Here is a 113,684-nt window from a genome sequence, read left to right on the forward strand (position 1 = left end):
ATCACCCTGTGCGGCGAACTGGCCTCGCGGCCGCTGGAGGCGATCGCGCTGGCGGCGCTTGGATACCGTTCGCTTTCCCTCTCGCCGGCGGCGGTCGGGCCGGTGAAGGCGGCGCTGCTGGAGCTGGATGTGAGCGCCGCGCGCAAGGTGCTGCTGCCGCTGCTGGAGGACCGGGCCGGCACCGCTCATATCCGCCCGGCGCTGCAGGCCTTCGCCGAGAGCACGGGTGTGCCGCTCTAGAGCATTTTCACGCGAAATGGATGCCGGCTCGCGTGAAGAGGACGCGTTCTCTACGATAGTCTGGAGCGATCGCCGCGCGCCCGTGCGCGGAAAAGTGCTCCGGCCGGGCCGGCTGATGCTTCGCCTCTCCGCACCGGTTTCCCTTGCCTGAAAGCGCAACTCCGTCATGTCCTCCGCTCTGCCCCTTGCCAAGCTCGACCAATTGGTCGCGCGCCATGCGGAGATCGAGGCCGCGCTCGCCTCCGGCGCGGAGGGCGACGAATACGTGCGGCTGGGACGAGAGTTCGCGGAGCTGTCGCCGGTGGTGGAGCAGGTGAGCGCGCTGAAGGGCGCGGAACGAGACCTCGAAGGCGCGCGTGAGCTGCTGGCGGATGCCGCCTCCGACCCGGAGATGCGGGCCCTTGCGGAGAGCGAGGTGGAGCGGCTGGAGGCGCGCATCGAGGAACTGACCCACGAGGTGCGGCTGGCGCTGCTGCCCAAGGATGCCATGGACGAGCGCGGCGTCATCCTGGAGGTGCGCGCGGGCACCGGCGGCGACGAGGCCGCTTTGTTCGCCGGCGATCTCTATCGCATGTACACGCGCTATGCGGCCGAGAGGGGCTGGAGCGTGGAAGTGCTCTCCGAGAGCGAGGGCACCATGGGCGGCTACAAGGAGATTGTCGCCGCCGTTCACGGCCGCGGCGCCTATGCGCGGCTCAAATTCGAGAGCGGCGTGCACCGGGTGCAGCGGGTGCCGGAAACCGAGAGTGGCGGGCGCATCCACACCTCCGCCGCCACGGTCGCCGTCCTCCCCGAGGCGGAGGAGGTGGACGTCGACATCAACGAAACGGAGCTGCGCATCGACGTGTTCCGCGCCCAGGGGGCCGGTGGCCAGCACGTGAACAAGACCGAGAGCGCGGTGCGCATCACCCATTTGCCCACGAACACCGTGGTGGTGGTGCAGGACGAGCGCTCCCAGCACCGCAACAAGGCGCGCGCCATGGCGCTGCTGCGCGCGCGCCTGCTGGACGAGGAGCGCACCCGCGCCGCCGCCGGTCGCGCCGCCGAGCGCAAGGGCCAGGTGGGCTCGGGCGACCGCTCGGAGCGCATCCGCACCTATAATTTTCCACAGGGCCGCGTGACCGACCATCGCATCAACCTCACCCTCTACAAGCTGGAGGAGGTGATGGCGGGCATGGCGCTCGACGAGATCATCGACGCCCTGCTGACGGAGCACCACGCCGCCTTGCTGGCCGCTGCTGACGAAACGTGAGAATTGTTCTAAACCACGCTGAATCAGACCGCATCCTGTCTCGAGTTCGCGCGCCATGATTGCTGACCCGCCTTTCACGGTGATCGCCCTGCGCCGCCAGATGGCCGCGGAGCTTTCGGTATCCGGCGTCGAGGCGCCCGATGCGGAAGCGGGCATCCTGCTCGCGCATGCGCTTCGTTGCACCCGGGAGGCCCTCATCGCGCGGCGGGACGAGCCGGTGCCGCCGGCTGCCGCGCGGGAGGCCATGGGGCTGCTGCTGCGGCGGATCGCCGGCGAGCCGGTGGCGCGCATCCTCGGCCGCCGCGAGTTCTGGAGCCTCGATTTCCTGCTTTCTCCGGATACGCTGGTGCCGCGCCCGGACACCGAGACGGTGGTGGAGGCGGCGCTCGCCCTTTTCCCAGACCGGCAGGCGCCATTGCGCATCCTCGATCTCGGCACCGGTTCGGGTGCGATCCTGGCCGCGCTGCTGAGCGAGCGGCCATCCGCCTTCGGCGTCGGGGTGGATCGGGCGGAGGGTGCCGCCCATGCCGCCCGCGACAACCTCGCCCGCGCCGGCGTCGGCCTGCGCTGCGCCGTGGTGGTGGGCGACTGGGGCGCGAGCCTTTGCGGCGGCTTTGACCTCGTGGTTTCGAACCCGCCTTACATCATGCACCGGGCTATGGCGGGCCTGTCGCGGGAAGTGCGCCTGCATGATCCGGTGTTGGCCCTCGACGGTGGCGAGGATGGGCTCGAAGCCTACCGCGCCATCGTGGCGGACCTTCCGCGCCTGCTCGCGCCCGGCGCCGCGGCCGTGCTGGAGCTCGGCGCCGGGCAGGAGGCGGACGTGGCTGCCATCGCCGTCCGGGCCGGGCTCCTCGTGGCGGGGCCGGCAAGGCGCGATCTCGCCGGCATTCCGCGCGCCCTGGTCCTGCGCCGGTCTTGAGCCCCCCGCGACCAAGGTCGCAGGGATGGGGCCGAAAAAATTCACTTGGAACAAGGGCGGGAACTGGTTAGTGTCCATTCCCAGGAATCGAACCGTGGCACCTGCCGCAGCGGCGGGTGCGGCTTCCGAAAGCTTCTAGGCAGTTCGGGTGCTGAGGGTGGAACTGTGTGGTGGCGCGCAGACGTGCAGCGCTCCTGCGGGCACCGGCGGAAGATTGTTTCACGAAGGGCACGCGTCCTGGTTTCTGGCCGGACAGTGCTGGTTTGGGCGGCCACCTGGGTTCAGGGGGCATGGAGCTCGATAAGCGGACGGAATCCGGACCCTTTATCGACCTGAATGTGCGCGAGCGCCCGATGCAGGCGGGGCTCGATGAAGAAGACGTTCATCACCTGCTGTGAAAGATGCGGGCGCTGCCGCCGATTTTCGCACACCACGATTTTCGGGCACACGTGGATCATGGAATCCCACGGTGAGGCGCGCCGGATTCAACGGCGGTTTTCACGCCGCGCGAGTAGAGACGATCCAGATGAGAAATGGTCAGCAGAAGCGCATGCGCGGCCGAAACAACCGCCGCAGCTCTAATCCCCTGACGCGGGTCTATGAGTCGAACGGGCCGGACGTGAAGGTGCGCGGCACCGCTCATCACATTGCTGAGAAGTACCAGCAGCTTGCCCGCGATGCGCAGTCGTCGGGCGATCCGGTGGCGGCAGAGAATTATCTGCAGCACGCCGAACATTATCTGCGCCTCATCGCCTCCCTCCAGGGCCAGTTCGGCCCGCCGGTCGGCTTCGACCGCGACGAGGGCCTGGACGACGACGACATGATGGACGATGTGGGCGCGCTGGATGCGCCCCAGCCCTACCCCCGCCAGGAGCAGGCCTATAGCGCCCGCGAGCCGCGTGAGGGTCGCGAGGCTCGGGAGCCGCGTGAGGCCAGGGAACCACGCGAGTCCAGGGAACCACGCGAGGCGCGCGAGCCCCGTGAACAGCGCGAGCCCCGTGAACAACGTGAGCCGCGTGAGCCCCGCGCCACCCGCGAGGGACGGCAGTCGGGCTATCGGCGCAACCGTGACGAGGACGGCGCGGAGCCGCGCGAGTATCGTTCCACCCGCGCGAGCCGCGAGGACGCCGGGGAGGCCGCTCCGGCTCCGGCCCCGCGCGCTTCCCGCGCCAGCCGCTACAGCAGCAGCGAGGAGGCCGAGGCCTCGCCGCGTGCTGCCCGCGCCGAGCGCGTGGAGGAGGATCAGGAGATCGGCCTGCCGGCGTTCATCACCGGCGCACCGGCCGCGACCAAGGAACGTGCCGAGCCAAAGGCGGAGCAGCCGGAGGAGTCCGTTGCCGAGGATGGGGCCGAAGCCGCCGAGGGCCGCGTGACCCGCCGCCGCCGCCGCTTCCGGACCCGCGCTGAGCGGGCGGAGGAGGCCGAGGCCGGGGCGGGCGACGCTCCGGTGCCGGAGCAGCAGGCGCTGTTCGGCGAGTGATCCCCCGTGCCCGGGACGGGCGCGGAACGATGCAGATCAAAAAAATGCCCGAGGCCTGGCCTCGGGCATTTTCGTTTGCGCAGGGTGCCGGCGTGCCATCGCGGCGCGCCCGCGTCACTTCGCGCCGCGGCGCAGGCCCTTGAGGCGGTAGAGGGCGTCGAGCGCCGCGCGCGGGGAGATGTCGTCGGGGTCGAGGCCGTCGAGAGCCTCGCCCACCAGGTCCGGCCCTTCGGGTTGCGCGGGCGCGGCGGGGGCGCGCGGCCGGGTGGCGGCGAACAGGGGCAGGTCGTCCACCATGCGCTGGACCGGGGAGGCGCGCTCGGCGGCCTCCAGCTCGGCCAGCACCGCCTTGGCGCGGGTGATGACGGCCTCCGGCAGGCCGGCGAGCTTGGCCACCTGGATGCCGTAGGAGCGATCGGCCGCGCCGGCCACCACCTCATGCAGGAAGATCACGTCGCCGTTCCACTCCGCCACCTTCACGGTGGCGTTGACGAGCCGCGGGCAGCGCTGCGACAGCGCGGTGAGCTCGTGGAAATGGGTGGCGAACAGGGCGCGGCAGCGGTTCACCTCGTGCAGGTGCTCCAGACTCGCCCAGGCGATGGACATGCCGTCGAAGGTGGCGGTGCCGCGGCCGATCTCGTCGAGGATCACCAGCGAACGCTCGGTGGCCTGGTTCAGGATGGCGGCGGTCTCCACCATCTCCACCATGAAGGTGGAGCGCCCGCGCGCGAGGTCGTCGGCGGCCCCCACGCGGGAGAACAGCCGGTCCACGATGCCGATGCGCGCCTCCCGCGCCGGCACGAAGGCTCCGGCCTGGGCCATCACGGCGATGAGCGCGTTCTGCCGCAGGAAAGTGGATTTGCCGGCCATGTTCGGGCCGGTGACGAGCACGATGCGCCCGCAGCTCTCGCCCTCCGGCGGGGAGAGGTCGCAATCGTTGGGCACGAAGGCGCCGGCGGCGCGGGACTGCGCCAGCGCCTGCTCCACCACCGGGTGGCGGCCGCCGGAGATGGCGAAGGCCGGGCCCTCCTCCATGTGCGGGCGCACGTGGCGCTCGGTGGCGGCGAGCTCCGCGAGGGCGGAGGTCACGTCCAGCTCGGCCAGGGCCTCGGCGGCCTCGCGGATGGCGGAGGCGGCCTCCACCACGGCGGCGCACAGGCGGTCGAACACCGCCTGCTCCAGCCCCAGCGCCCGCTCGCCGGCGCTGGCGATGCGGCTTTCCAGCTCGCCCAGCTCCACGGAGGAGAAGCGCATGGCGCCGGCCATGGTCTGGCGGTGCACGAACAGGCTGGCGTGCGGCGGCTCGCGCAGGCGGTCGGCGTTCTGCGCGGTCACCTCCACGAAATAGCCGAGCACTGCGTTGTGCTTGATCTTCAGGGATCTGACGCCGGTTTCCTCGGCATAGCGCCGCTCCAGAGCGGCCACTACGCGGCGGCTCTCGTCGCGCAGGGCGCGGGTGGCGTCCAGCTCGGCGTCATAGCCGGGCCGCACGAAGCCGCCATCGCGCCGGTAGGGCGGCAGCTCGTCCGCCAGCGCCGCGGCCAGCTCGCCGGCCAGCGCGCGGGACACGGCGGCGAGGGTCGCCGCCGCGCGCGCGATGTCGGCCGGCGGCGGCGGGGTGAACAGTCCCGCGAGATCGAGCGCGCCCTCGAGCCCGTCGCGCACGGCGGCGAGGTCGCGCGGGCCGCCCCGGCCGAGGGCGAGGCGGGTGAGGGCGCGGGCCATGTCGGGCGCCGCCGAAAGGCGCGCGCGCACGGTACGCCGCAGCTCGCTTTCATCCAGCAGGAAGCCGAGGGCGTCGTGGCGGTCGCGGATGGCGGCGAGGTCGGTCAGCGGCTCGGCGATGCGGCGGGCGATGAGGCGCGCGCCGGCGGCGGTCACCGTGCGGTCGATGGCGCCGAGCAGGGAGCCGCGCCGGTCGCCGGAGGTGGTCTTCACCAGCTCCAGGTTGGCGCGGGTGCCGGCATCGATGAGCATGATGCCGCCGGCTGTCTCCTTCACCGGCCGGGCCAGGGCCGGGCGGGCGCCGAGCTGGGTGCGCTCCACATAGGCCACCACGGCGGCGGCCGCGATCAGCTCCGGCCGGCTGAAGGCGCCGAAGGCGTCGAGGGCGGCGACGCCGAAGAAATCGGCAAGCCGCTTCTCCGCGCCCGCGCCGTCGAAGCTCTGGCGCGGCAGGGGCGTCACCGCAGGGAATTCGCGCAGCAGGGCGCTCAGCTCGGCATCGTCGAGCAGGGCGTCGGAGACCAGGATCTCGGCGGGCTCGATGCGGGCGAGGTCGGCGCCGAGGGCGTCGCGGCTGCTGGCGGCCACGCGGAACGCACCGGTGGACATGTCAGTGAAGGCGAGGGCGTAGGCGAAGTCGTCGGCAGCGGTGCCGGCGCGGGTGCGGGCCACGGCAGCGAGCACGTTTTCGCGCCGGGCATCCAGCAGGGAATCCTCGGTCAGGGTGCCGGGAGTGACGAGCCGCGTCACGTCGCGCCGCACCACGCTCTTGGGCCCGCGCTTCTTGGCGAGGGCGGGGTCCTCCATCTGCTCACACACCGCCACCCGGAAGCCGCGCGCGATGAGCTTGTGCAGGTATTCCTCCGAGCGCTCTATGGGCACCCCGCACATGGGGATGTCCTCTCCCAGGTGCCGCCCGCGCTTGGTGAGCACGATGCCCAGTGCCTGCGAGGCCTTTTCGGCATCGGCGAAGAACAGCTCGTAGAAGTCGCCCATCCGGTAGAAGAGCAGGCTGTCCGGATGGGCCTCCTTGATCTCCATGTACTGCGCCATCATGGGCGTAACGCGGCCTTCGTCCGGGCGGGCGGGTTCCGCGCGCGGCGCGGCGGCGGGCGTGCCTGTCACGAACCGCGCCGGGGCCTCGCTTACGCCGGGTGGCTCCTCGCCCGAAGCGGCGCCGTGCGGCGCGTGCACGGCGGCCTGCGGTCCATCGGCTGCCGGCGCTGAGATCGGGGGCGCCTCCACGTCCGGCGCGTCGGCCTGGGAGACGGCAACCTGGGACGTTTCGACGTCGTGCGTGTCGGTTTGGAGCGCGTGGGCGCGGGCGTTGGCGGGTGTGGAGATCATGGCCGCAGGCTATCGGGCGGGGGCCGCTCTGTCAGCGCGCCGCGCCCGCCGTTGACAGGAAATCTCGCCACCGGCCCGCGTTCGGCCCAGGTTCGCCTCACATTCCCCGTCGGTGCGGGCGGTCTGGGCAGCGGCTGCGGGATTTCAGCCCCAGGGCCCCCGACGGGGCGTGCCGCCACCCCAGGGGCCGGACGACGTGCCGCCCGAAGCCGTGCCCGGCGCGCGGCTGGCCGCCTGGTCCCACGCCGAGCGCGGCGGCGGCCCCATGCGGCCCGCAAGCTCGCGCAGGGCGGCGATGCGGTTCTCGGTGGCCGGATGGGTGGAGAAGAGATTGTCCATCCGCGCCCCGGAGAGCGGATTGATGATGAACATGTGCGCCGTGGCGGGGTTGGCCTCGGCCTCGTCATTGGGCACGTGGTGGGCCTCGCCGGAGATGCGCGCCAGCGCGGCGGCCAGCGCCATGGGCCGGCCGCAGATCTCGGCGCCGCCCCGGTCCGCCTCGTATTCGCGCGAGCGGGAGATGGCCATCTGCACCACCATGGCCGCGAGCGGCGCCAGCACCACCATCAGGATGGTGCCGATGGCGCCGAAGGGGCTGGAGTTGTTCCCCCGGTTCCCGCCGCCGAACAGCAGGCCGACGTTCGCCAGCATGGAGATGGCGCCGGCGATGGTGGCGGTCATGGTCATGGTGAGGGTGTCGTAATGCTTGATGTGCGCGAGCTCGTGGGCCATCACGCCGGCGATCTCCTCGCGCGTCAGCATCTGCAGCAGGCCGGTGGTGGCGGCGACTGCGGCGTTCTGCGGGTTGCGGCCGGTGGCGAAGGCGTTCGGCTGCGGGTTGTCCATGATGTACACCTTGGGCATGGGCAGGCCGGCGCGCTGCGCCAGCTCCCGCACCATGCCGACGAACTCCGGGGCGGTGGCCTCGTCCACCTGCCGGGCGCCGTACATGCGCAGCACCATCTTGTCGGAGTTCCAGTAGCTGAACAGGTTCATGGCGGCGGCGACCACGAACGCGATCAGCATGCCGCCCCGCCCGCCGAGCACGAAGCCCACCACCATGAACAGGGCGGTGAGGCCCGCCAGCAGGATCACCGTCTTCAGATGGTTCATCGCCTCGCCCGCCCCTCGTCCATCCCGCATGCGCGGCATTCGGCCCTGAGGATGGGAGCGGCGCGCGCGCGACGCAAGGGGAGGGGCCGCCTGGCGCCGGTCGAAGGCCGGGCCGAGGGCCTCAGATGTCGTGGGAGAGGCGGTCCGCCGGCACGCATTTCCAGCGGCCGACGCGCCACTGCGGGTGCGACTGCGACCATTCCGCGATGGTGGCCTGTGAGGTCATCATGCACGCCATGGGCGGGGCTGCCTCCATGGAATGGCTGAGGTGCTCCTCGCGGCAGGTCGCCGGGGCGCTGATGAGGCAGGCATAAAGCACGATGAACATGAACGGTGTCCTTCACCCCTGGGCCTGGGTCTGCCGTCCTGTCGTTGTCGCTCCCGAGACTCTGGCGCCGCGCGGCAATGCCTGCGGCCAGGCTTCGTGGCGAGGCTCCATGAAGCGTTCGCCATGAATGCGCCGCAGCCTTTCCCTCGAAGCTGCCCTGGATGGTAAACGCATTTCCTTGCCCGTGAAAAGCTTATTGTGCGCCGCAGCGAAATCTGTGGTGCCACCGGTATTCGGCGGTTGGAGGACATGCAATACCTACCATCCCGCTGGTGGCGTCGCGCGGCGGCGCGCGCGGACGCGGGCTCATCTTGCCGCCCCTGCGGAGCTGGGGTAGCTTCGCGGCGCTATCCGGTGAACCGGCCTGATTTGAGCGGGCGCTGAAACAAGGGTATGCGGCAAGCGACCGCTATCCGCTGGAAACCGGAGGCGGTCGTCCCCTGCCGGGTGTTTCAGGTGCCGCGATGGGCGGCATGCGGGCAGCATCCGGCGCACATCTGGGAGGACAAGACCAATGGCCAAGATCGACAAGGTTCTGGTTGGCGAGGCTCTGGTGGGCGATGGCAACGAGGTTGCGCACATCGACCTTCTGATCGGCCCGCGGGGCAGCGCGGCGGAGACGGCGTTCTGCACCAGCCTGACCAACAACAAGGACGGGTTCACGTCGCTTCTGGCGGTGATCGCGCCGAACCTCCAGTGCAAGCCGAACACGGTGATGTTCAACAAGGTGACCATCAAGGACGCGCGCCAGGCGGTGCAGATGTTCGGCCCGGCGCAGCACGGCGTTGCGAAGGCGGTGCAGGACGCGGTTGCGGAAGGGATCATCCCGCTGGAGGAGGCTGACGACCTCTACATCTGCGTGGGCGTTTTCATCCACTGGGAGGCGGCGGACGACGCCAAGATCCAGTCGTACAATTACGAGGCGACCAAGCTTGCGCTGGCGCGGGCGGTGAAGGGCGAGCCGACCGCCAAGGAAGCGACCGAGAAGCGCGACGCCGTCAAGCACCCGTTCCAGGCCTGAGCCCCAGGCCGCTCTAAGCCAAAGCCATCCCGGAACCCGGCCCCCAGCCGGGTTCCCCCTTCAAGGCCCCTCGGGACCTCCCTCCGCCACGGCCGCACCGAGCGCGCATCCCCGCGCCAGGGACTGGCGCCCAACCCCTTCAAGCCCGGCGCTCCGGCCCCCGCATCAATCCCCGCGACGGATGAAGGCGGTCAGGCAGGGCCGAGCAGCACGATCAGCGCCAAGGCGGTGCTGGCGAGCAGGGAGAGGACCGGGACCAGCGTTTCCTCGCGCGCGCGGATGAGCGGCTTCCCCAACGGCTTTCCCATCGCGCTGTTCCCCGTCCCCCTTACCGCCCGGCCTGCGGGCGCTGCACGTTAGGGCGGTCGCGCTGCGCGCAGAATTCCACTTTCGGCGCACAAAGGCGCGAAAAGCCGCTTCGCGACGAGGATTTTTCCTTCCGCCCCCCGCCATGCCGTGGGACCATGCAGCCAAAGCGGCATGACGGGCCGGGAACGCCGGCCGCGCGCGAGGGGGCTTCCATGGCGGCGGTCCTGATCATCCTGCTGGTGGTGCTGACAGTGGTGGCGCTGCCCATCTGGGGCTACAGCGAAAGCTGGGGCTACATTCCCGGCGGGATCGCCGCGCTGCTCCTCATCGTCGTCGCCGTGCTCATGCTCGCCGGCTACCTCTGAGCCGCCGCTTCGAGGCCACTGCCACGCGCCGCCATGTTTCGGCCGCCACAATGGGCAAGCTTCCGGTGGCGCAAGGCTCAGGACGCGTCCCGGCAGGTGGCGATGGATCCAGCCCGGATGCGCGCCCTCGGGCCTCCCCCTTGCACCCGCACGGCTTCTGACGGACAAAGGGCACATGACCGAGGGGAACGCCGCCGACCAGAACCCGATCCGCGATGCGTCGCGCGCGGACGCGCTCGCGGCTGCCCCGGATACGGCTGCGGCACCCGAGGCCGGCGCCGCGTCGCCGCTGAGCGCCGGGCCGGCCCCCGCCGGATGGGACGAGGAGGTGCGCGCAGCGCTGGAGCGCGTGATCGCCTCGCCGGACCTGTGCACCTCGCCTCGCCTCGGCGCATTCCTGCGCTATGTGGTGGAGTCCACGCTCGCCGGCCGCGCCGAGCAGATCAAGGGCTACACCATCGCGGTGGAGGCTCTTGGCCGCGCGCCCACGTTCGATCCCCAGTCCGACCCCATCGTGCGGGTGGAAGCAACCCGCCTGCGCCGGGCGCTGCAGAATTATTACAACACCGTCGGCGCCGCCGATCCCGTTCAGATCCACATTCCCAAGGGCGGCTACGTGCCCCGGTTCGAGGACCGCCGGACGGCCGCCCCCGCGGCGCCGGAGCCGGTCCTGCCAACGCAGGAGGTGTTCCAGGAGCCGCCTTCCGCGCCGAAGGAGCCCGCCCGTCGCGCGCCGCCGGCGGGGCGATGGCGCCGCGCGGCGATGGCGGCGGGGCTCGTCCTCGTTGCGGGCACGGCGGCCGTCGGTCTCGCGCGCCTCGCGGAGAGCGTCGACCTGCCGGTGCCGGTGCAGGCTCTGCTCGGGGAGCGCCCGCCGCTGGCGGACCGCGTGCGCCTGCCCATCATCGAGGTGGGCGCGCTCGATGCCGGCACGGGCCAGGGCCCTTCGCAGGGCGACCTGCGCAGCCTGGAGGAGCGCCTGCGCGACAGCTTCGCCCAGTTCGATTTCGTGGAGGTGCGGGCCGGCAGCGCCCGCGGCGAGGCGGCGGCCCGCGAATGCGGCGGGCGCCGCGCCCGTTCGGTCTTCTCGCTCGGCGGGCTGGCCGAGCCCCGCGGCGACGGCACCTATGCGCTGCTGCTGCATCTCACCGATCGGTGCGAGGGCATCATCGTCTGGTCCCACGCCGTCGAGGGGCTGAAGTCCGCCGATGCCGTCACCGCCGAGCAGCGCGCGGTGCGGGAGACCGCCGCGGCGCTCCTGGAGAATTATGGCGTGGTGCCGGTGCGGGCGCGCGCGCAGGTGCGGGCTCATGCGCCGGCGTCCGGCTTCGGCTGCATCGCCGAGGCCTTCGCCGTGCTGCGCAACGAAGGCACAGCGCCGGCGCCGGCCGCGGGCCGCTGCCTGGCCGAGCTGGTGGGCCAGGACGGGGAGTTCGCCCTCGGCCACGCGGTGCGCGCGGCCTCCATGCTCGACGAGGCCATGCGCGAGACCGGCACGCCGCTCGCGCCCGAGCGCGCCGCGCAGATGCTGCACGAGGCGGAGCTGGCGGTGGACCTCGCGCCCACCAGCGCCTATGCCCAAAGGACCCTGGCGCTGGTGCAGCTGTTCCTGGGGGAGACCGAGGCGGCCGTTGCCTCCGGCGAGCAGGCGCTGCGCCTCAACCCGCTCGACAATGACATCGCCGCCACCGTGGGCACCGTGTTCATCGGCGCCGGGCGGGTAGAGGATGGGGAGGCGCTGCTGGTTTCCGCCCGTACCCAGGGCGCTGCGCGCACGCCGCTGCAGGAAACCTACCTCGCCATTGCCGCCTTCCTGCGTGACGATCCGTTCTCGGCCCAGGCGCTGGTGCCGCAGCTGCGGCTTCACCCCAATCCGGGCAACCGGCTGGCTCTCGCGCTCGCCCTGCACGCCCTCGACCGCGACAGCGACGAGCGCGAGGCGGTGCGCAGCCTCGCCCATCTGGACGGCGGCGGGCCGGAGGCGGTGCGCCGCCTGGTGCGCCGCCTGCTGCCGGCGCCCGTGGTCTCCGAGCGGGCGCTGAACGCGCTCGAAAGCGCCGGCCTCTCGCAGGAGGCGGCCACCGGCAAGCGCCCGCACGGCTGAGCACCGGGGCGATCGAGCGGCCCATGGCCGAAGGTCTCATGCGACCAGTTGAGACATCGCGCGCGGGGGCAAAGAAATCTTTACCGGGCGTGGGGCAACCTCCGTGCAGGCTGTCCTTCCTTCGTCCGTGCCGACATGACCGCTGTGCGACCCACTCAAAGCATCCGCATCCTCGTCTGCGACCCCGATCCCGCCGTGCGGCGCATGATGCGCGCGGCTTTGGCGCGGCGCGACATGCTGAACATGGTGGAGGTGGAGCTGGTCGAGGACGTCCTCGCCGCCGCGGCCCATTGCGATGCCGCCCTCGTCTCGCTGGCGCAGGGTCAGGAGGGGGTGCTGGCGCAGCTCCGCGCCGCCGGCCTTTCCGGCACGCTGGTGGCGGCGCTGGCCCAGGGCTCCGTGGCCGGTGCGGTGGCGGCCATGCGTGCGGGCGCCGACGACGTGGTGCTGAAGCCCGTCAAGGCGGAGGACGCGGTAGAGCGCCTGCTGGCGGCGCCCAGCGGTCGGCCCGAGCGCCGGCGCGCCCTGCGCGAGGACCGGCGCCCCTCGCCCACGGCGCAGAACGGGGATTTCTGCGGCTTCCTCGGCCGCTCCGCCCCCATGCTCCAGATCTATGAGCAGATCAACCGGGCGGCGCCCTCGCGCGCTCCGGTATTCGTGACCGGCGAGAGCGGCACTGGCAAGGAGCTGGCGGCCAGCGCCGTCCACGCCCGCTCGCCCCGCCATGCCGCGCCGTTCCACGCCCTCAACTGCGGCGCCATCCCGCGCGAGCTGATGGAGAGCGAGATCTTCGGCCACGTGCGCGGGGCCTTCACCGGCGCCCATGCCGACCGCGCCGGCGCGGCCGAGCTGGCGGACGGCGGCACGCTCTTCCTCGACGAGATCGGCGAGATGGACCTCGCATTGCAGTCCAAGCTGCTGCGCTTCCTCCAGGATGGCAAGGTGCGGCGCATCGGCGAGGGCCACGAGCGGCAGGTGGACGTGCGCATCGTCTGCGCCACCAATCGCGATCCCGTGGCCGAGGTGAAGGCCGGGCGGCTGCGCGAGGACCTGTTCTACCGCCTGCATGTGCTGAACCTGCACCTGCCGCCCCTGCGCGAGCGGGGCGACGACGTGATCCGGCTCGCGGAGGCGTTCCTGGCCCGGTTCGCGGGCGAGGAGGGCCGCCCCCTGCCGCGTCTCACGCCCGAGGCGGCGGAGGTGCTGCGCCGTCGCCAGTGGCGGGGCAACGTGCGCGAGCTGCAGAACCTCATGCGCCGCGCCGTGGTGCTGAGCGAGGGCGCGGCGCTGCCGCCTGCTTTGTTCGCCCAGGACCGCATGGCCGAGACGGATGTGGTGGCGGAAGCGCAGCCCGCCGCCGTGCCCCTGGTGCCCTCCCAGCTGTCGCCGGCCGCTGCCGAGCCGTTTCCCAAGGTGGAGCCCCTGGCGGTGACCGAGCGGCGGGCCATCGAGCACGCCATCGCGGCCTTCCAGGGCAATATTGCGCTCGCGGCGGCAGCGCTCGATCTCAGCCCCTCCACCCTTTACCGCAAGAAGCAGTCCTGGCAGGAGCGCGCGCAGCGCGAGGCGGGGGAGCGGACGAGCGACACCCACCACGTCGCCTGAGCCCTGTGGGGCCACCCGCGCACGCCGCAGGGCGGTGCGGGCTCCATGGACTTCTGCGCGCGCCCCGCGCGATGCCCGGCGCCTGTGGCATCAGCCCCGCTTGCGCATAATCTTCAGCCGGCCGAGCAGCTCGGCCACCGCCTCCGCGGGCAGGTGGCGGATCTCGGCCGCCAGCAGGTTGGCGAACTCGGTCGCCTCGGGGCTCAGGCCCGCCGTGTCCACGCTGACCTTCGGCTGCGACAGCTCCGCGAGGCGCTGCAGGTCCTCCGCCTCGTCCCAGATGACGTTGAAATAGGCGATGATGCGCTGGACCATGGCCCAGGTGGGCTTGCCGCGCTTGCCGTTCTCCAAAGCGGACAGATAGGTGGCGCTGACGCCGAGTGCCTGCGCCATCTCGGTGAGGGTCGCCCCCCGCGCGGCCCGCAGCTCCCGCACCCGGCGGCCGAAGGGCGTCATCGCGCGCCACGCGCGGCGGGCTGCTCCGGGGCGTGGGGATGCCCCACCAAAAGGGGCCGGAGGGCGGAAGGGCTTCTCATGGCTGCAGGGTATCACGCCGGGGGCGGGCGAGATCAAGGACCGGCCGCGCAGCACACGGGCCGGCTGTCAAAGCGTTCTCCGCTCGCAGCGGCTCGCGGCAACCGCGCTGAATTAATGAGATCACGCATTTTCTTCACGCGAACCGGCATCCACTGCGCCCGAGACTGCCTGGCTGCCGGCTCGTCCCCTCGCGGGCGCTCCCCCTTCGGGGCGGCCCTCCACAATCCGTCCCGCGCGTCTGTGCTCAGGACGGTCGGCGGCGGGCCAGCACCGCGACGGCGACGGCCGGGGCGCAATCGGCCGCGGCCGCCGCCCAGGTGTCGTTGGAGGCGAGCAGGCGCCCGGCGTCGAGGTACCAGCGGTGGGTGCGGGCCGCGAGCTTGGCGGCCAGGAAGCGGCCCACACCGGCGCCCACCAGGGGTACCGCCGGCGCCAGCCGATGGGCGCTCAGCACCAAGGCGAGGGCGGCATGCACCCGCTGCACCTGCACCTCCGCCGCATAGGCGGCGAGGGCCTCGGCCTCGTCCAGGGTGCAGGGGCCGAGATCGCGGCCCACCATGCGCAGCAGGCGGCGGGCGCTCGCTTCCCGCGTCTTGGCGCCGCCGTCGGCGGCCGGGTGCAGGTCGGCATTGGCCGGCAGGTCGCCGGTGAGGCGGTGCACGTCGGCGGTGGTGGCGAAATGCTCCATCATCAGCGGCACATGGGCGCCGCGAAACGGCAGGGTGGGGCCCAGCGCCATCACCGGAGTGCGCGCCACCCCGCAATAGAGCAGCTCGCCGGAATTCATGCGCTCAGCATCCGCATAGCCGCGACACTTTATTTTTTCGTCGGCAAAATAAAGGATGTCGGTGGTGGTGGAGCCGATGTCCACCAGCACGCCCGCCGGCAGGCGCAGAGCCAAAGCGGCGGCGGTGGCGTGCCAATTGGCGGAGGCGATGGACTTGGCGTGGCGGGCGGCGGCCTGCGCCGGCACGAAGCCCTCGGGGCCCGCATAGACGCCGGTGTCCGGCCCCAGCCGGTCGGCCAGCGCCTGGGCGAGGCCGGCGACGCCGGACGCCCGGTCGGGCCACAGGTCCACCAGTTCACCGGTCATGGTCACCACCGAAGGCGCCTCGGGCACCGGCGGCAGCGCCGCGATGGCGGCATCCAGCCGGTCGAGCCCCTGCCACAGGGCGCAGGGGGCCATGTCCACGCGCATGAGGCGGCCGGAGGCATCCACCACCGCCCGCTTCAGGTGGGCGCCGCCCACGTCCCAGCCCAGGAGGAGGTCGGAGCGGCTCATCGCAGGCCCACCTCCACCGGGGAGGCCGGCGGCAGATGGGGCATGGCCGGCAGGCGCCCGTCGCGGATGAACTGCGGCAGGAAGGCGGCCGGGTTCACCGCCAGCGCCCGGTGCAGGCCGGCATAGGAGGTGGTGATGCGCGGGTTCACCTCCACCACCACCGGGCCGGCCCCGGTGAGGATGATGTCGATGCCGATGATGCCGGCGAGCCCCGGAAAGGCTGCCACCACCGCCGGAACCAGCAGCGCGATGCGCGGATCGGCAGGCAGCGCGCCCACGGTGAGCCCGGCGAGGCCGAGCACGCCGTCCTTTTGCGTCAGATGCTGGCGATTGACCGTGAGCAGGGTCGCCCCCTCCGGCCGCACCAGCACCGAGAGGCTGGCCGGAATGCCCGGCACGAACGGCTGGATGACGAACCCCGGCTCGCGGGGGGCCAGATCGGGGCTGTCCCAGCGGCGGGTATCCTCGCAGCCGGCACCTTCGTCGGGCTTGGTCACCACCGGCCCGGTGAGCTCGGCCGGCGGCGCCTCGGCGCGGAAGGTGGGCACGTGCGGCAGCGCGGCGGCGGCGAGCCGGCCCGCGGTGCGCAGCTTGCTGGAGCAGACCGCGATGGCCTCCGGCCCGCAGGCCACCACGTGCTCGCATTTCTCGCGCATCAGGCCGGCGAGCCGCGCCAGCAGGCCGCCTGTCTCCGGCGCCACCGGCCAGACCACGTCGGCCTGGGCCGCGAGGCTAGCCCACACCGCCCAGGGGTCGTCGTTGGGACCGATAGGGATGGACGATTCCTGAGGCGCCGGCAGCCGGTCGTCATGGGCGAGCAGGAGGCCGCCGACGCCGGGCAGCGCCTCGATGTCGGCCATGAGCGCGTCCCGCATGCGCGTGCCCTCGGGCACCAGGGTTTCGGGCAGCGCGCGGCCCCGAAGCCCTCCGGCGGTGACGAACTCGCAAATGAAGACGCGCATGACGGTTCCTTCAGGCCGGCACCTTCCTCGCGGCGCACAGATGGGCCGCCAGAGGCTCCGCCATATTCCGCCCGGTCGCATCGTACAAGCCGCGCCATGCGGGCATGGAGTTCACTTCGAGGACAAGAAGGCGGCCCCCGGCGCCGGAAATGATGTCCACGCCGGCATAATCGGCCCCGACTGCGGCGGCGGCGCGCACCGCCAGTTCCGCCAGCACCCCTTCCGCCGCCACCTCCAGCCCGGTGGCACCCTGGTGGATGTTGGTGATCCAGGAGGTGCCGCGCCGCGCCATGGCCGCCACCGCCGCGCCGCCCACCACGAACACGCGGAAGTCCTCGTGCACTTCCTCGTGGGGGTCGTCCGGCCCGGTGCGCGGGTGGGAGGCGCCGACGAAATCCTGGAGATAATAGACGCTGCCCACTTCCTCAGCCGCCGGCAAGGCGTCCCCGCGCGCGAGGCGGGCGAGGCCGCGGCCCTGGGCGCCGAACATGGGCTTCAGCACGCTGTCGCCGGGGGCGCTGTCCACCAGCATCCGCGCCGCCTCCCGGTCCTCCACCACCACCGTGCGGGGGGTGGGCAGGCCGGCATGGGCGAGCAGGAAGGTGGTGGCGCTCTTGTCCACGCAGCGCTCGATGGCGCGCGCATTGTTCATCACCGGCACGCCCAGCGCGCCCAGCGCGTGCAGCACCCCCAGCCGCAGCGTCACCTGTTCCAGCGTGCCGTTGGGCACCGAGCGCACGAAGCAGGCGGCGGGCAGGCGATCGCCGAAGCCGGGCAGCAGCAGGCCGTGGGCGGTGCCGCCCACCGCGAAGCCGCAGGCGCGCAGCGAAAGCACCCGCGCCCGCTGGCCCCGCGCCTTGATGGCGGCGAGAAGCGAGCGGGTGTGCCAGTCCACCCGCTCGGCGAAGATGACGAGGTCTTCCACCTTGTTCCTCAGGCTCCGAACGAGCGGGCGATGAGCACCGGGTCGAACCCGCCGGCGGTGAAGCTCGCGCCGTGCTCCACCGCAGTCACGGTGACGCGGGCGGGAGAGAACAGCAGCGGATCCACCTTGTAGAAGTCGCAGTCATAGCCGGCAAATATTTCCGCGAACGGGCGGCCGTAGTCGCGCGAGGCGGACGACGGCAGGCGCCGCGCGAGGTCCTGCGCCGCCTCGGCGCTGCCGCGCACGTAGAGCTGCACGTCGCCGCCGTAGAGCACGGCGTCGTTGGTGCGGCCCATGGCGGTGAGGAAATCCGGCGAGGGCGGCGCCACCGGCGCGCTGCCCACCCCGTCCAGGATGTGCTCCAGCGGGAAGTGGATGGCGTGGGCCTTGTGCAGCGCTACCTCGAGCACCCGCGCCACGATCTGCACCGTTCCGGCCAGGGATGAGGTGGGGGTGAGGATGAGCGTGATGCGCGCGGGCTCCACGCGGGAACGCGCGGCGATCTCCGCCACCACCGCCTCCGGCGGCACCACGCCGGTCTCGAGCACGAGCGTGGTGTCTGCGCTGTCCTCGCGGAAGCCGAGCTCGCCATAGAGCTCCTCCACCGCCGCCACCGCGCGGCCGGGGCCGGAGCCGAGGGCGAAGAAGTCGTCGGCGGACAGGCTCCAGCCCGCATACTGGCTGCCGAGGCAGGCGAGCACGGGATCGGAGGTGGAGACGCTCGCCAGCGTGCCCCAGGGCGAGAAGCGCGTGCTCGGCGCCAGCGCCACGCGGCCGAGACCGCCAAGGCAGATCTCGGCAATGCGGCGCCCGGCCTCCAGGCCGCCCGGCGCCGCGATGCCGGCATCCACGATGCGGCAGCCGAGGGGACCGGGCGAGACCGACAGGCGCAGCGCGTCGGCATCGGCGACCAGCGCCTCCACCAGCGGGCGCACCCCGGCGGAGAGGCTGGGCCGGCGCGGGCCGGTGGAAAGGGCCGCGGGATTCTGGAGGTTCATGGCCATTCTCATTCAGGACAGGAGCAGCCGCGCGGGGGGCGCGGCAACGGGCGCGGCCCTTGGCGGACGCCGGGCGAAGGCACACCCCGCGGGCGGGCGGCCGATGAGCGGAACTCACCGGCCATGGCCTCACGCCTTCAGCGTGCGGGCGAGGGCGAACACCATCTTGAGATCGACGAACAGCGGCGTGGTGGTGACGCGCATCTGCTTGAGGATCTCGTGCTGCACCGCATACTTGAGATTGCCGATGGCGAGCGCGCCGATGCCCACCCCGTGGGGCAGCACGGCCGCCGCGTCATGGGCACCGATGCCGGCGATGCCGGCCGGGGGCACGGCGTTCACGTCCGCCGCCACCAGCAGGCGCTCCGCGGCCTCAAGGTGCGCGGGGGTGAGGATCTCCACGCCCGCCTTGCCGGTGGCGAGGATCACTTCCGCCTCGGGCACGAGCTTCGCCTTCTCCGCGTCGGTGACCGCGGCGGCGCAGGTGAGGTCCACCCCGAACCGGCGCTTGAAATCGGCGGCCTTGGCCTCCACCAGCGCGATCTCGCGATGGCTGACCAGGGTGACCCGGGCGCCCGCCTCCGCCGCGATGACGGCGGCGATGGAGCCCACCACGCCGGTGGCGCCGTAGATCTGCACCCTGGCGCCGGCGAGCCCCTCGGCCCGCACTTTCAGCAGGGCCTGCTCCACCTTGGCGATCATGGCGGCGGCGGTGGTGAAGGAGCCGGCCGGATCGGGGAAGATGGAGATCTCGAACGGGGGGAAGATGGCGGCCTTGGCCTCCGCCGCCATGTCGAGGGCGAGGGCGGCATCCTTGCCGCCGATGAAGAGGCCGGTGCGCGGCGCCGCCTGCGGCGGGCGCGAGAACATCATGTCCTGCGTCAGGTCCCGCACCTCTTCCAGCGCCACGCGGGAATAGGGCGTGATGACCGTGTATCCCGCATCCACCGCCATGTTCACGTCGAACGGGCTTGCGTGGTTGAGCGGGGTGAGGATGTGCAGGATGGGGGCGGATTCCGCCATGGCGCAGCTCCGTGCAGGGGGAAACATTAGCGGGTGGCCGCGCCTTTGACCGCTGAAGGGTGCTCATCGGTCGCGACGCCGCGGTTGTTTCCCCGCACGCAATCAGAACGCTTAGACTTTTGACTGAACGCCGCGCCCTGCGCAAGGGTCTTCGTGAGGCCTGTTCTCTACCTTCGCGCCGCACATCTTTGCTGCCCTGCGAAAGACAGGGCCGCAATTGAGCGCACCGGGCCTGTCCGCACCCGCCCGGCGCCGGCCGAACCGGCTCGATGGGATCAGAAGGTCGCCCTGAGGCCGGCATAGGCCGACAGCGGCTGGCCGGGGGTCTGCATCTGCGGATTGTTGAGGCCGAGATAGCCGGTGTCGAAATAGGTGCCGTAGGTGGCGTAGGATTCGTTGAAGAGATTGTTGATGAGGCCGAAGACCTGGACGTTCTGCGTCACCTGGTAGGTGGTGCGCACATTGACGATCCAATAGCCCGGCAGCATGGGGTTCTGGTTTGCCTCGTCGCCCACATAGTATTGGCTCGATGCGGCGATGAGGTCTCCGCCCACGGTCCACTTGGGAGTGACCTTGTAGTCCGCGCCCAGCTTCAAGGTCTGCGTGGGGATGCCGGGGATGTGGTCGCCGGAGGTCACGTAGACCTCGCCGTCCACCGCCAGCGGGTTGTTGGGCGAGGCGAGATAGCCCGCGAACTGGAAGGTGGCGTCGATATAGGCGTAGTTGGCATAGAGCTTCCACGGCCCGTTGACGTACTGGAAGCCGGCCTCGAAGCCCTGGCGGCGGGTGGCGGGCACGTTGGTGTAGTAGCCGTAGCCGGTCTGCTCGCTGGCGAGGGCGATGATGTCGTCGTCGCTGTCCACGCGGTAGATGCCGAGCTTCCAGGTGATTTCGCCGCCGAGGAGCTTGTCGGTGCCGCGCAGGCCCGCCTCATAGGTGTGGGACACCACCTGCTCCAGCGGCGGGTCGGCCACCAGCGAGTTTTCCAGCAGGCACGGGCGGTTGGGGTCGGCGCAGTTCAGCTCCAGCGGGGTCGGGGCGCGGTTCGATTCCGAATAGCCCGCATAGGCGGTGGCGCCGGAGGTGATCTTGTAGGTGATGCCCACCAGCGGGTTCACGCGCGAGAAGGTGTAGTCGCCGTTGAGCTGCGGGGCGACGCCGGAGGCATCCTCCATGTTGATGGCGGCGACGTTGAGCCGCGCGCCCACGGTGAGGGTGGCGCGGTCGGTCATGTCGAAGGCGTTGGTGGCATAAAGGCCGTAATAGGTGGTGGTCGCGTCGAGGTTCACCGGCGTGTAGAAAACCTGGTACTCGTCCGGCAGCGAGAAGTTCGGCAGGTTCGAGAGATAGGTGCCGCTGCCGGCGACCCCGAGGGTCGCCATGCTGGTGATGCCGAGCTCGGTGTTCGACTTGAAATTGATGGTCGAGTGATCGACGCTGCCGCCGATGACGAAGTAATTGTCATGGCCGATGAGCTTGTCGGTGCTCACGGCCTGCACCGAGCCGCCGGTGGAGGTGGTGTCGGTCCAGGTGCGGTTAACGACGCCGTAGAGGTAGCCGTCCGCCAGCTCGCCGAAGGGCACGGTGCTGCCGTTCTGGTCGTACAGCACCATCTGGCCGCGGAACTTGGCGTATTCGGGGTTGCTGGCGGGGGTGCCGCCGCCGGGCGGGCCGTTGAAGCCGTCCTCCTCCAGGCACATCTTCGAGCTGCCCACCGCGGGGTTCCACCGGTTGGAGCAGGATTCGAGATCGGCATCGTTGCCGTCCACGTGGGACTGCTTGAACCGGCGCACATAGACATTGCCCTGGAGCTGCCAGGTGTCGGTGAGGTCGTAGCGGCCGTTGAGGGCCAGCATTCCCATGTCGTTGCTGGTGGTCTGCGGCCACGTGTAGACCGAGGCGTTGTCCACCGCGAGCATCTCCACCGGGGTGGGGCCCACCACGCCGAGGGAGTTGCTGGCGGCGCTGGCGATGAGGTGGACCTCCGTCTTGTCGCCCTTCCAGCCGAGGTCGCCATAGAGCCGCGCGAGCTCCGAGGAGGATTGCTTGCGCCAGCCGTCGTCGCGCACCGCGTCCGCCGCGATATAGACGCCGAAGCCGTCCTTCTCGCCGCCGTATTGCAGCGAGCCGCCGATCTGGCCGAACGAGCCGCCCTGCAAGGAGCCCTCGAAGCCGTGGAAGTTGAAGCCGTTCTTCATCTGGATGGAGACGGCGCCGCCCAGGGCGTTGAGGCCGAACGCGGGATTGTTCGAGAACACGTCCGCCTGGCTGATGGCGACCTCGGGAATGAGGTCCCAGTTCACCGTGTCGCCGAACGCCTCGTTCACGCGGATGCCGTTCTGGTAGACGGCGATGCCCTGCGGCGTGCCCTGCAGCGGCGAGGCGGCGAAGCCGCGGAACCGGAAGTCCTGGAAGAAGGCGTTGCCCTGCACGTCGTTGGTGGTGGCGCTGGGCGTGTACTGGAACAGCGCGTCGGTGGTGGAGAAGGAGAACAGGCGGGCGAACTGGTCGGAGGAGATCACCGTCACCGCGCCGGGCACCTTGTCGGCATCGATGCCGGTGCCGGAGAGGGGCGTGGTGTCCACCACGTTCACGGCCGGAAGCTCCACCGTGCCCGCCGGCTGCGCGGCCGATTGCGCCAGCGCCGGGGCGGCTGCGGCGAGCAGCGCTCCCGAAAGGCCCAGCGCCACCGCGATGGCACGCCAGGATGCCGCGCCCTTCGCGCGCTCCCCGTTCGAGGCTGCCCCCTTCATCTTGCTCCGCTCCGCCTTGCCGTTTCCTCGAAAATGCGCCTCGGCCGCCGTGACGGGCCGGGCCCGGGTCCTCGCCCGGAACCGCCATGCGGACCCGGTGCATCGGCACCTCTTGCTGGGGAACATATGGCAACAGAAGTTCCAGTCAATATTTGGCATTCATAAGAGAACTTTGAGATTTCTAAGAGTGTGGCGCTGAAGCACCGTATTTATGGACAGCCGCGGGAAAAGATTTCAGACTACCGGCCAATGTCATCTGCCCGCGCGACGGGCGGACCAAGAATGACGGGGAGGATGAATGCTCACGCGCCGCGCCCTGCTGGCGCTTGCCGCCGGTGCGCTCGCCGCAGCGCCGGCGCCTTCCTCCGCGCGCGCCGCGCCGCACCGGGTTATCCGCCTCTCCATCCTCCAGTTCGGCACCGCCGCCTGGGAACTGGCGGCCATGGCCGCGCTGGGGCTCGACGCGGCGCACGGCATCGCCGTGGAGGCCCGCCGCGCGGCCAATAACGATGCCGGCCGCCTCGCCTTCCTGGCGGAGGCGGTGGACGGGGTGGTGAGCGACCTCCTGTGGGCGGCGCGCCTGAAGGCTGAGGGGCGGGACCTTCTCTACCTGCCTTTCTCTACGGGCGAGGGGGCGGTGATGGTGGCGCCGGGCGGGCCGGTGAAGCGCCTCGCCGATCTCGACGGCGTGCGCCTCGGCGTCGCCGGCGGGCCGCTCGACAAGAGCTGGCTGCTGCTCCAGGCCCATGCCCGGCAATCCGCCGGGCTCGATCTCGCCCGTGCCGCGCGCCTGTCGTTCGGGGCGCCGCCTTTGCTCGCCGCCAAGCTGGAGCAGGGCGAGCTCGATGCCGCCCTGCTCTACTGGACCTTCGCCGCGCGGCTGGAGGCGAGGGGCTTTGCCCGCCTCATAAGCATGGACGAGGTGGTGGCGGCGTTCGGCATCGCTCCGCCCCCGGCCCTGGTGGGCTATGTGTTCCACGGTGCCTTCGCCCGCGCCGCGCCGGCGGCGATCGAAGCCTTCGCCGCCGCCTCGCGCGCCGCCAAGGCCGCCCTCGCCGGAACCGGCCCTGCGGCCGACACCGCCTGGGCCGCCGCGCGGAGCGTGATGCAGGCCGGGGACGAGGCCACCTTCGCGGCGCTGCGGCGCGGTTTCATCGCCGGCATCCCCAGCCGGCCGCCGGCCGAGGAGAAGGCCGCTGCGGCGCGCCTGCTGGAGGTGCTCGCCCAGGCCGGCGGGGGCGCTCTCCTCGGCCCCGTGCGCGGCCTGCCGAAGGGCCTCTACTGGACCGGCGGGGCCGGCGCCCCGTGAGCCGCCCGATGGCCGCGCGCCTGCTGGTGAAGGCGCTTTCCCTCGCCGCCCTGCTGCTTGCGTGGCAGGTGGCCGCCATGCTTGCCGCGAGCCCGGCCCTGCCTGCGCCGGAGGCGGTGCTGGCCTTCATCGTCCGCGAGGCGGCGGGCGGCGATCTCCTCGCCAATCTCGCCGCCACCCTGGGGCGGGTGGCGGCGGCGTTCGTCATCGCCATGGCGGTGGGCGCGGCGCTGGGCATCGCGCTGGGGCGCCGGGAGACGCTCGACCGGGCGTTCGACCCCTGGCTGGTGCTGGCGCTCAACACGCCGGCGCTGGTCATCACCGTGCTCTGCTACATCTGGCTCGGCCTCACCGAGGCGGCGGCGGTGCTGGCGGTGGCGCTCAACAAGATTCCCAATGTCACCGTGCTGCTGCGCGAGGGTGCGCGCGCCCTCTCCCCCGAGCTCGACGAGATGGCCGCCGCCTACCGGCTGTCCGCCATCGACCGGCTGCGCCACGTGGTGCTGCCGCAGCTCGAGCCCCACCTCGCGGGTGCGGCGCGCTCGGGCCTGGCGCTGGTGTGGAAGATCGTGCTGGTGGTGGAGCTGCTGGGCCGGCCGAACGGGGTCGGCTACGCCATCTCGGTCTATTTCCAATTGTTCGACGTCACCGCCGTGCTCGGCTACTCGCTCGCCTTCATGGCGGTGATGCTCATGGTGGAATATCTCCTGCTGCAACCGTTCGAAGCCCATGCCCGCCGCTGGCGCCCCGCCCCTCGTTGAGGTCCATATTGCCGAGAAGCGCCATCGCGGGTCTCACGGCCACGCGGGGGAGGCGGTGCGCGGGCTCGACCTCGCCATCGGGCGGGGGGAGTTCGTGTGCCTCATCGGCCCCTCCGGATGCGGCAAGACCACCACGCTGCGCATCCTCGCCGGCCTCGACCGCGACTTCGAGGGCTGGGTGCGTCCCGATCCGCGCGGGCTCGCCATCGGCGTCGCCTTCCAGGAGCCGCGCCTGCTGCCCTGGCGCACGGTGGAGGAGAACATCCGCCTCACCCTGCCGCGCGCGCTGCGGCGGCAGGATCTTGGCCCGCTCATCGATGCCTTCGGCCTTTCGGCCCACCGGGGCAGCTACCCCCATGCGCTGTCGCTGGGGCTGGCGCGCCGGGTGTCGCTGGCGCGGGCGGTGGCGGGGCGGCCGGAGCTGCTGGTGCTGGACGAGCCCTTCGTCTCGCTCGATGTGCGAGCCGCCGCCGAGCTGCGCGCCCACGTGCGCCGGGTGGCGCGGGAAAGCGGCGCGGCGGTGCTGATGGTGACCCACGACGTGCGCGAGGCGCTCGCCCTCGCCGACCGGCTGGTGCTCCTGAGCGAACGACCGGCCCACGCCATCGGCGCGCTGGTGCCCGACCGCCCGGGCGCGGCGCGCACGCCGGAATGGATCGAGCGGCAGCGCGCCGCGCTGGCCGCGCTCCACCCCATGCTGCGGGAGGCCTGAGAAGGCGCGCCCCCCTGGCGCTCCCGCGCGGGATGGGCGAGCATGGCGCCGGCCGCCGCGCATGGCGCTGGACGGGCACCGCCGCGGGGCTGATTCGCCCGGAAGGAACGCGAAATCAAGAAGATGGAACGCCACTCGCCGCAGGCGGAGGACCGGCGCTCCAAGGGACGGGAGGCGTCCATGCTTGGCAGGGTTCGGCGGCTTGCCGTGGGTCTGGCGTGTCTTTTCATCGGCGCTGCCGCTACCGCCGCGCCTGCTCCGGCGGAGGAGCAGGCGGCGCCCGAGCCGCTCGCGGTGAGCGAGGTGGCGCCCGGCGTCTTCGTCCATCAGGCGCCCTATGCGCTGGCGCTGCCGCGCAACCTGGGCTTCGTCGGCAACGCGGGCTTCATCATCGGCCGCGACGCGGTGGCGGTGGTGGATACGGGCGGCTCCTTCAAGGCCGGCGCGACACTGAAGGCGGCGGTGCAGGCCCGTACCGGCCTGCCCATCCGCTATGTCATCAACACCCACATGCACCCCGACCACGTGTTGGGAAACGCCGCCTTCGCCGGGCCGGGCGTGACCTTCATCGGCCATCGCAACCTGCCCGAGGCGCTGGCGGCGCGCGCGGAGAGCTACCTGGAGGCGACCCGCCGCTTGGTGGGGGAAGAGGGCGCCGCCGGCACCCGCGTGGTGCTGCCCGACGAGACGGTGGCGGAGCGGCGCGTGATCGACCTCGGCGCGCGCCCCCTGCTGATCGAGGCATGGCCCACCGCCCACACCGCCACCGACCTCACCGTGCTGGACGAAGCCACCGGCACCTGGTTCCTCGGCGACCTGCTGTTCCTCGGCCATGTGCCGGCGCTCGACGGCAAGGCGCTCGGCTGGATCGCCCTGCTCGACGAGCTGAAGCGGCGTCCGGCGGCACGAGTGGTGCCCGGCCACGGCCCGGCCTCCCAGCCCTGGCCGCAGGCCGCCGAACCCACCGAGCGCTACCTGAGGCGCCTCGTCGCCGACGTGCGCCGGCTGGTGCGGGACGGCGGCACCATGAGTGATGCGGCGCGGGAGGCCGGCCGCGCCGAGGCGGGCGACTGGCAGCTGTTCGACGATTTCAACGCCCGCAACGCCACCAGCGCTTATCACGAGCTGGAATGGGAGTGAGGGCGCCGCTCCCGGCGGGGGCGGTCTCTTCGCAGTGCGGCAAGGAATAAAGTTTTACTTCGCATCCGCAATATAGAAGAACCCTATCGCTCCACAATTGGTGTATTGCTTCCGAGAGAAACTTTGCTTACGTTCCTCTCAGCTTCGGCTTCAACGGTATCGCGCGGGGAACGCGGTACTGGTTCGCAGGCCTGCGGGACACCTTGTGACCGCAAGGCTTCAGGGCATTCACGCCGGTCGTGACACGCTGCCGAAGTAGATGGAGTCCCCCAAAGGCGAAAACAACGCTCAGTGCGTTTCCCGTTCCACTGCGGTGGCCGCGGGCGCGCATCCATCGGAGGAAGCCCAGATGAGACGAGTTTTGACGGTGACCGCCGTGGCGGCGTGCAGCGCGCTTTTCGGCGCGCCAGCCATGGCCAACGACGGTGTGCTGAAGCTCACGCAGGACCCCAACCAGTGGGTGCTGCAGACCGGTGACTATGCCAATACCCGCCATTCCAAGCTGAAGCAGATCAACGCCGACAACGTCGGCAAGATGCAGGTGGCCTGGACTTTCTCCACCGGCGTGCTGCGCGGCCACGAGGGCTCGCCGCTGGTGGTGGGCGACACGATGTATGTGCACACGCCCTTCCCGAACATCGTCTACGCCCTCGACCTCGCCAACGAGGGGCGGATCATCTGGAAGTACGAGCCCAAGCAGGACCCGAACGTCATCCCGGTGATGTGCTGCGACACGGTCAACCGCGGCCTCGCCTATGCCGACGGCAAGATCTTCCTGCACCAGGCCGACACCAAGGTGGTGGCGCTCGACGCCAAAAGCGGCAAAGTGCTGTGGTCGGCCGTGAACGGCGACCCCAAGAAGGGCGAGACCAACACCGCCACCGTGATGCCGGTGGGTGACAAGCTGCTGGTGGGCATCTCGGGCGGCGAGTTCGGCGTGCGCTGCCACATGACCGCCTACGACATGAACAGCGGCAAGCAGGTCTGGCGCGCCTATTCCATGGGCCCGGACAATGAAATCCTGTTCGACCCAGAGAAGACCACCTCCCTTGGCAAGCCGGTGGGCAAGGATTCGTCCCTGAAGACCTGGCAGGGTGACCAGTGGAAGATCGGCGGCGGCTGCACCTGGGGCTGGTATTCCTACGATCCGGAGACGAAGACCGTCTATTACGGCTCCGGCAACCCCTCCACCTGGAATCCGGCCCAGCGCCCTGGCGACAACAAATGGTCCATGACCATCTTCGCCCGCGACCCCGACACCGGCATGGCGAAGTGGGTCTACCAGATGACGCCCCACGACCAGTGGGACTATGACGGCATCAACGAGATGATCCTGGTGGACCAGGAGATCGACGGCAAGAAGCGGCCGCTGCTGGTGCACTTCGACCGCAACGGCTTCGGCTACACCCTCGACCGCAAGACCGGCGAGCTGCTGGTGGCCGAGAAGTACGACCCGGCCGTGAACTGGGCCACCAAGGTGGACATGGACAAGAACAGCCCCACCTTCGGGCGGCCGCTGGTGGTGCAGAAGTATTCCACCGAGGCCAGCGGCGAAGACGTGAACACCACCGGCATCTGCCCGGCGGCGCTCGGCACCAAGGACCAGCAGCCGGCCTCCTTCTCGCCGGAGACGGGCCTGTTCTACGTGCCCACCAACCACGTGTGCATGGACTATGAGCCCTTCCACGTGAGCTACACGCCCGGCCAGCCCTACGTGGGCGCGACGCTCTCCATGTTCCCGGCGCCCAACAGCCACGGCGGCATGGGCAATTTCATCGCCTGGGACGCCCGCAAGGGCAAGATCGTGTGGTCCATCCCCGAGCAGTTCTCGGTGTGGTCCGGCGCGCTCTCCACTGACGGCGGCATCGTCTTCTACGGCACGCTCGAAGGCTATCTGAAGGCGGTGGACGCCAAGACGGGCAAGGAACTCTACAAGTTCAAGACCCCGTCCGGCATCATCGGCAACGTGATGACCTATACCTACAAGGGCAAGCAGTACGTGGCGGTGCTCTCGGGCGTCGGCGGCTGGGCCGGCATCGGCCTCGCCGCGGGCCTCACCGACCCGAATGCCGGCCTCGGCGCGGTGGGCGGTTATTCCGCCCTCAGCAACTACACCGCCCTCGGCGGCCAGCTCACCGTGTTCGCCGTGCCCAACTGAGGCGACAGGCGGACCGAGCTCGGCCCCCGGCGCCGGCACGGCTCCCTCCCGTGCCGGCGCCCCTTCGAGACCCCGAGGGCGCAGGCTTTCGTGAAGTCCCATCCCGCGGCGTGCGGCGCCGCGAACGGAAGGCTGCGCCCCGTCCCCGACTTCGTTTCTGGAGAGAGCGTGTGTTTTCATCTGCCCTCATGAAGCGCGCTGGCGCCTTTGCCTTCGCGGCGGCATTGCTGCCGCTGTCCCCCGCGCTCGCGCCGTCCTCCCTCGCCGCCGAGACCCAGACCTTCAGCAAGCAAGGCGATCCCACGCCCGTGAAGGACGAGGACGGCAAGTATTTCGATAAATCCGGTGCCCCCACCTACAAGATCCAGCCCGACGGCATGGTGGATTGGTTCACCTATTCGGGCTACCGCCGCTATCACGCCGAATGCCACGTCTGCCACGGCCCCGACGGCATGGGCTCCACCTATGCCCCGGCCCTCATCGACTCGCTGAAGACCATGGACTTCGACCACTTTCAGGAAGTGGTGGTGGGCGGACGGCAAAACGTGGGAGGTGGCAATGAAAAGGTCATGCCGTCCTTTGGACTCAACAAGAACGTCATGTGCTACCTCGACGATATCTATGTCTACCTGCGCGCCCGCTCCGACGGCGCTCTCGGCCGCGCCCGTCCCGCCAAGCGCGAGGACAAGACACCCGCCACAGTTGCGACCGAGAAAGCCTGCCTCGGCGAGTGAGGGCTTCGTTCCTCTCCTCGCCTCGCTGGGGACGGCGGGGCTCGCAGCCATCCTGCTGCTGAGCTCCACCGGCGCCCAGGGGCAGACCATTCCGAGCTCGGTGTCGGCGGATGCCCTGAGGGTGTGCGCCGACCCCGCCAACATGCCCTTCACCAGCCGCGAGGGGGAGGGCTTCGAGAACCGCATCGCCGCCATCGTCGCCGACGAGCTCAAGGTGCCGGTGCGCTATTACTACATGCCCCAGGGGCCCGGCTTCGTGCGCAACAGCCTGGGCAAGCGGCTTTGCGACGTGGTCATCGGCTATGCCGCCGGGGCCGATCCGGTGCTGCACACCAATCCCTACTACCAGTCGGTCTACGTGCTGGTGGTGAAGGCGGGCGGCCCGCTCGACGGGGTGGCGGCGCTCTCCGACCCGCGCCTCAAGGGCGCGCGGCTGGGGCTGGTGGCGGGCACGCCCCCGGCCGACCACCTGCTGGCGCTGGGCCTCATCGGCTCCGCGCGGACCTATTCGCTGCTGGTGGACCGGCGCTTCGATTCCCCGCCGGAGGAGATGCTGGCGGATCTTGCGAAGGGCGATCTCGACGGCGCCATCCTGTGGGGGCCGAGCGCGGGCTATTTCGCCGGGCATGCCGGGGCGCCGCTGAAGGTGGTGCCGCTGCTGCACGAGGCGGAGCGCCCGCCGCTCGCCTATCGCATCACCATGGGGGTGCGGCCCACGGACCACGCATGGAAGCAGACCCTGAACCAGGTGCTGCGCAAGCGCGCCGCCGACATCGACGCCGTGCTGCTCGACTATGGCGTGCCCCTCCTCGACGACGACGGCCAGCTCATCACCACGGCGGGCGCATCGCGCGGGAGCGCGGGGCAATGACGGCCCCTGGCCGCCGTCCGGCGCGCGCATGGCGCCGCCTGCCACTGGCGGCCTGCGCCGCGCTCGCGCTGTGGGCGGGCGCCGCACGGGCGCAGGAGGCGGCGGCCCCCGCGCCCCCGGAGCCCGAGGGCTACCGCTTCGAGCCCTATCGCGCCCGGACGCCGGAGACCCTCTCCGGTGCGCGGGTCGTCACTGCGCGGGAGGCGGAGGCCCTGTGGCGGGAGAAGGCGGCGGTGTTCGTCGACGTGCTGCCGCGCCCGCCGCGCCCGGCGAACCTGCCGGCCGGCACCATCTGGCGCGATCCGCCCCATGAGACCATTCCCGGCGCCGTCTGGCTGCCCAACGTGGGCTTCGGCGCCCTCGACGCGCCCGCCGAGCGCTATTTCGCCGAAGGGCTCGTCGCCGCCAGCGGCGGTGACCGGAACCGGCCGCTCGTGATATTCTGCCTCAAGGACTGCTGGATGTCCTGGAACGCCGCCAGGCGCGCCCTCGCCGCCGGATACGGGCGGGTCGCCTGGTTCCCCACGGGGGTGGACGGCTGGAAGGCCGCGGGCCTGCCCCTCGCGGAGGCCGGGCCCTGGCAGGGGGAAGCGGCGCGTTGATCCGGAAGGGCCGCTGCCTCCGCTTCCCCGCGCAAGAGGCTCGATCCGAGGCGCCGCAAGAGCCCCCGGACGCTAGGGCGCTTCCCGCTCTCATCGGCGCGCGGAAATCGCTCCAGGCCATTGATATTGCGCATTTTCTTCAAGCGAACCGGTCTCCGTTTCGCTTGAAAATGCTCCAAGGGAGAAACGCCATGACCGAACATCTGTGCCGGCCGCGCGGCCGGTGGGGGGCGTCCCTTCTCGCCCTGGCCCTGCTGGCGGGCGCGCCGCCGGCCCTCGCTGCCGAAGCCGGCTCACCCGCGCCGGATGCCGTGGGCGAGGCGGACACCGCGCGTGACTCCGAAGCTCCGCGCGAGACCACCTGGCGCGCCATCGCGCCCGACATCTTCCCCGACCGTGCCATCGGCGCCGCGGACGGGCTGGTGGCGCTGGCGGCGCCCTCTCGCGCGGAAGATGCCGCGCTGGTGCCGCTCACGGTGGCGCTGGCGCTGCCGGCGGGCGATGCGCGCAGCTTCCGGGCGGTGACGGTGGTGATCGACGAGAACCCCTCGCCGGTGGCGGGGCGCTTCACCTTCGGCGCGGGGCAGAAGGACTTCTCCCTCTCGCTCCGGGCGCGGGTGAACTCCTATTCCTACGTCCGCGCGGTGGTGGAGACCGACGACGGCGCGCTCCACATGGCCAGGGCCTTCGTGAAGGCGGCGGGCGGCTGCTCGGCCCCCGCCACCAAGGACACGGCCGATTCCATCACCCACCTCGGTGACATCCGCTTCCGCTCCTTCGCGGACACCGGGCGCGAGGAGGCGCAGGTGCAGATCCGCCACCCCAACTTCTCCGGCCTGCAGATGGACGAGGCGACGCGCGGCTACACTCCGGCGTGGTTCGTGCGCGAGGTGCGGATCACCCAGGGCGGGCGCCTGCTGCTGGGCATGGAGGGGGGCATCTCCATCAGCGAGGACCCCACCTTCCGCTTCACTTATCACCCCTCCGCCGAGCCGGTGACGGTGCGCGGCGAGGATACGGAAGGCAAGGTGTTCAGCCGCACCTTCCCCGGCGGCGGGAGCTGACGGCCGGGACAGGCGCCCCGGTGCCGGTGGGGCCGAAGCTTCGCAAGCTCTAATCATGGGCCCTCGGTCAAGCTCGCGCGGCGTGTGAGCGAAACCTGCGTGTGAGCGAAACTCGACTGGCGCCGGGCAAAGACCCGGGCCGAGGGTGAGGGAGCATGTTCCGTTCGCCCCGGCGCCATCGGCGATCACTCCAGCTACTCGAGTCCGCGCATTTTCTTCATGCGAACCGGTCTCCGCTTCGCTTGGAAACGCTTCAGAGCCGGTCCTGGATCTGCCGGCCGATCTCGAACACGCGCTGCTCCAGCAGCACCGGCGTCTCGCACACATAGGCGAGGGAGCGCGTGCGCTCCTCGAAGATGCGGGTGTCCCAGGTCAGCTTCTGCTCCAGCTCGCGGGTGGCCGGAGTGTCGGCCGCCTCGGGCGAATCCTTCGCCTGCCCGAGGGCGTCGCCCTCCTCGCGCAGCCGCGCGGCGAGGCGCTCCTGCCCGCGCGCGTAGCGCACGATGCCGTCCATCACCTTGGCCCGCTCCAGGCTCGTGATCTCGTACACGCCGGCGAACACGCGCACGAGGCGGGTCTTCGCCTCCGGCCCCGCCTCCTTGGCGAAGGCCGCGATGAGGCCGCCGGCCTCCTCCAGCGGGGTGCGGCGGGAGGCGAGCTTCACCGCCAGCGTCGCGGCCTCCTGGTCGTCGGTCCAGCGGCCGGCGGTGTCGAGCGCCGGCCCGCTCCATACGGCGGCGAGGCTGATGTCCGGCGTGCGCCGCTGGGGGCAGGGCCAGTCCGGATCGGCCTTCGGCTGGGCGAGCGCCGGGCCGCAGGCGGCGAGCATCAGCGCGGCGAGGAGCGCGCTGCGGGCGGAAGGCGAAACGGGGAACGCGCGTCTCATGGCTGGCGAGCCTCCGGGCATGGCGCCTGATCTGCGGGATATCGTCGTGGCTCTCCTCACTGCGCGTCTCCTTTGGGCCCGCCGCGCAGTCCCATCACGCCCCGGCCGGGGTCGTAGGCGGCGACGGCGAGGGCGAAGAACACGAGGGTGGTGGCCGCCACCACCGCGGCGGCGCGGGGATCGAACGCGCCGTAGAGCGCGAAGCGGGCCAGCTCCACCGCATGGGTGAAAGGATTGAGAAGGCACACGAGGTAGAGCGTCTCGCTGGCGTCGCGCACACGCCACAGGGGGTAGAGCGCGGACGAGGCGAAGAACATGGGGAAGATGACGAAGTTCATCACGCTCGCGAAATTCTCGAGCTGCCGCACCAGCGAGGAGATGACGAGCCCGATGGACCCCAGCATGAAGCCTGTGACCACGAACGCCGGCAGCGCCAGGAGATAGCCGGAAGGCGGGATCTCCACCCCCCAGGCCCAGGCCACCGCCAGGAACACGTAGACCTGCACCAGCGACACCGCGACCCCGGCGATGAGCTTGGAGAACAGCAGCCACCAGCGCGGAAAGGGGCTCGTCAGCAGCACCCGCATGGAGCCCACCTCCCGGTCGTAGACCATGGAGAGGGAGGACTGCATGCCGTTGAAAAGCTGGATCATCACCGCGAGGCCGGGGGTGACGTAGACCTCGTACAGCACATAGGTGTCGTAGGGCGGGATGATGGAGACGCCGAGCGCGCTGCGGAAGCCGGCGGCGAAGATGAACAGCCACACCAGCGGCCGCACCAGCGCCGAGAGGAAGCGCTCCTTCTGCTGCACGAAACGCAGCAGCTCGCGCCAGACGATGCCGCCGAGGCACACGGCATAGCCGCGCGCCCCCAGGGGCCGGCGCGGCGCGGCACTGGCGGCGGGCGCGCGGGCACGGGTCTCGTCCCGGCTCATGCGGCCTCGCCCTCATCCCGCTCGGTGAGGGCGCGGAAGGCCGCCTCCAGCGAGGTGCCGCCAGCGATCGCTCCCGCCTCCCCGGCCGCGATGATGCGGCCGCGGTGCAGCACGTGGGCGAGGTCGTGCGGCTCCACCTCGTCGAAGATGTGGGTGGCCCACAGCACGGAGAGGCCCGCCTCGCGCACCAGGGCGCGCACCAGCGCCACGATGGCCCGGCGGGAGGCGAGATCGAGGCCCACGGTGGCCTCGTCCAGCAGCAGCAGGCGCGGGCGGTGCACCAGGGCGCGGGCGATCTCCACCCGCCGCGATTGCCCGCCGGAGAGGGTGCGCACCTTCTCCCGCGCGCGCTCGGCGAGGCCCACCAAAGCGAGCAGCTCGTCGATGCGGGCCGCGCTCGCGGCGCCGGAAAGGCCGTGCAGCGCCGCATGGTAGACGAGGTTCTGCCGAACGGTCAGATCGAGGTCGAGGGTGCGGCTCTGGAACACCACGCCCAGCTCCGCCAGCGCCGCCGAGGGCGCGCCGGCAAGATCGTGGCCGAAGATGCGCACCGCCCCGGCGCTGCAGGCGTAGAGCCGCGTCACCAGCGAGAACAGCGTGGTCTTGCCCGCGCCGTTGGGCCCAAGCAGGGCCACAAAGCGGCCCTGCGGCACGGTGAGCGACACGTCGTCCAGCGCCTTGCGGCGGCCGAAGCTGTGGCTCACGTGCTCCACCGCCAGCGCCGGCGCGCGCTCATCTGTTTCGTGTGCCGGCACGCCTTTCGCTTCCTGCATGGCGGGCCTCCGGCCTATTGGGGCGCGGCCACGACGCCCCAGGGCGCGCCGCCCGCCTTGATGGACTTCACCACCTTGCGCGAGGGCACGTCGATGACGGAGACGTCGTTGGAATTACCGTTGGTGGTGAAGAGCAGCTTCTCGTCCGGGGTGAATGCGAGCTGCCACACCCGCTGGCCCACCAGCAGGTAGTCTTCCACCGCATAGGTCTCGGCATTCACCACCGCGACGCGGTTGGCGGGGCCGAGCGCCACGAACGCGGTCTTGCCGTCAGCGGTGACGCGCACGCCCACCGGCTGGATGGTCTCCTTCGACACGCCGGGAATCCTGAACTCGATCTTCCGCACGATCGCGCGCGTCTTGGGATCGATCACGGAGACGGTGCCGCCCACCTCGGCCGAGACGAACAGCTTCGTGCCGTCACGGGTGAACTCGGCGAAGCGCGGGCGCGCGTCCACCAGAACGTTGGCGACGATCTTGTAGGTCTCGGTGTCGATGAAATGGGCCATGTTGGTGGTTTCGGAGGTCGCCACCAGGATCTTGCCATCGGGGCTCACTGCCATGCCTTCCGGCTCGGTACCCACCGGCACCTGGGCGATGACGCGGTTCTTCTCCACGTCGAGGACGGTGACCTGGTTGTCGTCCTCGTTGGCGATGTAGAGCGGGTTGCCCGAGGGGTGGAGCGCGAACAGCTCCGGATCTGGGCCCGACTTCAGCTTGCGCAGCACCTTGAGGGTGGCGGGGTCGATCACCTGCACCGCGTGCTCGTCGCTGGCGCACAGGTAGATCACCTTGCCGTCGGGGCTCATGATGATGCCGCGCGGGCGGCGGCCCACCTTCGCGGTCTGCGTCACCGTGAGGGTGGCGGTGTCGATGGCGGTGATGGAATTGCCGCGCTCGTTGGAGACATAGGCCATGCCCGCCTGCGCGCCCCCGGCCGCGAGCAGCAGAGCGGCGCCCGACAGCGCGGCGGCGAGGACCCGCGCGGAAGCGAGCGGGCGCGCAAGAGCCTGCGGGCGAAAGGCCGTCATCTTCATCCTCCCGGTGCGGGGCATGTCGGGCACGCCCTCGTCTTTTGAGCAAGCCGTTGGCGCGGCTTATTGAAACTTGGCCACGGGCCGAACTCGCGTGGCGTTCGCGTGAAACGGAGCCGGCACGGGTCGAAGACCGATGCCGGGGGCATCGCGGCCTACTTCAGCCGGCACTTGGATTCGGGCGCGTCGAAACCCAGGGTGTCGAGGGGCGTGAACTGGTGCAGGAAGCCCTCTTCCGGCGCCACCGAGACGATGCCGAGAGGCTGGGCGATGAGCAGCGGCTGGCGCACCTGCTGGTCCCACGGGCGAACGGAGAGCGGCACGCCCTTGAAGGCGGCGATGGAGAAGCCCGGGCCGCGCAGATAATCCGCCATGGCGGCGGCATCGGCGCTTTTGGTGCGGGTGGCGGCCTCGCCGGCCATGCGCACCGCGAGCCACGCCTGATAGTCCGCCGGGCGCATGGTGCGGCCCGCCCCGCGCAGAAAGCGGCTCTGCAATTGGGCCGAGCCCCAGGCATCCTGCGCCGGGTGCCAGGTGGCGGCGACCAGCCCCTGGGTGCCCACCACGAGGCGCGGCTCGGCGGTGCGGAAGGGGATGTAGTTGCCGAAGTCGTCCGCCTCGTCGGCCACCACCAGCACGTCGGCGTCCACGCCGCGGGTGAGCGCCAGCGCGTCGGAACGGGTGATGCTGTCCGAGCGCTCGCGCGCCAGCGGGCCGAAGGTCCACGGCTTCTCGGCCACGATCTTCAGGCCGAACTTGCGGGCGGCGCGCTTCACCGCCTCGGCATAGGCCATGTCCGCCGGCTGCGGCCCCACCACCAGCAACAGGCGGTTCCAGCGCTTGGCGGCGAGAAACTGGGCGAGGGCATCGGCCAGCATGGCGCGGCTCGGCGCCACGTGGAACACGTTGGCGCGGCACGCCTCGGCGCGCAGGGCGTCGTCGGTCGCGCCCACGTTGAAGACGACGCCGCCGAGCGGCTTCACCGCATCCGCCACCGCGAGCAATTGGTTCGCCGGCAGGTTCACGATGAGGAGCCGCCGCCCGCCCGCGACCAGCGCCCTGGCGGCGGCGACCGCATCGTCGCCCTCGGCAAGGGTGGTGGTGTCGAGGGTGAAATGCTGGCCGGTGAAGGCGCCGGTGGAGTTGTTGTCCTTCACGGCGAGCGTGGCGCCCGCCACCGCCTCGTCCTGGGGCACGGCCTCGAGGTCGTAGAGCGGGGGAGGGGGCACCTCGCGCGTGAGGAGGCCGAGGGGAAGCTCCAACGCCGCCGGCGCGGCGGCCTCCGGCGCCGGCTGGGCATGAAGCGACGCCGCCGGACCCGCGCAGAACGCCGCCAGCGCGGCGGCGAGAAAGCGTGCGCGCAGGCTCCACATCGCTCCACCACCTCGCGGGTTCCATTCTCGGGAAGGAGATGTAGGCACCATCGCGCCCGGCACGCAACGGGATATATCTAAGAAAAGAATAAGATGTTCCGGCCTTGCCCGAGGCGGATGGACTGTGACACGCTGCCTCCCGTTCAGGTGCGAATAATGAAAAGACAAGTGTTTCTCGCCGCAACGGCACTGCTTCTGCTGTCGCCCCTCGCCGCCCACGCAACTGCGGTGCGGACGGCTCTGTTCGGCTTCGAGTTCTTCGACGACACCCTGGACCGGCGGCGCGAGGCGCTGGCCGAGCAGGCCGAGCGCCTGAAGCGCGTCAATGCGGAGCTGGGGGCGCTCTTGGAAAAGTCCGGCGACATGGCGTTCGTGGACCTTTCGCCCCAGGCCGCCCGGATCGAGGACCTCTCCCCCTTCTACAAATGCAACGGCTGCGAGCGCGAGATCGCCCGCGCCGCCGGCGCCCAGGTGGAGGTGGTGGGGGTGATCCGCAAGATCTCCAACCTCATCCTGTCGTTCGTGCTGGAGGTGCGCGAGACGGGAGAGGACGGCCGCATCCTGCGCGCAGGCCAGGTGGACATTCGCGGCAACACGGACGAATCCTGGCTGCGCGGCGTGCGCTACCTGGTGAAGAACCGCATCCTAGCGCCCGGACAGCCCCCGCTCCAGCCGTGAACGGCGGCGGGAACCGAGAGCCGCGGCTCTCGCAAGAACCAAGGTTCGCAATCAAGATCGACAGGGAAGGAAACGCCTGATGAAACACGTTCTGAGCGCCGCGGTGGCGGCCGCCGTCATGCTCTCGCCGCTCGCCGCGGACGCCCACGGGCCCACCCGCAAGAAGGTGAGCGAGACCGTGGAAATCGCCGCGCCGGCCGAGAAGGTGTGGGCCGCCATCGGCAATTTCCAGGACATGAGCTGGCATCCGGTGATCGGCTCCACCGCCGGCCAGGGCGGCAATGCGGTCGATGCCACCCGCAAGCTCACCCTCAAGGGCGGAGGCACCATCGACGAGGTGCTCTACAAATTCGAGCCCGAGAAGAAGAGCTATTCCTACCGCATCACCGACGTGGACGTGAAAGTGCTGCCGGTGACCAACTATTCCTCCACCATCACGGTGGAGCCCATCGACGCCACCCACTCCAAGGTGGAGTGGAAGGGCGCCTTCTATCGCGGCTATCCCAACAACGACCCGCCGCCGGAGCTGAGCGACGAGGCGGCGGTGACCGCCGTCACCGGCGTCTACCGCGCCGGCCTCGACGCCCTGAAGGCAAAGCTGGAGAAGGGCCCTTCGTGATGGGGGCGAGCGCCCGCATCGCATCGGCCCGCGCCGCATCCGTTTGCGTTGGACTTGCCCTCGCCGCCGTCTGCGCCGCCGGGGCGAGCCCAGCGGCGCGGGCCGAGGAGGCCTTCATTACCGAGCAGCCGGCCAACCGGGTGGCGGTGGTGGACCTTTCCCCAGCCGGCGCCGATGGCGGCAAGGTCAAGGCGCAGATTCCGGTGCCGGGCGAGCCCGCCGGCATCGCCGTCACCCGCGACGGGCGCCGCGCCTATGTCACGAGCCCCAGCGACAAGGCGGTCACGGTCATCGATGCCGCAAGCCGGCAGGTGCTGGCGCGCTGGCCGGTGGGCGGCGGCCCACTCGGCATCGCGGTGGCACCGGCCGGCGCGCCGGTGTTCGTCGCCGACTGGTATGCGAAGCGCCTGCTGGTGATCGACCCCGACGCGCCCGAGCATTCACGGGTAGCGCAGACCGGCGCCTCGCCCTCCGGGGTGGCGGTGACGCCGGACGGCGCCTTCGTCCTCACCGCCGATCGCGACGACGACACCGTCTCGGTCATCAACACGCGGAGCCTCCAGCGGGTAGCGGTCATTCCCGTGGGCACCCGCCCGTTCGGCGTCACCATCGATGCGGGCGGGCGGCGCGCCTACACCGCCAACGTGGGCTCCAACGACGTCTCGGTGATCGACCTGCCCGCCCGGCGGGTGGTGGCAACGGTCAAGGTGGGAGAGCGGCCCTACGGCGTCGCTTTGGCGCGCGGGCGCGCCTTCGTCACCAACCAGTATGCGGGCTCGGTCAGCGTGCTCGACCTGGAAACCCTGCGGGAGCTGGTCCGCATCGGGGTCGGCGACTATCCCGAGGGCATCGACACGAGCGGCGACGGCAGCCGCGTCTATGTGGCGAACTGGTTCGACAACTCGCTCTCGGTCATCGACACGGAGACGCTGAAGGCGGTGGCGACACTGCCCCTGGGCGATGGGCCGCGCGCCTTCGGGGCCTTCATCCGTCGCGGGGATTGATGCGAGGCTGGGAGCATCGGGCTCGCGGGGCTTTGGGCTGAGCGCGGGAGGGGAGATCCGCCTGTGGCGGCCGGGGCCGGGGCGGAGGGGCTGAAGAGCCTTGAAGGAGGAACCCGGCTTGGGGCCGGGTTCCGGGACGGAGCAGGCTCAGGGCCGGCTGGGCTCAGGCCTGGAAGGGGTGCTTGACGGCGTCGCGCTTCTCGGTCGCTTCCTTGGCGGTCGGCTCGCCCTTCACCGCTCGCGCCAGCGCAAGCTTGGTCGCCTCGTAATTGTACGACTGGATCTTGGCGTCGTCCGCCGCCTCCCAGTGGATGAAAACGCCCACGCAGATGTAGAGGTCGTCAGCCTCCTCCAGCGGGATGATCCCTTCCGCAACCGCGTCCTGCACCGCCTTCGCCACACCGTGCTGCGCCGGGCCGAACATCTGCACCGCCTGGCGCGCGTCCTTGATGGTCACCTTGTTGAACATCACCGTGTTCGGCTTGCACTGAAGGTTCGGCGCGATCACCGCCAGGAGCGAGGTGAACCCGTCCTTGTTGTTGGTCAGGCTGGTGCAGAACGCCGTCTCCGCCGCGCTGCCCCGCGGGCCGATCAGAAGGTCGATGTGCGCAACCTCGTTGCCATCGCCCACCAGAGCCTCGCCAACCAGAACCTTGTCGATCTTGGCCATTGGTCTTGTCCTCCCAGATGTGCGCCGGATGCTGCCCGCATGCCGCCCATCGCGGCACCTGAAACACCCGGCAGGGGACGACCGCCTCCGGTTTCCAGCGGATAGCGGTCGCTTGCCGCATACCCTTGTTTCAGCGCCCGCTCAAATCAGGCCGGTTCACCGGATAGCGCTGCAAAAGTATCCGACCCGCATGAAGCCAGCAAGACGCTCCGAAGGGGAACACGGGGCGCGCGCGCCTCAGAAGTCGGAGGCGATGCCGCCCACTTCCCAGTCGCCGTAGCGCACGGGCTCGGGGCCGCCGCGCCCGTTGATCTCCCTGGGCCGCTCCTGGCGCGCGGCATCGGCGGCGGCGCGGCGGGCCGCGGCCTCCGCGAGGGCGCGCTGCGCGGCCTCGCTCAGGGGCTTCCGGGCGGCGGCTTCGGACGCGCCGGCGGCGGCGCCCTGGATCTCTTCGGCCATCTCTTCGTCTCCGAACGCGGCGCCGCCTGCGGCGCTCTCAATCTTGCGCGGCGGCGCCAAAGCATGGTAGCGCACCGCGCGACTTCGGGCTCACTTTATCAAAGCCCTCAACATATGGAGATGCGCATGGCGACGCAGAATGGCGGCCCCACCCAGAATCCGGCGCCGTCGCTGAACGTGCTCGCGCAGTACACCAAGGACTTCTCGTTCGAGAATCCGAATGCGCCGCGCTCGCTTGCCGCGCCCCCGAGCCAGCCCGACGTCAACATTCAGATCCAGGTCAACGCGAAGCCCGGCGGCGCCGGCGACTTCGAGGTGGAGCTGAAGATCGAGGGTGGTGCCAAGATCGGCGCCGACACGCTGTTCGCGTTCGAGCTCACCTATGCCGGCGTTTTCCGCGTGCAGGGCGTGCCCGAGCAGAGCCTGCAGCCGGTGGTGCTCATCGAGTGCCCGCGCATCCTGTTCCCGTTCGCCCGCCAGATCATCGCCGACGCGGTGCGCAACGGTGGCTTCCCGCCCCTGATGATCGACCCGGTGGACTTCGCCGCGCTCTACCAGCAGCGCATGCAGGCCGAGGCGGCCAAGCTCTCCACCTCCGGCCAGGCCTGAGCCTTTTCGGCGCCCGCCGCTTGACGCGGGCGGGCGCCACTTCCACCGTGCGGCCCAGGGGCGCCGCCGGGGATGTCGCATGACGCCGTTGCCGCGCGTGGGGCCCGCCTTCGAGCCGCGCCAGAGCCGCAACGCAGCAACCCGATGCAACGCCCCCGAAGCTCCATCCGCTCCATCCGCTTCAAGCTCGGCGCCCTCGTCGCCGCCGTCGCCGCCTTCGCGGTGCTGGCCGCCGCCGGGGTGGTCCTCGCCGTGGGCGTCACCGACGGCGCGCTCGAGGCGGCCATCGCCGCCCAGCGGCGGCTCGACCTGCTCACCGAGGCCTCCGCCCGCCTCTCCGCCTACGGCATCACCGCCGTGGCGGGCGCCGACCAACCCACTGCCGACCGCGATCGCCTGTCCGCCGCGCGGGACCGCGTCTCCACCGTGCTGGACACCGTGGCCGCCGAAAGCCCGGAGGGCCTCACCGCCGCCGAGGCGGCGAGCCAGGGCCGCGCCCGGCTCATGGCCCACCTGAAGGCCGACTTCGCCCTCCTCGACCGCCAGATCGGCCTCGCCCTCGCCGATGGCGACACCGCCCGCCGGGGCGATGCGGTGCGCGGCGCGCTCAACGCCTTCGCCGCCGCAGCGGGGCCCATCCTCTCCATGCTGGTGGAGAACGAGCGCCGCGCGGTGGCCGAGGCGCGGGAGGAGGCGCGCGCGCTCTCCATGCGGCTGCGCGCCGGGGCGGTGCTGGTGGCCGCGCTGGTGCTGGCGGCTGTGCTGGTGCTGCACCGCACCCTGGCGCGGCCGCTGCTGGAGCGGCTGCGGCGAATCGACGAGGCGGCCGGGGCCATCGGCTCCGGCGTGCTGGACACCCGCCTCGCCATCGGCTCACGCGACGAGCTGGGGCTGCTCATGGCCAAGTTCAACCGCATGGCCGAGCGGCTCGCCCGCCGCGCCCGCAAGGTGGCCGGCGACCGGGCGGTGCTGGAGCGCACCATAGCCGAGCGCACCAAAGACCTGACCGCCGCCAACACGCGCCTCGCCGCCATCGATGCCTCGCGCCGGCGCTTCTTTGCCGACGTGAGCCACGAGCTGCGCACGCCGCTCACCGTCATCATCGGCGAATGCGACGTGACCCAGCGCGCCAGCGCCATTCCCGAGGAGCTGACCCGCGGCGTGCTCACCACCATCCGCAAGCGCGCGGCGCGGCTGCACCGGCGGGTGGAGGACCTGCTGCGCATCGCGCGCTCGGAGAGCGGCGAGATTGAGCTCGTGTTCCAGGACGTGCCGCTGCGCCCCCTGCTGGAGGAGGCGGTGGCGAGCTTTGATGCGCCGGCCCGGCGCCAGCGGGTGCACTTGGCCCTGGAAGCGGAGACGCCGGGCCCCTTGGTGCATGCCGACCGCGAATGGCTGCGGCAGGTGGTGGAGGGGCTCATCGATAACGCGCTGCGCCACGGCGCGCCGCTCTCGCGCATCATCGTGCGGCAGGGCACCGGCCGCGACGGCGTGCGGATCGCGGTGGAGGACGACGGGCGCGGCATTCCGCCCGCGCAGCGCGCCGGCCTGTTCGAGCGCTTCGCGCGCGGGAGCGCAAGCGACCATTCCGGATTCGGCCTCGGCCTCGCCCTTGCGGAATGGGTGGTGACGCAGCACGGTGGACGCATCACACTGGAGGATGCCGCCTCCGGCGCGGGCGCGGGACTGACCGTCGCCATCGCCCTGCCGGCGCCCCAAGAGGTAGACGACGCCCCTACGGACGCCTGAAGGCGCGCGGGCCAAGAGGAGACGCCATGAACATCCTGGTGGTGGAAGACGACGGCGACATCGGCGCCATGCTGAGCCGGGGGCTCAGCGCCGAGGGGTTCGACGTGGAGGTGGCGACCAGCGCCGAGGCGGCGCTCGATGCCGCCCGCGCCTATAACCCGTGCGCGGTCGTGCTCGACATCATGCTGCCGGACGGCTCCGGCATCGATGTGTGCCGGTCCCTGCGGGGGGCGGGGCACGCAGGGCCCATCCTGTTCCTCAGCGCCAAGGACGAGGTGGCGGACCGGGCCGAGGGCCTCGGCGCCGGGGCCGACGACTACATCGTGAAGCCGTTCGAGTTCGCCGAGCTGGTGGCGCGGCTGCGCGCCCATCTCATGCACCGGCTTGGCGGCGCCACCGACAAGCGCCTGAACGCCGGCCGGCTGGTGCTGGACCTCGCCACACGGCAGGTGCTGTTCGGCGAGATCCACGTGCGCCTCACCGAGCGGGAGACGGAGCTTCTGGCCCTGCTCATGGCCACGCCCAACCGGCCGGTGCCGCGCGGCGACATCTTCGACCGCCTGTGGGCGAGCCAGGGCGGCGCCTCGCTCAACGTGGTGGACGTTTATGTGGGCTACCTGCGCAACAAGCTCTCGCCGGTGAGCCGCGCTGGCGGGCCGCAGGTGGCCACCGTGCGCGGGCGCGGCTTCATGCTGGACCTGGCGGGCTCCGGCGCCGGGCCCCACTGAGCCGCGCGGCGCACGGCTCGCAGGGCAGCGACATGATTTGTGCGCTGCCGCAAAAGGTGTTCCGACGGGTTGGAAAAATCTACCCGTCAGGATCAGGCAAAAATTCCTCTTGCGCGATCTGGTGTGCGTGCCAATATTTGTCGTAACTGTAGTGAAAACGCATTACAGCTTGGTTCTTATGATTTTCTTATGAAAATCTGGAACTCAATACGACCAAGGCCGAAATCGGCCGAACCAGGAGGAAAGATGATGCGTTGGCAGAAGCCCCAGGTTTGCGAAGTCTGCGTCGGCATGGAAGTCACCGCCTACCTGCCGGCCGATTTCTGAAGGCTGAGGGCCGGCGCGCCGCAGCCGCCGGCTTTCGCCGAAGCCCACGCGGCGCCGGGGCGAACGCCTTGCGGCGCCGGTCGAGGACCGCAGGCGCGGTCCGGTTCGAGCGGGCCCGCTTCCGGAACCGGGGCGGGCTGCGCAGCAGGGGCGCCAGCCTTCACATGCAAGCCATCGTTCTCGGCTCCGCAGCCGGAGGCGGCGTTCCGCAATGGAACTGCCGCTGCCCGGTGTGCAGCCTCGCCTGGGCGGGCGACCTGAGGGTCGCGCCGCGCACCCAATCCTCGCTCGCGGTTTCCGGCGACGGCGTGGACTGGTTGTTGCTCAATGCATCGCCGGACCTCAGGGCGCAGATCGCCGCCACGCGCGCGCTGCATCCCCGCCACGGAGAACGCCATTCACCGGTTTCCGCCGTGGTGGTCACCAATGGCGACGTGGACCACATCGCGGGCCTGCTGACGCTGCGCGAATCCCAGCCCTTCACCCTGTTCGGCACCACCGAGACCCTGGCCATGGTGAACGCCAACCCGGTGTTCGGCGTGGTGAACACGGCCTTCGTGCCACGCCGGACGGTGGAGCTCGACGTGCCGTTCGAGCCGCTGCCGGGCCTTGCTCTTGAGATGTTCGCGGTGCCCGGCAAGGTGCCCCTGTGGCAGGAGGACGAGCGGCAGGAGAATGAGGGCCTCGTCATCGGCGCCGAGACCGGCGGCACGGTGGGCGTCAGTATCGCCTGCGGCGGGCGGCGCCTCGTCTACATTCCCGGCTGCGCGGCAATTTCCGAGGCCGTGCGCGCGCGTATCACCGGGGCGGACCTCCTCTTCTTCGACGGCACGCTCTACCGCGACGACGAGATGATCGCCGCCGGCACCGGCGTGAAGACCGGGGCGCGCATGGGCCATCTCTCCATGTCCGGGCCCGAGGGCACCATCGCGCGGCTGGCGGACGTGCCGGCGGCGCGGCGGGTGTTCATCCACATCAACAACACCAACCCGGCCCTCGTCTCCGGCTCGCCAGAGCGGCAGGCGGTGGAGGCCGCGGGCTGGGTCGTCGCCGGCGATGGCATGGAGTTCGCGCTGTGACCGTGCATCCCGACATCAACCGCGAGCCGCTGCCCGCCCCCGTCGATGCGCCATTCACCTCTGAGGGGCTGGAGGAGGCCCTGCGCGCCGTGGGCGCGCGGCGCTACCACAATCTGCACCCCTTCCATAAGCTCCTGCATTCGGGTCGGCTTAATCAGGACCAGGTGCGCGCCTGGGCGCTCAACCGCTATTGCTACCAGTCCGCCATCCCCCGCAAGGATGCGGCGCTGATGAGCCGCTGCGACGACCGCGCGCTGCGCCGGGAATGGCTGCACCGCGTCACTGACCACGACGGCTATGGCGATGATTCCGGCGGCATCGAGCGCTGGCTGGTGCTCACCGACGGGCTCGGCCTCGACCGCGACTATGTGATCTCCAGGGAAGGCGCGCTGCCGGCCACGAAATTCGCGGTGGAGGCCTATGTCCGCTTCGTGGCGGATCATTCGCTGCTGGAGGCGGTGGCCTCCTCCCTCACCGAGCTGTTCGCGCCGGGCATCCATGCCGAGCGCATCTCGGGGATGCTGGAGCATTACGACTTCATCAACGAGACCGTCGTCGCCTATTTCCGCCGCCGGCTGGACCAGGCGCCGAAGGATGCGGACTTCGCCCTCGAATATGTGAAGGCCCATGCCCGCACGGTGGAGCAGCAGCGCGCCGTCATCCGCGCGTTGACCTTCAAGACCGAAGTCTTGTGGGCCCAGCTCGACGCGCTTTACTTCGCTTACGTGGAGCCGGGCTGGCCGGCGCCCGGTGCCTGGGTTCCCGGCGTGGGCATGGCGGCGGCATGATCGCCGCCGAGACCGACGTGCCCCGCCTGCCGCGCGGCGTGAAGCTGAAGTACGACGCGGTGCGCGAGCGCCATGTGCTGCTCGCCCCCGAGCGCGCCTTCGACATCGATGCCATCGCGGCGTCCGTGCTGGCGCTGGTGGACGGGCAGCGCACCTGCGGCGAGATCGTGGATGCGCTCGCCGCCCAGTATGACGAGAAGCGGGAGGTGATCGCCGGCGACGTGCTCGCCATGATCGGCGATCTCGTCGCCCGCCGGGTGATCGAGAGATGAGCAACATCAGCCAGAGCGCGTCCCTGGACGTGATCGAGCCAAAGCCCCGCGAGACGCCGGCCGTGGGCCATCCCATCGGCCTGCTGGCGGAGCTGACCCATCGCTGCCCGCTGCGCTGCCCCTATTGCTCCAATCCGCTGGAGCTGGAGCGCCGCGACGCCGAGCTGGACACGGCCACCTGGAAGCGGGTGCTGAGCGAGGCGGCGGCCCTCGGGGTGCTGCACATCCACCTTTCCGGCGGCGAGCCCACGGCCCGCCCCGACCTCGTGGAGCTGACGCGCCATTGCGCTGAAGTGGGGCTCTACACCAATCTCATCACATCTGGCATCGGCCGTGCGACCGGCATGCTCGATGCCCTCTATGAGGCCGGGCTCGACCATGTGCAGCTCTCCGTGCAGGGCGCCACCGCCGAGACCGGAGACCGCATTGGCGGCTACAAGGGCGGGCACGAGGCGAAGCTCGCATTCGCCCGCCGGGTGGTGGAGCTGGGCCTGCCGCTGACCCTCAACGCGGTGATCCACCGCGGCAACATCCATGAGGTGGAAGCCATCATCGCGCTGGCGGTGGCGCTGAAGGCCAAGCGGCTGGAGGTGGCGCACACCCAGTATTACGGCTGGGCCTATGCCAACCGCGCGGCCCTGATGCCGGCCCGACCCGACGTGGACCGCTCCATCGCCCTGGTGGAGGCGGCGCGCCGGCGGCTCGAAGGCGTGCTCGTCATCGACATGGTGATTCCCGATTATTATGCGCGCTATCCCAAGCCCTGCACCGGCGGCTGGGGCCGCAAGACCCTGAACGTGACGCCCACCGGCCGGGTGCTGCCCTGCCACGCGGCGGAGAGCATTCCGGGCCTCGAGTTCTGGAGCGTGCGCGACCATGCGCTCGGCGACATCTGGCGGCTGAACCCGGCCTTCAACGCCTATCGCGGGACCGACTGGATGCCCGAGCCCTGCCGCGGCTGCGAGCGGCGGGAGATGGATTTCGGCGGCTGCCGCTGCCAGGCCATGGCGCTGCTGGGGGATGCCTCGGCCACCGATCCCGCCTGCTCGAAGTCGCCCTTCCACGCCCGCATGGAGGCGCTGGCGACGGCCGAGGCCACGGATGCGGCGCCCGACTACATCTATCGCACCATCGGCGGCGCGCCGGCGCCGCGGGCAGGGGAGGGGCATCTGTGAGCGGCCGGTCTTTCAGGCGCCTTTCGGGGGCGCTTCTTTTCTGCACGGTGCTCGCCCTCCCGGCGCGCGCGCAGGACTCGGCGCCGCCCACCGACGCGCCACCCTCCGCCGCCGCGCTGCTGTTCGAGACGCCACAGCTGGAGGCCGCCGCGCCCGGCCGCACGCTCGCCTATCGCTACAGCCGCAAGGTTTCCGATCCCGAGCTGGGTCCCTCCTTCGAGGACGCCATCACGCTGGAGGTGGAGCCGGCGGGGGCGGGCGCGCCGGCCGGCGCGCGCTCCCTGAAGGCGAACTTCTTCAGCGCCGAGCGCCACCGCGCCACCGGCCCGTTCGAGGATGTCACGGGCAATCCGGTGACGGTGCTGTTCCTGGAGAATCACCTCGCGGACCTCTCCGGCAAGCTCCTCGGCAACCCCCGCTACTTCAAGACCGCGATCCGCGCCGCCCTGCGCGACAAGGCCGAGGTGACGCGGCAGAACTTCACCATCGGCGGGCGCGCCTACGCGGGCTGGCGGGTGAAGGTCTCGCCCTTCGCCGGCGATCCCAATGCCAAGAGGATGCGCGGCCTCGACACCCTGACCTACGAATTCGATGTCGCGCCGGACCTGCCCGGCGAGATCGCGCGCATGACGATCACGGCCGATACCAAGGACGGCCGCCTGTGGGAGGAGGCCCTGACCTATGATCCGCAAGGCTCTTGAGGGCGCGGCCCTCGCCCTCGCGCTCACCACCCCGGCCCTCGCCCTCGACGCCAACGACTATCCCACCGCCGCGCGGGTGGATTATGTCATCGGCTGCATGGGCGCCAATGGCGAGACGCGAGAGGCGATGACCCGCTGCTCCTGCTCGGTGGACACGCTCGCCTCCATCCTGCCCTACGACCGCTATGTGCAGGCGGAGACCATCCTCTCCATGCGCCAGGGGGTGGGGCAGGCGGCCGGCGTGTTCCGGAGCGTGAAGATGTATGACGACATCATCGCCGACCTGCGCCGCGCGCAGGCGGAGGCGGAGGTGCGCTGCTTCCGATGAGGCCGCGCGCCGGCCTCGTCTTCCGCGTCGCACAACACTTCTGCGCGGTGCGGCATATGAGACGGGTTTTCAAGCCGCGATCGCCTGTGTTAGCTTGCCGCTCCAAGAACAGACGCATGGCGCACGGGGCAGTTCCCAAAGTGGAACCGGGCCGCGAAGCGCACTGCAACGACAAGCGGGCAACCGCCGCGGCGTCTTGATCGGGTCCTTTTCTCCCATCCAAGGCAGTGCCATGGCCGCTGATCGCCCCTTTGCCCTCACAGCACCCTCTCGTCCGCAGCCCCCGCGAGGGGCCGGTGCCGCCGCCGCGGCGCGCCGCCCGGCATCCCCCGCGCTGTTCGCACGGTGACATCATGACAAGTGACGACGTGTCCCGCGACGATGCGGAACGCATCGTGACGGACGTGGTCTGCGCATTCTGCGGCCTCGGCTGTGACGATCTGGAAGTGGCCGTGCGCGGGCGCAGTGTGCGCCCCGTGAAGGCCTGCGCCGAAGCCGGCCGGCTGCTGGCGCGCAAGGATGCGCCTGCGCCTGGGGCCCGCATCGGCGGGCGCGCGGCGAGCCTTGCCGAGGCGGCGGAGGCCGCGGCCGGGCACCTGAAGGCGGCCCGCGCGGCGGCCATCACCGGCCTCGGCGCCGACCTCGACGGCCTGCGTGGGCTGTTCGACATCGCCATGACCGCTGGCGCAAGCTTCGACCATGCGGCCTCGGACGGCCTGTTCGCCAATCTGGAGCGCCTGTCGCGCCGGGGCTGGATCGCCTCCACCCTCGCGGAAGTGCGCAACCATTGCGACCTGCTGGTGGTGTTCGGCGCCGACCCGGAACTCGCCTTTCATCGTTTCTTCGAGCGCGTGGTTCCGGCGGGCGGGGAGGGGCATGACGCCCCGCCTCTCTTCGTGGCGGGCCGCCGCCGCGTGGTGGTGGTGGGCGACATCCTTTCCGAGGGCGCGCGCCGCGCGCTCGCGGGCCATGACATCACCGAGATCGTGGTGTCGCCGGCGGAGGTGGCGCTGGCCGCGCGCGGGCTCGCCGCCCTCGTCGCCGGGCGCCGGCCCGCGGGCGTGCCTGCCCTTGAAGGGGTGGTGGGCGAGGCCCTCGCGGCCCTTGCCGAGGCGCTGAAGGCCGCGCGCTATTCGGTCTTCACCTGGAATGCCGCCACCCTCGGCGTGCGCGATGCGACGAGCGTGGCGGAGTCCGCCGCCACTGCGGTGGACCTGCTGAGCCCCGCCACCCGCTCCGCGGTGTTCCCCCTCGGCGGGCGCGACAACATGACCGGCGCGCACCAGATGGCCCTGTGGCGCTTCGGCTATCCGCTGCGCACGGCGGTGGGCGGCGGGCTCGCCCGCCACGTGCCGGAGCTCTACGCCACCGCCGCCGCCCTGAAGGATGCGGACCTGGTGCTCCACGCCTCGAGCTTCCGGCCCGACGCGCCGCCCGCATTCGACCGGGGGCCGGTGATCGCCCTCGCCCATCCCGACACGGTGTTCGCCCGCGAGCCGGAGGTGTTCATCCCCGTGGGCACGCCGGGCGTGGACCACGACGGCCACGCCTTCCGCATGGACGCGGTGGTGTGCCTGCCGCTTGCCGCCCTGCGCCCGGCCGAGCTGCCGAGCGTGGCGCAGGCGGCCCGCGCCATTCTCGAAAGCCTCAGGAGGGCGGCATGACCACGCGCATCACCGGCGGGCGCCTGTTCGACCCCGCCAACGGCGTCGTGGACGTCGTCCGCGATCTCGTCATTGAGGACGGGCGCATCGTCGCCGCGCAAGGCCCCGCGAAGGCCAGTGACGAGATCATCGACGCTTCCGGCTGCGTGGTGCTGGCGGGCGGCATCGACCTGCACTCCCACATCGCCGGCGGCAAGGTGAACCTCGGCCGGCTGCTGATGAACGACGACCGGGCGCGCTTCCCCGAGCCGTTCGGCGGCGTCATGTGCGGCTGCGGCGGCGGGCGGGCGGCGCCCACCACCCACGCCACCGGCTGCCGCTATTCGGAGATGGGCTACACCGCCGTGTTCGAGCCGGCCGTGGTGGGCGCCAATGCCCGCCACGCCCACCTGGAGATGGCGGACATCCCCAACCTCGACACCGGCGGCTTCCTGGTGCTGGGCAATGACGACTTCCTGCTGCGCATGATCGCGGAAGGCGAGGGCCAGCAGGCGGTGAACGACTATGTGGCTTGGATGCTCAAGGCCACCCAGTGCTGCGCCATCAAGATCGTGAACCCCGGCGGCATCAACGCCTTCAAGTTCAACGGCCGCACGCTCGATTTCGACGAGGCGGGCCCGCACTACGGCCTCACGCCCCGCCGCATTCTCACCACCCTGCAGCGGGCGGTGACCGAGCTGGGCGTGCCCCACCCCATACACCTGCACGGCTGCAATCTCGGCGTGCCCGGCAATGTGAAGACCACGCTCGCCACCATCGGGGCGACCGAGGGCTTCCCGCTGCACCTCACCCACATCCAGTTCCATTCCTACGGCACCGAGGGCGACCGGAAATTCTCCTCCGGGGCGGTGGAGATCGCGGAGGCGGTGAACGCCAACCCCCACATCTCCATCGATGTGGGGCAGGTGATGTTCGGCCAGACGGTGACCGTCTCCGGCGACCTCATGTCCCAGTATCGCAACCACGGCATCGCCGATCCCAAGAAGTGGATCGGCATGGACATCGAGCTGGACGCGGGCTGCGGCGTGGTGCCCTTCAACTATCGCGACACCTCGTTCGTGAACGCCCTGCAATGGGCCATCGGGCTGGAGCTGTTCCTGCTGGTGGAGGACCCCTGGCGGGTCTACCTGACCACCGACCACCCCAACGGCGGGCCGTTCACCTCCTATCCGCACCTCATCCGCCTGCTGATGGACAAGCCCTTCCGCGACGCCCAGCTGGAGCGGCTCCACAAGGCGGCCCGCGCCCACACGCGCCTTGCCGAGATCTCCCGCGAGTACACGCTGGAGGAGATCGCCATCATGACCCGCGCTGCTCCGGCCCGCACCCTGGGCCTGAGGGATCGCGGCCACCTCGGCCCCGGCGCGCGGGCCGACGTGGTGCTCTACCGCGAGGAGGCCGACCGCGAGGCCATGTTCTCCGCGCCGCGCCTGGTGCTGAAGGACGGCGAGATCGTGGTGCGCGACGGCGCGGTGGTGGCCCTGAAGCAGGGGCGCACCTTCGCGGTGCACCCCCCGTCCGACCCGCTCATGGACAAGCGCCTCGATCGCTGGTTCGACGAGGCAGTGGGCCTGAAATCCAAGCACTACCAGATCGCCGACCACGAAATTCGCGGCGGCGAGGGACCCGAGCTGGTGGCGACCGCGCCGGAGAGCGCCCGATGATCATCAACGGCGTCGAGATCCGCGAGAGCTTCGCGGAAGCCTTCCCCATGGCGGGCACCCGCCTCATCATCACCGCCGACACGCCCCGCTGGGCCCGCACGGCGGCGGCGAGCATGACCGGCTTCGCCACCTCCGTCATCGGCTGCGGCTGCGAGGCCGCCATCGAGCGCGAGCTGCCGGCCAGCGAGACCCCCGACGGGCGGCCGGGGGTGAGCGTGCTCATCTTCGCCATGTCCCTGAAGGACTTGAAGAAGGTGGTGCCGCTCCGGGTCGGCCAATGCGTGCTCACCTCGCCCACCTCCGCCTGCTACGCGGGGCTGAAGGGCGGGCCGGCCATCCCCCTCGGCCGGGCGCTGCGCTATTTCGCGGACGGCCACCAGATCGCGAAGAAGATCGGAGAGGACCGCATCTGGCGCATTCCGGTGATGGAGGGTGAGTTCGTCTGCGACGAGATCACCGGCTCCGTGACCTCGGCGGTGGGTGGCGGCAACTTCCTCATCCTCGCGCGCAGCCGCGCGGCGGCGCTGGCTGCGGCCGAGGCGGCGGTGGACGCCATGGGCAAGGTGGAGGGCGCGGTGCTGCCCTTCCCCGGCGGGGTGGTGCGCTCGGGCTCCAAGGTGGGCTCGAAATACGCCGGCCTCATCGCCTCCACCAACGATGCCTATTGCCCCACCCTGCGCGGGGTGGTGCCCTCTGCATTGCCGGCGGAGGCGGGCAGCGTAATGGAGATCGTCATCGACGGCCTCGGCGAGGCGGAGGTGGCGCGGAGCACGCGGGCGGGCATCGCCGCCGTGTGCGAGCTGGGCGCGGATGCCGGCATCATCGCCATCGACGCCGGCAATTACGGCGGCAACCTCGGCCCCTTCCACTTCAAGCTCCGCGAGCTGATGGCGGACGCGGGAGATTTCGCGGCGGGAGGCAGGGCATGACCGGCTATCGACTCAAGCTCTCGGCCCCGCTCGAGGCGCGGCTCGATTTCACCGGCGTCACCCCCGCCGCCCTTGCGGGTCTGGACGCTGCGGCAGTCGCGCGTCGGGATGTCCTGTTCGGCAACCGGCGCGTGGCGCTCGGCGAACTGTTCGAGGTGAGCGAAGTGGCCTCGGAGGCGCTGGTGGTGAGCGGCGATCCGCGCCTTGATTTCGTGGGCGCGGACCTCACCGAAGGCGAGATCCTGGTGGAGGGGCCCGTGGGCGCCCTGGCCGGCGCGCGCATGGCCGGCGGCCGGCTGGTGGTGCGCGGAGACGCGGGCGAAAGTCTCGCGGCCGGGCTGATCGCCGGGCGCATCGAGGTTTCCGGCGCCGCCGGACCGCGCCTCGGCTGCGCGCTGCCGGGCGAGCGGCTGGGCATGCGCGGCGGGCTGGTGCATGTGGCTGGAAACGCCGGGCCCGGTTTGGGCGAGCGGCTGCGCGGCGGGCTGGTGCTGGTGGGCGGTGATGCCGGCGCCGGTGCCGCGCTCGATCTCGTGGCCGGCACCATCGCGGTGGCCGGGCGCGCGGGGCCGGATGCCGGGCGCGGCATGCGGCGCGGCACCTTGCTGCTGGCCTCGACGCCCGAGGAGCTGGCGCCCGGCTTCGTGGACACCGGCAGCCACGACCTCGTGGCGCTGCTGCTGCTGGCGCGGCGGGTGCCGGAGCTGGCGGCCCTGTTCGGCGGCGGCCTTTCCGGCCGCGCGCGGCGCCTCGCCGGCAACCGCCTGGCAGGCGGGGAGGGAGAGATTCTGCTGCTGCAGTGAGGCGGCGGCCGGCGGGACTGAAGGCCGGTGAGCCCGGCTCACGGGGCCTTCGCCTGGTGCGTTTTCACGTGAGGCGGTTGCCGCCTCGCGGTGTCTGAGTGATGCCCATTCGGAACCGGTGGAAGACCGGAGGGCGATGGTGTGAAATGCGAGCCGGCGGCAAAGCCGGCCCAATGGAGGATGCCCGATGAAAGTTCTGCTTGCCACGACCCTCGCGCTGGCCCTGTCGGCCGGCGCCGCCTTCGCCGAGGGCGATGCGGTCACCGGTGATCCGGCCAAGGGCGAGATCGTCTTCAAGAAGTGCATGGCGTGCCACGCCATCGGCACGGGCGCCAAGACCAAGGTCGGCCCGCCGCTGAACGGCATCGTGGGCGCCAAGTGGGCCCATTTCGAGGGCTATCCCTATTCCGACGACATCAAGAACGGTGCGGCCGCCGGGAAGGTGTGGGACCTCGCCACCCTCGACAATTACATCACCAATCCGAAGGTCCTGGCGCCCAAGGGCAAGATGGCCTTCGCCGGGTTGAAGAACGACGAGGAGCGCGCGAACCTGATCGCGTTCCTCTCTCAGTTCGATGCCGAGGGGAACAAGAAGTAGGGGCCTGAGGCCCGCCGCGCGGTCGCGGACCGTGTCTTCTTCGTGACGCCTGCCGCGCCAAGGGCCTCCGAGCTTTGCTCATGGCCCTTGGCGAAGCGCGCGGGGTTAGGGCGAAGCCCGCTCGGCGGCGGCAATGGGCCGGGCCGTTGGCCTGAATGAGCCCGCCGGCGCCAGCGTCATGCCAAAGGCGCTTGAGCCTTTCTCAGGGGCGGGTCTCACGAGCCGGTCTCTTGAGCCCGTCTCCTGGGGCTTCGACTAAGCCCGCCCGGCATTTGAGCGACACGCGCTTGGCCCCGGTCATGACCGGGGCCGCGGGCATGCGGCGCCGTTGGCGCGTGATGCAGGGCGGAGCGGAGTGCGGCGCAGTCATCGCGGCGGGCGTCATCGTTGGCCGCCCCACCCTGTCGGCGGGACCAAGGCATTGTTTCACATGAAACAATGCCGGCCGTTCATTCTCCGTTAAGCAGCTTCAGCCAGCGCTCCGCCTGGGCGCGCACGCGCTCGGGGGCGGTGCCGCCGTAGCTGGTGCGGCTGTTCACCGAACGCTCCACCGACAGCACGGAATAGACGTCGTCGGTGATGCGGGCATCCACCGCCTTCATCTCCGCGAACGGGACCTCCTCCAGCGCGATGCCCTTGTCTGCGGCGAGGCCGACGATGCGCCCGGTGATGTGGTGCGCTTCGCGGAAGGGGATGTTGAGCGCGCGCACCAGCCAGTCGGCGAGATCGGTGGCGGTGGAATAGCCCTGGCCGGCTGCGGCCTTCATGCGCTCGGTATCGGGCGTGAGGTCGCGCACCATGCCGGCGGTGGCGGCGATCACCAGGGAGAGGGCGGAGAGGGCGTCGAAGGCGCCTTCCTTGTCCTCCTGCATGTCCTTGGCATAGGCGAGCGGCAGGCCCTTCATCACCACCAAGATGCCGGTGAGCGCGCCAATGATGCGCCCGGCCTTGGCGCGCACCAGCTCGGCGGCGTCGGGGTTGCGCTTCTGCGGCATAATGGAGGAGCCGGTGGTGAAGGCGTCGGAGAGCTTCACCAAAGCGAAGGACGGCGAGGTCCAGATCACCACTTCCTCGGCGAAGCGCGAGAGGTGCACCGCGCAGATGGAGGCTGCCGAGAGGGTCTCCATCACGAAGTCGCGGTCGGAGACGGCATCGAGCGAATTGGCGGTGGGCCGCGCGAAGCCGAGGGCGGAGGCGGTGGCCTCCCGGTCGATGGGGAAGGAGGTGCCGGCCAGGGCCGCCGAGCCCAGCGGGCATTCGTTCAGCCGGGCGCGGGCGTCCTTCAGGCGCGAGCGGTCGCGGGCCGTCATCTCCACATAGGCCATCAGGTGGTGGCCGAAGGTGACGGGCTGGGCGGTCTGCAGGTGGGTGAAGCCGGGCATCACGGTCGCGGCATGGGCGAGGGCCTTCTCGGCCAGCGCCTTCTGCAGGTCGGCAAGCTGGGCGTCGAGGGCGTCGATGGTGTCGCGCACGTAGAGGCGGAAGTCGGTGGCCACCTGGTCGTTGCGCGAGCGGGCGGTATGGAGCCGCCCGGCGGAGGCGCCGATGAGCTCGGCGAGGCGCTGCTCCACGTTCATGTGGATGTCCTCGAGCTCGCGGCGGAAGGTGAAATCGCCCGCCTCGATCTCTGACAGGATCGTGTCTAGACCGTCCCGGATCTTCTGCGCATCCTCGGCCGCGACGATGCCCTGGGCGGCGAGCATGGCCGCATGGGCCTTGGAGCCGGCGATGTCCTGCGCGTAAAGACGCTGATCGAAGCCGATGGAGGCGTTGATCTCCTCCATGATGGCGTCGGGGGCGGAGGTGAACCGCCCGCCCCACATCTTGTTGCTCATGACGGACCTCCGGTGATGACCAATTCCGAACAGGCGCGCCCGAAGACCGATCCCGAACGCCGCGGGGCGGGGGAGGGCCGGGAGGACGGCGACAGCCGCGCGACCCTGAACCCCCTCATCGCCCAGATCGCCCTGGGCGTCGTGATCGGGGCCACGGTCGGCGCGCTCGCCCTATACGGGATGAACCACCTTTCCGGCAATGTTTCGCCGCGTGAAACCGCACCGGCCCACCAGCTCGCCGCCGGGCCTTCCGATCCCGCGCCCGCCTCGGCGCTGGCCGCCGCCGATGGCGCCTGCGCGGCGTCCGCCGGCCGGGCCCGCGCGCTGGAGCCCTTCGCGAAGGGGGATCTCGCGGCGCTGAAGCTCACCGTTCCGCCCAGGCCCCTCCCGGATGTCTCCTTCCTCGACGCGGAGGGCAGGCCCATCACCCTGGCGGATCTCAAGGGGCGGGTGCTGCTGGTGAACCTGTGGGCCACATGGTGCGTGCCCTGCCGCAAGGAGATGCCGGAACTCGACCATCTGGAGGCTGCGCTCGGCGGGCCGGACTTCCACGTGGTGGCCATCAATCTCGACACCCGTGACCCCGAGAAGCCGCGTGCCTTCCTGCGCGATACCGGCGTGACGCACCTGGCCCCCTTCACCGACCCGAAGGGGCAGAGCTTCCAGGCGCTGAGGTCGGTGGGGCGCGGCTTCGGCCTGCCCACCACGCTGCTGGTGGACCGGGACGGCTGCGAGCTCGGCTTCCTGGCTGGGCCGGCGGCCTGGGGCGGGGCCGATGCCCAGGCCCTGGTGAAAGCCGCCATCGGCGCCGATCGCGCCGGCCGCGACTGACAGGGCAGCCCTGCGCGGAACGCGGAACTTTCATGCCGGTCTTTTGAACGGCGGCGCCTAGCGCCCGGCCGTGCACGGAGCGCCCCCGCGCGCTCTCCGGGGACCCTGCGTAAACCATTGGTCAGGCTTAATATTACCTTAGGGAATTTGCCGCCTTCCGCTTAAGCCTTCGACAGCCCTGCGCATGCCACCCTGGGGCACCGTCACCTTTGGCGGTAATCTGGTATAGGGTAAAATTAGGCATAGATTCAGGCTTGGCTTGCGTCGCACGTCTTTTGGCGACACACACAAAGGTGGGTATCTGGGCTCTTGACACTCTCCCGTCATGTCCGGCTGCCTCGAATCAGCGCTGGCGGGTCCCTTGAGAATTCTGTCCATATTCGGCACGCGTCCGGAAGCGATCAAAATGGCCCCGCTGGTGCAGGCCCTGGCGGAGGAGCGCGGGCTGACGTCGCTCGTCTGCGTCACCGGCCAGCACCGCGAGATGCTGGACCAGGTGCTGCGCCTGTTCGACATCCGCCCCGATTTCGATCTCAAGCTGATGGCGCAGAACCAGGGGCTGAACGCCCTGGCGGCTGCCGCGCTCGCCGCGCTCGATCCGGTGCTTGCGGAGGTGAAGCCCGACCGGGTGCTGGTGCACGGCGACACCACCACCGCCATGGCCGCCGCCCTCGCCGCCTTCCACCGCCGCATTCCGGTGGGCCACGTGGAGGCGGGGCTGCGCACCTACCACCTCGACCAGCCCTTCCCCGAGGAGATGAACCGCCGGGTGGTGGACGTGGCGAGCGACCTTCTGTTCGCCCCCACCGCCCGCTCCCGCGCGAACCTGGAGAACGAGCGGCTCGAAGGCGAGGTCATCGTCACCGGCAACACGGTGATCGACGCCCTCCAGGCCACCCAGGCGCGCATCGCCGCCGATCCCGCCCTCGCCGCCGAACTGGACCAGCCGTTCGCGGGGCTCGACCCGGACAAGCCCATTGTCCTCGTCACCGGCCATCGCCGGGAGAATTTCGGCGAGGGCTTCCTGAACATCTGCCGGGCGCTCGCGGACCTGTCTGCGCGCGGAGACGTGGAGATCGTCTACCCCGTGCACCTCAATCCCAACGTGCGCGGCCCGGTGCACGAGGCCCTTTCCGGCCGCCCCAACGTGCATCTGGTGGCGCCGCTCGACTACCTGCCCTTCCAGCGGCTGATGCAGCGCGCCCACCTGGTGCTGACCGATTCCGGCGGCGTGCAGGAGGAGGCGCCCGCGCTCGGCAAGCCGGTGCTGGTGATGCGCGACGTCACCGAGCGGCCCGAGGCGGTGGATGCGGGCACGGTGCAACTGGTCGGCACCCGCCGCGAGACCATCGTTTCCGCGGTGAGCGCCCTGCTCGACGACGCCGGCGCCTACGCGCGCTTCGCCAACCGCGTCAACCCCTACGGCGACGGCAGGGCCTGCCGCCGCATCGTGGATCGCATCTGCGGACGCTCCGTGTCGGAGTTCGATCCGCAGGTCGCCTCATCGCCGCAACGCGCACCTTCGGGCGTCGCGCTCGCATCAACCGCCATCGTGAGAGATTGACATGACACCTCATCCCGCACGTCGCGCGGCTTGCGCAATCCCGGCCGGCCTGGTCGCATTGACCTTGTTCGCAGCATCGGCCCTTGCTCAATCCGCAGATCCCATCGCCTCGGCCCTCCAGGAGCGCATCCAGGACCGCCTCATCACCCGCGAGGTGACGCTGACGGAGCTCGGCGTCGACGCGCCGGTGGTGTTCCAGGGCATGGACGCGCGGCGCGATCTCTACATCCCGGTGCCGGCGGGCGTGCCGCTCTCCAATCCGCGTTTCATGGTCAATGCGGACTACCTGCGTGGCGACGGGGGTCGTACCACCATGGTGGTCGCGGTCGACGGCAATCCGCTGTTCTCCCGCCAGCTCGAGGGCGACAAGGGCACGGTGAACACCACCATCGACGTGCCCGGCACGCCGCGGCCCACCGGCTTCATGCGCTTCGGCGTCGCCTGGGCTTCCGTCGTCAGCTCGGACCTGTGCGCGGACGAGCGGGCCATCGGCAACGTGCTGAAGCTGATGCCCACGAGCCGCTTCATCTATTCCTACGACGCGAGCCACGTGCGCGACCTTTCCACCGCCTGGAGCGCCATGCCCGGCACCGGCTCGGTGCTGGTGGCGGGCGGCACCCTCGCCAAGGAGAGCTTCGACACCGCCTGGCGCCTCGGCCTTGCGGTCGAGACCGCGGGCAAGCGCATCGCGGTGAAGACCCTGCCCACCGTGGGTGACGAGGTGGACGTGTCCGGCCTCGACGTGCCCGACGCGCTGCGCGTGGTCGCGCCCTTCTCCAATTTCGTGGGCGCCAACACCTACCGCATCCGCGACCTCGCGGAAGTGGGCGCGCTGCTGCTGCTGCCGTCCTCTCCTATTGGCGCCGACATCGTGGTGGCCGACCCGACCCTGCTCAGCCAGGTGCGCGGCGCCCTGGAGGCGCTCTCGGCCCGGCTCGGCGGGCCCAACATGGCCCTCTTCAACGACTGGCGCAGCAAGGCGGCGAGCCTCGGCGGCGCGGTGGTGGCCAATGACGAGCTGAGCCTGCAGACCCTCGCCGGGCGCCCGGTGATCGCGGTCGGGCCCGGCGCCGGCTCCAAGGCCGCGCAGCTGTTCGACAGCTTCTGGCGCGGCTCCATCTCGGCCGGCAACGTGACCGTGCGCTCGGTGGACACCCAGCCGGCGGTGCGCAACACGATCCCGCTCTCCACCTTCGGCAACGCGGCCGGCAACCTCGACGTGCTCTCGCGCGGCGACTGGACGGTGAACTTCGACCTCGCCTCCGCCACCGCCGGCGCCTCCCTGCCGAGCCGCCTGAACCTCGACGTGGCGGCCGCTCCCGGCGCCTCCACCACCGAGCCGGTGGTCGCGGTGTTCCTCAACGACGTGCTGCTCGCCGCCAAGCGCCTCGACGCCGACGGCCGGCCCGAGCATATCTCCACCGCCATTCCGGTCTATGCGCTCGGCGCCCGCAACCAGCTCCGCGTGACCTTCCAGCGCCAGCCGGTCTCCGACCGCTGCCGCGAGACGCCCCAGGCGTTCCCGGTCCAGGTGCTGCCCTCGTCCTCCATCGAGCTCGGCGGCTCGGTCTCCGGCGCGGACTTCCTGGGCGTGATCTCGTCCATGTCCGGCGGCGGCCGCGTGGTGGTGCCCGACAGCTACCTCTCCTCGGCCCGCTCCAGCGTGGTGCGCGTGGTGCGCGCGGCGGCCGCGGCCGGCGTCCCGGCCGGGACCAGTTCCACCTTCGAGGTGAACCCCACCGGCGTGCCGTTCCATGTCAACGGCTCCTTCCTCGCCCTCGACGTGCCCGCCCAGGGCGCCGACCTGAAGGCGAAGGTGGAAGGTGACCGCGTCATCGTCGGCGGCAACGAGAACGCCCGCATCCTGGACATCACCGGCCTCAAGAACGTGGCTCTGGTGCAGGCGGTGCGTGCTGACGGCAGCCGCGGCATCCTGTGGCAGTCCATCGGCCCGGCGCCCATGACGCCCCAGAAGCCGGTGCGCCTCTCCCGCGGCGACGTGGCCATCGTCGGCGTGGACGGCACCCTGATCGAGCTGTCCGCCTCCGGCGCCGAGCCCGGTGCCGTGCGCGTGACGGAGACCGAGGGCCCGGTGGCGACCCTGCAGCGCCTGTGGCAGAATTCGGCCGAATGGGGCCTGCCGCTGGGCGTGGGCGCCGCCGCCCTGTTCTTCCTGCTGCTGATGCGCGCGTCCTACGTGCGTCGCCGGGGCAACTGAGGCATCGGGGGATCGCCACCATGTCTCTGTACTGGCCCTACCTGCTCGCCGACTTCATCGTCGTGGTCGAATATGCGTCGGCGGTGGTGGCGGTCCTGATCCTCCTGTCCTCGCTCGATGACCTGTTCATCGACGCGTGGTACTGGACGCGGCGGGTGTACCGGCGGTTCGCCATCGAGCCGTTCATCCGTCCGCTGTCGGCCCAGGCCCTGTATCAGAAGGACGAGCAGCCGCTCGCTATCATGATCCCGGCCTGGCAGGAATCGGACGTGATCGCCGCCATGATCGAGAACATGGTGCGAACCCTCGATTACCGCCGCTATATGGTGTTCGTCGGAACGTACCCCAACGATCCGGCGACCATCTCCGAGGTGGAGCGCATGCGCCGGCGCTACAAGCAGCTGGTGCGCGTTGAGCTGCGCCATCCCGGCCCCACCAACAAGGCGGACTGCCTCAACGCGGTGGTCCGCGCCATCTTCCAGCACGAGCAGATGAGCGGCACCGAGTTCGCCGGCCTCATCCTGCACGACAGCGAGGACGTGCTGCATCCCCTGGAGCTGCGCTTCTTCAATTATCTCCTGCCGCGCAAGGACATGATCCAGGTGCCGGTGGTGTCGCTTGAGCGCCACTGGTCGGAGCTGGTTGCCGGCATCTACATGGACGAGTTCGCCGAATGGCACGCCAAGGACCTCGTGGTCCGCGAGAGCGTGGCGGGCGAGGTGCCGTCCGCGGGCGTGGGCACCTGCTTCTCCCGGCGGGCGGTGATGCATCTGCGGACCCACGACCAGGGCGAGGTGTTCAACACCGCGAGCCTCACCGAGGATTACGACATCAGCGCGCGCCTGAAGGACGCGCACATGCAGGCCATCATCGCCCGCTTCCCGGTGGAATTCCGCGTGAAGCGCGAGACCTTCTTCGGCTTCGGTCCGGACAAGGAGATCCAGCTCTCCATGCCCTTGTGCGTGCGAGAGTTCTTCCCCGACACCTTCCGCACCTCCTACCGTCAGAAGGCGCGCTGGGCGCTGGGCATCGCCTTCCAGGGCTGGCAGCACATGGGCTGGCAGGGCAGCCTTGCCTCCAAATACTTCCTGATGCGTGACCGCAAGGGCGTGGTCACCTCCATCGTCACCGTCATCGCCTATGTGCTGGCGGTGATGTTCCTGCTCATCTATTTCGGCGGCGAGATCGGCTTCATCCCGGAGCGCTATCCCTCCATCTTCGCGACGGACGGCTGGCTGCTCATGGTGCTGGCGGCCAACGCGACGGCGTTCGCGCTGCGCTTGATCCAGCGCTTCTACTTCGTCTCGGCCATCTACGGCTGGGAGCAGGGGCTGATGTCCGTGCCCCGCGTGGTGATGGGCAATTTCGTGAACTTCGCGGCCACCCTTCGGGCCTGGAAGCTGTTCCTCGGGCACATCTTCCTCGGTCGGCGCATCGTCTGGGACAAGACCATGCACGACTTCCCGGAGAACGACCCCTTCGCCCACCGGCGCCAGCGGCTCGGCGAGCTGCTGGTGACATGGCAGGCGGTGCTGCCGGAGCACCTGGAGGAAGCGTTGGCGATCCAGCGCGGGCAGCAGCAGCCGCTGGGCCGCATCCTCATCTCCAAGGGCTGGCTCGACGACGAGACGCTGGCCGAGGCCATCGCCTACCAGGGCAACATGCCGCGCACCCATGTCACCGCCGAGATGGTCAAGGAGTTCCACGACCTTCTGCCGATGGACCTCATGGTGCGCCATCGGGTGATCCCCGTCGGGCGCGACGAGACCGGCACCCTGGTGGTGGCGGTGTCCTCGCCGTTGACCGACAAGGCCCTCGAGGAGCTGCGCGTCGCGGTCGGCGACCTGCCGGAGCAGCGTGTCGCCCGCGAGAGCGAGATCAACGACGGCCTGCGCCTCGTGCGCGGCACCGGCCACGCGTTCGAGGGGGTGCAATCCCCCCCGCTGCTGGGCGACCTGCTGCTGGAGAAGGGCTTCATGCAGCGCGAGGCGTTCGAGTCCGCCATGGAGCACTATCGTCCCGATGTGGACGGCCGCATCGGCGAGTATCTCGTGCGCTGCGGGGTGGTGACGCCGGACGCGCTCGCTGAGGCCATGAAGGAGCAGCAGAACCGCCTGATGCTCATGCCGGCCTGATGCCGGGGAGAGACGGACCGGCCGGCGGCCAAGGCTGCCGGCTTTCGCCCCGCGTCTTGGGGGGCGCGGGGCCCGCCATGGTGCAAGCCAAAGGCCTGCGGGTCCTTTCTCATGAACCTACGTTCAAGCCCGCGCCATGTGCGAACGAAGCCCGTTCGGCGCGGGTCGGAGACCGGCCGAGGGCATGGACGCGGCGGCCGGATGCTATCGAGGGGATAAGCCAGGGCGATGATGGATCGACGTAAGGCGTTGCTCGTCGGCGCGGGGGCTGCCGGGGTGCTCGGCATCGTGGGCCTCGACCAGCTCATGAACCGTCGTACGCCGGCGCCCGAGGGCCTTGTGGACGGCATCGTCTGGCAGCTCCACGCCGGTTCGCTCGACCCCTATGGGGAGTGGGAGCGGCTCGGGGCCCGCGCGCTGCTGCTGCAGTGGATCGTGCTGAACGGGACCGCCTTCGTGCCGGGCCTTGGCGTGGAAACCATCGCCGACCCGCCCAACTGGGCCCGCATCTCCCGTGAGCCGTGGGCGCGCTCCATCATTGTCGGCCTCGCCAGCCTCGCCAGCGAGCCGGAGGCGCGGCGCAACGTGGCGGCGCTGGTGGACTTCTCGGCCCGCATCGCGGCGAAGCCGCTGCCGTTCCGCGCCTCCGGCTACTATTTCCCGGTGGAGGCCGACCCGACCTGGGCCGATGCGCCCAAGATGGGGGCGCTGCTCTCCGCCCTGCCGCGGCCCCTGTGGGTGAGCGCCTACGACAATTCCAACATCGGCGCCGGGCCGTTCGCCGACTGGGTGGACAGCTGGCTGCCGAAGGACGTGGGCCTGTTCTTCCAGGACGGGGTGGGGCTCTACATGCGCACGCCGCAGTCGGCCCGCCAATATGGCGAAGCGCTCATCGCCAAGCTCGGCCGCGCGCGGTTCCGCATGATCCTGGAGGCGTTCCGCCCCGCCGGCGGCGACAAGCTGCGCGCCGCCACCGCCGCCGAGATCCGCCCGCAGATCGAGGCCTACCGCGGCCTCGACACCTTTGTGTTCGAGGCGCCGACCTATCTCGGCCGCTCGCTCATCAACGAGCTGGCGCGCGGGTAGGGGGCGTCCGGCGTCTTCCGGCCGCCAGGCCTTCAGTGCTCCTCGTCGATCTCGTCGTGGAGCAGGCCGAGGATACGGCGCTTCAGGGCGATGAACTCGGGCTCCAGCACCAGGTCCATGGAGCGGGGGCGGGGAAACTCCACCTGGATCTCCGCCTTGATGCGCCCCGGCCGGGCGGTCATCACCACCACCCGGTCGCCCAGGAGAATCGCCTCGTCGATGTCGTGGGTGACGAACAGCACCGTCTTCTGGGTGTGCTCCCACACCCGCAGCAGCAGCTTCTGCATGGTGCCGCGGGTCTGGCTGTCGAGGGCGCCGAAGGGCTCGTCCATGAACAGCACGCTCGGGTCGTTGGCGAGCGCGCGGGCGAGGGCGACACGCTGCTTCATGCCGCCGGAGAGCTGCGAGGGGAAGGCATCCGCGAACTGGCCGAGCCCCACCTCGCCGAGGTAGCGATCGGCGATGGCGCGGCGCTCCGCCTTGCCGATGCCCTTGCGCCGGGGGCCGTATTCCACGTTCTGCCGCACGGTGAGCCAGGGGAACAGGGTGTAGCCCTGGAACACCATGCCCCGGTCCGGCCCCGGCGCGCTGACGAGATGCCCGTCCACGCGAATGTCGCCGGCGGTCACCTCGGTGAGGCCGGCGGCGAGATACAGCAGGCTCGACTTGCCGCAGCCGGAGGGGCCGACGATGACGCAGAACTCGTTCTGCTCCACGTCGATGGAGACGTCGTCCACCGCCAGCGTGCCGCCCGCCCCGCCGTAGCGCAGCGTGACGTTCTCGATGGCGAGCCGCGCCGGCGTGCCGAGCGGGCGGCGCTTCTTCGGAAAAAGCTCGATGGGCGCCGGTTCCATGGGGGAGGAGGGGGAAAGATCGGTCATCGATGTGCCCACGGCGCGACCCTCGCGCGAAGGAAGCGGAAGAAAAGGTCGGAGAGGAGGCCCAGCACGCCGATGGTGGCGATGGCCATGAAGATCACGTCCACCTGGAAGCCGCGCATGGCCTTGATGGTGATGTAGCCGAGGCCGGACGAGGCGGCCACCAGCTCGGCCACCACGAGGTAGGACCACGCCCACCCCAGGGTGACGCGCAGGGTGTCGAGGATCTCCGGCAAAGCGGCGGGGAAGATGACGTGCCACACCACCTCGGAGCGCTTGGTGCCGAGGGTGTAGGAGGCGTTCACGAGGTCGCGCGGCACCGCGCGGGCGCTGTCGGCGATCATCACCACCTGCTGGAAGAAGGTGCCGAGGATGATGACGCTCACCCGCTGCTGGATGCCGATGCCGATCCACAGGATGAGCAGCGGCACGAACGCCGTCACCGGCAGGTAGCGCACGAAGTTCACCAGCGGCTCCAGCACCGCCTGCACCGCGCGGTAGCTGCCCATCCACAGGCCGACCGGAATCGCCAGGACGGAGGAGATGGCGAAGCCCAGCATCACCACCTCCAGGCTCGCCAGGGTGTGGACGAAGAGGCTGCCGTCCGCCATGAGCCGGCTGCCCGCCGCCCACACCTTCTCCGGCGAGGGCAGGAACATGGCCGGCACCACGCTGGAGTGGGAGACGAGCCACCAGGCGGCCACCACGATCACCCAAACGACGATCCCGGTGGTGATCGCGGCCTTGCGGGAGATGTCCCTGAAGGGCGTGGTCATCAAGGCCCAGGGTGCGCGTCGGGAAGTCATGTCATGTCTCCTGCGGGCGTGCCGCCGGCCCCGGTGGGGCGCCGGCGGCGGCCTGTCCCGGCTGCTGAGGTCACTGGGCGGTGGCGAAGGAGGGATCGACCAGGGTGTCGTAGTCCACCTTCATCTTCATCATCCCCTTGCCGCCCCAGATCTTGTTGGCAAGCTGGATGAGCTCGGCCGCCTCACCCTTCTGCGGATTGCCGAAGAACTCGATGTTGCGGGCCTTGTCGTAGAAGTTCACGCCCTTGGCGGAGTCCGCGAAATCTTTGGGGTCGGCGAGATAGCCGCCCACGCCCTTGGCCATGATCGCGTAGGCCTTCTCCGGGTTGGCCTTCAGGTATTCGACGGCCTTGTAGTAGGCCTTCACGAAGGCGGCGATCTCGGCCTTGTTGGCGGCGATGAAATCACACTTGAGGCCCACGGTGTCCACGATGGCGCCGGGGGTGGCGGTGGAATCGATCAGCACCTGGCCCTTGCCGGACTTGCGCACCTCGGTGAGGTGGGGCTCCCAGGTGACGGCGGCGGGCACGCGATCGGCGATGAAGGCGGCGGCGGCGTCGTCGGAGGTCATGTTGGTGACCTGCACGTCGGTCTCCTTCATGCCGGCCTTGTCGAGCAGGATGTTGAACCAGAACTCGGACACCGAGCCCTCGTTGAGCGCCACCGGCTTGCCCTTGAGGTCCTTGAGCGACTTGACGTCCTTGCCGGCGAGCACGCCGTCTCCGCCGTGGCTGTCGTCGAGCGCCAGCACCGACTTGAAGCAGAACTCGGGCGAGCGCCACTTCATCACCTCGTCCACGGTGGAGGCCATGCCGTCGAGGTCGCCGGAGGCGACCGCCGCCATGTAGATGGCCGCGTCCTCGATGGTCTTCAGCTCCACGTCGAGGCCGGCTTCCTTGAAGTAGCCGAGGTCGCGGGCGAGGTAGAGCGGGCCGTAGCCCACCCAGGTGGTCATGCCCAGGCGGATCTTGGCCGCCTCGGCCGGCGCGCCGAACACGAGGCCGGCGGCGATGCCGGCGAGAAGGGTAGCGGTCTGGAAGGTCTTCTTGATCATTGTTTCGGGTTCCGTCGCGGGTCTCGGCCGGGTCCGCGCGGGCGGTCCGGACCGGGGTGGAACACGCTGACGCCGACACTTTCCCAAGGTGGCGGAAAGGCTGGGAAGCCTTTTCCAGACCTCAGTAAAACCCCGGAGATCAGCTCCGATGACGAGCTAAACACGCACCCTTCTTCGGCAAAAATAGTCTTTTCGAGGGTTCTGCCTCGCCTTGGCCTAAGTAGGGGCTCCCCCGCTTCGGCCGCGCCGATCAGGGCTTGCGCACCCGCCGGTCGAGAGCCGGCGGCACCATGCCGGGGATGTAGGCATCGGAGATGAACGACCGGCAGTGGGCCTCGAACGCCTGCAGCAGGCGGGACTTTTTGAACTGCGAGACGGTGGCGGTGCCCACCACCATCGGCCGGTGGTCTCCCGAGAGGCGCACCCGCACCACCCGCCGCCCGTCCAGCGCCAGCTCCGAGCGCGGGCGCACGTTGAAGAGGGTGTAGCCGTAGCCGTTGGCCACCATGGTGCGCACCACCTCCTGGTAGGCGGAGCGCGAATGGATCTTCGGCTGCAGCCCCTCCTTGAGGAACAGGGCCAGGAAATACTCGCGGCTGATGGGCAGGTCGAGCAGGATCAGCGGCTCGTCCACCAGGTCCTGGAGGCTTACCGCCGAGAGCCGCGCGAAGGGGTGCGCCTCGCTCACCACCACGTGGGGCGGCAGGCTGGCGAGCGGGGTGAAGGTGATGCCGTCGGGGATCTGCAGGTCGTAGGTGACGGCGATGTCGATTTCGGCGCGCCGCAGGCCCTCCAGCAGCCATTCCTGGTTCGCCTCCACGTGGCGCACCTGGGTGGCGGGGAAGGCGGACATGAAGCCGTGGGACAGTTCCGGCATGATCATGGGGGCGAGGGTGACCATGCAGCCCACGGAAAGCTGGCCGCGCACCTGGTCGGTCGCCTCGGAGGCGACGGCATAGAGCCCCTCCGCCTGCTCGATGAGGTGCTTGGCCTCGGAGAGGAGCTTGCGGCCGGCGGGCGTCAGCGACAGGCCCTGGGCATGGTGGCGCACGAACAGCTGCACGCCCAGCTCCTGTTCCAGGTGGCTGATGGCGGTGGAGATGGAGGGCTGGGAGATGTTGATCCGCTCCGAGGCGAGCGTGATCGAGCCGGTCTCGCCGGCCGCGATGAAATACTCCAGTTGCCTCAGCGTATAGCGCATGCGCCTCCCCTACCCCGTTTCCGGGCCCCCGCGCGAGCGATCCCGGGGTGTGCCGTCCCGGCGCACAACTCGATGCTTGATCCTGGCAATGCAACGGGGTGTCAATGTGTCCGGCGCGCGGGGCGGCGGGCGTGCCGCCTCATTCAGCGGCGCGGGGCTTGGCGTGAGGCTTGGCGCGGGTGTCGAACCAGCGCGAGACGGCGCTGTCGGCGGCGGTGCGGGTGGCCTCGCCCATCACGGTGTCCGAAAGGCCGGCCGATTTGCGCACGAAGTCGAGCGGGCCGTCCCAGTCGAAGTTGCGGTAGACCGCCGCGAGGTGCGCATAGGGCGGGGACTGGGCGAACAGCTGGAAGGCGAGGCGGTGGCCCGCATAGTCCGAGTTGAGGAGATCGCGGGCGAAGGCCAGCAGCTTCCGGCGGTCCTCGGCCGCCCACTCGTCATTGAGGGTGTAGAACTTCTCGAGCCAGGGCCGCGTTTCCGGATGGGCGAAGGCGGCGGCGTCCGGGGTGACGCAGATCTGCCCGCCGCATAGCTCGCGGGCGATGTGCATCACCTCGTGGAGCTGGGAGCAGGCGTGCACGCGCCCGGCATAGAGCAGGGACTGGTTCGGCATGAGCAGCCCGCCGGGCGAGCGCTCGGCCAGGGTCACCGCCGCCGTGAGGTGGGCGTTGATGCCCTCGCGGTAGACGGCGAGGGAGGCCAGCTTCTCCTGCACCGCCTGCTGGCGGTCGATGCCGGTGGAGCGGGCATTGAACAGGGCCGCGCCGATCAGCATGTCGGCAAACGCGAGGTGGCGCTGCACGAAGGCGAAGGCCGAGTAGCGGTGCAGCGTGGCGCGGATGAACATGGCCGCCCGCGTGTGGCGGTAGAACAGCACGTTCTCCCAGGGAATCAGCACGTCGTCGAAGACGACCAGCGCCTCCACCTCGTCGAACCGGCCGGAGAGAGGATAGTCCGCCTCCGGCTTCTGGCCCGCGAAGCCGGTGCGGCAGATGAGCTTGATGCCGGGCGAGCCGAGATCGCAGATGAAGCCCACCGCATAGTCGGAAAAGGCGGCGTCGCCCCAGTTGGCGATGGTGGGCTTGGTGAAGGACTGATTGGCGTAGGCGGCGGCGGTCTCGTACTTGGCGCCCCGCACCACCAGGCCGGCGTCGGTCTCCTTCACCACATGCAGCAGCATGTCCGGGTCCTGCTCCTGCGGCAGGCGGGCGCGGTCGCCCTTGGGGTCGGTGTTGGCGGAGACGTGGAAGGGGTCATGGTGGAGCACCCGGTCGATATGGTCGCGGATGTTCTCGGAGAAGCGCGGGTCGACCTCGTTGAGCACGTCCTGCCCGTCGAACAGCGACCACATCTCGCCCACCGTCTCGTCGCCCACGCGGGTGACGATGCCGCCGATCTCGCGCATCACGCAGTCGGTGGCGCGGCGCTTGTCCCACCAGTCCTCCTGGGTGATCGGCAGCTTGTTGCCGACGCCGTTGACCTCCCCGTCCTGGGTGAAGGTCATCACGTCGCGCGTGCGGGCCTCCCACTGCATGTCGTAGATGCGGGCGCGGATATCCACCAGCGGCTTGAACATGGGGTGGCCGGGCACGTCCAGCACCCGCTCGCCGTTGATGTAGACCTCGCGCCCGTCGCGGATGGACTCGAGATATTGCGCGCCGGTGCGGATCATGGCGGGACCTTTGCCTGCGAAGAGCGGAGGGGCGTGCCTGCCGCCCCGTCACCGGGGCCGATCCTGTCGCGGGGCCGTGGACGGGGAAAATATCGCTTTCCGGTCCATTGCTTCGGAAAGGCCGAACCAGCGCCTTCTTCTCAGGCGGCGAGCCGCGCCAGCAGCGCGTCCATGAAGCGGTCGCAGGCGGCGATCTGGTCCCTGGCCACCCATTCGTCTGGCTTGTGGCCCTGGTCCATGGAGCCGGGGCCGCACACCACCGTGGGAATGGCGAGGCGCATGCTGAACAGGCCGCCCTCGGTGCCGAAGGCGAGCTTGACGCGCGCGTTGGCGCCCGTGAGGGACTGGGCGAAGGCCACCACCGGCGCATCGTCCGCCGTGGCGAGGCCGGGATAGCTGTTGGTCGCCGAAAGCCGCACCTCGGCCTCGGGGAAGTCGGCCTTCCAGGGGGCGGCCACCGCCGCGGCATCGGCCTCCAGCTCCGCGAGCAGCGCCGCCGGATCGTCCTGCGCGAGGTTGCGGAACTCCAGCTCCAGCGTGCAGGCATTGGGCACGATGTTCAGCGCCGTGCCGCCCGCGATGCGCCCCACGTGGAAGGTGGTGTAGGGCACGTCGTAGGCGTCGTCGCGCGCGCCGCGCGCCGCGTACAGCGCCTGCCGCGCGCGGATCTTCTCCACATAGGCGGCGGCGAGGTGGATGGCGTTGAGGGCCGTGGGCGCCAAAGCGGAGTGGGCCTCGCGCCCGCAGCACAGGGCCCTGAGGGCGGTCTTGCCCTTGTGGCCGGTGGCGACCCGCATGGAGGTGGGCTCGCCGATGATGGCCATCTGCGGCCGGAACGGCGCCTGCGCCAGCGCATCAAGCAGGCCGCGCACGCCCACGCAGCCGATCTCCTCATCATAGGAGAAGGCGAGGTGCAGCGGCACCGCCAGCGCCATGCGCGACGCGCGGTCGGCCGCCGCCAGCGCGCAGGCGAGGAAGCCTTTCATGTCCGTGGTGCCGCGGCCGATGAGGCGCCCGTCCTCCTCCCGCAGCCGGAAGGGATCGCCGGTCCAGGCCTGGCCCTCCACCGGCACCACGTCGGTGTGGCCGGAGAGCATGACGCCGCCGGTGTCGCGCGGGCCGATGGTGGCGAACAGGTTGGCCTTGGTGCCCTCGGCATTGGGCACCAGCGTGGCTGCGATGCCGCGCGCGGCGAGGAACTCCACCAGGAAGGCGACCAGCTCCCGGTTCGGGGCGGACGAGATGGTGGGGAAGGCGACGAGCCTTTCGAGAAGGTCGAGGGATCGCTCGGTCATGGAGGTCTCCGCGCCAGGGGCGGCGGGCGGTTGCGCGCAGGGGAGGGGCGCCACGGGTGCCCGGCCCGTCTCCTCCTTAGCAGGCGCGGCGGCGGAGACGGGCTCGGAACTCCCGAACCAGGGCTTAGAAAAAAGCGAATTTCGATGCGGCGAACCCACGGATAGCTTTTGGCAGACCTTCCAGAACGCTGCCCAGGAGTCCTCAGGTGGCCCGCGATCCCCGTTACGACATCCTGTTCGAGCCCGTGAAGATCGGGCCGGTCACCACCCGCAACCGCTTCTACCAGGTGCCCCACTGCAACGGCATGGGCTATCGCGACCCGACCGCCCTCGCCACCATGCGCGCCATCAAGGCGGAAGGCGGCTGGGGCGTGGTGTGCACCGAGCAGGTGGAGATCCACCCCACCGGCGACATCTCCCCCTTCATCGAGCTGCGCAACTGGTCCGACCAGGACGTGCCCGCGCTCGCCCGCATGGCGGATGCCATCCATTCCCACGATGCGCTGGCGGGCCTCCAGCTGGCCCACAACGGCATGAACGCGCCGAACCTCTATTCGCGCGAGATTCCGTTCGGCCCCGCCGACCTGCCGGTGTTCTCCATCTATGACGACCCGGTCCAGGCCCGCGCCATGGACAAGACCGACATCCGCAACCTGCGCTACTGGCACCGCGCCGCCGCGCTGCGCGCGAAGAAGGCCGGATACGACATCACCTACATCTATGCCGGCAAGCTGTTCGGCGGCGCCATGTTCTTCCTCTCCCGCCGCTACAACGACCGCACCGACGAGTACGGCGGCAGCCTGGAGAACCGCTGCCGGCTGCTGAAGGAGCTGATCGAGGACACCAAGGACGCGGTGGGCGACACCATGGGGGTGGCCTGCCGCATCTCCGTGGATGAGCTGATCGGCCCCGAGGGCCTGCACGCCGCCGAGGCGCGGGACATCATCTCCCACCTCGCGGAGGTGCCGGACCTGTGGGACCTCACCCTTTCGAGCTGGGACAACGACAGCCAGACCTCCCGCTTCGCCGACGAGGGCTACCAGGAGCCGTTCGTCACCGGCGTGAAGAAGCTCACCACCAAGCCGGTGGTGGGTGTGGGGCGCTTCACCTCGCCGGACACCATGGTGCGCATGATCCGCCAAGGCATCCTCGACCTCGTGGGCGCCGCGCGCCCCTCCATCGCCGATCCCTTCCTGCCGAAGAAGGTGGAAGAGGGCCGCATGGAGGACATCCGCGAGTGCATCGGCTGCAATATGTGCGTCTCGGGCGACCACACCACCACGCCCATCCGCTGCACCCAGAACCCCTCCATGGGCGAGGAATGGCGCCGGGGCTGGCACCCGGAGCGCATCCGCGCCAGGGAGAGCGAGGCCAAGGTGCTGGTGGTGGGCGCGGGCCCCGCCGGGCTCGAAGCCGCCATGATGCTCGGCCGGCGCGGCTATGAGGTGGCGCTCGCCGAGGCGACGCGTGACCTCGGCGGCCGGCTGGTGGCCGAGCGCCGGTTGCCCGGCCTTTCCGCGTGGGGCCGCGTGGTGGACTATCGCGTCGGGCAGATCGACCCCATGGCGAACGTGGAGGTCTATCGCGAGAGCCGCCTCACCGCGGAAGACGTGCTGGGCTTCGGCTTCGCCCATGTGGCGGTGGCCGCCGGCGCCACATGGCGGGCGGACGGCATCGGCCGGCGCCTGCTGAAGCCCTTGCCCGTGGCCGAGGGGGTGGAGGTGCTCACCCCCGACGACCTGATGGCGGGCCGCCGCCCGGCCGCCGGCCCCGTCATCGTGTTCGACGACGACCATTACTACATGGGCGGCGTGCTGGCCGAGCTGCTGGCGCGGGAAGGCCGGGAGGTGGCGCTCGTCACCGCCAACGGCGAGGCCTCCACCTGGATGAAGATGACCATGGAGCAGCACTTCGTGCAGGCGCGGCTCATGGAGGTGGGCGTCACCATCGTGCCCCATCGCCTGCCGACGCGGGTGGAGAAGGGCGAGATCGAGCTGGCCTGCGTCTATTCCGGGCGCCTGGAACGGCGGGCCTGCGCCTCCATCGTCCTCGTCACCGCCCGCCTGCCGCGGAAGGGCCTCGCCGAGGAGCTGGAGGCGCGCCGGGCGGAATGGGCCGATGCCGGCCTCCTCTCCGTGACCCGCGTGGGCGACGCTTTGGCGCCCGGAACCATCGCCGCCGCCGTGTGGGCCGGCCGCCGCTTCGCGGAGGAGCTGGACGCCCCGCCGCGCGGCCTCGACGACCTGCCGTTCCGTCGCGAGGTGGCGGGCCTCGACGCGGGGCCGCTGCCCTGGGCTGCGGCCTGAGGGCTTCCGCGCCCCACGGGCAGGGCGAGGCGGTGGTGATGCGCGACACCGGGATGGCTTCATCCCGGTGCGCCTGCGCTTGTCTTGAGGGGTGAAGAATAGATTCCTTCAGGATTCCATGTTTCGGGAGATCCGAAGCAGTGCCGAAGAAAATGATATTTTTTATGATCCAGAACGGCCGGTAGGGTGACGATCAAACCTCGGGCTCTTCATTCGGAAGGTCTCGAGGGCAAGCGAGGAATGAGACATGTCGGTTGAAAGGACGGACACGCTGATCGTCGGCGCCGGGCAGGCGGGGCTGGCCATGAGCGAGCACCTGAGGCGGAGCGGCGTGCCCCATCTCGTCCTGGAGCGCGCCCGCATCGCCGAGCGCTGGCGCTCGGAGCGGTGGGATTCCCTGGTGGCCAACGGCCCGGCCTGGCACGACCGCTTCCCGGACCTCGACTTCTCCGCCGTCGATCCCGCCAACGGCCCGGACGACTTCGTGGCCAAGGAGGCGGTGGCCGATTATTTCGTCGCCTTCGCCGAGAAGACCGGCGCCCCGGTGCGCTGCGGCGTGGAGGTGCTGAAGGCCGAGCGGAACGCCGGCCGCTCCGGCTTCCGGGTGGAGACCTCCGCCGGCGTGATCGAGGCCGAGCGCATCGTCGCCGCCACCGGACCCTTCCAGCGCCCCATCATCCCCGCCGTGGTTCCGGCCGAGACCGGCATCGCGCAGATGCATTCCGTCGCCTACCGCAATCCCGGCCAGCTTCCGGAAGGCGCAGTTCTGGTGGTGGGGGCGGGCTCCTCGGGCGTCCAGATCGCCGAGGAGCTGATGGAGGCGGGCCGGCAGGTCTATCTCTCGGTGGGCCCGCACGACCGCCCGCCGCGCAGCTATCGCGGGCGCGACTTCGTCTGGTGGCTCGGGGTGCTCGGCAAGTGGGATGCCGCCGCCCAGGAGCCGGGCAAGGAGCATGTGACCATCGCCGTGAGCGGCGCCCACGGCGGCCACACCATCGACTTCCGCCGCCTCGCCGCGCGGGGCATGACCCTGGTGGGGCGCACCGAGGGCTTCAAGGACGGCGCGGTGACCTTCTCCCCCGACCTCGCCGCCAACCTGGCGCTGGGCGACGAGAGCCATCGCGCCCTGCTCGACGAGGCGGACGCCTACATCGCCCGCAACGGCCTCGACCTGCCGGAGGAGCCGGAAGCCCGCCTCACGGTGGCGGACGCCGCCTGCATCACCCAGCCGCTGCGGTCGCTCGATCTTGCGCGGGCGGGGGTCACCACCATCATCTGGGCGACGGGCTTCGCGCTCGACTACGGCTGGCTGAAGGTGGATGCCTTCGATGCCGCCGGCAAGCCGCGGCACCAGCGCGGCGTCTCCTGCGAGGCGGGCATCTATTTCCTGGGCCTGCCCTGGCAGTCGCGGCGCGGCTCCAGCTTCATCTGGGGCGTGTGGCACGATGCCAAGTATCTGGCCGACCAGATCGTGATCCAGCGCAAGTACATGGACTACCACGCCGCCGCGCGGCGCCAGCCCGAGCCCGCCTGAGCGCGCGGCCATTTTCTTTTAGACCCCGCGCGCGACCCAATGGAGGGCGACATGGCGCATACCCGCATCCGCACGTTCAATACCAAGGACACCTACCCCGAGCAGAAGCTCGACAACGACCTCGCCCAGGCGGTGGTGACGCAGGGCGGCAAGATCGTCTGGCTGCGCGGCCAGTGCCCGCAGAACCTCGACGACGCCGTGAACATCACGAGCCATGACCCGGTGGAGCAGACCCACAAGGTCATGCAGAACATGCGGCAGCTCATCGAGGAGGCGGGCGGCTCCATGGAGCACCTGGTGAAGGTGGTGGTCTACATCACCGACGTGCGCCACCGCGAGGCGGTCTACCGCACCATGGGCGAGTACATCAAAGGCGTGCACCCGGTTTCCACCGGCCTCGTGGTGAGCGCCCTGGCGCGGCCCGAGTGGCTGGTGGAGATCGACGGAACCGCCGTCATCCCGGAGTGATGTGATGACCTTCTCCCTGGTCGCCCGCTGCCGCGAGACGGGCATGTTCGGCGTCGCCATCTCCTCCTCCTCCCCGGCGGTGGCCGCGCGCTGCGTGTTCGCCCGCGCGGGGGTGGGGGCGGTGGCCTCGCAGAACGTGACGGACCCCGACCTCGGCCCGCGCGCGCTCGATCTCATGGAAAGCGGCATGGGCGCCGGGGAGGCCATCGCCGAACTGCGGCGGACCGGCCGCTTCATGGAATACCGGCAGGTGCTGGCGGTGGACCGCACCGGCGCCGCCGCCGTCCATTCCGGCGCCAAGGCCCTCGGCCTGTGGGCGGAAGCCTGGGGCGAGGATGCGGCGGCGGGCGGCAACCTGCTCGCCGACGGCGACGTGCCGCAGGCCATGATCGACGGCTTCCGCGCCGCCGCCGGCCACCTGGGCGACCGGCTCGTGGCGGCGCTGCGCGCGGGCCTTGCCGCCGGGGGCGAGGCGGGGCCCGTCCATTCGGCGGGGATCAAGATCGTGGACAAGGCGAGCTGGCCGGTGGCGGACCTGCGCTGCGACTGGACGCTCGATTGCCCGATCGAGGCTGTCGCCGAGGCGTGGAGCATCTACAAGCCGCAGATGGGCGCCTACATCCAGCGCGCCCTCGACCCGCGGGAAGCGCCGTCCTACGGCGTGCCCGGAGACGAGTGAAACGGAGCGCTTCATGGCTTCACGGAAGGCATGAAGCGCTCCGGTCCTTTCATGGTGCGCGTTTTCTTCACGCGAACCGGTTTCCACTTCGCTCGAGAACGCTTTGGGAAGGGCACGCCATGCGGAACTACACCCGTGAGGATTGGGCGGCGCGCGCCGCGCGGATCAGCTTTCGCCGGCAGGCGTTCATCGACGGCCGGTTCGTCGATGCCCGCTCCGGCGAGACCTTCGACAGCATCAATCCGGCCACCGGCGCGGTGCTGGCGCAGGTCGCCGCCTGCGACTCAGCCGACATCGACCGCGCGGTGGCGGCGGGCCGGCGGGCGTTCGAGGACGGGCGCTGGAGCCGCATGGCGCCGGGCGACCGCAAGGCGGTGATGCTGCGCCTCGCCGAGCTGATCCGCGCCAATCTCGAGGAACTGGCCCTGCTGGACAGCCTCGACATGGGCAAGCTGGTGACGGACGCCGCCACCATCGACGCGCCCGGCTCGGCCCATTTCTTCCAGTGGTATGCCGAGGCCATCGACAAGCTCTATGGCGAGGTGGCCCCCACCGCCGCCGGGGATCTGGCGCTGGTGCGCCGGGTGCCGCTGGGCGTGGTCGGCGCCGTGGTGCCCTGGAACTTCCCGCTGGACATGGCCACCTGGAAGGCCTCGGCGGCGCTTGCCGCCGGCAATTCGGTGGTGCTGAAGCCGGCCGAGCAATCCCCCCTCTCGGCGCTGCGGCTCGCGGAGCTTGCCGCCGAGGCGGGCGTGCCCGACGGCGTGCTCAACGTGGTGCCCGGCTTCGGCGCCACGGCGGGCAAGGCGCTGGGCCTGCACATGGACGTGGACTGCCTCGCCTTCACCGGCTCCACCGAGGTCGGCAAGCTGTTCATGCAGTATTCCGGGCAGTCGAACCTGAAGCCGGTGTGGCCGGAGACCGGCGGCAAGAGCGCGAACCTCGTGTTCGCCGACTGCGCCGACCTGGACGCCGCCGCCGACATGGCCGCCTTCGGCATTTTCTTCAACCAGGGCGAGGTGTGCTCGGCCAATTCGCGGCTCTATGTGGAGCGCTCCGTGAAGGACGCGCTGGTGGAGAAGCTCGCGGCCCGCGCGCAGGCCATGCAGCCCGGCGATCCCCTGGACCCGGCCTCGAAGATGGGCGCCATCGTCGACGAAAAGCAGACGCAGGGCATCATGCGCTTCATCGAGGCGGGCAAGGCGAGCGCCAATCTCGTCGCCGGCGGTGCGCGCGTGCGCATCGCGGGCAAGGGCTGCTTCGTGGCGCCCACCATCTTCGACGAGGTGCGCCCCGACGATCCGCTGGTGCGGGAGGAGATCTTCGGGCCCGTGCTCTCCGTGGTCGCCTTCGACACGGAGGAGGAGGCGGTGCGCCTCGCCAACGATTCCATCTACGGCCTCGCCGCCTCGGTGTGGACCGACGACCTCAGCCGGGCGCTGCGGGTCTCCGACCGGCTGCATGTGGGCACGGTCTCCGTCAACACGGTGGACGCGCTTTCCGCCCAGACGCCGTTCGGCGGCATGAAGCAGTCCGGCTTCGGCCGCGACCTGTCGCTCCATTCGCTGGACAAGTACACGGCGCTGAAGACCACCTGGATCAAGTACCGGAGCTGACGCGGCCGGAGCGCGGGCCGCCCGTCCCGGCCCGCGCCGCACCTTCTCACCCAGCGCACCCGGCAGAGGGCGCCAGGAACATTTTCGATGCGCGACGCGAGATACGACATCCTCTTCGAGCCCCGGCAGATCGGGCCGCTGACCGCGAAGAACCGCTTCTACCAGGTGCCTCACTGCAACGGCGGCGGCTATCGCGACCCCTCGGCCGCGGCAGCCATGCGGGGCATCAAGGCCGAAGGCGGGTGGGGGGTGATCTTCACCGAGCAGACCGAGATGCACCACACCTCGGAGATCACGCCCTTCATCGAGCTGCGGCTGTGGGAGGACAAGGACATCCCCGGCCTGCGCCGGATGTCGGAGGCGATGAAGACGCAAGGGGCGCTGGCCGGCATCCAGCTCGCCTATTCGGGCATCAACGGCCCGAACTTCTACACCAAGGAGGTGCCGCTCGCTCCCTCGGCCCTGCCCATCCGCACCTTCACCAACGATCCGGTGCAGGCCCGCGCCCTGGACCGCGCCGACATCCGCAACCTGCGCCGCTGGTTCGTGAACGCAGCGCGGCGCTCGAAGCTGGCCGGCTTCGACCTGATCTGCCTCTATGGCGCGCACGGCTTCGGCATCTTCCAGCACTTCCTCTCGCGCGCCACCAACCAGCGCACCGACGAATACGGCGGCAGCCTGGAGAACCGCTCCCGCTTCGCCCAGGAGGTGGTGGCCGACATCCGCGACGCGGTGGGCGACACCATGGCGCTCACCATGCGCGTGAGCCTGGACGAGAGCATCGGCGCGCTCGGCTTCTCCAATGCCGAGGTGCGCGACTACGTGGCCATGAACGCCGACCTGCCGGACCTGTGGGACCTCGCCCACGGCACCTGGGAGGATTGCTCGGGCCCCTCGCGCTTCAAGGAGGAGGGCGCGCAGGAAGCCCTGGTGAAGGGCATCCGCGAGCTGTCGTCCCGCCCGGTGGTGGGTGTGGGGCGCTTCACCTCGCCGGACGTGATGGCGCGCATGATCCGCCAGGGCGTGCTCGATTTCATCGGCTGCGCGCGCCCCTCCATCGCCGATCCCTTCCTGCCGAAGAAGGTGGAGGAGGGGCGCATCGAGGACATCCGCGAGTGCATCGGCTGCAACATCTGCATCACCGGCGACATGACCATGTCCATCAGCCGCTGCACGCAGAACCCCACCTTCATGGAGGAGTGGCGCAAGGGCTGGCACCCCGAGCGGATGAACCCCAAGGGCGAGAGCCGCAGCGTGCTGGTGGTGGGGGCGGGGCCGGCGGGCCTGGAGGCGACGCGGGCGCTCGCCCTGCGCGGCTACGACGTGGCGCTGGCCGAGGCCGGCACCGTCCTGGGCGGGCGCCTCGCCCGCGAGCGGCTGCTGCCGGGGCTTTCCGCCTGGGGCCGGGTGGTGGACTATCGCCAGTACCAGATCTCCCAGCGCCCCAACGTGGAGACCTATTTCGACAGCCGCCTTTCGGCCGACGACATCCTCGCCTTCGGGTTCGAGCATGTCGCCATCGCCACCGGGGCGCGCTGGCGCGGCGACGGCGTGGCGCGCCAGCACGTGGTGCCCATGCCCATCGACCCCGCCATGCCGCTTTGGACCCCTGACGACGTGATGGCAGGCTCCCACCCGGAGGATCTCTCGGGCCGCACGGTGGTGGTCTATGACGACGACCATTACTACATGGGCGGCGTGATGGCCGAAGTGATGGCGCGGGCGGGCGCGAACGTGATCCTCGTCACGCCCTCCGCCTATGTCTCGGACTGGACGCGCAACACTTTGGAGCAGGGCGCCATCCACGCGCGCCTCGCCGGGCTCGGGGTGGACATCCGCCTCAACACGGGCGTCACCGCCATCGGTGCAGGGGTGGTGGAGACGAACTGCGTCTACACCGATGCCCGCCGGCCGCTGGCGTGCGATGGCGTGGTGATGGTGGCCTCCCGCATCTCGCAGGACGGCCTCTACCGGGACCTCCTGGCGCGCGCGGCGGAATGGGCCGATGCCGGCATCCGCTCGGTGAAGCTGTTCGGGGATGCGGCCGCGCCCGCCCCCATCGCCTGGGCCACCTACGCCGGCCACCGCTACGCCCGCGAGCTGGACACGCCGGACCCCGGCGACGCGCTGCCCTTCCGCCGCGAGGTGACGGAACTCGGCCCGCTGTGAGGCCAAGGGCCCGTAAGCTTTTCCTGTGGCTCCCAGGGCAACCCGCCCGGCGCCTGGGCGAAACCGAGCCCGGCGCCGGCCGAACACCGGGGCCGGTGGCATGAGGCCGCGGCGGGTTAGCCTTCAGCCGGCCTTCGCCGCCAGCGCCTGGGCGACGCGTGAGGCGGGCGCGCGGCCGAGGGCGGTGGTGATGGCGCGGCCGGCCGTGGCGAGGCGGCCGAGGTCCACGCCGGTCTCAATCCCCAGCCCATCCAGCATGTAGACGAGGTCCTCGGTGGCGAGATTGCCGGAGGCGCCCTTGGCATAGGGGCAGCCGCCGAGCCCGGCCACCGAGGCGTCCACCGTGGCGATGCCCAGCTCCAGGCAGGCGAGCACGTTGGCCAGCGCCTGGCCGTAGGTGTCGTGAAAATGCACGGCGGTGCGCGCGAGGCCGATATGCTCCGCCACCGCCCGCGCCATGGCCTTCGCCTTGTCCGGCGTGCCGACGCCGATGGTGTCGCCCAGGGACACCTCGTAGCAGCCCATGGCGGCGAGGGTCTGCGCCACCTCCACCACCTTGGCGAGGGGCACCTCGCCCTGGTAGGGGCAGCCCAGCACGCAGCTCACATAGCCGCGCACCGCCACGCCGCGCGCCCGCGCGAGGTCCATCACCGGCGCGAAGCGCTCCAGGCTCTCGGCGATGCTGCAGTTGATGTTCCTGGCGGAGAACGCCTCGGACGCGGCGGCGAACACCGCCACTTCCTCCACGCCTGAAGCCAGCGCCAGCTCCAGCCCCTTCAGGTTGGGGGCCAGCACCGGGTAGCGCACGCCGGCGCGCCGGGTGATGCCGGCCAGCACCTCGGCGGTGTCGGCCATCTGCGGCACCCATTTGGGCGAGACGAAGGAGCCGGCCTCGATCACCGGCAGGCCCGCATCGGCGAGGGCGTCGATGAGCGCCACCTTGGCCGCCACGGGCACCAGGCCCGGCTCGTTCTGCAGCCCGTCGCGCGGGCCCACCTCGACGATGCGGACGGACGCGGGGCGGGCCATCAGGCGTCCTCCAGCACGAGCAGCTCGGCGCCCTCGTCCACGAGGTCGCCCACCGCGAAGTTGAGGGCGGTGACGCGCCCGTCGCGGGGGGCGGCCACCGTGTGCTCCATCTTCATGGCCTCCACCACCACCAGCGGCGCGCCCTTGGCCACCTGCTGGCCGGCTTCCACCGCGATGCGGATGATGGTGCCGGGCATGGGCGCCACCAGCCGACCGGCGGTGCCGGTGGCCGCCAGCGAGGCGAGGCGCGGATCGATGAACTCCAGCGTGAACTCGCCGCCGCGCACGAATACCGTGAGCAGGCTGCCGGCGCGCACCACGCGGGCGGAGAGCTTCACCCCGTCAAGCCGGGCCTGGAGGCGGCCCTCGTTATCGGCCTCGCCCTCCACGCCCATGCGGCCGCCGGGCAGGTCCAGCAGGAAGCCTTCCGGCTTGAAGTGGGCGCGCACCACCGTGCGGCCCTCGGCGTGCGGGTCCTGGAAGGTGAGGTCCACATGGGCGTCGCGGTTGAGCCGCCAGCCGGGCGCCCGGCCCCAGGGGGAGAAGGGATCAGCGAGGTCCACCGCCTCGGCCGACTGGCGCGCCTCCTCCTTCAGGATGGCGAGGGCAGCGAGGGCAAGCACGGGGTCGCCCGCCGGCCGGGGCGCGGGCAGGAGGTCCGCCGCGTGGCGGGCGATGAAGTTGGTGTCCAGCTCCGCGGCCGCGAACGCCGGGTGGGCGGCGATGGCCTTGAGGAACACCCGGTTGGTGGCGAGGCCCACCACCTCGGTGGCGGCGAGCGCGGCCTGGAGGCGGCCCACCGCTTCCGAACGGTCGGCGCCGGCCACGATGATCTTGGCGATCATCGGGTCGTAATGGATGGAGACCGTGTCGCCGGCCCGCACGCCGGTGTCGACCCGTGTGCCCGGCACATGGGCGGGCAGCACCAGATGGTCGAGGGTGCCCACCTGGGGCAGGAAATCCCGCGCCGGGTCCTCCGCATAGAGGCGCACCTCGATGGCGTGCCCCTTCAGCGGGATCTCCTCCTGGCGCAGTGGCAGCGGCGCGCCCTCGGCGACGCGCAATTGCCACTCCACCAGGTCCTGGCCGGTGATGGCTTCCGTCACCGGATGCTCCACCTGGAGGCGGGTGTTCATCTCCATGAAGTAGAAGGCGTCGCCCTCGGCGATGAACTCCACCGTGCCGGCGCCCACATAGCCCACCGCCCGCGCGGCATCGACGGCGGCCTTGCCCATGGCGGCACGGCGCTCGGGGCTCATGCCGGGGGCGGGGGCCTCCTCCACCACCTTCTGGTGGCGGCGCTGGATGGAGCAGTCGCGCTCATGAAGGTAGACGGCATTGCCGTGGGTGTCGGCGAACACCTGCACCTCGATGTGGCGCGGCGTGGTGAGGTACTTTTCCACCAGCACCCGGTCGTCGCCAAAGGCGCTTTTCGCCTCGCGCTGGGCGGAGGCGAGGGCCTCCGGGAACTCGGCGGCGGAGCGCACCACCTTCATGCCCTTGCCGCCGCCGCCGGCGGACGCCTTGATGAGCACGGGATAGCCGATGCGCGCGGCCTCGCGCGCCAGCAGCGTCGGGTCCTGGTCCTCGCCGTGATAGCCGGGCACGAGGGGCACGCCGGCCGTCTCCATCAGCGCCTTGGCCGCGCTCTTGGAGCCCATGGCGCGGATGGCCGCGGCGGGCGGGCCCACGAACACCAGCCCCGCCTTTTCGCAGGCTTCCGCGAATTCGGCATTCTCGGAGAGGAAGCCGTAGCCGGGGTGGATGGCATCCGCCCCCGCCTTGCGGGCGGCGTCGAGGATGGCGTCGATCCTCAGGTAGCTTTCACGGGCCGGCGCGGGGCCGATGGGATAGGCCTCGTCCGCCTCCGCCACATGGAGGGCGTCGGCATCCGCCTGCGAATAGACGGCGACCGTGCCGAGGCCCAGCGCCCGCGCGGTGCGCATGACGCGGACCGCGATCTCGCCCCGGTTGGCGACGAGCAGGGTGCGGATCGCTCGGCTCATGGCGTTTCCCCTTTTCCCCATTGGGCTTTTCGTTTTTCCAGGAAGGCCGAGACGCCCTCCTTGCCGTCGGCGCTGGCGCGGATGTCGGCGATGCGCCGGGCGGTGTCCGCGACGACCGCGTCGTCGAGGGGCCGGTCCACGGCGCGGATGAGGTCCTTGGTGGCCCGGAGCGCCGCCGGGCTCGCCACCTTCAGCGCCTTGAGGTGGCGGGCGATCGCGGCATCGAGCTCGGCGGCGGGCACTACCTCGTGCACGAGGCCGAGGGCGCGCGCGGTTTCGGCGGAGAAGCGTTCCCCCGTCAGGAAATAGCGCCGCGCCTGCCGGGCGCCCATGGCGCGCACCAGATAGGGGCTGATGACCGCCGGGATGAGGCCGATGCGCACCTCGGTCACCGCGAATTCCGCCTCCGGCACCGCCACGACGATGTCGCTGGCGGCGATGAGGCCGGTGGCGCCGGCGAAGGCCGAGGCGTGCACCCGCGCCAATGTGGGCTTGGGGGAGAGGTCTATGGTGCGCATGAGGGCGGCGAGCCGGCCGGCGTCCGAAAGGTTCTCCGCGTGGGAGTAGGAGGCCATGCGGCGCATCCAGTTGAGGTCGCCGCCGGCGCAGAAGCTGCGGCCCTCGGCCTTCAGCAGGATGGCCCACACGCCGGGATCGGCGATGGCGTCCTCATAGGCGCGGGTGAGCGCGCCGATGAGGGCGTCGTCGAAGGCATTGAGCACCTCGGGCCGGTTGAGGGTGAGGACGCAGACGCCGTCCTCTATGGCGGTGAGGAGGCTCATGGCTGCCTTCCGGTCGGCTGGATGGGCGCCATCACATGCGGAACACGCCGAAGCGCGTCTCCTGCTCGGGGGCGTTGAGAGCGGCGGAAAGCGCGAGGGCCAGCACCATGCGGGTGTCGGCCGGATCGATCACGCCGTCGTCCCACAGGCGGGCGGAGGAATAATAGGGGTGGCCCTGGCGCTCGTACTGGGCACGGATGGGGGCCTTGAACGCCTCCTCCTCCGCGCCGGTCCACTTGCCGCCGCGCGCCTCGATGCCGTCGCGCTTCACCTGGGCCAGCACGCCGGCGGCCTGCTCGCCGCCCATCACCGAGATGCGGGCATTGGGCCACATCCACAGGAAGCGCGGATCGAAGGCGCGCCCGCACATGCCGTAATTGCCGGCGCCGAAGGAGTTTCCGATCACCACGGTGAACTTCGGCACGCTGGCGCACGACACCGCCGTGACGAACTTGGCGCCGTCCTTGGCGATGCCGCCGGATTCATACTTCCGCCCCACCATGAAGCCGGTGATGTTCTGCAGGAAAACGAGCGGAATATTGCGCTGGGCGCACAATTCCACGAAGTGCGCGCCCTTCAGCGCGCTCTCCGAAAAAAGAATGCCGTTGTTGGCGACGATGCCCACGGGATAGCCGAAGATGCGGGCGAAGCCGGTGACCAGCGTTTGCCCGTAGAGCGGCTTGAACTCGTCGAACTCGGAACCGTCGACGATGCGGGCGATGATCTGCCGGACATCGAACGGCTGCTTGGGGTCGGCCGAGACGATGCCGTAGATCTCCCGCGCGTCGTAAAGCGGCGCGCGCGGCTCGCGGATGTCGAGGCTGTGCGCCTTGGCGCGGTTCAAATCCGCCACGATGGACCGGGCGATGCCGAGCGCGTGGGCGTCGTTCTCCGCCATGTGGTCGGCGACGCCAGAGGTGCGGGTGTGCACGTCGGCCCCGCCCAGCTCCTCGGCGGTCACCACCTCGCCGGTGGCGGCCTTCACCAGCGGCGGGCCGCCCAGGAAGATGGTGGCCTGATTCTTCACCATGACGGACTGGTCCGCCATGGCCGGCACATAGGCCCCGCCCGCCGTGCACGAGCCCATCACCACCGCGATCTGCGGGATGCCTTCGGCGGACATGTTGGCCTGGTTGAAGAAGATGCGCCCGAAATGCTCGCGGTCGGGGAAGACCTCGTCCTGGTTGGGCAGGTTGGCGCCGCCGGAATCCACGAGATAGATGCAGGGCAGGTGGTTTCCCCGCGCGATGGTCTGGGCGCGCAGGTGCTTCTTCACCGTCATGGGGTAGTAGGTGCCGCCCTTCACCGTCGCGTCATTGGCGACGATGACGCACTCGCGGCCCGAGACGCGGCCGATGCCGGTGATGATGCCGGCGGCGGGCACCTCGTCCTCATACATGCCGAAGGCGGCGAGCTGGGAAAGCTCCAGGAACGGGGAGCCGGTGTCGAGCAGGGTGCGGATGCGATCGCGCGGGAGCAGCTTGCCCCGCTTCAGATGCCGCTCGCGGGCGACCTCGCCGCCGCCCTCTGACACCTGTTCGACCTTGGTGCGCAGGTCGGCGACGGATTGCTCCAGCGCGTCCCTGTTGCGGCGGAAAGCGTCGGAGCGGCGGTCCACCGCATCCTCGATGATCGCCATGAGCGGCCTCGTCCTCAGGGCGCTGGGCCCGTTCGCGTGATGGGAGGACGAGGTCCCGGCAGGCGCCGCGGGCGCGGCACCCTGCGCCGGCGCGGAGCCGGCGGCATTGGTTCGGGGCGTGTCCTCCATGCCGATCGTTGTCGGCTTGGAAACGATCGTACGTTTTTTTCCGTGGGACGCAAGAGGGGCGCGGGCTTCTTTCTGCGGGGATCTGTGTCGCGCGCGGTCCCGGTAGGCTCAGCCCTGCGCGCGCGCCGCCGGCCGCGCGGCTCCGTTCACCGTGTCCTTCGTGGCGCTTTTCCCGGCGCGCTTCCGCGGCTTCGTCGCGCTCTTGGCGGGGGCGGTCCTGTCCGGTGCCGCCGCGATCCCCGCCGTGCCCGGGAGGGCATCGACGTGCGTGTCGTGCACTGATTCGCCTGCCTGCGCCGTGGGGAAGGGGGCGGTCGTCAGGGCGCCCTGCGCCCTGGTGACGCCGCCGACCACGAGCCCGGTGTAGGTCTCCACGATATCGTCCTGGGAGAGGCGCCCTTCCGGCCGGTACCACATGCAGATGCCTGTGAGCATGGAGATGATGGCGTAGGTGGCGACCTTGGGCTCGCGCACCTGGAACGCGCCCAGCTCTGCACCGCGGCGCAGTGTCTCCTCCAGCAGCCCCTCGTAGCGGTGGCGCTGGGCGATGATGACGGCCCGGTGCTCGTCCTCGAGCGAGCGGATCTCCATGTTGGCGATGAAGACGTGGGCCATGCGCGTCATGTGGTAGCGCAGGTGGAAGGCGGTGAAGGCCTTCAGCCGGGCGAGGGGGGCCTCGACCCCGGCGAGGTCCGCCTCCGCCTTCGCGAGCAGGTCCTGCATGTGCTCGCGGACGATGTCGAACAGCAGGTTCTGCTTGTTCTCGAAATATTTGTAGAGCGAGCCGGACTGCAGCCCCACCTCGGCCGCGAGCTGGCGCAGGCTCATGGCCTCGTAGCCGTGCCGGTAGATGAGCTTCACGCCGGCCTGGCGGATCGCCTCGGCGGTGCGTGTACCGTTGGAACCGATGGTGCGGGCCATGGCCTTCAGGACGTTGAGCGGCCGGCAGGCCCGGCCCGGGAAACGAGACCCGCGCGAATGCGCGAGCCTTTTGCTGCGATGCACGCCAGACTGGCCGCGCCGGCCCGGTGATGCAAGTTCATCCTGCGGCATGAAAAGCCGCTTGACCAGATAAAAAAAGAACGCTTGATTGTTTCCATAAGCCTGACGCAACGATCGGGCACATGCGCCGAGCCAACCGCCGAGCCACTGGCAAAGCGGGGCGCACAAAGCGGGGGAGGGGGCAAAGCCCGATTCTCCCGCCACATAGGGAGGAACGAGCTTGAGCACCACTTCCGTGGTTCCGCAAGCTGTTGCGGACGCGCGCGCGCTTTTGAGCGTCGAAAACATCTCCTTGCGCTTCGGCGGCCTCAAGGCGCTGAGTGACGTGAGCTTCCACGTGAAGCCGGGAGAACTCTTCTCCATCATCGGCCCCAACGGCGCCGGCAAGACCTCCATGCTGAACTGCATCTCGGGCCGCTACAGCCCGAGCGAGGGCCGCGTGGTATTCGACGGGGCGGACGTCACCCGCCTGAAGCCGAACCGGCGGGCCGCCATCGGCATCGGCCGCACGTTCCAGAACCTCGCCCTCTTCAGCCACATGAGCGTGCTCGACAACATCATGGTCGGCCGCCACCATCTGCTGAAGAACAACCTCTTCACCGGCGCCCTCTACTGGTTCGGCGGCGCGCAGAAGGAAGAGCTGGAGCATCGCCGCAAGGTGGAGGAGGTGATCGACTTCCTCGACATCCAACACGTGCGCAAGGCCACCGCCGGCACCCTCTCCTACGGCCTGCGCAAGCGCGTGGAGCTGGCCCGCGCCGTGGCGCTGGAGCCCAAGCTCATCCTCCTCGACGAGCCCATGGCGGGCATGAACCTGGAAGAGAAGGAGGACATGGCCCGCTACATCGTGGACCTCAACGAGGAGTGGGGCATGACCATCATCATGATCGAGCACGACATGGGGGTGGTGATGGACATCTCCCACCGCGTGATGGTGCTCGATTTCGGCCGCAAGCTGGTGGAGGGCGAGCCCGCCGCCGTGCTGGCCGACCCGCATGTGCGCAAGGCCTATCTCGGCGAGGAAGACCCTCTGCTGGAAGACGAGCCCGAACCCGCCGCCCTTTCCGCGTGAGAGCCGCCATGACCACCGCCGTGACCCCCTCCGCCCGCGACTGGCCGGACGTGACGCAGCATGACACCTTCCCCAAGCTTCTGGCCCACAATGCCGCGCGGCATCCGGGCGACACCTGGCTGAGGGAGAAGGACCTCGGCATCTGGATCTCCTACACCTGGAAGGAGGTCGCCGACCGGGTCGAGGCCATGACGCTCGGCCTCGAAAGCCTGGGCGTCCGGCGCGGCGACGTGGTCGCCCTGCTGGGCGACAACCGCCCCGAATGGCTGATGGGCGAGATCGCCACCCATGCCCTGGGGGGCATGAGCCTCGGCATCTACCGCGACGCGCTGGCGGACGAGGTGGCCTATCTCGTCACCTATGCCGACGTGGCGGTGGTGTTCGCCGAGGACGAGGAGCAGGTGGACAAGCTCCTGTCGCTCGACGACAAGATCCCCACCGTCCGCCACATCGTCTATTCGGACCCGCGCGGCATCCGCAAATACGACGATCCGCGCCTCGTCTCCCTGAAGGCGCTGGAGGAGCGCGGCCGCGCCACTGCCGCCAAGGACCCGAACCGCTACGCCCGCCTCGTGAGCGTCGGCCAGGGCTCGGATGTCGCCATCCTGTGCACCACCTCGGGCACCACCTCGCACCCCAAGCTCGCCATGCTCACCGCCGGTGCGGTGTTGAAGCATTGCCGTGCGTATCTCGACATGGACCCGCGCGGGCCCGCGGACGAATACGTCAGCGTGCTTCAGATGCCGTGGATCATGGAGCAGATCTACGCCTTCGGGCAGGCGCTCATCTCCCGCATGAAGGTGAACTTCGTGGAGGAGCCGGAGACGCTGATGGCCGACATGCGCGAGATCGGCCCCTCCTTCGTGCTGTTCGCCCCGCGCGTGTGGGAGCAGATCGCCGCCGACGTGCGTGCGCGCATGATGGATGCCTCGGCCCTCAAGCGCGCCATGTTCGACCTCGGCATGAAGCTGGGCCTCAAGGCCCTGGACGAAGGCAAGCGCTCGCCGCTGGCGGACTTCATCCTGTTCCGCGCCCTGCGCGACCGGCTCGGCTTCTCCCACCTCAAGTCGGCCGCCACCGGCGGGGCGGCACTGGGGCCGGACACCTTCCGCTTCTTCCTGGCGCTGGGCGTGCCCATGCGCCAGCTCTACGGCCAGACCGAGACGCTCGGCGCCTATACCCTCCACAAGGCGGACGACGTGGACTTCGACACGGTCGGCGTGCCCTTCGAGGGGGTGGAGATCCGCATCGAGGATCCCGATCCCAACGGCCTCGGCGAGGTGGTGACGCGCCACCCCAACTGCTTCACCGGCTATTTCCGCAACGACGAGGAGACGAAGAAATCGTTCGCGGAGGGGGGCTGGATGCGCACCGGCGATGCCGGCTTCTTCAACGGCAAGGGCCATCTCGTGGTCATCGACCGCGTGCGCGACATGGCGAAGACATCCCACGGCGATCGCTTCTCGCCCCAATACATCGAGAACAAGCTGAAGTTTTCGCCCTATGTGGCGGAGGCGGTGGTGCTGGGCGACAACCGCGACAGCCTCGCCGCGCTCATCTGCATCCGCTTCTCCATCGTCTCGAAGTGGGCGGAGAAGAACCGCATCGCCTTCACCACCTATACGGACCTCTCCTCCAAGCCGGAAGTCATCGCGCTCCTGCGCAAGGAGGTGGAGGAGGTGAACCGGACCCTGGCGGAGAAGCAGCGCATCGGCCGCTTCCTCCTGCTCTACAAGGAGCTGGACGCCGACGACGGCGAACTGACCCGCACCCGCAAGGTGCGCCGCGGCGTCATCAACGAGCGCTACGGCTCGATCATCGACTCCATGTACGCCGGCGAGCAGGTGATCGACGTGGACACCACCATCACCTTCCAGGACGGCAGCAAGCAGCGGGTGAAGACCAAGCTCGACGTGATCGACCTCGGTCCCGAGCCCGCGGGCGGATCGCGGAGGGCGGCGTGATGGCGCGGCCCCTTCATCCGCTCCTTCATCCGCGCACGGCCGTGCCTTCCCGCCGCATGTTCACCGCCGGTGCCGCGCCGCGCCGTTCCAGCCTTCTCCCGACCCCTCCCGCCGCGCGGGAGAGGGCTTTTGCGGAGTTCAACTGATGCAATCCCAACTTCTGCTTCAGCTCATCATCAACGGGCTCATCATCGGCACGCTCTACGGCGTGGTGGGCATGTGCTTCGTGCTTATCTACAAGGCCTCGCAGGTGGTGAACTTCGCCCAGGGCGAGTTCCTGCTCATCGGCGCATGGGTGTGCTGGTGGCTGCTCACCGCGTGGAACATCCCCTTCTTCTGGGGCTTCCTCATCGCCGTGTGTTTCATGATGGTGTTCGGCATGGCCGTGCAGATGGTGATCCTGCGCCCGCTCATCGGCGAGCCGATCATCTCGGTCATCATGGTGACCATCGGCATGTCCATCTTCTTCCAGGCGCTGATGAAGTGGATGTTCGGCACCTTCGCGCAGCCGTTCCCGCCCATCTTCAGCGTGGACAAGGTGAACGTGCTGGGCCTCCAGGTGCAGACGGCCTATCTCATGTCCACCGGCGTCAGCCTCGCGATCATGGCGGGCTTCGCATGGTTCTTCAAATATTCGAAGATGGGCCTCGCCATGCGGGCCACCGCCTTCTCGCAGCAGGTGGCGCAGTCGCTCGGCATCTCCGTGCGGCAGGTGTTCGCGCTCTCCTGGGGCATCTCGGCGGCCGTCTCCGCGGTGGCTGGCGTCGTGGTGGGCATGGTGAACGGCGTGTCCTCGGCTTTGTCCTACTTCGGCATCAAGGTGTTTCCGGCGGTCATCCTCGGTGGCCTGGACAGCATCTTCGGCGCGGTGGTGGGCGGGCTCATCGTCGGCCTGCTTGAAAATCTCGGGCAGTACGTGGACAGCCAGTTCCTGAAGGTGGGAAATCTCTACGAGATCATCCCCTTCTATGCCCTCATCATCATCCTCATGATCAAGCCTTACGGCCTGTTCGGCACCCGCGACATCGAGAGGGTTTGATCCCATGGCCATCAATACCATGCGCCCGTGCGGCGACTACCGCACCAGCTACAAGGCCGACCAGACCATCTTCCAGACGCGCCTCGCCATGCTGTTCTGCGTGGCGGCGGTGGTGGCGCTGTGCTTCGCGCCCTTCTTCTTCTCCCGCTACGTGCTGAGCCTGTTCATCCAGATCGGATACCTCGGCATCGCGGCGCTGGGGCTGAACATCCTGGTCGGCTTTTCCGGCCAGATCTCCATCGGCCACGCGGTGTTCTTCGGCTTCGGCGGCTTTGCCTCCGCTTTCCTGGCCGACAAGGGCGTGCCGGTGCCGCTCGCCATCGTGCTGGCGGGGGCGTGGACCACGGTGGTGGGCCTCATCTTCGGCCTGCCGGCGGCGCGGGTGAAGGGGCTCTACCTTGCCATCGCGACCCTCGCGGCCCAGTTCATCCTGCAGGACTTCTTCGTCCGCGCGGAATGGTTCACCGGCGGCACCCACGGCGCCATGGCCGTGCCCTTCACCCTGTTCGGCTACGACCTTTCGGGCGACGACAAATACTTCTACGTGGTGCTGTTCTTCGTGGTGGTCATGTATCTCGGCGCCACCAACCTCATGCGCTCCCGCGACGGGCGGGCGCTGATCGCGGTGCGCGATCATTATCTCTCGGCGGAGATGATGGGCGTGAACCTCGCGAAATACCGCACCATGGCGTTCGGCATCTCGTCCTTCTACGCCGGCATCGGCGGCGCGCTCTATGCCCACTATGTGGGGTTCATGTCGGTGGAGGGGCTGGACATCCTCTTCTCCATCCAGTTCCTGGGCATGATCATCATCGGCGGGCTGGGGTCCATCATGGGCTCGCTCATGGGCACCATCTTCATGGTGCTGCTGCCGGAGGCCACCGGCTGGCTCGCCTCGGCGCTCTCGGGCTCGGCCATCGACCAGGCGCTGCACCTGAAGGACGGCATCACCTACATGCGCGAGATGCTGATCGGCGCCGCCATCATCCTGTTCCTGATCTTCGAGCCGGACGGCCTTGCCCACCGCTGGCGCCAGATCAAGGCCTACTGGAAGCTTTATCCCTTCTCGTTCTGAGCTTTGCCCGAATACCGACGGCGAACAATCGCCGCGCAAGAGGAAACGCCAAGGAGACGACCATGAAGAAGACCAGAGCCGCCGCCTTCACGCTGGCCTCGACGCTGGCGCTCGCCACCGCCGCGCCGGCGCTTGCCCAGAACATCAACATCGGCCACCTCGCCGATTACTCGGGCGGCACCTCCGACGTGGGCCAGCCCTACGGTCAGGGCATCCAGGACACCATCGCCTTCATCGACGCCAAGGGCGGCGTGGACGGCAAGAAGATCAATTCCGATTTCAACGAATACGGCTACCAGGTGCCGCGCGCCCTCGCCGCCTTCAAGAAGTGGGTGGGCTCCGACAAGGTGGTCGCCATCCAGGGCTGGGGCACCGCCGACACCGAGGCCCTGGTGGCCATGGTGACCAAGGAGCAGATTCCCTATTTTTCGGGCTCCTACTCGGCCTCCCTCACCGACCCCAAGGGCAAGGTGAACGAGAAGAGCGAGCGCGCCGCGCCGTTCAACTTCTTCTATGGCCCGTCCTATTCCGACTCCGCCCGCGCCATGGTGAAGTGGGCCGCCGACGACTGGAAGGCCAAGGGCAAGCCCGGTAAGCCCAAGTGGGTGCACATGGGCGCGAACCACCCCTATCCCAACTCGCCCAAGGCGGCGGCCGAAGCCTATGCCAAGGAGCTGGGCTTCGAGGTGCTGGACCCCATCACCTTCGCCCTCACCCCCGGTGACTACACGCCCCAGTGCCTGACCCTGAAGCAGTCCGGCGCCAACTACGCCTATCTCGGCAACACCGCGGGGTCGAACATCTCGGTGCTGAAGGCCTGCAAGACGGCGGGCGTGGACGTGCAGTTCCTCGGCAATGTGTGGGGCATGGACGAGAACGCCATGAAGGCGGCCGGCGAGGCGGCGAACGGCGTGGTGTTCCCGGTGCGCACCGCCACCACCTGGTCCGGCGACGCGCCCGGCCTTGCCACCGCGCGGGAGATTTCCAAGATCTCCGATCCCTCGGGCACCACCTATCGGCCGGTGCACTACCTCACCGCCATCTGCACCGCCCTCTACATGAAGGAAGCCATGGAGTGGGCGGACAAGCACGGCGGCATCACCGGCGTCAACATCCGCGACGGCATGTACCAGAAGGCCGACTGGGTGCCGAAGGGCATGGAAGGCGTGTGCAAGCCCTCCACCTGGACCGCCACCGACCACCGCCCCACCACCAGCGTGGACCTCTACCGCGCCGTCGTCACCGGCCCCACGGATGCGTCCGTGACCGAGCTGGTGAAGAACGGCACCATCAAGCTGGAGAAGGTCACCACCGTGGACCTGCCCCGCAAGACCGAGCTGCAGGGCTGGTGAGCCGGCGGGGCGCCGCCGCCAAGGTGCGGCGCCCCTTCCGCCCGCAGGACGACAGATTTTGGAGGCGCCCATGGCCCAAGCCGCTCTGAAGCTCGAACCGGTCGCCGAGGCCGGGCCCGAAACGCTGCTCTCGGTGGACAACATCGAGGTGGTCTATAACGACGTGATCCTGGTGCTGCGCGGCCTCTCGTTGAAGGTGCCGAAGGGCCAGATCGTGGCGCTGCTCGGCTCCAACGGGGCCGGCAAATCCACCACGCTCAAGGCCATCTCCGGCCTGCTGAAGACCGAGGACGGGGAGATCACCCGCGGCGAGGTGAACTTCCTGGGCGAGAAGATCAACGGTATCGAGCCCGACAGGATCGTGCGGCGCGGCATCTTCCAGGTCATGGAGGGCCGGCGCATCATCTCCGACATGACGGTGCTGGAGAATCTGCGCCTCGGCGCCTTCACGCGGCGCGACAACGAGGTGAAGAGCGACATCGAGCGCGTCTACGAGTTCTTCCCGCGCCTCAAGGAGCGCACGGGCCTCGCCGGCTATCTCTCCGGCGGCGAGCAGCAGATGCTGGCCATCGGCCGCGCCATGATGGCCCGCCCCAAGCTCATCCTCATGGACGAGCCTTCCATGGGCCTCTCGCCGCTGATGGTGAAGGAGGTGTTCGCCATCATCAAGAAGCTCAACGTGGAGCTGGGCGCCACCATTCTGCTGGTGGAGCAGAACGCGCGGGTGGCGCTCTCGGTGGCGGACTACGGCTACATCATGGAGCAGGGCAAGATCGTGCTCGACGGCTCCGCGCAGATGCTACAGACCAACGAGGACGTGAAGGAATTCTACCTCGGCCAGGGCGGCGGCGAGGAGCGCAAGTCCTTCAAGAACCTCAAGAGCTTCAAGCGCCGCAAGAGGTGGCTGTGAGCCGTGCCGCCGCGCCCGGCGCCGCCCCGATCGATTTTCACCTTGCTCCAGCAGGCCGCGCGATGACCGATCCGAACCGCTATTACGACGCCGCCGAGACGCGCGACCCTGAGGCCCGCGAGGCGGCTGTGCTGGCCGCTCTTACCGCCCAGGTGGCCCATGCCAAGGGCCGGTCGGCCTATTTCGCCGATCTGTTCGGCGATGTGGACCCGCGGGCCGTGACCAGCCGCGCCGCGCTGGCGCAGCTCCCCGTCACCCGCAAGTCGGACCTCCTGGAGATCCAGCCTAGGTGCCTGCCCTTCGGCGGGCTGAACGCGGTGCCGCCGGGCAGGCTTTCGCGCATCTTCATGTCGCCGGGGCCGATCTATGATCCGGAAGGGCACGGGCCCGACTTCTGGCGCTTCGCCCGCGCGCTCCACGCGGCCGGCTTCCGGGCCGGGGAGATCGTGCACAATTCCTTCTCCTACCATCTCACCCCGGCGGGCTCGATGATCGAGGGCGGCGCCCACGCGCTGGGCTGCGCGGTGGTGCCGGCGGGCGTGGGCCAGACCGACCTGCAATTGCGCGCCATCGCCGATATCCGCCCCGCGGGCTATGGCGGCACCCCCTCCTTCCTCAAGATCCTGCTGGACAAGGCGCGGGAGAGCGGCACCGACATCTCCTCCCTGAAGAAGGCGCTGGTGACGGGCGAGGCCTTCCTGCCGCCCCACCGGGCCGAGCTGAAGGCGGCGGGCATCACCGCCCGCCAGTGCTACGGCACCGCCGATCTCGGCCTCGTGGCCTATGAGAGCGAGGCGGAGGAGGGGATGATCGTGGACGAGGGCTGCCTCGTGGAGATCCTGCGCCCCGGCACCGGCGATCCGGTGGAGAGCGAGGGCGAGGTGGGCGAGGTGGTCGTCACCCTGTTCGACGCCGACTATCCCCTGGTGCGCTTCGCCACCGGCGATCTCTCGGCGGTGCTGCCGGGTCGGAGCCCCTGCGGGCGCACCAATGTGCGGCTCAGGGGCTGGATGGGGCGGGCCGACCAGGTCACCAAGATTCGCGGCATGTTCGTGCATCCGGTGCAGGTGAGCGCGGCGGTGAAGAAGCATCCCGCCGTGGCGAAGGCGCGCCTTGTGGTGGAGCGGCGGGGCGACGCCGACGACATGCTGCTGGAGGTGGAGGTCGCGGATGCCGCCGCCCTCTCGCAGGAGGCGCTGCTGGACGACCTGCGCGCCGCCACCAAGCTGCGCGGCCGCCTCGCGCTTCTCGCGCCGGGCGCCCTGCCGGCGGATGCCAAGACCATCGAGGACCGCCGCCCGGTGTGACGGCGACGGGCCCGATGGCCCTGCTAGGCCCGCGCGGCGGCTTGATGGCTGCCGCGTCGATCCCGAGCCCGGATCCGCGCGGCGCTCAGCCGGCCAGCCAGCCGCCAAGCTCGCGCGTGACCACGCCTTCCAGCACGCGCAGGCCGGCGGGGCCGTCATTGAGGCAGGGAATGGCGGCGAACCTCTCGCCGCCATGGGCGAGGAAGATGTCGCGATTCTCGACCCCGATCTCCTCCAGCGTCTCCAGGCAGTCCGCCACGAAGCCGGGGTTGAAGACCGCGATGCGCTTCACGCCGCTCTCGGCGAGCGCCTTCACCGTGGCGTCGGTATAGGGCTGGAGCCACTCCTCCCGCCCGAATCGCGACTGGAAGGTGAGGCGCAGCCGCTCCTCCCCCATGCCGAGCCGGGCCCGCAGCAGGCGCGCGGTCTTGGCACACTGGCAGGAGTAGGGGTCGCCCTTCAGGTGGTAGGACTTGGGGATGCCGTGGAAGGAGGCGAGAATCACCTCTGGCTCGAAGTCCAGCATCGAGAGATGGTGCTCAAGGTCCTGCGCCACGGCGTCGATGTAGACGGGGTCGTCGTGCCAGGGCGGGGCGATGCGCACCGCCGGCTGCCAGCGCATGGCTTTGAGCGCGTCGAACGCCTTGTCGGCCACGGTGGCGGTGGTGGCGGCGGCATATTGAGGATAGAGCGGCACCACCAGGATGCGCTCGCACCCCACCTGCTGCAGCGCGCCGAGCCGTGCGGCGATGGAAGGCTCGCCGTAGCGCATGGCGAAATCCACCATGAGGCGCGAATCGCGGCCGGCGAAAAGGGCGGAGAGCTTCTCCGCCTGGGCGCGGGTGATGGTGAGGAGCGGGCCTTCGTTCCGCGCGGTGTTCCAGATCTTCGCGTAGTCCCGGCCCTTGGCGCCGGGGCGCCGGGTGAGGATGATCGCGTTGAGCACGAACGCCCACACCAGCGGGTTCACCTCGATCACCCGCCGGTCGGAGAGGAACTCCTTCAGGTAGCGCCGCATGGACCAGTAGTCGGTGCCCGAGGGCGTACCGAGATTGACGATGAGCACGCCGATGCGCCCGAAGGCGACGGGCGGATGATCGGGGGGAAGCGGGGCGGGGGGCGGGGTCATGGCGGCACCTCTGGCGCGCTGATGCCGCCTGGAGGGACCGGCGTCAATCGTTTGTCGCCGGTGGCCGGGATCAACGCGCCAAAGAGCGTCGCATCCTCGTGATGCGCGGTCAGCGTTCGTTATCCGCCTTCCTTGAGGTGCCCTCCTCAGGAAGGCCTGTATCGTCTGGAAGAAAGATGGTGGGCGCGACAGGGATCGAACCTGTGACCCCTACGATGTCAACGTAGTGCTCTCCCGCTGAGCTACGCGCCCCACCTGCAGGAGGCGCCTCTATATCCACTTCGCGTCCGCGAAGCAAGGCGCCGGGAATGGTTTTTGAGCGAAGCGGTGGCCGGTTCGCTCAAGATTTGTGTAACCCCTGACTTTTCCGGCCTTTTCGCGCCTGTGGGAAACGCGAAGGCGGCCGGAGGGCGGTCAGGCGGCGTCCAGCATCTTGCCCACCTCGGACACGAGGTCGCGCAGGTGGAAAGGCTTGGAAAGCACCTTGGCCTCGGCCGGTGCCTCGCCGTCGGCATTGAGCGCGACGGCGGCGAAGCCGGTGATGAACATCACCTTGAGGTCGGGATCGAGCTCGGTGGCGCGGCGCGCCAGCTCTATCCCGTCCATCTCCGGCATCACGATGTCGGTGAGGAGGAGCTCGAACGGCTCCTCGCGCATCCGCTCGTAGGCGGATTTGCCGTTGTCGTAGGAAGCCACCGAATAGCCGGCATTCTGCAGCGCCTTCACGAGGAAGCGCCGCATGTCGTTGTCGTCTTCGGCGAGCAGGATCTTGGACACGCCGTTTCCCCTGATCAATCGTATGCCGCAGTCCCGCCATCGCGGCCGGAACCCATGTGAATGTCTCGCCCAATCGGGTAAATTCGGAGTGAAAGTGCCGCGCCCCCTTCACAAGCCCCCCTCTCGACGGGCATCATGTAGGCGGAACAAGCATTTAGAATCCTTCCGGAGTTTCACGGCGCGCGATGACTGCCTGCCTCGCCGAGACCATTGATCCCACATTCGAGATCCTGGGGCCGGAGGCTGCCGCCGGGCCGTTCATCTTCAACTCCCCGCATTCGGGCCGCATCTACCCCACGAGCTTCGTGGCGCAGGCGCGACTGGACTTTGCCACGCTGCGCCGGTCCGAGGACAGCTTCGTGGACGAATTATTCGAGGACGTGGTGAACGCCGGCGCGCCGCTGATGCGCGCGCTGTTCCCGCGCTCCTTCCTCGATCTCAACCGCGAGCCCTACGAGCTCGACCCGCGCATGTTCGAGGGGCGGCTGCCGCCCTATTGCAACACGCGCTCGGTGCGGGTGGCGGGCGGGCTCGGCACCATCGCCCGCGTGGTGGGCGACGCGCAGGAGATCTATCCGCGCCGGCTGACGGTGGCCGAGGGGCTCGCGCGCATCGAGGCCTATTACAAGCCGTACCATCAGGCGCTCCGGCGGCTCATTGCCGCCACCCAGCAGCGATTCGGCCTCGCGGTGCTGGTGGACTGCCATTCCATGCCTTCCACCTCCGCCCGCGACGAGACGCTGCGGGCGGATTTCGTGCTCGGCGATCGCTACGGCACGAGCTGCTCGGGCATCGTCACTGCCGCCCTGGAGCGGGAGCTTTCGGCGGCCGGCTACCGGGTGCTGCGCAACAAGCCCTATGCGGGCGGCTACATCACCGAGCACTACGGCAACCCGGCTGCCGGCCTGCACGCGGTGCAGATCGAGGTGAACCGCGCCCTCTATATGGAGGAGGCGCACTATGTGCGCGGCGCGGGCTTCGAGCAGGTGAGGTCCGATATCCGCGGGGCCATGCCTCGCGTGTTCGCCCAGGTGCTCGCGGTGCTCGACGCGCCCCGCGCGGCGGCGGAATAAGCCTTTCGAATCTTGCGCTCTGGCGCTGACGCGGCCCGTCCTCGGCGACGGTCGCGTGACAAGGCTCTGCAAATTTGAAAATGGTGCCTTGCGTTTTTTGAATGGCAGTTATACGAATTTCACGCGGTTGAATTTCCGTGCGCCGCGCGGAAAGGCGTTGCCATCGATCTGCCGGTGTACAGAAGAATTCCGGTGGGCGCAGGTGTTTGGGCAAGCTTTCGCGCAGGGCAGGCCAGGGGCTCGAAAAGGCCCGGCAGCTCCATGGCGGAGAAGGATATTCCGAGTTGTCTCGCACAAAGGGGCGCCGACAGAGAAGCGGCGGGGCGAGGCTGAGGCTCGGAAGAGGGTGCCCAAAAGAAAGGGGCCGTCCGCGTTGGCGAACGGCCCAAGTCTAGGGAGGAAACGCCCAAGGAGGGCAGCGACACAGCGACGCCAATCGCCATGTCGCAATGCACAAATAGCCGAGTGCACTGCCAGAAATCAAGTGCCGGTTTGTCGCATTTCCGTGAATTTCGTTATGTATTTGATCTAAAACAAAAAATTGTGGCAGTCGAGAGCCCTGCCAAGGCTCTCGGCTGGGCTTTGGTCTGGATGTCCCGCACATTTCCGGTCGAATCGCGTGGGTGGCCGCGGGCGCGCGCTTGCGCGACGTGAGGCTCCGATACCGGTGATGTCGGGTGGTTCGGCCGAGATGGTCGGCATCGGCGGCGGGACGAAGCCGCTCCGGAGCCTCGGCCGGAATAATAGCCCTGGACAAAAGAAAGGGGCCGCTGACCCGTGGGGAGCGGCCCAAGTCTAGGGAGGAAACGCCCAAGGAGGGCAGCGGCACCGCAACAAGCAATGCCGCGCTGCATCAATATGCGGCTTGCCCATGTGTGCATCAAGATCCGTGTACGCGGATTGTTTAGGCAGCTATGCGCCTGCCAAATGCTTGGGAAATCGTCACTATCCAGTATCCTGCCTGCTGCTTGGGCATTCCTTGCGCGCGAGCATGCGCGTTGCTGCGCCATCTGGCGCCGGCTTTCGGCGATCGCGCTTGATCCGGCTCCGCATCCGCTGCATCTCCATGGGCGAGCGGGCGGCACGCTGGCGTGCCGCCCCTTGTTCAGTCTGCGCGCGCCCCTGCGCGCGCTCGGCCACCGGAGTGCGCGCACCATGACCGCCGTCGCCATCGACGATTTCGTCCACAAGCTCGCGACCGTGTCGGGAGAGGCGATCCTGCCCTTCTTCCGCACCACGCTCGGGGTGGAGGACAAGAGCCGGGGCAAGGCGTTCGACCCCGTCACCGAGGCCGACCGCGCGGCCGAGCAGGTGATGCGCCACCTCATCCGCGCGACTTTCCCGAGCCACGGCATCATTGGCGAGGAATTCGACAACGTCGACACCGACGCGCCTTATGTCTGGGCGCTCGATCCCATCGACGGCACCAAGTCCTTCATCGCCGGGCTGCCCGCCTGGGGCACGCTCATCGGCCTGCTGAAGGAGGGCGACCCGGTCTACGGCATGATGCACCAGCCCTTCATCAAGGAGCGCTTCTTCGGAGACGGCGCCAGCGCGCGCTATCGCGGCCCCGCGGGCGAGCGCGCCCTGAGGGTGCGCGACTGCGGCCGCGTCGAGGACGCCATCCTCTTCACCACCAGCCCGCGCCTCATGAACATGACCGACCGGGCGGCCTTCTCCCGCGTGGAGGAGCAAGCGCGGCTCTCGCGCTACGGCGGCGACTGCTACGCCTATTGCATGCTGGCGGCGGGGCTGGTGGACCTGGTCATCGAGACCGAGCTGAAGGACCACGACATCGTGGCGCTGATCCCCATCATCGAGGGGGCGGGCGGCGTGGTCACGAGCTGGGAGGGCGGCTCGCCGGCGCAGGGCGGGCGCGTGGTGGCGGCCGGCAGTCGCGCGGTGCACGAACAGGCGCTGCGTATCCTCACCGCCTGAGGCGGGACAACACGTCAGGCCACCGGCGTGCCGGGGATGAAGGCGTCGAAGGCGGCCCAGAACTGGGCGCGGAAGAAGTCCTGTTCCATCAGGATCTCGTGCCGCGCGGCGGGCACCACCACCTGGGCGCCGGCAATGAGGCGGGTGGCCAGGTGCTCGATGGCCGGATTGGACACCACGTGCTCGCCGCCGGCGGCCACCATCAGCAGCGGCTGTCGGATCTCGCGCACCACCTCAGGGTCCGCGAGCTGGTCCATGGCACGAAAGGCGGCGTGGAGCCAGCCGTTGGTGGGCGCGCCAAGGCCGAGCTGGGGGAAGGCCCGCACCATCTCCGCCGCCCGGCCGTAGCGCGCGGGATCGGAGGTGAGGCGATTGCGCTCGAACGGCACCTCGGTGATGGGGGTGCCGCGCCCGCCGGGCACGAAGGCGCGGGCGAGGCCGCACCAGGCGAGCGTCGTGACCAGCGCGCGCACCAGCCGCGGCATGGGCAGGGCGTCGATCCGCAGCATGGGCGCCACCAGCACCATGCGGTCGAACCAGCGCCGCCCCGCCACCACCGACTGGAGCATGATGGCGCCGGCCATGGAATGGGCGATGGCGAAATGGGGTGCCGGGCAATCGGGCAGCAGCACCTCGCGGGCGAAGGCGTCGAGATCGAGCTGGTAGTCGGAGAAGCGGCGTACATGGCCCTTGCGCGGGTTGCGCCGCAGCCGCTGCGAGCCGCCCTGGCCGCGCCAGTCCAGGATCGCCACCGCGAAGCCGCGGGCGCGCAGCTCCCGCACCACCTCGTAATACTTCTCGATGAACTCGGCCCGGCCGGTGAAGAGGGCCACTGTGCCCTTCAGGCCGCGCTCCGGCATCCAGCGCGCATAGCGCAGGCGCACGCCGTCCGCGGCGACGATTTCCCCGGTGACGGCGCCCTCGGGAATGGGATTGCTCGGAATGGAGAAGAGGCTCATCGCGTCTCGGCTCGGGCTCTGCCGGCAGCGCCGACGCCACGAGGGTTACACGCTGGCCCGCCCGGCCACAATCACCTCGGTCCGCCGCGCGCTCCGGAGGGGGCTTGACGGCCCGCGGGGGCGTTCCCACCTGAGAAAAGGCGCCGGTCATGATGACGGCGCCGCTACCCGGGCCCGGCTTCGGCGGGCCCTGCATGTCGCTTCGAAGGAGGATATGCCATGCGTACGTTCGATCTTTCTCCCCTGTACCGCAATACTGTCGGCTTCGACCGCCTGTTTTCGCTGCTCGATTCCGTCGGCGGCGTGGACGCGGCTCCCACCTATCCGCCCTACAACATCGAGCGCACCGGCGAGAACGCCTATCGCATCACGGTCGCGGTGGCCGGCTTCACCGATGCCGAGCTGAGCATCGAGGTGAAGGAAAATACGCTCACCCTGAAGGGCGAGAAGAAATCCGGCACTGATGCGGAAAGCGCCCAGGTGCTCTATCGCGGCATCGCCGCGCGCGCCTTCGAGCGCCGCTTCCAGCTCGCCGACCATGTGGAGGTGAAGGGCGCGGCCCTGGAGAACGGCCTGCTGCACGTGGATCTCGTGCGCACCATTCCCGAGGCCAAGAAGCCCCGCGTCATCCCCATCAACACCCAGGCCGAGGCCCCCAGGCCGCTCGCAGGCAAGACTGTCGAGGTGGAGGCCCCGAAGGCTGCATGATCGCGGCATCAAGGGTCTGAGTCATGACGGCGGCGCGGGAGCGCCGCCGTTTTTGCGTCGGCGCCCTTGATCGCGGCGGCGGAAGGGCCGAGGAAGGCGCCTCATGCCTGCCCGTTGAAGGATCGTCCCGCCGTGGCTGCCTCGCCCAAGGTTCTCGTCACCACCCGTCTGTTCGATGACGTCGCCGCCCGCCATCTCGCCGCCCACGGCTTCGAAGTGGTGCCCTCGGGGCTCGCCCCCGACGTCCTTGACACCGACATTTCGGACGCCGATCTCGATCGCCTGCTGGAGGGCGCCGCTGGGTGGATCGTCGGCCAGCGGGCGGTGACGCGGGCGGTGCTGGAGCGGCATCCGGGGCTCAGGGTCATCGCCCGGCGCGGTGTCGGCTACGACCGGGTGGATGCCGGCGCGGCCGAGGCGCTCGGGCGGGTGGTGACCATCGCCGCCGGCGCCAACGATGCCGCGGTGGCGGACCACACCCTGGCGCTGATGCTGGCCGTGCTGCGCCGCCTGCGCGAGAGCCAGGCCGCGCTCGCGGCCGGTGACTGGCGGGTGGTGAGCGGCAGCGACCTCTACGGCAAGACCGTCGGCCTCGTGGGCTTCGGGCGCATTGCGCGGCAGGTGGCGCGCCGCCTCCACGGCTTCGATGTGCGGGTGCTGGTGGAGACCCCCCGGCCCGATTTCTCGGTCACCGGCGTCACCTTCTCCACCCTGCCGGAGCTGCTGGCGGCCAGCGACGTGGTGAGCCTGCACGCCCCCCTCGGCCCCACGACGCGCCATCTCCTCAATGCCGAAACCCTGGCCCAGCTGAAGCCCGGCGCGGTGGTGGTGAACACCGCGCGCGGCGGGCTGGTGGACGATGCGGCGCTGCTGGCGGCGCTCGAAGCCGGTCGGCTCGGCGGCGCCGGGCTCGACGTGTTCGAGGCCGAAGGCGATCCTGCCCTGCGCCCGGTGGCGGAGGCGCTCGCCGCCCGCCCCGATGTGGTGGCGAGCGCCCATGCGGCCGGCTCCAGCCGCGAGGCACTGGCCCGCGGCAACATGATCTCAGCCCATTGCATCGTCGCCGTGCTGGCCGGCGGCGAGATGCCTCCCGGCTGCGTGGTGGTCGACGGGCGCTGACCCCGCGCGAAGATTGCGCAGCCCACCCAGGGGCTTGCAAGGGTTGCATCCGTCGCGCGCGGCGCCGCCCGGCGCCGCCGCCGGTCATGGGCGTGTCACCTGTCGCCGTTACCCCGGTGTCCCATGGGGTGAATGGGCTGCAGGGGGCGGGTGATGGAGCCGATCGTGCGCGTCGATGACGTGCGAAAGTCCTATGGCGCCTTGGACATCCTCAAGGGGGTGAGCTTCCAGATCGAGGAGGGAGACCTTGTCTCCATCATCGGCCCCTCCGGCTGCGGGAAATCGACCCTCCTGCGGTGCCTGAACGGCCTGGAGACCCTCGACACCGGCGTGATCGAGATCTGCGGCGTGGCGCTGAAGCGCGCGCCCGGCGCCAAGGGCGCCGGCCCGGCCGGAACCGCCGAGATCGAGCGTGCCGCGCACCTGCTGCGCAAGAATGTCGGCATGGTCTTCCAGAGCTTCAACCTGTTCCCGCACAAGACGCTGCTGGAGAACGTGATGCTCGCGCCCATGGTGGTGAAGGGCATGCGGAAGGACGAGGCGGAAGCCAATGCCGAGCGCCTGTTGAAGAAGGTGGGCCTGGGCGAGCGGCTGGAGCACTACCCCATCGACCTTTCCGGCGGCCAGCAGCAGCGCGGCGCCATCGCCCGCGCGCTCGCCATGGCGCCCAAGGTGATGCTCTACGACGAGCCCACCTCCGCCCTCGATCCAGGCCTGGTGGACGAAGTGCTGGACGTGATGAAGGAGCTGGACCGCGAGGGCATGACCCAGATCGTGGTGACCCACGAGATGCGCTTCGCCCGCGATGCCTCCGACTACATCATCTACATGGAGAAGGGCGAGATCGTCGAAATCTCGGACGAGGACGAGATGTTCTCGAACCCCAAGGACCCGCGCACCCGGCAGTTCCTGCGCCGGTTCCTGTGATGCGCGCCACTCTCTTCCTTCGCTCCCGCCTGGGGTCCGCCATGCGTCGACTGCCTTCGCGCTTCGCCCGCCCGCGTCTTGCCCATCCGTACCTTGCCGGCCGTGTGGCCGTGCTGTTCCTCGCCGCCTGGGCGCTCGCCCTGGCGCTCGTCTGCGGAGGGCCCGCCGCGCGGGCCGAGACCGCTGCCTCGGCGCCCGCAGCCCAGCCCTCCGGCCCGCCGCTGCGCTACGGCGGCGACGGCACCTCCGGGGCACCCTACATCTTCAAGGACCCGGCCGACCCGAACCGCACCATCGGCTTCGAGGTGGACATCATGGAGGAGATCGGCCGTCATCTCGGCCGGCCCGTGGTGTTCGTCCAGAACGACTGGAGCAACCTGATCCCCGGCCTCGACAACGGCCTCTATGACGTGGCCCTGAGCGGGCTGGAGATCACCCCCGCTCACCAGGCGGCGGCGGATTTCTCCATTCCCTACTATACCACCTTCGGCCAGATCGTGATCCGCCGGGGTGAAACACCGGTGGACGGGCTCGCCGAGTTGAAGGGCAAGAAGGTCGGCACCCTGAAGTCGAGCCAGATGGAGTATGTGCTGCGCAAGGCCGGCGGCATCGATGTGCGCACCTATGACGAGGAGATCGACGCCTATTCCGATCTCAAGCTCGGCCGCCTCGACGCGACCGTGATGGATTTCCCCATTGCCGTCTACTACGCCCTGCCGGACCGCGAGCTGCAGTTCACGGGCCCCATGGTCGGCCGCATCGAGTACGGCATCGCCCTGAAGAAGGGGGCGGACCCCGAGCTGCTCGCCGCCATCAACACCGCGCTCGCGCAGATGGAGGCGGACGGCAGCCTGCACGCCATCCTCGACTCCTGGGCGCTATGGTCGCCGATGATGGCGCAGGTGACGGGCGATGCGAAGCCCATGACCGCCCAGCCGGTGAACTACGATCATTTCGTCGCCGCCACCCAGCCCTCCGGCTGGAAGGCGCAGCTGGAGCGCTACGCCCGCTTCCTGCCGCAGCTCGGCTGGGCGGCGCTGATGACCATGGAGATCTCCATCCTCGCCATGGTGCTGGCGGTGGGCCTCGGCGCGGGGCTGGCCCTGTGCCGGGTCTATGGCGGCAAGCTGCTCGACCGGCTCGCCCAGGTCTATATCGAGGTGGTGCGCGGCACCCCGCTGCTGATCCAGGTGCTGTTCATCTATTACGGCCTGCCGAAGATCGGCCTCCAGCTCGACCCGTTCGTGGCGGGCGTGCTGGCGCTGGGCCTGAACTACGCGGCCTATGAGGCGGAGAACTACCGCGCGGGCCTGCTCGCCGTGCCGCACCACCAGATGGAGGCGGCGGTGGCGCTCAACATGACCGAGCGCCAGGCGCTGCGGAACGTCATCATCCCCCAGGCGGCGCGCATGGTGCTGCCGCCCACCACCAACGACTTCATCTCCCTTATCAAGGATTCGTCCCTGGTTTCGGTCATCTCGCTGGTGGAGCTCACCAAGACCTACGAGCAGATCTCCACCACCTATTACGACTATTTCGGCACCGGCATCCTGGTGGCGGCCATCTACCTGCTGCTGGGCCTGCCCTTCGTGCGCCTCGCCCACTGGGCCGAGAAGCATGTGAGCCGGGGCATGAGCCGCTCCGGCAGCTGACGGCATCGGCTCCGGCCTTCGGCTGATGCCGGGCGGGTTCGCGGGTTCCCGCCCGGACGGCGGGGCCCCGCGCCGCGTGCGCCGTCTTGCCTCCTGACGTCTGATGAATTATGAAAATCATCAGTTCAACGGAGGCGCGCGTGAACGTCAGGGCACGGGAGACGGCGGAGGAAACCCGCGAGCGGATCGCGCGGGTGGCGGAAGACCTGTTTCGCCGCATGGGCTTCGCCAAGACCGCGGTGGCGGATATCGCGGCCGAGCTCGGCATGTCGCCGGCCAACGTCTACCGCTTCTTCCCGTCCAAGACTGCCATCGTCGCCACCATCTGCCAGCGCTGCCTGGGGGAGATCGACCGCGAGGCAGCCGCCATCGCGGCCGGGCCGGGCACGCCGCAGGCGCGCATCGCCGGCATCTATCTCGCCATGCTGCGTTACCACAAGGCGAACTTCCTGGACGAGCGGCGCCTGCACGACATGGTCCAGGTGGCCATCGAGAACAACTGGGACAATATTGAGGCCCACAAGGAGCACATCCGCCTCCTGGTGGCCCGCGTGCTGGAAGACGGCGTGCAGGCGGGGGTGTTCGTGCCCCATGATCCGCAGGTGGTCAGCCGGCTGATCCTGGGCGCTATGGTGATGTATTGCCATCCGATGCTGGTGGCCCAGCATATCGACGACGACCTTGACGCCAATCTCAGGGCCACCATCGCCTTCCTGCTGCGAGGGATCGAGGTGGAGCGCACGCCGCTCGAATAGGCGGGAGCGTACTCCCGGTCGTTTTGCGTCCATTTTGTGACGATTATCGAAAGTCGTCAGTGTTGAACCGTAACCGTTCACTCAACAGGGTCGGTGCCATGGCCTTCCTTTTCCGCCGTCCGTCGCCGCCCCGTCGGCCCGCCGAAGCCTTCCGTTCATCCCGGATCGCCGCAGGGGGGCTGGGGCTCGCCCTCGCGCTCGGTGTCGCGTCCTCCCTCGCCGGCTGTGGCGAGCAGGCCCCCGCCCAGGGCGCATCGGCGCCCGCGCGCCCGGTGCAGGTAACCCGGGTGGAGCTGCGCCCGCGCGAGGCGGAGAAGACTTTCGTGGGCGTGGTGCGCGCCCGGCGCGAGATCGATCTCGCTTTCCGCGTCGGCGGCAAGGTGGTGCAGCGCAGGGTGGAGGTGGGCGACCGCGTGGCGCCGGGCGACCTCATCGCGCGCATTGATCCGGAAGACCTGAAGCTGGAGGTGGAGAGCGCCCGTGCGGAGCTGGCCGCCGCCACCGCCAACCTCGCCCAGACCTCCGCCGACGACGGCCGCTACCGCTCGCTCACCGCCAAGGGCGTCGCCTCAAACGCCGAGCTGGACCGAAAGTCCCTCGCCAAGGAAGAGGCGGTGGGGCGGCTTGAGCGCGCCAAGCGGGCGCTGGAGCTGGCCGAGAACCGGCTTTCCTATGCCGACCTGGTGTCCGACACGGCCGGCGTGGTGGTTTCCACTTCGGCCGAGCCGGGGCAGGTGGTCTCGCCCGGACAGACCATCGTGCGGGTGGCGCGGCTCGATGAGAAGGAGGCGCTGGTGGCCCTGCCGGAAACCGCCCTTTCCGCGGCCCGCGGCTCGGACGCGGGCGTGACCCTCTGGGCCGACCCCAACCGGCGTATCGCGGCCCGCCTGAGGGAGCTGTCACCCCAGGCCGATCCGGTCTCGCGCACCTATGCCGCGCGCTTCACCCTGGACGGGGCCGATGAAACCGTCGCCCTGGGCATGACCGCCACGGTGATCCTGACCCCGAAGGACCATGCCAGGGTCGCCCGCCTGCCCCTCTCCTCCGTGTTCGACAAGGGCCATGGGCCCCGTGTGTTCGTGGTGGATGAGACCAGCCGCACCCTCGTCGCGCGGCCCGTGGAAGTGGCCGGATATACGGATGATTCCGCCTTGATCTCCAAGGGCGTGGCGCAGGGCGAGCAGGTGGTGGTGCTCGGCGTGCAGACGCTGGAGCCGGGCCAGAGCGTGCGCACGGTGCCGGCGAAAGGCTCCACCGCCACCGCCGCCCTCGCTCCGGAGGCGACCCCGTGAGCGACGCGCCCCTTCCCCCCGATTCCGCGGCGCCCGGCCCCACGCCGGAGGAGCGGAAGGCGCTGGCAAGCCCCTTCAACCTCTCGCGCTTCGCCATCACTCACCGCGCGCTCACCCTGTTCGCCATCATCCTGCTGGGCGCGGCGGGCTTCTATTCCTACCTCAACCTCGGCCGCGCCGAGGACCCCTCCTTCACCATCAAGGTGATGGTGATCTCGGCGGCATGGCCCGGCGCCACCGCCTCCGAGATGCAGGCCCAGGTGGCCGATCCCATCGAGAAGAAGCTCCAGACCCTGCCCCATCTCGACCGGGTGGAGAGCTATTCGCGCCCCGGCGTCTCCTTCGTGCAGGTCTATCTTTCGGACACCACGCCGCCCTCGGCGGTGAAGGACCTGTGGTACCAGGTGCGCAAGAAGGTGGGGGACATCCGGGGCGACCTGCCCCAGGGTGTCGTCGGCCCCGGCTTCGACGACGAATATGGCGACGTCTATTCCGCCGTTTACATGCTGAGCGGGGAGGGGGCGACCCCGGCCGAGCTGAAGCGGCAGGCGGAGATGATCCGCCAGCGCCTGCTGCGCGTGCCCGACGTGGAGAAGGTGGACCTCATCGGCGAGCGGCCGGAGCGCATCTATATCGAGTTCTCCCACGCCCGCCTCGCCACCCTCGGCATCACCCCCGCGCAGATCTTCGACAGCGTGGCGCGGCAGAATGCGGTGGTCGCCGGCGGCGCGGTGGACACCAAGGCCGACCGCATCAACCTGCGGCTCACCGGCGCCTTCATCGGCGCGGAAGCCATCGCCGAGGTGCCCATCAACGCCGGCGGCGCCCTGGTGCGGCTCGGCGACATCGCCACCGTGAAGCGCGGCTACGAGGACCCGCCCGCCTTCCTCATCCGCCAGCACGGGCGGCCGGCGCTCGGCATCGGCGTCTCCATGGCCCAGGGCGCCAATATCCTCACCCTGGGCGGGGAGCTGAAGGCCGCCATGGCGGATGCCATGACCGAACTGCCGGTGGGCATCGACGTGGTGCAGGTGGCGGACCAGCCCCACATCGTGGGCGAATCCGTGGGCGAGTTCCTGAAGACCTTCGCGGAGGCGCTCGCCATCGTGCTGGTGGTGAGCTTCCTGTCCCTGGGCCTGCGCTCGGGCATCGTGGTGGCGCTCTCGGTGCCGCTGGTGCTCGCCATCGTGTTCCTGGTGATGTTCGCCTCCGGCATGGACCTTCACCGCATCACGCTCGGCGCCCTCATCATCGCGCTCGGCCTGCTGGTCGACGATGCCATCATCGCCATCGAGATGATGGTGGTGAAGATGGAGGAGGGGTGGGACCGCCTCTCGGCCGCGAGCTTCGCCTGGACCTCCACCGCCTTTCCCATGCTCACCGGCACGCTGGTGACGGCGGCGGGCTTCCTGCCGGTGGGCTTCGCGCGCTCGTCCTCCGGCGAATATGCCGGCGGCATCTTCTGGGTGGTGGGCATCGCGCTGGTGGCGTCGTGGTTCGTGGCGGTGCTGTTCACGCCCTATCTGGGCACGGTCATCCTGCCCGACATGAAGGGCCAGCACGCCGCCCACGATCTGCGCGACGGGCGGCTCTACCGCATGCTCAGGGCCATGCTGGAGGCGTGCCTGCGTCACCGCATCATGGTGATCGGCGCCACGGCGGGGCTGTTTGCCCTCTCCGTGGTGGGCTTCGGCTTCGTGCAGCAGCAGTTCTTCCCCACCTCCACCCGCACCGAGCTGTTCCTGGAGATGCGCCTGCCGGAGGGCACCTCCATCGAGGCCACCCAGGCCACCGCCAAGAAGGCCGAGGCCCTGGTGGGGGCGGATGCCGACATTCTTTCCTCCACCACCTACATTGGCCAGGGCGCTCCGCGCTTCTGGCTCGGGCTCAATCCGGTGCTGCCCAATCCCAATTTCGCGCAGATCGTCATCGTGACCAGGGACCTTCCCGCCCGCGAGCGCATCAAGGCGCGGCTGGAGCGGGAGGTGGCGGAGGGCGCCCTCTCCGAGGCGCGGGTGCGGGTGGACCGGTTCGTGTTCGGCCCGCCGGTAGGCTTCCCCGTGCAGTTCCGCGTGGTGGGGCCGGACCCGCTGGTGGTACGCGACATCGCCGAGAAGGTGCGCGGCGTCATGGCCGCGGACCCCGCCATTCTCGAGCCGCACCTCAACTGGGGCGAGCAGGTGAAGTCCATCACACTCGCCGTGGACCAGGACCGGGCCCGGGCGCTGGGCACCACCCCGCGCGATCTCGCGGAGACGCTGCAGACCCTGCTTTCCGGCTACACCGTCACTCAGTATCGCGAGGGCAACCTGCTCATCGGGGTGGTGGCGCGCGCAGTGCCGGAGGAGCGGGTGGACCTGGAGCGGCTCGGCGCCCTCACCGTCACCAACAGCAACGGCGTGGCGGTGCCCCTCGGCCAGGTGGCGCGCATCGCCTATGCCAGCGAGGAGCCCATCCTGTGGCGGCGCGACCGCGACCTGGTGCTGACCGTGCGCGGGGACGTGAAGGACGGCGTGCAGCCCCCGGATGTGACGCTGCGCCTGCTGCCGAAGCTCGCCGCCCTCAAGCAGGCGCTGCCGGCGGGCTACCGCATCGAGACCGGCGGATCCATCGAGGAAAGCGCCAAGGCCAACAAGTCCCTGGCGGCGGTGTTCCCGATCATGATCATCGTGATGCTCACCATCCTGATGGTGCAGCTCCAGAGCTTCTCGCGCCTTGCGCTGGTGATCGCGACCGCGCCTCTCGGCCTCATCGGCGCCGCGGCGGCCCTGCTGCTGACGCACCAGCCGTTCGGCTTCGTGGCGCTGCTGGGGCTCATCGCGCTGGCCGGCATGATCATGCGCAACACGGTGATCCTGGTGGACCAGATCGACCATGACATCGCCGCCGGCGCCACGCCCCACCAGGCCATCGTGGAGGCGACCCTGCGCCGGGCGCGCCCGGTGGTCCTCACCGCCCTGGCGGCTGTGCTGGGCATGATCCCGCTGGCGGAAAGCGTGTTCTGGGGGCCCATGGCCATCACCATCATGGGCGGCCTGCTGGTGGCCACCGCCCTCACGCTGCTGGTGGTGCCGGCGCTCTATGCCACCTGGTTCCGGGTGAAGGTGACGGAGGCGCGGGGCCCCGCGCCGCTCCCCCACCCGGCGGAATGAGGCGTCCGCGCCGGCATCGCCCCCGTCGGCGCGCGTGACGTCTTGTGCGTGCGGCCCCGGTCCTCGCCGACCGGGGCCGCACTGCGTTCCGTGCCTTGCCTCGCCGGCGTTCAGGTCGTCTTCTTGCGCAGCGCGAGGCCGAAGAAGACCGTGCCGACCCCGTTGACGATGAGGTCGATGCCCAGGAACAGGCCGAGGATATAGAGCGAGTTCACCGGCCAGTGGGCGACGATGATGGCGCCCAGCAGCAAGGTGACGAGGCCGGAGAAGACGATGAAGACCCAGCCGCTGCCCGCGCGCGAGCCGAGCCCCGCGGCGATGCGGACGATGCCTTCCACCGCCAGCGCCACGCCGATGAGCAGGGTGATGACGTCCGCGCCCAGGGCCGGGTGGTACATGATGAGGCCGCCTGCCACCACGTAGAGCGCACCGGCCAGCAGCCAGTAGAAGAACTGGCCCCACCCCTGCACCCGGAACGCGTGGATGACCTGCACCACGCCACCGACGAGGATGAGCGCGCCCACGTAGAGGGTGACGCCCAGGGTGAACAGCAGCACGTGGCCGAGCGCGATGAGGCCCAGCACCACGAAGGCGATGCCGAGGGCGACGAACCACCCCCAGTTGGCACGGATGGCGTGCAGGCGGTCGGCGACCGCGGACGCCGGAGTGGACGCAGACATTGTCATGTTACCGTCTCCAGGTGGGAGCCCACGCGCCGCGCGTGGGCGCGCCCCTCGCCGGCGATCATACAGGATGGAGCGCTCGCACAGAATGTGGCGGAAGTGTGCAGGGCACAAGACGGCAAGGCTTGGTGGTGCCGACGCAGCGGCGCGCCGGGGGATGGGGACCATCCCGGGTGTGGCTGACGCACGGAGAGCGTGATTGCGGAGCGGGGAGCCTCCGCCCGGGGCAGGCGGCGCCGTTCAGCAGCCTTCTGCCCCCGCTCATGCCGTCGGCACATTTGCTTCGGCACGACATAGCGCAGGCGACGCAGCGGAAGCGGGGGGCCCGAAAAGCGAAAAAGGCGCGCCGGGCTGGCGCGCCTTTTTTGTTCTCATCAGGGGCCGCCGCGAAGGCCGGCCTCAGTGCTGGGCGACGGGACCGGCGGGGGGCATCGCGCCACCAGCCGCGTTGGCCTGCACCGCGGAGGAGGTCTTCGGCAGGATCACCACCTTGGTGCCCGTCTTCACGCGGTCGTAGAGGTCTTCCACGTCGTTGTTGAGCATGCGGAAGCAGCCGGAGGAGACGAACTTGCCGATGGTCTGCGGCTCGTTGGTGCCGTGGATGCGGTAGACGGTGCCGCCGAGGTACATGGTGCGCGCGCCCAGCGGGTTGCCGGGGCCGCCGGCCATGAAGCGCGGCAGGTAGGGCTGGCGCTGGATCATCTCCGCCGGCGGGCGCCAGTCGGCCCATTCCTTCTTGCCGGTGATTCGCTCGGTGCCGGACCAGGTGAAACCGTCGCGGCCCACGCCGATGCCGTAGCGGATGGCCTTGCCGTTGCCGACTACGTAATAGAGGTAGGTGTTCGGGGTATCGATGACGATGGTGCCGGCGGGCTGGGTGGTCACATAGTCCACCGTCTGGCGGCGGAAGCGATCCGGAACCGGTTCGGCGGGGTCCACGTCCTCAATGCGCGGGCCGGAGGGGGCCTCCTGGGTACCGGGCACCACGGCCGCGTTGGCGCTGTAAACGCCGGCGGGGGGCGCCGCAGGAGTGGCCGAGGCGCCGCCGTAGCTCGCCTGGTTGCCATATCCGCCCTGGCTGCCCTGGCCGCCATAGGCATAGCCGGGCGCGCTCTGCTGCTGCTGCGCGCCGCCCAGGTAGGAGGCCTGCCCGCCATAAGGCTGCTGCGGATAGGGCACGGGAGCGGGCTGCGCCGACGCGGAGGAAGGAGCCTGGCCATAGCCGCTGCCGGACGTGGCCGGCTGCGGATAGGGCGACTGCTGATAGGCCGTGCCGCCGCTCGGTGTGTTGTAGGTGGGCGCCTGCTGGTAGCCGGGAGGCGCGGAAACGTCGGAGCGCTCCACGTCGTCGCTTACGCGGGTGGGCGTGCGGGCGTAGGGATCGCTGTAGCCGGGAGGCGCCGAATTATAGCCGCCGCTCACCGCGCCGGGCGGGACCGTGCCGGTCTCGTCGCCGGCCTGGCTGGTGCCGTAGCCCGAGTTGTACACGCCCTGCGCAAGAGCGGGCGCGGAGAAAATCGATGCCCCGAAGGCGGCGAGGAGGAGTTTCTGGCGCAACGTCATGAGATCGGAGTTAACCCTGAAACGTGACGAAATTGGAAACGATGAAGCAGAAATTTCGACACGCTGAGGTTGAGGCTGTACGCCCGTCGCCGCCCCGCGCGACATCAGGCACAAACCCTCTTGGTCGCGTGTAGCGCCGCCCTGCCGGGCACGCAACGCACGAGCGTGCAACGCCGCATATCGTGATCGGTATGGCTTGCCTGGGCCTCGCGCCTTGAAAAGGCATCGCAATAGATATAAAGATATCTTTATGTCTTCCCCTGAGGCCGCTCCCCTTCTCTCCTTCCCCGCCCTGCTCGATGCCCTGAAGGCGAGCGGGGAGGACACCCGACTGCGCCTGCTGGCGGTGCTGGGGGAAGCGGAACTGACCGTGTCCGACCTTACCGAGATCATGGGCCAGTCGCAGCCGCGCATCTCGCGCCACCTGAAGCTGCTGGCCGAGGCGGGCCTTCTGGAGCGTCACCGCGAGGCGAGCTGGATCTTCTACCGCCGCACCGGCGAGGGGCCCCTGGCGCGGGTCGCCGCCCGCCTGCTCGACCTCATGGACCCCGCCGATCCCGTCCTCGCGCGGGACCGCGAGCGGCTGGAAGCGGTGCGCGCGGCCCGCGCGGCCGCCGCCCAGGCCTATTTCGCCGCCCATGCGCGCGAGTGGGACGAGCTGCGCCGGCTCCATGTGCCGGAGGCGGCGGTGGAGGCGGCGGTGCGCGCCGCGCTCTCCGGCGCGCCCATCCGCGCGCTGCTCGACCTCGGCACCGGCACCGGCCGGATGCTGGAGCTGTTCGCCGGCGACATCGAGCGTGGCCTGGGGCTCGACCTCTCGCCCGAGATGCTGGCGGTGGCGCGCACCAATCTGGAGCGCGCCGGCCTGCGCCACTGCCTGCTGCGGCAGGGCGACGCCTACGCGGTGCCGGCGGCGCGCGATTCGTTCGATGCAGTGATCGTCCACCAGGTGCTTCATTACCTGGAGGACCCCGCCCGCGCCCTGGTGGAGGCGGCGCGGGTGCTGAAGCCCGGCGGCCGCCTTCTGGTGGTGGACTTCGCGCCCCACGACCTCGAGTTCCTGCGCGAGGCCCACGCCCACCGGCGGCTCGGCTTCGCGCGCGAAGCCGTGGAGGGGTGGCTGGCCCAGGCCGGGCTGGTGCCGGAGCGGTTCGAGACGCTGGCGCCGGGGCATGATGCGGGATTGACGGTTTCGCTGTGGCTGGCGCGCGATCCGCGCCCCGTGGCGGGGAACGAGGGGGCCGGCCAGGCCCGGCCGACGCCGGCCGGGACGGGCGCGGCCGACAGGGAGGTGGCGTGATGAGTGGGCAAGTGCAGGCGAGCCCCGTGCAGAGCGGACCGGTGCGGGCGAGCCGCGAGACGGAGCGTGCGCCCGTCTCCGTCTCCTTCGAGTTCTTTCCGCCCAAGACCGAGGAGATGGAGAAGACCCTGTGGTCGTCCATCGGCCGGCTGGCGCCCCTGAGCCCCGAGTTCGTCTCGGTCACCTACGGCGCCGGTGGCTCCACGCGCGAACGCACCCACGCCACGGTGGCGCGCATCGCGAAGGAGACGGACCTTGCGCCCGCCGCGCACCTCACCTGCGTCGCCGCCACGCGCGCGGAGGTGGATGCGGTGATCCGCGCCTATGGCGAGGCTGGGGTGAAGCACATCGTCGCCCTGCGCGGCGACCCGCTCAGCGGGGTCGGCACCCGCTATGAGCCGACCCCGGGCGGCTATGCCTATGCCGCCGATCTCGTGGCCGGCATCAAGCGCATCGGCGATTTCGAGGTGTCGGTCTCCGCTTACCCGGAGAAGCACCCGGAGAGCGCGAGCCTCGA

98 protein-coding genes and 1 tRNA gene (2 of these 99 only partly in view) are annotated in these 113,684 nt (G+C 70.0%); 64 read left to right on the top strand and 35 right to left on the bottom strand.

The genetic code is table 11. The features are described from left to right. From ptsP to V5F61_RS05385, 4 genes are all read left to right on the top strand, one after another. Positions 1–240, top strand: the 3' end of a protein-coding gene (gene ptsP / locus V5F61_RS05370) for a phosphoenolpyruvate--protein phosphotransferase (protein ID WP_393987575.1). Its footprint begins 2,028 nt before the window's first position; the window shows 240 of its 2,268 coding nt (coding positions 2,029–2,268); the start codon falls outside the window, past its left edge; the stop codon is at positions 238–240. Between the two features lie 166 nt (positions 241–406). Next, complete coding sequence (gene prfA / locus V5F61_RS05375) at positions 407–1,492, top strand: peptide chain release factor 1 (protein WP_393987574.1); 1,086 nt, start codon at positions 407–409, stop codon at positions 1,490–1,492. Between the two features lie 55 nt (positions 1,493–1,547). After that, positions 1,548–2,414 carry a peptide chain release factor N(5)-glutamine methyltransferase gene (gene prmC, locus V5F61_RS05380; protein WP_393987573.1) on the top strand — a complete coding sequence of 289 codons (867 nt, stop codon included), beginning with the start codon at positions 1,548–1,550 and terminating at the stop codon, positions 2,412–2,414. 550 nt (positions 2,415–2,964) lie between these two features. After that, positions 2,965–3,894, top strand: a complete 930-nt coding sequence (locus V5F61_RS05385) for a DUF4167 domain-containing protein (RefSeq protein WP_393987572.1) — start codon at positions 2,965–2,967, stop codon at positions 3,892–3,894. Positions 3,895–4,008: 114 nt separating this feature from the next. Here the strand turns inward: V5F61_RS05385 and mutS are convergent, their stop codons facing one another. The 3 genes from mutS to V5F61_RS05400 form a co-directional block, all read right to left on the bottom strand. Beyond that, on the bottom strand, positions 4,009–6,675 hold the full coding sequence (gene mutS, locus V5F61_RS05390; protein ID WP_393987725.1) for a DNA mismatch repair protein MutS: 2,667 nt from the start codon (positions 6,673–6,675) through the stop codon (positions 4,009–4,011). Between the two features lie 435 nt (positions 6,676–7,110). Further along, on the bottom strand, positions 7,111–8,079 hold the full coding sequence (htpX, locus tag V5F61_RS05395; RefSeq protein ID WP_393987571.1) for a zinc metalloprotease HtpX: 969 nt from the start codon (positions 8,077–8,079) through the stop codon (positions 7,111–7,113). 121 nt (positions 8,080–8,200) lie between these two features. Next, positions 8,201–8,407: a hypothetical protein gene (locus tag V5F61_RS05400; protein ID WP_393987570.1), complete on the bottom strand. Its 207-nt coding sequence runs from the start codon at positions 8,405–8,407 to the stop codon at positions 8,201–8,203. 514 nt (positions 8,408–8,921) lie between these two features. Between V5F61_RS05400 and fae (V5F61_RS05405) the strand changes: the two genes are divergently transcribed. From fae (V5F61_RS05405) to V5F61_RS05420, 4 genes are all read left to right on the top strand, one after another. Beyond that, positions 8,922–9,428 (top strand): formaldehyde-activating enzyme, encoded by a 507-nt coding sequence (gene fae, locus V5F61_RS05405; protein ID WP_393987544.1) that lies wholly within the window; start codon positions 8,922–8,924, stop codon positions 9,426–9,428. A 521-nt stretch (positions 9,429–9,949) separates the two neighbouring features. After that, on the top strand, positions 9,950–10,102 hold the full coding sequence (locus V5F61_RS05410) for a DUF3309 family protein (RefSeq protein WP_393987569.1): 153 nt from the start codon (positions 9,950–9,952) through the stop codon (positions 10,100–10,102). Between the two features lie 175 nt (positions 10,103–10,277). Then, positions 10,278–12,206: a hypothetical protein gene (locus tag V5F61_RS05415; protein ID WP_393987568.1), complete on the top strand. Its 1,929-nt coding sequence runs from the start codon at positions 10,278–10,280 to the stop codon at positions 12,204–12,206. A 135-nt stretch (positions 12,207–12,341) separates the two neighbouring features. Further along, the gene (locus tag V5F61_RS05420; RefSeq protein ID WP_393987567.1) at positions 12,342–13,811 is read left to right on the top strand and encodes a sigma-54-dependent transcriptional regulator; all 1,470 of its coding nucleotides are present in this window, start codon (positions 12,342–12,344) and stop codon (positions 13,809–13,811) included. Between the two features lie 90 nt (positions 13,812–13,901). Here the strand turns inward: V5F61_RS05420 and V5F61_RS05425 are convergent, their stop codons facing one another. From V5F61_RS05425 to V5F61_RS05455, 7 genes are all read right to left on the bottom strand, one after another. After that, on the bottom strand, positions 13,902–14,267 hold the full coding sequence (locus V5F61_RS05425; protein WP_393987566.1) for a helix-turn-helix domain-containing protein: 366 nt from the start codon (positions 14,265–14,267) through the stop codon (positions 13,902–13,904). 325 nt (positions 14,268–14,592) lie between these two features. Then, entirely contained in the window at positions 14,593–15,630 is a 1,038-nt protein-coding gene (locus V5F61_RS05430; protein ID WP_393987565.1) for a hydantoinase/oxoprolinase family protein, read from the bottom strand. Beyond that, positions 15,627–16,592, bottom strand: coding sequence for an ATP-grasp domain-containing protein (locus V5F61_RS05435; protein WP_393987564.1), 966 nt, complete (start codon positions 16,590–16,592; stop codon positions 15,627–15,629). The genes V5F61_RS05430 and V5F61_RS05435 overlap by 4 nt, the downstream gene beginning before the upstream one ends. 10 nt (positions 16,593–16,602) lie before the next feature. Further along, positions 16,603–17,517, bottom strand: coding sequence for a RimK family alpha-L-glutamate ligase (locus V5F61_RS05440; protein ID WP_393987563.1), 915 nt, complete (start codon positions 17,515–17,517; stop codon positions 16,603–16,605). 8 nt (positions 17,518–17,525) lie between these two features. Next, entirely contained in the window at positions 17,526–18,515 is a 990-nt protein-coding gene (gene mch / locus V5F61_RS05445) for a methenyltetrahydromethanopterin cyclohydrolase (protein ID WP_393987562.1), read from the bottom strand. A 129-nt stretch (positions 18,516–18,644) separates the two neighbouring features. Beyond that, entirely contained in the window at positions 18,645–19,538 is an 894-nt protein-coding gene (locus tag V5F61_RS05450) for an NAD(P)-dependent methylenetetrahydromethanopterin dehydrogenase (protein WP_393987561.1), read from the bottom strand. A gap of 275 nt (positions 19,539–19,813) precedes the next feature. Then, positions 19,814–22,291 (bottom strand): TonB-dependent receptor, encoded by a 2,478-nt coding sequence (locus V5F61_RS05455; protein WP_393987560.1) that lies wholly within the window; start codon positions 22,289–22,291, stop codon positions 19,814–19,816. Between the two features lie 298 nt (positions 22,292–22,589). Between V5F61_RS05455 and V5F61_RS05460 the strand changes: the two genes are divergently transcribed. The 9 genes from V5F61_RS05460 (at position 22,590) to V5F61_RS05500 (ending at position 31,642) form a co-directional block, all read left to right on the top strand. After that, entirely contained in the window at positions 22,590–23,600 is a 1,011-nt protein-coding gene (locus V5F61_RS05460) for an ABC transporter substrate-binding protein (protein WP_393987559.1), read from the top strand. A gap of 8 nt (positions 23,601–23,608) precedes the next feature. Beyond that, complete coding sequence (locus tag V5F61_RS05465) at positions 23,609–24,361, top strand: ABC transporter permease (protein WP_393987558.1); 753 nt, start codon at positions 23,609–23,611, stop codon at positions 24,359–24,361. Further along, positions 24,330–25,073 (top strand): ABC transporter ATP-binding protein, encoded by a 744-nt coding sequence (locus tag V5F61_RS05470; RefSeq protein WP_393987557.1) that lies wholly within the window; start codon positions 24,330–24,332, stop codon positions 25,071–25,073. Before V5F61_RS05465 ends, V5F61_RS05470 begins: the two co-directional genes overlap by 32 nt. Before the next feature lie 180 nt (positions 25,074–25,253). After that, positions 25,254–26,213 carry a quinoprotein relay system zinc metallohydrolase 2 gene (locus V5F61_RS05475; protein WP_393987556.1) on the top strand — a complete coding sequence of 320 codons (960 nt, stop codon included), beginning with the start codon at positions 25,254–25,256 and terminating at the stop codon, positions 26,211–26,213. A gap of 349 nt (positions 26,214–26,562) precedes the next feature. Continuing rightward, complete coding sequence (xoxF5, locus tag V5F61_RS05480; RefSeq protein WP_393987555.1) at positions 26,563–28,371, top strand: lanthanide-dependent methanol dehydrogenase XoxF5; 1,809 nt, start codon at positions 26,563–26,565, stop codon at positions 28,369–28,371. A 188-nt stretch (positions 28,372–28,559) separates the two neighbouring features. Next, positions 28,560–29,105 carry a c-type cytochrome, methanol metabolism-related gene (locus V5F61_RS05485; protein WP_393987724.1) on the top strand — a complete coding sequence of 182 codons (546 nt, stop codon included), beginning with the start codon at positions 28,560–28,562 and terminating at the stop codon, positions 29,103–29,105. Beyond that, positions 29,074–29,976 (top strand): substrate-binding domain-containing protein, encoded by a 903-nt coding sequence (locus V5F61_RS05490; protein ID WP_393987554.1) that lies wholly within the window; start codon positions 29,074–29,076, stop codon positions 29,974–29,976. Before V5F61_RS05485 ends, V5F61_RS05490 begins: the two co-directional genes overlap by 32 nt. Continuing rightward, positions 29,973–30,578, top strand: coding sequence for a PQQ-dependent catabolism-associated CXXCW motif protein (locus V5F61_RS05495; RefSeq protein WP_393987553.1), 606 nt, complete (start codon positions 29,973–29,975; stop codon positions 30,576–30,578). The genes V5F61_RS05490 and V5F61_RS05495 overlap by 4 nt, the downstream gene beginning before the upstream one ends. Before the next feature lie 191 nt (positions 30,579–30,769). After that, positions 30,770–31,642, top strand: coding sequence for a quinoprotein dehydrogenase-associated SoxYZ-like carrier (locus V5F61_RS05500; protein WP_393987552.1), 873 nt, complete (start codon positions 30,770–30,772; stop codon positions 31,640–31,642). 253 nt (positions 31,643–31,895) lie between these two features. On the opposite strand, the gene V5F61_RS05505 is transcribed toward V5F61_RS05500, so the two are convergent. From V5F61_RS05505 to V5F61_RS05525, 5 genes are all read right to left on the bottom strand, one after another. After that, positions 31,896–32,528: a hypothetical protein gene (locus V5F61_RS05505; protein WP_393987551.1), complete on the bottom strand. Its 633-nt coding sequence runs from the start codon at positions 32,526–32,528 to the stop codon at positions 31,896–31,898. Positions 32,529–32,584: 56 nt separating this feature from the next. Beyond that, positions 32,585–33,463: an ABC transporter permease gene (locus tag V5F61_RS05510; RefSeq protein WP_393987550.1), complete on the bottom strand. Its 879-nt coding sequence runs from the start codon at positions 33,461–33,463 to the stop codon at positions 32,585–32,587. After that, positions 33,460–34,236 (bottom strand): ABC transporter ATP-binding protein, encoded by a 777-nt coding sequence (locus V5F61_RS05515; RefSeq protein ID WP_393987549.1) that lies wholly within the window; start codon positions 34,234–34,236, stop codon positions 33,460–33,462. Before V5F61_RS05515 ends, V5F61_RS05510 begins: the two co-directional genes overlap by 4 nt. A 14-nt stretch (positions 34,237–34,250) precedes the next feature. Next, entirely contained in the window at positions 34,251–35,267 is a 1,017-nt protein-coding gene (locus V5F61_RS05520) for a YVTN family beta-propeller repeat protein (protein WP_393987548.1), read from the bottom strand. A 158-nt stretch (positions 35,268–35,425) separates the two neighbouring features. Beyond that, entirely contained in the window at positions 35,426–36,643 is a 1,218-nt protein-coding gene (locus V5F61_RS05525; RefSeq protein WP_393987547.1) for an ABC transporter substrate-binding protein, read from the bottom strand. Between the two features lie 168 nt (positions 36,644–36,811). Here V5F61_RS05525 and V5F61_RS05530 point away from each other — a divergent pair, with 168 nt between their 5' ends. From V5F61_RS05530 to V5F61_RS05540, 3 genes are all read left to right on the top strand, one after another. Next, positions 36,812–37,321, top strand: a complete 510-nt coding sequence (locus V5F61_RS05530) for a DUF3280 domain-containing protein (RefSeq protein WP_393987546.1) — start codon at positions 36,812–36,814, stop codon at positions 37,319–37,321. A gap of 79 nt (positions 37,322–37,400) precedes the next feature. Then, complete coding sequence (locus V5F61_RS05535; protein ID WP_393987545.1) at positions 37,401–37,940, top strand: SRPBCC family protein; 540 nt, start codon at positions 37,401–37,403, stop codon at positions 37,938–37,940. Next, positions 37,940–38,944: a YVTN family beta-propeller repeat protein gene (locus tag V5F61_RS05540; protein ID WP_393987723.1), complete on the top strand. Its 1,005-nt coding sequence runs from the start codon at positions 37,940–37,942 to the stop codon at positions 38,942–38,944. The genes V5F61_RS05535 and V5F61_RS05540 overlap by 1 nt, the downstream gene beginning before the upstream one ends. A gap of 163 nt (positions 38,945–39,107) precedes the next feature. On the opposite strand, the gene fae (V5F61_RS05545) is transcribed toward V5F61_RS05540, so the two are convergent. Together fae (V5F61_RS05545) and V5F61_RS05550 are read right to left on the bottom strand one after the other, a co-directional pair. Next, positions 39,108–39,614, bottom strand: coding sequence for a formaldehyde-activating enzyme (gene fae / locus V5F61_RS05545; protein WP_393987544.1), 507 nt, complete (start codon positions 39,612–39,614; stop codon positions 39,108–39,110). 237 nt (positions 39,615–39,851) lie between these two features. After that, positions 39,852–40,073 (bottom strand): DUF1674 domain-containing protein, encoded by a 222-nt coding sequence (locus tag V5F61_RS05550; protein ID WP_393987543.1) that lies wholly within the window; start codon positions 40,071–40,073, stop codon positions 39,852–39,854. A gap of 126 nt (positions 40,074–40,199) precedes the next feature. On the opposite strand from V5F61_RS05550, the gene secB reads away from it, so the two are divergent. The 15 genes from secB to V5F61_RS05625 all read left to right on the top strand — a co-directional run bounded on the left by secB (position 40,200) and on the right by V5F61_RS05625 (position 53,487). Continuing rightward, positions 40,200–40,682 carry a protein-export chaperone SecB gene (gene secB, locus V5F61_RS05555; protein ID WP_393987542.1) on the top strand — a complete coding sequence of 161 codons (483 nt, stop codon included), beginning with the start codon at positions 40,200–40,202 and terminating at the stop codon, positions 40,680–40,682. Positions 40,683–40,826: 144 nt separating this feature from the next. Beyond that, a complete protein-coding gene (locus V5F61_RS05560) occupies positions 40,827–42,431 on the top strand; it encodes a sensor histidine kinase (protein WP_393987541.1) in 1,605 nt (534 codons plus the stop codon). A gap of 26 nt (positions 42,432–42,457) precedes the next feature. Next, a complete protein-coding gene (locus V5F61_RS05565; protein ID WP_393987540.1) occupies positions 42,458–43,159 on the top strand; it encodes a response regulator transcription factor in 702 nt (233 codons plus the stop codon). A gap of 69 nt (positions 43,160–43,228) precedes the next feature. After that, the gene (gene pqqA / locus V5F61_RS05570) at positions 43,229–43,486 is read left to right on the top strand and encodes a pyrroloquinoline quinone precursor peptide PqqA (protein ID WP_393987539.1); all 258 of its coding nucleotides are present in this window, start codon (positions 43,229–43,231) and stop codon (positions 43,484–43,486) included. Positions 43,487–43,650: 164 nt separating this feature from the next. Next, positions 43,651–44,565, top strand: coding sequence for a pyrroloquinoline quinone biosynthesis protein PqqB (pqqB, locus tag V5F61_RS05575; protein WP_393987538.1), 915 nt, complete (start codon positions 43,651–43,653; stop codon positions 44,563–44,565). A gap of 29 nt (positions 44,566–44,594) precedes the next feature. Beyond that, positions 44,595–45,353, top strand: a complete 759-nt coding sequence (gene pqqC / locus V5F61_RS05580; RefSeq protein WP_393987722.1) for a pyrroloquinoline-quinone synthase PqqC — start codon at positions 44,595–44,597, stop codon at positions 45,351–45,353. Beyond that, positions 45,350–45,625, top strand: coding sequence for a pyrroloquinoline quinone biosynthesis peptide chaperone PqqD (gene pqqD / locus V5F61_RS05585; protein ID WP_393987537.1), 276 nt, complete (start codon positions 45,350–45,352; stop codon positions 45,623–45,625). The genes pqqC and pqqD overlap by 4 nt, the downstream gene beginning before the upstream one ends. 23 nt (positions 45,626–45,648) lie before the next feature. Further along, the gene (gene pqqE / locus V5F61_RS05590) at positions 45,649–46,800 is read left to right on the top strand and encodes a pyrroloquinoline quinone biosynthesis protein PqqE (protein ID WP_393987721.1); all 1,152 of its coding nucleotides are present in this window, start codon (positions 45,649–45,651) and stop codon (positions 46,798–46,800) included. Then, the gene (locus V5F61_RS05595; protein WP_393987536.1) at positions 46,797–47,501 is read left to right on the top strand and encodes a hypothetical protein; all 705 of its coding nucleotides are present in this window, start codon (positions 46,797–46,799) and stop codon (positions 47,499–47,501) included. Before pqqE ends, V5F61_RS05595 begins: the two co-directional genes overlap by 4 nt. Next, complete coding sequence (locus V5F61_RS05600) at positions 47,482–47,829, top strand: hypothetical protein (RefSeq protein WP_393987535.1); 348 nt, start codon at positions 47,482–47,484, stop codon at positions 47,827–47,829. The genes V5F61_RS05595 and V5F61_RS05600 overlap by 20 nt, the downstream gene beginning before the upstream one ends. Before the next feature lie 353 nt (positions 47,830–48,182). After that, positions 48,183–49,493, top strand: a complete 1,311-nt coding sequence (locus V5F61_RS05605) for a formylmethanofuran dehydrogenase (protein WP_393987534.1) — start codon at positions 48,183–48,185, stop codon at positions 49,491–49,493. After that, on the top strand, positions 49,490–51,157 hold the full coding sequence (locus V5F61_RS05610) for a formylmethanofuran dehydrogenase subunit A (RefSeq protein ID WP_393987533.1): 1,668 nt from the start codon (positions 49,490–49,492) through the stop codon (positions 51,155–51,157). Before V5F61_RS05605 ends, V5F61_RS05610 begins: the two co-directional genes overlap by 4 nt. Next, on the top strand, positions 51,154–52,086 hold the full coding sequence (gene fhcD / locus V5F61_RS05615) for a formylmethanofuran--tetrahydromethanopterin N-formyltransferase (RefSeq protein ID WP_393987532.1): 933 nt from the start codon (positions 51,154–51,156) through the stop codon (positions 52,084–52,086). The genes V5F61_RS05610 and fhcD overlap by 4 nt, the downstream gene beginning before the upstream one ends. After that, the gene (locus V5F61_RS05620) at positions 52,083–52,889 is read left to right on the top strand and encodes a formylmethanofuran dehydrogenase subunit C (RefSeq protein WP_393987531.1); all 807 of its coding nucleotides are present in this window, start codon (positions 52,083–52,085) and stop codon (positions 52,887–52,889) included. The genes fhcD and V5F61_RS05620 overlap by 4 nt, the downstream gene beginning before the upstream one ends. A gap of 187 nt (positions 52,890–53,076) precedes the next feature. Continuing rightward, positions 53,077–53,487, top strand: a complete 411-nt coding sequence (locus tag V5F61_RS05625) for a c-type cytochrome (protein WP_393987530.1) — start codon at positions 53,077–53,079, stop codon at positions 53,485–53,487. Positions 53,488–53,936: 449 nt separating this feature from the next. Here V5F61_RS05625 and argH read toward each other — a convergent pair whose 3' ends face one another. Continuing rightward, positions 53,937–55,322, bottom strand: a complete 1,386-nt coding sequence (gene argH, locus V5F61_RS05630; RefSeq protein WP_393987529.1) for an argininosuccinate lyase — start codon at positions 55,320–55,322, stop codon at positions 53,937–53,939. Between the two features lie 15 nt (positions 55,323–55,337). Between argH and tlpA the strand changes: the two genes are divergently transcribed. The 5 genes from tlpA to V5F61_RS05655 all read left to right on the top strand — a co-directional run bounded on the left by tlpA (position 55,338) and on the right by V5F61_RS05655 (position 63,156). Further along, on the top strand, positions 55,338–56,153 hold the full coding sequence (gene tlpA, locus V5F61_RS05635; protein WP_393987528.1) for a thiol:disulfide interchange protein TlpA: 816 nt from the start codon (positions 55,338–55,340) through the stop codon (positions 56,151–56,153). 406 nt (positions 56,154–56,559) lie between these two features. Continuing rightward, positions 56,560–57,717, top strand: a complete 1,158-nt coding sequence (wecB, locus tag V5F61_RS05640; RefSeq protein WP_393987527.1) for a non-hydrolyzing UDP-N-acetylglucosamine 2-epimerase — start codon at positions 56,560–56,562, stop codon at positions 57,715–57,717. Between the two features lie 64 nt (positions 57,718–57,781). Next, positions 57,782–59,935 (top strand): uroporphyrinogen decarboxylase/cobalamine-independent methonine synthase family protein, encoded by a 2,154-nt coding sequence (locus tag V5F61_RS05645; RefSeq protein ID WP_393987526.1) that lies wholly within the window; start codon positions 57,782–57,784, stop codon positions 59,933–59,935. A 20-nt stretch (positions 59,936–59,955) separates the two neighbouring features. Continuing rightward, on the top strand, positions 59,956–62,070 hold the full coding sequence (locus V5F61_RS05650; protein WP_393987525.1) for a glycosyl transferase family protein: 2,115 nt from the start codon (positions 59,956–59,958) through the stop codon (positions 62,068–62,070). Between the two features lie 228 nt (positions 62,071–62,298). Next, positions 62,299–63,156: an alpha-amylase family protein gene (locus V5F61_RS05655; protein ID WP_393987524.1), complete on the top strand. Its 858-nt coding sequence runs from the start codon at positions 62,299–62,301 to the stop codon at positions 63,154–63,156. Positions 63,157–63,188: 32 nt separating this feature from the next. Here the strand turns inward: V5F61_RS05655 and V5F61_RS05660 are convergent, their stop codons facing one another. The 6 genes from V5F61_RS05660 to argE form a co-directional block, all read right to left on the bottom strand. Beyond that, on the bottom strand, positions 63,189–64,037 hold the full coding sequence (locus tag V5F61_RS05660) for an ABC transporter ATP-binding protein (protein ID WP_393987523.1): 849 nt from the start codon (positions 64,035–64,037) through the stop codon (positions 63,189–63,191). After that, the gene (locus tag V5F61_RS05665; RefSeq protein ID WP_393987522.1) at positions 64,034–64,840 is read right to left on the bottom strand and encodes an ABC transporter permease; all 807 of its coding nucleotides are present in this window, start codon (positions 64,838–64,840) and stop codon (positions 64,034–64,036) included. Before V5F61_RS05665 ends, V5F61_RS05660 begins: the two co-directional genes overlap by 4 nt. Positions 64,841–64,910: 70 nt before the next feature. Continuing rightward, entirely contained in the window at positions 64,911–65,894 is a 984-nt protein-coding gene (locus tag V5F61_RS05670; protein ID WP_393987521.1) for an ABC transporter substrate-binding protein, read from the bottom strand. A gap of 250 nt (positions 65,895–66,144) precedes the next feature. Further along, positions 66,145–67,095: a LysR family transcriptional regulator gene (locus V5F61_RS05675; RefSeq protein ID WP_393987520.1), complete on the bottom strand. Its 951-nt coding sequence runs from the start codon at positions 67,093–67,095 to the stop codon at positions 66,145–66,147. A gap of 139 nt (positions 67,096–67,234) precedes the next feature. Next, complete coding sequence (locus tag V5F61_RS05680) at positions 67,235–68,767, bottom strand: 4-hydroxyphenylacetate 3-hydroxylase family protein (RefSeq protein WP_393987519.1); 1,533 nt, start codon at positions 68,765–68,767, stop codon at positions 67,235–67,237. Between the two features lie 140 nt (positions 68,768–68,907). Then, the gene (gene argE / locus V5F61_RS05685; protein ID WP_393987518.1) at positions 68,908–70,062 is read right to left on the bottom strand and encodes an acetylornithine deacetylase; all 1,155 of its coding nucleotides are present in this window, start codon (positions 70,060–70,062) and stop codon (positions 68,908–68,910) included. Between the two features lie 206 nt (positions 70,063–70,268). Between argE and V5F61_RS05690 the strand changes: the two genes are divergently transcribed. The 6 genes from V5F61_RS05690 to V5F61_RS05715 all read left to right on the top strand — a co-directional run bounded on the left by V5F61_RS05690 (position 70,269) and on the right by V5F61_RS05715 (position 78,834). Beyond that, a complete protein-coding gene (locus V5F61_RS05690; RefSeq protein WP_393987517.1) occupies positions 70,269–72,368 on the top strand; it encodes an oxidoreductase in 2,100 nt (699 codons plus the stop codon). 247 nt (positions 72,369–72,615) lie between these two features. Continuing rightward, on the top strand, positions 72,616–73,902 hold the full coding sequence (locus V5F61_RS05695) for a flavin-containing monooxygenase (RefSeq protein ID WP_393987516.1): 1,287 nt from the start codon (positions 72,616–72,618) through the stop codon (positions 73,900–73,902). A gap of 51 nt (positions 73,903–73,953) precedes the next feature. Continuing rightward, positions 73,954–74,370 carry a RidA family protein gene (locus tag V5F61_RS05700; protein WP_393987515.1) on the top strand — a complete coding sequence of 139 codons (417 nt, stop codon included), beginning with the start codon at positions 73,954–73,956 and terminating at the stop codon, positions 74,368–74,370. Between the two features lie 4 nt (positions 74,371–74,374). Continuing rightward, positions 74,375–75,049 (top strand): DUF1028 domain-containing protein, encoded by a 675-nt coding sequence (locus V5F61_RS05705; protein ID WP_393987514.1) that lies wholly within the window; start codon positions 74,375–74,377, stop codon positions 75,047–75,049. 119 nt (positions 75,050–75,168) lie between these two features. Next, positions 75,169–76,665, top strand: a complete 1,497-nt coding sequence (locus V5F61_RS05710) for an aldehyde dehydrogenase (protein WP_393987513.1) — start codon at positions 75,169–75,171, stop codon at positions 76,663–76,665. Positions 76,666–76,752: 87 nt separating this feature from the next. Continuing rightward, entirely contained in the window at positions 76,753–78,834 is a 2,082-nt protein-coding gene (locus V5F61_RS05715; protein WP_393987512.1) for an oxidoreductase, read from the top strand. Between the two features lie 123 nt (positions 78,835–78,957). On the opposite strand, the gene V5F61_RS05720 is transcribed toward V5F61_RS05715, so the two are convergent. From V5F61_RS05720 to V5F61_RS05740, 5 genes are all read right to left on the bottom strand, one after another. Continuing rightward, complete coding sequence (locus V5F61_RS05720; RefSeq protein ID WP_393987511.1) at positions 78,958–79,863, bottom strand: hydroxymethylglutaryl-CoA lyase; 906 nt, start codon at positions 79,861–79,863, stop codon at positions 78,958–78,960. Next, positions 79,863–81,869, bottom strand: coding sequence for an acetyl/propionyl/methylcrotonyl-CoA carboxylase subunit alpha (locus tag V5F61_RS05725; RefSeq protein ID WP_393987510.1), 2,007 nt, complete (start codon positions 81,867–81,869; stop codon positions 79,863–79,865). Before V5F61_RS05725 ends, V5F61_RS05720 begins: the two co-directional genes overlap by 1 nt. Next, on the bottom strand, positions 81,866–82,651 hold the full coding sequence (locus tag V5F61_RS05730) for an enoyl-CoA hydratase/isomerase family protein (protein WP_393987509.1): 786 nt from the start codon (positions 82,649–82,651) through the stop codon (positions 81,866–81,868). Before V5F61_RS05730 ends, V5F61_RS05725 begins: the two co-directional genes overlap by 4 nt. Positions 82,652–82,682: 31 nt before the next feature. Next, entirely contained in the window at positions 82,683–84,290 is a 1,608-nt protein-coding gene (locus tag V5F61_RS05735) for a carboxyl transferase domain-containing protein (protein ID WP_393987508.1), read from the bottom strand. 237 nt (positions 84,291–84,527) lie between these two features. Beyond that, positions 84,528–85,340, bottom strand: a complete 813-nt coding sequence (locus V5F61_RS05740) for a TetR/AcrR family transcriptional regulator (protein ID WP_393987507.1) — start codon at positions 85,338–85,340, stop codon at positions 84,528–84,530. A gap of 301 nt (positions 85,341–85,641) precedes the next feature. Here V5F61_RS05740 and V5F61_RS05745 point away from each other — a divergent pair, with 301 nt between their 5' ends. The 7 genes from V5F61_RS05745 to V5F61_RS05775 all read left to right on the top strand — a co-directional run bounded on the left by V5F61_RS05745 (position 85,642) and on the right by V5F61_RS05775 (position 94,140). Beyond that, positions 85,642–86,493, top strand: a complete 852-nt coding sequence (locus V5F61_RS05745; RefSeq protein WP_393987506.1) for an ABC transporter ATP-binding protein — start codon at positions 85,642–85,644, stop codon at positions 86,491–86,493. Positions 86,494–86,501: 8 nt separating this feature from the next. After that, positions 86,502–88,457 carry a long-chain fatty acid--CoA ligase gene (locus tag V5F61_RS05750; protein WP_393987505.1) on the top strand — a complete coding sequence of 652 codons (1,956 nt, stop codon included), beginning with the start codon at positions 86,502–86,504 and terminating at the stop codon, positions 88,455–88,457. Positions 88,458–88,602: 145 nt separating this feature from the next. Then, positions 88,603–89,496, top strand: a complete 894-nt coding sequence (locus V5F61_RS05755; RefSeq protein ID WP_393987504.1) for a branched-chain amino acid ABC transporter permease — start codon at positions 88,603–88,605, stop codon at positions 89,494–89,496. Positions 89,497–89,500: 4 nt separating this feature from the next. Beyond that, a complete protein-coding gene (locus V5F61_RS05760; protein WP_393987503.1) occupies positions 89,501–90,571 on the top strand; it encodes a branched-chain amino acid ABC transporter permease in 1,071 nt (356 codons plus the stop codon). 62 nt (positions 90,572–90,633) lie between these two features. Next, on the top strand, positions 90,634–91,923 hold the full coding sequence (locus V5F61_RS05765) for an ABC transporter substrate-binding protein (protein ID WP_393987502.1): 1,290 nt from the start codon (positions 90,634–90,636) through the stop codon (positions 91,921–91,923). A 70-nt stretch (positions 91,924–91,993) separates the two neighbouring features. Further along, positions 91,994–92,833, top strand: coding sequence for an ABC transporter ATP-binding protein (locus tag V5F61_RS05770; protein WP_393987501.1), 840 nt, complete (start codon positions 91,994–91,996; stop codon positions 92,831–92,833). A 62-nt stretch (positions 92,834–92,895) separates the two neighbouring features. Then, positions 92,896–94,140, top strand: coding sequence for a phenylacetate--CoA ligase family protein (locus V5F61_RS05775; RefSeq protein WP_393987500.1), 1,245 nt, complete (start codon positions 92,896–92,898; stop codon positions 94,138–94,140). 85 nt (positions 94,141–94,225) lie between these two features. Here the strand turns inward: V5F61_RS05775 and hemH are convergent, their stop codons facing one another. From hemH to cpdR, 3 genes are all read right to left on the bottom strand, one after another. Further along, positions 94,226–95,269, bottom strand: coding sequence for a ferrochelatase (hemH, locus tag V5F61_RS05780; protein ID WP_393987499.1), 1,044 nt, complete (start codon positions 95,267–95,269; stop codon positions 94,226–94,228). 177 nt (positions 95,270–95,446) lie between these two features. Further along, a tRNA-Val gene (locus tag V5F61_RS05785) sits at positions 95,447–95,521 on the bottom strand. A 162-nt stretch (positions 95,522–95,683) separates the two neighbouring features. Then, positions 95,684–96,046, bottom strand: coding sequence for a cell cycle two-component system response regulator CpdR (gene cpdR / locus V5F61_RS05790; protein WP_393987498.1), 363 nt, complete (start codon positions 96,044–96,046; stop codon positions 95,684–95,686). 185 nt (positions 96,047–96,231) lie between these two features. Here cpdR and V5F61_RS05795 point away from each other — a divergent pair, with 185 nt between their 5' ends. Continuing rightward, complete coding sequence (locus V5F61_RS05795; RefSeq protein WP_393987497.1) at positions 96,232–97,119, top strand: N-formylglutamate amidohydrolase; 888 nt, start codon at positions 96,232–96,234, stop codon at positions 97,117–97,119. Positions 97,120–98,274: 1,155 nt separating this feature from the next. Next, a complete protein-coding gene (gene hisN / locus V5F61_RS05800; RefSeq protein ID WP_393987496.1) occupies positions 98,275–99,057 on the top strand; it encodes a histidinol-phosphatase in 783 nt (260 codons plus the stop codon). 14 nt (positions 99,058–99,071) lie between these two features. Here hisN and V5F61_RS05805 read toward each other — a convergent pair whose 3' ends face one another. Then, positions 99,072–100,016 (bottom strand): alpha/beta fold hydrolase, encoded by a 945-nt coding sequence (locus V5F61_RS05805; protein WP_393987495.1) that lies wholly within the window; start codon positions 100,014–100,016, stop codon positions 99,072–99,074. Positions 100,017–100,235: 219 nt separating this feature from the next. Between V5F61_RS05805 and V5F61_RS05810 the strand changes: the two genes are divergently transcribed. The 7 genes from V5F61_RS05810 (at position 100,236) to V5F61_RS05840 (ending at position 109,621) form a co-directional block, all read left to right on the top strand. Beyond that, positions 100,236–100,724 (top strand): Hsp20 family protein, encoded by a 489-nt coding sequence (locus V5F61_RS05810; RefSeq protein WP_393987494.1) that lies wholly within the window; start codon positions 100,236–100,238, stop codon positions 100,722–100,724. Positions 100,725–100,856: 132 nt separating this feature from the next. Further along, entirely contained in the window at positions 100,857–101,843 is a 987-nt protein-coding gene (locus V5F61_RS05815; protein WP_393987493.1) for an NAD(P)-dependent oxidoreductase, read from the top strand. 153 nt (positions 101,844–101,996) lie between these two features. Then, on the top strand, positions 101,997–102,770 hold the full coding sequence (locus V5F61_RS05820; protein ID WP_394104015.1) for an amino acid ABC transporter ATP-binding protein: 774 nt from the start codon (positions 101,997–101,999) through the stop codon (positions 102,768–102,770). A 41-nt stretch (positions 102,771–102,811) separates the two neighbouring features. Then, positions 102,812–104,422: an ABC transporter substrate-binding protein/permease gene (locus V5F61_RS05825; RefSeq protein ID WP_393987492.1), complete on the top strand. Its 1,611-nt coding sequence runs from the start codon at positions 102,812–102,814 to the stop codon at positions 104,420–104,422. A 140-nt stretch (positions 104,423–104,562) separates the two neighbouring features. Then, positions 104,563–105,177: a TetR/AcrR family transcriptional regulator gene (locus V5F61_RS05830; protein WP_393987491.1), complete on the top strand. Its 615-nt coding sequence runs from the start codon at positions 104,563–104,565 to the stop codon at positions 105,175–105,177. Positions 105,178–105,275: 98 nt separating this feature from the next. After that, the gene (locus V5F61_RS05835; RefSeq protein ID WP_393987490.1) at positions 105,276–106,469 is read left to right on the top strand and encodes an efflux RND transporter periplasmic adaptor subunit; all 1,194 of its coding nucleotides are present in this window, start codon (positions 105,276–105,278) and stop codon (positions 106,467–106,469) included. 62 nt (positions 106,470–106,531) lie between these two features. Further along, positions 106,532–109,621: an efflux RND transporter permease subunit gene (locus V5F61_RS05840; RefSeq protein WP_393987719.1), complete on the top strand. Its 3,090-nt coding sequence runs from the start codon at positions 106,532–106,534 to the stop codon at positions 109,619–109,621. Between the two features lie 110 nt (positions 109,622–109,731). On the opposite strand, the gene V5F61_RS05845 is transcribed toward V5F61_RS05840, so the two are convergent. Together V5F61_RS05845 and V5F61_RS05850 are read right to left on the bottom strand one after the other, a co-directional pair. Beyond that, complete coding sequence (locus V5F61_RS05845; RefSeq protein WP_393987489.1) at positions 109,732–110,307, bottom strand: HdeD family acid-resistance protein; 576 nt, start codon at positions 110,305–110,307, stop codon at positions 109,732–109,734. 396 nt (positions 110,308–110,703) lie between these two features. Continuing rightward, the gene (locus V5F61_RS05850) at positions 110,704–111,867 is read right to left on the bottom strand and encodes a L,D-transpeptidase (RefSeq protein WP_393987488.1); all 1,164 of its coding nucleotides are present in this window, start codon (positions 111,865–111,867) and stop codon (positions 110,704–110,706) included. 250 nt (positions 111,868–112,117) lie between these two features. Here V5F61_RS05850 and V5F61_RS05855 point away from each other — a divergent pair, with 250 nt between their 5' ends. Both V5F61_RS05855 and metF read left to right on the top strand, forming a co-directional pair. Continuing rightward, positions 112,118–113,167: an ArsR/SmtB family transcription factor gene (locus V5F61_RS05855; RefSeq protein ID WP_393987487.1), complete on the top strand. Its 1,050-nt coding sequence runs from the start codon at positions 112,118–112,120 to the stop codon at positions 113,165–113,167. Continuing rightward, positions 113,167–113,684, top strand: partial view of a methylenetetrahydrofolate reductase [NAD(P)H] gene (gene metF, locus V5F61_RS05860; RefSeq protein ID WP_393987486.1) — the 5' portion only. The gene runs 433 nt beyond the window's last position; only the first 518 of its 951 coding nucleotides appear in the window; its start codon is at positions 113,167–113,169; the stop codon falls past the right edge of the window. Before V5F61_RS05855 ends, metF begins: the two co-directional genes overlap by 1 nt.

This window comes from Xanthobacter sediminis, from assembly GCF_043195015.1.
Lineage (GTDB): Bacteria > Pseudomonadota > Alphaproteobacteria > Rhizobiales > Xanthobacteraceae > Xanthobacter.

What these genes read in the sequence shown, in the direction of transcription:
- pqqD (WP_393987537.1), top strand. Translation starts at nt 45,350, where the DNA reads ATGATCGCCGCCGAGACCGACGTGCCCCGCCTGCCGCGCGGCGTGAAG.
- V5F61_RS05475 (WP_393987556.1), top strand. Translation starts at nt 25,254, where the DNA reads ATGCTTGGCAGGGTTCGGCGGCTTGCCGTGGGTCTGGCGTGTCTTTTC.
- hisN (WP_393987496.1), top strand. Translation starts at nt 98,275, where the DNA reads ATGACCGCCGTCGCCATCGACGATTTCGTCCACAAGCTCGCGACCGTG.
- fhcD (WP_393987532.1), top strand. Translation starts at nt 51,154, where the DNA reads ATGATCATCAACGGCGTCGAGATCCGCGAGAGCTTCGCGGAAGCCTTC.
- V5F61_RS05430 (WP_393987565.1), bottom strand. Translation starts at nt 15,630, where the DNA reads ATGAGCCGCTCCGACCTCCTCCTGGGCTGGGACGTGGGCGGCGCCCAC.
- tlpA (WP_393987528.1), top strand. Translation starts at nt 55,338, where the DNA reads ATGACCAATTCCGAACAGGCGCGCCCGAAGACCGATCCCGAACGCCGC.
- V5F61_RS05760 (WP_393987503.1), top strand. Translation starts at nt 89,501, where the DNA reads ATGGCCATCAATACCATGCGCCCGTGCGGCGACTACCGCACCAGCTAC.
- V5F61_RS05470 (WP_393987557.1), top strand. Translation starts at nt 24,330, where the DNA reads ATGCCCGCCGCTGGCGCCCCGCCCCTCGTTGAGGTCCATATTGCCGAG.
- V5F61_RS05525 (WP_393987547.1), bottom strand. Translation starts at nt 36,643, where the DNA reads ATGTGGAGCCTGCGCGCACGCTTTCTCGCCGCCGCGCTGGCGGCGTTC.
- secB (WP_393987542.1), top strand. Translation starts at nt 40,200, where the DNA reads ATGGCGACGCAGAATGGCGGCCCCACCCAGAATCCGGCGCCGTCGCTG.
- V5F61_RS05410 (WP_393987569.1), top strand. Translation starts at nt 9,950, where the DNA reads ATGGCGGCGGTCCTGATCATCCTGCTGGTGGTGCTGACAGTGGTGGCG.
- V5F61_RS05420 (WP_393987567.1), top strand. Translation starts at nt 12,342, where the DNA reads ATGACCGCTGTGCGACCCACTCAAAGCATCCGCATCCTCGTCTGCGAC.
- htpX (WP_393987571.1), bottom strand. Translation starts at nt 8,079, where the DNA reads ATGAACCATCTGAAGACGGTGATCCTGCTGGCGGGCCTCACCGCCCTG.
- wecB (WP_393987527.1), top strand. Translation starts at nt 56,560, where the DNA reads ATGGCCCCGCTGGTGCAGGCCCTGGCGGAGGAGCGCGGGCTGACGTCG.
- V5F61_RS05820 (WP_394104015.1), top strand. Translation starts at nt 101,997, where the DNA reads ATGGAGCCGATCGTGCGCGTCGATGACGTGCGAAAGTCCTATGGCGCC.
- V5F61_RS05620 (WP_393987531.1), top strand. Translation starts at nt 52,083, where the DNA reads ATGACCGGCTATCGACTCAAGCTCTCGGCCCCGCTCGAGGCGCGGCTC.
- V5F61_RS05565 (WP_393987540.1), top strand. Translation starts at nt 42,458, where the DNA reads ATGAACATCCTGGTGGTGGAAGACGACGGCGACATCGGCGCCATGCTG.
- V5F61_RS05600 (WP_393987535.1), top strand. Translation starts at nt 47,482, where the DNA reads ATGATCCGCAAGGCTCTTGAGGGCGCGGCCCTCGCCCTCGCGCTCACC.
- V5F61_RS05425 (WP_393987566.1), bottom strand. Translation starts at nt 14,267, where the DNA reads ATGACGCCCTTCGGCCGCCGGGTGCGGGAGCTGCGGGCCGCGCGGGGG.
- prfA (WP_393987574.1), top strand. Translation starts at nt 407, where the DNA reads ATGTCCTCCGCTCTGCCCCTTGCCAAGCTCGACCAATTGGTCGCGCGC.
- V5F61_RS05605 (WP_393987534.1), top strand. Translation starts at nt 48,183, where the DNA reads ATGACAAGTGACGACGTGTCCCGCGACGATGCGGAACGCATCGTGACG.
- V5F61_RS05735 (WP_393987508.1), bottom strand. Translation starts at nt 84,290, where the DNA reads ATGGCGATCATCGAGGATGCGGTGGACCGCCGCTCCGACGCTTTCCGC.
- V5F61_RS05730 (WP_393987509.1), bottom strand. Translation starts at nt 82,651, where the DNA reads ATGAGCCTCCTCACCGCCATAGAGGACGGCGTCTGCGTCCTCACCCTC.
- V5F61_RS05795 (WP_393987497.1), top strand. Translation starts at nt 96,232, where the DNA reads ATGACTGCCTGCCTCGCCGAGACCATTGATCCCACATTCGAGATCCTG.
- mutS (WP_393987725.1), bottom strand. Translation starts at nt 6,675, where the DNA reads ATGATGGCGCAGTACATGGAGATCAAGGAGGCCCATCCGGACAGCCTG.
- V5F61_RS05700 (WP_393987515.1), top strand. Translation starts at nt 73,954, where the DNA reads ATGGCGCATACCCGCATCCGCACGTTCAATACCAAGGACACCTACCCC.
- V5F61_RS05810 (WP_393987494.1), top strand. Translation starts at nt 100,236, where the DNA reads ATGCGTACGTTCGATCTTTCTCCCCTGTACCGCAATACTGTCGGCTTC.
- V5F61_RS05710 (WP_393987513.1), top strand. Translation starts at nt 75,169, where the DNA reads ATGCGGAACTACACCCGTGAGGATTGGGCGGCGCGCGCCGCGCGGATC.
- V5F61_RS05825 (WP_393987492.1), top strand. Translation starts at nt 102,812, where the DNA reads ATGCGTCGACTGCCTTCGCGCTTCGCCCGCCCGCGTCTTGCCCATCCG.
- V5F61_RS05845 (WP_393987489.1), bottom strand. Translation starts at nt 110,307, where the DNA reads ATGACAATGTCTGCGTCCACTCCGGCGTCCGCGGTCGCCGACCGCCTG.
- V5F61_RS05835 (WP_393987490.1), top strand. Translation starts at nt 105,276, where the DNA reads ATGGCCTTCCTTTTCCGCCGTCCGTCGCCGCCCCGTCGGCCCGCCGAA.
- V5F61_RS05705 (WP_393987514.1), top strand. Translation starts at nt 74,375, where the DNA reads ATGACCTTCTCCCTGGTCGCCCGCTGCCGCGAGACGGGCATGTTCGGC.
- V5F61_RS05670 (WP_393987521.1), bottom strand. Translation starts at nt 65,894, where the DNA reads ATGATCAAGAAGACCTTCCAGACCGCTACCCTTCTCGCCGGCATCGCC.
- V5F61_RS05550 (WP_393987543.1), bottom strand. Translation starts at nt 40,073, where the DNA reads ATGGCCGAAGAGATCCAGGGCGCCGCCGCCGGCGCGTCCGAAGCCGCC.
- V5F61_RS05665 (WP_393987522.1), bottom strand. Translation starts at nt 64,840, where the DNA reads ATGACTTCCCGACGCGCACCCTGGGCCTTGATGACCACGCCCTTCAGG.
- V5F61_RS05465 (WP_393987558.1), top strand. Translation starts at nt 23,609, where the DNA reads ATGGCCGCGCGCCTGCTGGTGAAGGCGCTTTCCCTCGCCGCCCTGCTG.
- mch (WP_393987562.1), bottom strand. Translation starts at nt 18,515, where the DNA reads ATGAACCTCCAGAATCCCGCGGCCCTTTCCACCGGCCCGCGCCGGCCC.
- V5F61_RS05460 (WP_393987559.1), top strand. Translation starts at nt 22,590, where the DNA reads ATGCTCACGCGCCGCGCCCTGCTGGCGCTTGCCGCCGGTGCGCTCGCC.
- V5F61_RS05540 (WP_393987723.1), top strand. Translation starts at nt 37,940, where the DNA reads ATGGGGGCGAGCGCCCGCATCGCATCGGCCCGCGCCGCATCCGTTTGC.
- fae (WP_393987544.1), top strand. Translation starts at nt 8,922, where the DNA reads ATGGCCAAGATCGACAAGGTTCTGGTTGGCGAGGCTCTGGTGGGCGAT.
- V5F61_RS05770 (WP_393987501.1), top strand. Translation starts at nt 91,994, where the DNA reads ATGGCCCAAGCCGCTCTGAAGCTCGAACCGGTCGCCGAGGCCGGGCCC.
- argE (WP_393987518.1), bottom strand. Translation starts at nt 70,062, where the DNA reads ATGACCGAGCGATCCCTCGACCTTCTCGAAAGGCTCGTCGCCTTCCCC.
- V5F61_RS05775 (WP_393987500.1), top strand. Translation starts at nt 92,896, where the DNA reads ATGACCGATCCGAACCGCTATTACGACGCCGCCGAGACGCGCGACCCT.
- V5F61_RS05505 (WP_393987551.1), bottom strand. Translation starts at nt 32,528, where the DNA reads ATGAGACGCGCGTTCCCCGTTTCGCCTTCCGCCCGCAGCGCGCTCCTC.
- V5F61_RS05515 (WP_393987549.1), bottom strand. Translation starts at nt 34,236, where the DNA reads ATGCAGGAAGCGAAAGGCGTGCCGGCACACGAAACAGATGAGCGCGCG.
- V5F61_RS05720 (WP_393987511.1), bottom strand. Translation starts at nt 79,863, where the DNA reads ATGGCCCGCCCCGCGTCCGTCCGCATCGTCGAGGTGGGCCCGCGCGAC.
- V5F61_RS05485 (WP_393987724.1), top strand. Translation starts at nt 28,560, where the DNA reads ATGAAGCGCGCTGGCGCCTTTGCCTTCGCGGCGGCATTGCTGCCGCTG.
- V5F61_RS05510 (WP_393987550.1), bottom strand. Translation starts at nt 33,463, where the DNA reads ATGAGCCGGGACGAGACCCGTGCCCGCGCGCCCGCCGCCAGTGCCGCG.
- V5F61_RS05610 (WP_393987533.1), top strand. Translation starts at nt 49,490, where the DNA reads ATGACCACGCGCATCACCGGCGGGCGCCTGTTCGACCCCGCCAACGGC.
- V5F61_RS05755 (WP_393987504.1), top strand. Translation starts at nt 88,603, where the DNA reads ATGCAATCCCAACTTCTGCTTCAGCTCATCATCAACGGGCTCATCATC.
- V5F61_RS05520 (WP_393987548.1), bottom strand. Translation starts at nt 35,267, where the DNA reads ATGACGGCCTTTCGCCCGCAGGCTCTTGCGCGCCCGCTCGCTTCCGCG.
- V5F61_RS05500 (WP_393987552.1), top strand. Translation starts at nt 30,770, where the DNA reads ATGACCGAACATCTGTGCCGGCCGCGCGGCCGGTGGGGGGCGTCCCTT.
- V5F61_RS05535 (WP_393987545.1), top strand. Translation starts at nt 37,401, where the DNA reads ATGAAACACGTTCTGAGCGCCGCGGTGGCGGCCGCCGTCATGCTCTCG.
- V5F61_RS05740 (WP_393987507.1), bottom strand. Translation starts at nt 85,340, where the DNA reads ATGGCCCGCACCATCGGTTCCAACGGTACACGCACCGCCGAGGCGATC.
- fae (WP_393987544.1), bottom strand. Translation starts at nt 39,614, where the DNA reads ATGGCCAAGATCGACAAGGTTCTGGTTGGCGAGGCTCTGGTGGGCGAT.
- V5F61_RS05435 (WP_393987564.1), bottom strand. Translation starts at nt 16,592, where the DNA reads ATGCGCGTCTTCATTTGCGAGTTCGTCACCGCCGGAGGGCTTCGGGGC.
- V5F61_RS05850 (WP_393987488.1), bottom strand. Translation starts at nt 111,867, where the DNA reads ATGACGTTGCGCCAGAAACTCCTCCTCGCCGCCTTCGGGGCATCGATT.
- argH (WP_393987529.1), bottom strand. Translation starts at nt 55,322, where the DNA reads ATGAGCAACAAGATGTGGGGCGGGCGGTTCACCTCCGCCCCCGACGCC.
- V5F61_RS05715 (WP_393987512.1), top strand. Translation starts at nt 76,753, where the DNA reads ATGCGCGACGCGAGATACGACATCCTCTTCGAGCCCCGGCAGATCGGG.
- V5F61_RS05650 (WP_393987525.1), top strand. Translation starts at nt 59,956, where the DNA reads ATGTCTCTGTACTGGCCCTACCTGCTCGCCGACTTCATCGTCGTGGTC.
- hemH (WP_393987499.1), bottom strand. Translation starts at nt 95,269, where the DNA reads ATGACCCCGCCCCCCGCCCCGCTTCCCCCCGATCATCCGCCCGTCGCC.
- V5F61_RS05455 (WP_393987560.1), bottom strand. Translation starts at nt 22,291, where the DNA reads ATGAAGGGGGCAGCCTCGAACGGGGAGCGCGCGAAGGGCGCGGCATCC.
- V5F61_RS05385 (WP_393987572.1), top strand. Translation starts at nt 2,965, where the DNA reads ATGCGCGGCCGAAACAACCGCCGCAGCTCTAATCCCCTGACGCGGGTC.
- V5F61_RS05660 (WP_393987523.1), bottom strand. Translation starts at nt 64,037, where the DNA reads ATGACCGATCTTTCCCCCTCCTCCCCCATGGAACCGGCGCCCATCGAG.
- xoxF5 (WP_393987555.1), top strand. Translation starts at nt 26,563, where the DNA reads ATGAGACGAGTTTTGACGGTGACCGCCGTGGCGGCGTGCAGCGCGCTT.
- V5F61_RS05725 (WP_393987510.1), bottom strand. Translation starts at nt 81,869, where the DNA reads ATGAGCCGAGCGATCCGCACCCTGCTCGTCGCCAACCGGGGCGAGATC.
- V5F61_RS05855 (WP_393987487.1), top strand. Translation starts at nt 112,118, where the DNA reads ATGTCTTCCCCTGAGGCCGCTCCCCTTCTCTCCTTCCCCGCCCTGCTC.
- V5F61_RS05750 (WP_393987505.1), top strand. Translation starts at nt 86,502, where the DNA reads ATGACCACCGCCGTGACCCCCTCCGCCCGCGACTGGCCGGACGTGACG.
- V5F61_RS05625 (WP_393987530.1), top strand. Translation starts at nt 53,077, where the DNA reads ATGAAAGTTCTGCTTGCCACGACCCTCGCGCTGGCCCTGTCGGCCGGC.
- V5F61_RS05560 (WP_393987541.1), top strand. Translation starts at nt 40,827, where the DNA reads ATGCAACGCCCCCGAAGCTCCATCCGCTCCATCCGCTTCAAGCTCGGC.
- V5F61_RS05450 (WP_393987561.1), bottom strand. Translation starts at nt 19,538, where the DNA reads ATGGCGGAATCCGCCCCCATCCTGCACATCCTCACCCCGCTCAACCAC.
- V5F61_RS05655 (WP_393987524.1), top strand. Translation starts at nt 62,299, where the DNA reads ATGATGGATCGACGTAAGGCGTTGCTCGTCGGCGCGGGGGCTGCCGGG.
- pqqB (WP_393987538.1), top strand. Translation starts at nt 43,651, where the DNA reads ATGCAAGCCATCGTTCTCGGCTCCGCAGCCGGAGGCGGCGTTCCGCAA.
- V5F61_RS05765 (WP_393987502.1), top strand. Translation starts at nt 90,634, where the DNA reads ATGAAGAAGACCAGAGCCGCCGCCTTCACGCTGGCCTCGACGCTGGCG.
- V5F61_RS05805 (WP_393987495.1), bottom strand. Translation starts at nt 100,016, where the DNA reads ATGAGCCTCTTCTCCATTCCGAGCAATCCCATTCCCGAGGGCGCCGTC.
- V5F61_RS05695 (WP_393987516.1), top strand. Translation starts at nt 72,616, where the DNA reads ATGTCGGTTGAAAGGACGGACACGCTGATCGTCGGCGCCGGGCAGGCG.
- prmC (WP_393987573.1), top strand. Translation starts at nt 1,548, where the DNA reads ATGATTGCTGACCCGCCTTTCACGGTGATCGCCCTGCGCCGCCAGATG.
- V5F61_RS05400 (WP_393987570.1), bottom strand. Translation starts at nt 8,407, where the DNA reads ATGTTCATCGTGCTTTATGCCTGCCTCATCAGCGCCCCGGCGACCTGC.
- V5F61_RS05675 (WP_393987520.1), bottom strand. Translation starts at nt 67,095, where the DNA reads ATGCGCTATACGCTGAGGCAACTGGAGTATTTCATCGCGGCCGGCGAG.
- V5F61_RS05415 (WP_393987568.1), top strand. Translation starts at nt 10,278, where the DNA reads ATGACCGAGGGGAACGCCGCCGACCAGAACCCGATCCGCGATGCGTCG.
- V5F61_RS05680 (WP_393987519.1), bottom strand. Translation starts at nt 68,767, where the DNA reads ATGATCCGCACCGGCGCGCAATATCTCGAGTCCATCCGCGACGGGCGC.
- V5F61_RS05495 (WP_393987553.1), top strand. Translation starts at nt 29,973, where the DNA reads ATGACGGCCCCTGGCCGCCGTCCGGCGCGCGCATGGCGCCGCCTGCCA.